Raw genomic sequence first — 92,437 nt, forward strand, 5'->3', positions numbered from 1 at the left:
TCCTTCTTATCGGTTTTGAAGCCCTGCACCAGCAGGAACTCGCGCAACTGAGGCAGCAGATCGGCCGGGTCGCACAGTTCGGGGTTGGGCTCTTTGCTGGCCAGCTCGCGCAGCAGACCTGCGTTGAGGGCCAGCGCGCCGGCCGTGCCCACGTACTCGGAGTGGCGCACCACGCGCCGGAAATACGGTAGCTCGGCCAGCGGCCGCAGGTTTTTGGAGTCTTCCACCACGGCGGCCATTTCCAGAATTTGGTGACGAGCCGGCCGGCCGCCGGTGGTTTCGAGGTCGAGCGAAATGTAGCGCATATAGCGTAACAATGAAGCAAAAAACAGATAACAAACAGACGTGTAAGCACTACGGCCCGTGCAACTCCAACTGGAGCTGCACGGGCCGTAGTGCTTACAAACTTTTTACTTACGCTGATTGCTTGCCTTCGAGCTTCTTAAGCTTGTCGTAGGTCTGCTGCGACTTTTCGTACTGGCGCTCTACTTCCTGGCGCAACTGGCCGGTGAGGCTCTGGCTGTCAAGCGCGTCCTTATACGCTTTGAGGGCCCATTCTTCGCCGTACACGTTGGAGGCGAGGATGGCTTTTTCGTCGAAGCCGGTAACGGTGGCTTTGGCGTCCATCCAGCGGCGGTACAGTTTACCTTTGAGCGTAGTGCCGGTTTCGCGGCCGCCACCCAACTGGCGCAGATGCTGATTGAGCTGGTTGGCAAACTGCTGGCTCTGGCTCACCAGCTGCTTGTAGTAGCCGGTCAGCTCCGCATCCTTGCTCTCATCAACTGCTCGCTTGTAGCCGGCTATCCGGTCATTTACAAACAGCAGCAACTCCTGCAGCGAATCGGTTTCACTGTCGGATACTGCTGCTTTTTTGCCCTGATTTTTAGTAACGAAGTAGCTTACACCCAGCGCCAGCAGGGCGCCGCCTACGAGCTTGCCAATCATTCCAGATGACTTGGCGTTGGTTTTTTGGTCGTTGTTGGAGTCGGTTTGAGTGGATTTCATAAGGAAGTTCGGTTAGTTTCACCCGGCTTACGCCAAACCCAGGCACTTGGTTAGCCAAAAAACCATCGGCAGCCTAGTGGTCGTGCCGGATACCGGCCTCCACGTGCACGGTCAGCCGGTTTTCGGCTGGCGGCACAGGGCAGTCGTAACCCGCAGCGTAGGCGCAGGAGGGGTTGTAGGCCCGGTTGAAATCGAGCACCACATGCCCGCCCCGAATCTGGCCCCGGCGGAAATCGAGGTAGCGGCCGCCGCCATAGGAGCCGTGGCCATTGGTGCGGTCGGTGAAGGGCACGAACAGGTAGTCGCGGTAGGCCGGGTTGGTCAGCAGGTCGAGGCTCTGGTACATGACTAGCCGCCTTGGCTGGCCGCTCAGCTCGAAATGCAACTCGCCATACTTGCGGTACAGCAGACGCTTGGCCGTGCTGGTGGGCATGGCGAAAACTGGCCCCAGCGAGTCGGGCACGAAACGGGCCAGCACGCAGGCTGCGTAATCGGTCGGGTAGAAAGGCAGCCCCGCAAAGCTCCGGCGCGCTTCGGCCGAGAGCGGACTGCGGGCCGGGTCGGTGAACTCGGCGTTCAGCTCGCGCTGAAATTCCGCTACCTGCTGCGTGTGCTCGGTGGGGATGGGTTTTTGGATGGCAGGCTGGGCGCAGGTCACACCAAACCCAGAAAGCAGGCCTAACAAAGAAAGAGGTTTTTTCATACCGCAGTCTACGTTTCCCCTAGATTATTCTACCACCACGCGGCGCGTTACTGGCCCGTCGGCGTACTCTACCCGCAGCAGGTATACACCCGCGGCCAGGTTGCCGACTGGTACCTGTATCTGCGAAGTACTTACGGACTGGCTGTAAACCACTCGCCCCAGCACACTGCACAACATGACCGTGCGCGGTGCGGCTGTCGCATCCAAGCGCAGGTACAATTGATTACGGACGGGATTAGGCCATGCCTCCAATTTGGCAGTAGCCTGTTGGTGACCGACTTCCAGCACGGCCGCGCCCGTGAGGCGGGCCCAACCGGCACGGGGTTGCCCATCCACCTCGGTGAAAGGTCCGGCCGTGAGGATGCGACCATCCGCCTGCACAAGTAGATTATATACGTCCTTATTGTAAAGTCCTTTGCCTTGAAAGGAAGCGTCGAGCCCGCCATTTGAGTTAAGGCGATATACTGAGCCATTGATTGCATTGCTGCCGCCTACCAGGATCCGCCCATCCGCCTGCAGAGCTAATCTGCTTACGCCGTTTCCGCCACTGGTCACATTATCCACGAAAGTGCCGTCCTGACTGCCGTCAGTATTTAGCCGATGCAGTTTACTGGTTAGGTAGCCGCCATTGGCTTCTTTGAAAAAGCCCCCAATAATCACCTTGTTATCTACCTGTATCAACAGCTTCTCTATTACCGCGGAGTACTGCTCAACTGGATTAGGAGCCGGCGCAAAAGATTGGTCGGGAGTACCATCGGCATCGAGCCTGGCCATGTAAGGCACAATACCTCCGTTATATCGGAAACCCGTCACGTAGTGCCGCTGGTCAGTCAAGACAGCTATGTTGTTGACATCTTTGATCCCTGCGCCCAAGTTGCGCTCATACTCCTTGTCCGCCTTGCCATCAGACAGGAATCGGTATAGCTTGATCGACTCATAACCTCGAATGCGCAAACCAGCCAGCACTGCACCATTGGTATGGGATGCAAGAGCCGATACAAGCATGTCCGTAGGAAAGTAAGATGGTATTGCCAAACCAGTGTAAAAAGCAACATCGGGTTGCCCGTCTGCCAGGAAGCGGGCAACGAGAGGAGAGTTATGGTTTCCCTCTTTTAAAAAGGCACCACCTACCACAATCCGGTTATCGGGCTGTACCAATAGTTGGTCGATTCTACCATCAGTGCCCGTCAGGCTAAATGTGGGATCCAGGCTACCCGCCAGCGTAAGCCGGGCCAGGTTATGAGCAGCCACTCCATTCACCTCGCGGAAACGGCCGGCAATAAGGATTTGCCCTGTGGACTGCTGCACCATGCTGGTAACGCTGCCGGTTACGTCCACCATTGGCCGGTAAGTTGCCCGGGGTTCAGCCGCATTATCCAGTTTCAGTAAGCTGGCCTGCGGCAGATTGCCGTAGCGCGAGAAACTACCCGCTACCAGCAGGTCGCCGTTTGCCAGCACCTCTACGTTGCCGACTTGGTTGTCCAGCTGCTGCACGGCAAACTGCGAATCGATGGCCCCGGTAGGTAGCAGCCGGATCAGATACGTATCATTGGAGAGCGGCTCATCACTACCCAGCAGTACTCCGCCAGTTGCATCAACGGCCAACGACCGGTCAGAAATTGTGCTAGTGCCCGAGGAAGTCAACGGTAGCGCAGCCTGAAAAGTCGGGTCGATTGCTCCCGTATTTGTAAACCGGTATAGGCCTTCCCGGCTGGTACTCCCCAAGTTGTAAGTGGCGGCTACCAATTGGTTGCTTCGGGGGTCCAGGGCCAGATGATGAACCAGTGTTTCGAAATTGGGCCCACTCGGCAAGGCAGGCACAAAACCGGCATCGACTGTTCCGCCCTTGTTCAGGCGCACTAATCCCCGCCGGGAGTAGCTGCCAACTTCCTGGAAACGTCCGGACACTACTATTTTTTCATCCGGCTGCACCAGCAGTGCCGTTACTTCATTATTAGTATAAGGACTACTGGTGTAATTACTGACGAAGGATGTACCCAGTGCAGCCATGAATGGCTTATCCAGGCTTCCATCAGCATTCAGACGCACCAGATGATGGGTCTGTCCGCTCACTACATTCGAAAAAAAACCGGCCAGCAGAATCTTGTTATCCGCCTGCACCGCTAGTGTCACAATGTAGTTATCGGCCGCAAGCTCGGGGGAGAAGCCGGCCACCGGTGTACCATTTTCATTCAATAAGGCCAGCCCGTTATAGGTGCGCCCCCCCACTACTATTTGTTGGTAACCAGATACTAAAACCCGCCCGTTAGCGAACTGACGTACTTTCCAGATGGTGCTCTCTACGGCAGCCGTTTTCGTGAAGGCCTCATCCAGCGTACCATCCGCATTCAGCCGGGCTAAACCGGTAGCGGCGCGGCCCCCAACGCGGGTGAAAGGGCCCGCAATAAGAACTTTCCCGTCGGCTTGCTCTTCTGTACTGAAAACCTTGGATGGTTGCCATGTTTCGACGGGTCCGAAGCTAAGGTCCAGCTTTTGGGCATGAACCGGCTCGCTGATTCCGATGACTGATAATAATAACAGGCCCACTAGGCAGTGTAAGGGTGTTTTCATAAGCTGAAACGAATGAATGGATGGGATAAAATTACCGCTTTTCCCAACAGTCTCCGTCCCCTTTTCCTGGCTTCCGTACCTTCGCTATCCTATGACCGACTCTGCCGAAACTCCCGCCCCTGCCCCCGCCCGCAAGCTGTTCCTGCTCGACGCCTTTGCTCTGATTTACCGCGCCCATTTCGCTTTCAGCAAGAATCCGCGCGTGAACTCCAAGGGCCTGAACACCGGCGCCATTCTGGGCTTTACCAATACGCTGGTGGAAGTGCTGCAGAAGGAGAAGCCCACGCACATTGGGGTGGCGTTTGATGCGGCCAAGAAGACGTTTCGCCACGAGCAGTACGCCGACTATAAGGCCCAGCGCCAGGCCATGCCCGAGGATATCGGCCTAGCCATTCCCTACATCAAGCAGATTATCAAGGCCTTTCATATTCCCATCTTGATGGTGGAAGGCTTTGAGGCCGACGACGTGATTGGCACACTGGCCGGCCGGGCCGAGCAGCAGGGCTTTGGCGAGGTGTACATGATGACGCCCGACAAAGACTACTGCCAGCTGGTAACCGACTGCGTGAAAATCTACCGACCGGCCTTCATGGGCAACGCCGCCGAAATCCTCAATGTGGCCCACGTGCTGCAACGCTTCGAGATTGAGCGGGTGGAGCAGGTGATTGACATTCTGGGCCTGCAGGGCGACGCCTCCGACAACATTCCGGGCATTCCGGGCATCGGCGAGAAAACGGCCAAAAAGCTGATTCAGGAGTACGGCTCGGTAGAAGGGTTGATTGCTAACGTGGATAAGCTGAAAGGCAAGCAGCAGCAGAACGTGCGCGAGTTTGCCGAGCAGGGCCTCATGAGCAAGGAGTTGGCTACCATTCATCTCAACGTGCCCATCGAGTTTGAAGCCGATAAGCTTGTGCTCGACCAACCCGATATGGAGGAGCTGCGCCGCCTGTTTGATGAGCTGGAATTCCGCCAACTGGCCGCCCGCGTGCTCGGCGACGGAGCCGGCCCGGCCGGCGTTACCAACGGCGGCACTCCCACCCCGCGCGGCGCCCGGCGGCCCAAAGTGGCTACTGCCGGCCAGGGCAGCTTGTTCGGCGCGTCGTCTGATGCGGCCGTGGCTATCGGCGCCGAGGAAGGCAGCACCGGCGAGGCCGGCGCGCCCACCGGCCCGCGCCGCACGCTGGAGGACGTGGCCCACCAGTACCACCTGATGGATACGCCCGCGCTCCGGGCCGAGCTGCTGGAGTTCCTGCTGCTGCAAACCGAAGTCAGCTTCGACACCGAAACCACCGGCCTCGACACCATGACGGCCCGGCTCGTGGGTCTCTCGTTCTGCTGGCTACCCGGCGAGGCCTATTACGTGCCCGTGCCGCAGACCGACGACGCTGCCGCCCAAGCGCTGGTGGACGAGTTCAGGCCGTTTTTCGATGCCGAAAGCATCCTGAAAGTGGGCCAGAATATCAAGTACGACCTCACCATCCTCAAGCATTACGGCGTCGAAATCCGGGGGCCGCTGTTTGATACCATGCTGGCCCACTACCTGCTGGAGCCCGACATGCGCCACGGCATGGACGTGCTGGCCGAAACCTACCTGCACTACACGCCGGTACCCATCACGGCCCTTATCGGCCCGAAAGGCAAGAATCAGAAAACCATGGCCGACCTACCTCCGGCCGAGGTGTCGGACTACGCCTGCGAAGACGCCGACGTAACGCTGCAGCTCAAGTATGTGTTCGAGCCGCTGCTGAAGGAAGTGGGCCTGCTCGATTTGCTGAACGAGGTGGAAAACCCGCTGGTGCCGGTGCTGGCGGCCATCGAGTACGAAGGCGTGAAGATTGACTCTGAGGCAATGGGCGAGTATTCGGCCGAGTTGCAGGGCTACATTACGGAGCTGGAAGGCCAGATTTACCAGGAAGCCGGCGAGGAGTTCAACATCGGCTCGCCCAAGCAACTGGGCGAGGTACTATTCGATAAGATGGATCTGGGCGGCAAGAAAATCAAGAAGACCAAAACCGGCCAGTATGCCACCGGCGAGGAAATCCTGAGCCAGCTGGCCGGCGACGCGCCCATTGCGGGCCTGATTTTGGAGTACCGCCAACTCAGCAAGCTGCGTTCCACCTACGTCGAGGCCCTGCCCCAGCTGGTGTGCGAGCTAGACGGACGGGTGCACACCAGCTTCAACCAGGCCGTAACGGCCACCGGCCGGCTCTCCAGCACCAACCCCAACCTGCAGAACATCCCCATCCGCACCGAGAAGGGCCGCGAAATCCGCAAGGCCTTCGTGCCCCGCGACGCTGGCCACGTACTGCTGGCCGCCGACTACTCGCAGGTCGAGTTGCGCATCATGGCCGACTTTGCGGGCGACAAAACGATGATTGAGGCCTTCCGGCTGGGTCAGGACATTCACACGAGCACGGCCAGCAAGGTGTTCAAAGTGCCCCTGAGCGAGGTAGACGGCGAGATGCGGCGCAAGGCCAAAACCGTCAACTTCGGCATCATCTACGGCATTTCGGCCTTCGGCTTGGCCCAGCGCATTGGCATCGGCCGCAAGGAGGCCGTTGAGATTATCGAGACCTATTTCGAGGAGTTTCCGTCGGTGAAGCAGTACATGGACGAGAGCATCAACCGGGCCCGCGAGCTGGAGTATGCCGAAACACTACTCGGCCGCCGCCGCTACCTGCGCGACATCAACTCGCGCAACGCCACGCTGCGCGGCTACACCGAGCGCAACGCCATCAACGCCCCCATCCAGGGTACCGCGGCCGATATCATTAAGAAGGCCATGATCAACATCCACGAGTGGCTGGTACAGGAAAAGCTCGGCACCCGCATGATTCTGCAGGTGCATGACGAACTAGTTTTTGATGCCGTACGGGAGGAAGTGGCCTACATCACGCCCAAAATCAAGGAGCTGATGGCCACCGCTCTGCTGCTGCCCCACGGCGTGCCGCTGGAAGTGGAAGTAGGCATGGGCGAGAACTGGCTGCAGGCGCACTAAGTTTTCCGGTAAACCAATGGATCAGACCACAAAACAGGGCGTTGTTACCGAGCTAATCAGTCTGCTTACGCAGGGCAATGCCCACGTTACATTTGAGTATGCCTGCGCCGACCTCACGCCCACGCACTGGAACCAACACGTGCCTGAGGCGCCGTATACTATCTGGCAGTTGGTTGAGCATGTGCGCATTGCGCAGTGGGATATTGTGGAGTTTTCTCTTGGAGCCGAGCATACTTCTCCAGACTGGCCTGCGGGCTACTGGCCCGCCCAAACCTCTACCGCCGACGAAGCGCAGTGGTACCAGACGCTTACCCAAATTCAGACTGACCGGCAGCGCTTCATCGACCTGTTGCAGCACCCCGATACCGATTTATTAGCCCTCATTCCGCACGGCGACGGCCAGACGATTCTGCGCGAGGCGCTACTGATTGGCGACCACGCGGCCTATCACACCGGCGAAATCATTCTGATTCGGCGGCTATTACACCTCTGGTAGTAGCCGCGGCGGCCCTTTGCAGGTATTCAGGAATACTTCAGGATGGAGGAGCCGTTGGGTTTGCGGAATGCTGGCGCAGTTGTTCGCACCGGCTGAACGGCCGTATAGTTATCCTGTAGAACTTAATTCAACCGCAACTCCCATGCTCCCTCAACCTCATACCACCACCCTGCAAAACGTAGCCCGCGGGCTGCTGGGCACCTTTATGGTTGTGGCCGGCACTGGCCACCTCACGTTTCAACGGCAAGCGTTTCAGGCTCAGGTACCCGATTTTGTGCCACTCGACAAGGATACGGTGGTACTGGCTTCGGGCGTGGTAGAAATTGGGCTTGGCCTGGGGCTGCTGCTGTTGAAGGGCCGCAACCGGGTACGTATGGGCCTGGGGCTGGGGCTATTCTACGCGGCCGTGTTTCCGGGCAACATCCACCAGTACACCCACCAGCTGTCAGCTTTCGGCCTCGATACCGATGCCAAGCGCCTGGGCCGCCTGTTTTTTCAGCCCGTGCTGATTGGCTGGGCGCTGTGGAGCACCGGGGCGCTGAAAGCTATTACGGCGCGACGGGGCCGGGCATAGGTTCCTGGCGCTTGTGCAGCAAAAACGTCCCGCCGGCTAGTGCCAGCGGGACGTTTGTTTGGACGCTATGGTGGTGCCTAGAACGCCGTGAACGTAATATCGGCTATTAAACTCTCCCCATCTTCCGTGAACGTCTGGCCAATACGCAGCTTGTCGTTGGTAAGCTCCTTGATTTCGTAAAGCTCGGCGCTGGTAGCACCCTTCATTTCCAGCAGCAGCAAAATGGTACCGTCGGCATTGATGTCCCAACCACTAACGTTGGTCTGCGGGCTGTTCGGACTGCAGCGGGTTGCGCCCTCATCAAGCACAAAAGTCTTATCGGCCTTAAACTGATAGAAGTCGTCCTTATCGCAGGGGGCGGTCCGTGCAAACTCATCAACTATGGGGTTGTTGCCTTGCTTGACGGTGAAGGCCGTAATGCGCCAGTTCCGGGCGGCAAGCTGCTCGCTCTTGGTAATGGGCGTGGGGTCTTTGTCTTTACTACACGACGCGAATGAACCAACAGTCAGTAGTGCTACAGCTGCCAGCAATGAATACTTTTTCATAATAAGGTTGGAAGGGAAAGGTGTATAAGACAGCAATGTATCCATCAAACCGGAACATCTACTCGCCAAGTCCTGAAAATGGACCAGTTTACAGGTGATGGCCCGGCCATTGGCAACGAGACACGAGGCTGGCACTTCGCACAACAAACTACTTGCGTAAATATTGAAGCTGTTTAGGAAGTGTCAGGAATCAATTAGGATGTCATGCTTCATCTGGCTTCCTTTTGACTTTCAAAACAGCTTCATTAGAAGGATGAAAATGCTAAGTGCTTTGTTATTTACCTGAGAAGGTAATTGTGGTTTCTACCTTCCGATTGTTGACTGTTGCCGTTTCGGATAGCACCATCCTGTTTTCCGTCAGCTCTTCAATTTTGCCCTGCGTTCCGAAGCCATACACGACAAGGGCGAGCTTGGTATCGTTTTCTGACAAGGCCCAGCTACCTGTAATAGTGCGCGGCTCGTCCGGGTCGCACTGAATCGCGCCCTGGTCATAACTCATGCTGTTTCCTGCTAAAAACTGCGTGGTATTATCCAGTTCACAGGCGTCATACTTTTCGAATACGCTCTTGGTTGTAGTGCCGACTGTTTCTGTTTCGGCGGTAATCGTCCAGGTCTTCGCCATCAAAAGCTCCGACTTTGACTGAGGCATAGGGTCCTCCGATTTTTTGTCGTTGCTACAACCAACAAAGACGCTGCCAGCAGTTAAGGCCAGCAGGAAGCAAGTAATTCTTTTCATGATGCTCAAAGAATAAAAAGTGAGAGAATGGGGAAGCTGGCAGCACGTCAAAACTAGCAGCCGATTGCCCACGAAAAATTCCAATTCAAGCGAAATCAGACTTATCAGGAGCGTCCACCAACCGCCATTCAGCTACCTGCCAGTTATTTACCCACAGCCTGTCGGGACTTTTAGGCAAGCTCCTTTTCTACTTTAAATGGGCTGTGCAGCCACTTTTGCGAGCCTGCTTACGGTGCAGTCAGCATCCGCCAACATAACCCCGCGCCGCTACGCACGGTTAAAGCAGGAACTATGCAAGACTCTCTATCCTTCGATGTAGCCGTAATCGGGGCCGGGCCGGTGGGGCTGGCCTGCGCCTTGGAGGTGCAGCGGCGCGGCCTTACGGCAGTAGTGCTCGACAAGGGGGCACTGGCCAACTCGCTGGTGGGCTACCCCACCAACATGGAGTTCTTCTCGACGCCCGAGCTGCTCGAAATCGGGGGTCACCCCATGGCCACGCTACACTACAAGCCCCTGCGCGAAGATGCCCTCGACTACTACCGTCGCGTGGCCCAGACCGAAAACCTGACGCTGCGTCTCTACGAGCGGGTAATTGGGCTGGAAGGCAAAGAAGGCAGCTTCACGGTTATTACCGATAAGGCCCGGCTGCAAACCCGTTTTGTAATCGTGGCTACCGGTTTCTACGACCTGCCCAACTACCTCGATGTGCCGGGCGAAGACCTGCCCCACGTGTCGCACTATTACAAGGAGCCCTACGCCCACGTAGGCCAGGATGTGGTGATTATCGGAGCCAAAAACTCGGCTGCCAAAGCGGCACTGCAGCTGCTGCGGGCCGGCGCCCGCCCCACCCTGCTCGTGCGCGGCCCCGACATCCCCGAATCCGTGAAATACTGGATTCGGCCCGACCTCGTCAACCGCATCAAGGAAGGCCGCATCGGTGCCCTGTTTAATAGTAGCGCCACCCGCATTACGCCCGGCGCGGTAGAGGTGGCCACGCCCGAGGGGCCACGCACGCTGCCGGCCCAGTTCGTATACGCCCTCACCGGCTACCACCCCGATTTCTCCTTCCTGGCGGCCCTGGGCATTACCTGCGGCACCGACGCAGCCCAGACGCCCAGCCACGACGCCGACACGCTCGAAACTAACCGCCCCGGCCTGTACCTGGCCGGCACCGTGTGCGGCGGCCGCAACACCAGCCGCTGGTTTATCGAAAACGGCCGATACCACGCCCAGCTCATTGCTGCCCGCCTGGCCGGCGAACCAGTTCCTGCCCTGCCGGAGGTATTACAGCCAGTGCAGCTAGGGAGTTGAAAGGGAAAGTGCTGGTGATAATGGGGTAAAACACCCGTCATACTGAGCTTGCCGAAGCATCTCTACGCTAATTCTGTCTGGTTGCTTTGGCGGTAGAGATGCTTCGGCAAGCTCAGCATGACGGGTGTTTTGCCGGCCACCTTTCCCTGCCGGGCCAACCCATAAATGTAAAAAAGCGCCCGCCTCAATTGAGGCGGGCGCTTTTTTAGCAAGCTGATAACCAAAATATTATGGGAATTTCACGCCCCGGTAGTTGTTCGGGTTTACCGTGGGCACCTTGGCCCCGTAGGTCGAGTTGATGACCTTGATCATCTCGTTGGCCACAATGGCGTAGCCGCGAGGCGTGGGGTGCACACCGTCGAGCGAGAACAGGTTGCCACTTACGAAAGCAGCCGTGTTGTTCACCCCGTTCACTACAATACCGTTGGGGGCCACTGTGGCGAAGAAGGCATTGGCATCGAATACGGCAAGGCCCTTGCGAGCCGCGCTGGCCCGGATGACGGCGTTCAACTCGGTAGTGCGCGCGAGCGTGGCCGTTACCTCAGTCGCGTCGAGCACGAGGCTGTTAGGCACAGCGTTGGCTGTAGCAGCCAGCGCGGCAGCCGTCGCGGCCGGGGCATTTGGAATAACGAGTCCGACTCCGCCCGGAAACAGTTGTGGTGCTACGGGCGCGGAGTTGATGAAGCTACTGGCGGGCAGCAGCAGCAGGTCGTTGGCCGTCGCTAGGCGTACGGCTCCGGTTCCGGTAGCGCTGGTGCGGACGTATAGACCTAAGCGGGTACCGGCAGGCAGCGGCGAGCCGGCGGGGAGTCCCAACTGGGCCGCGATTACTGGCACGAGAGCCGCCGGAATGGGCGTACCCTGAATTTGAGCAATGACGGTGGCCGTTGGTACAGTCGTGAACAGCGGTACATTGGTTACGTTCGGAACCGTAATCACGATGCCTTTTGCCCCACCAGTGGTCAGGGCGTCAACCACTTGGTTGTACTTGTCGGTAAATTCCGCTACCGGCGTGAGCGGCGCAGCCGTACCACCTGAGCTAGCGAAACCCAAAACATCGTTGTTGCCCAGCCAGTTAGTAAAGAAGGTCGGCTTCACGGTCCCTACGCGCTCCTGCACGTATTGCAGATAGGTTTTGGTATCGGAACCCGAAAGCAAACGCTCGAAGTAAGGATTAAAGTTGCCGGCGTTGCTCTGAGGCGTAATCCGGCCATAGCCCACGGTCGTTACATCGGCCACCCGAATGCCGGGTACCCCTAAGTTCTGGTTGTTGGTTTCGGCCGAGCGGGTGAACAGGGGCGTATTGGGAATGGTGGCTAGGTTCGTCGTTTCGCGCCCAATAACTGGCGCGCCATTAACGAAGTCGGTAATTTTAAGGAAGCCGCTACCGTTGGCCTGCGTCTCGGTGAACAGGGGCTGCCGGAATTCGCCGCCGCCCACCGTAGCAAACTGCTGCGCCAGGATGGCAGGGAAAGATTTCTGCTGGCCTTCCAAATAAAGACCATTGTCGGAGAAGCCAGCGGTGAGCGAGTTACCTACGGCAACGTACGTCGTGAAATCGGCCGAGCCGTTGCTGGGCTCGAAATCCTTTTCCAGGTCGGGCTGGCAGGCGCCCAAGGCCAAGCCCAGCAGGGCCAGCATCGGCGCAGATTTGCGAAACAAAGTAGTATTCATGGAATCAGGAGTGAGTCGCGGTTAGAACTAGAAGGTGTAATTCAGGCCGATGCCGGGAATCACGATATTGGTCTTGTAGGTGCCAGCAATCCGGTCGGTGGTACCGTTATTCAGCAGATCCTGCTGGGTCTGGGTACGCTTCTGGATGCCGATGTACTGGGCCGAAAGGTCGATGCCGAGCTTGCCGAAGTTGTAAGAAGCACCAATGGTACCACCCAAACGGTCGTTGTCGGGCGTTTCGGGCGTTACGAAGCCATCCTTCACCGGACTCTCGTCGTACGAGCCGCCAGCGCGCACTACCAGGCCGCTGGTGAGCTTATACTGGGCACCCAAACGGAACGTGAGGGCATCCTGGTACTCGCGGCGCGACTCGCTGAAATCGGCGCCGTTCACCGGCTGGGTGAAATCGAAGCGTAGCGTCCGGTAGGCGCTCCAGTTAGCCAGGCTGGCATCGAAGCCGATAGTCAGGTTTTCGGTAGGCATCACACCAATACCAATGCTCGTAGTGGCAATCAGCGGCAGCGTGGCCGCGAACTTGGTACCCGCCGGGAAACGCGACTGGAAAGTAGTTGGAATGTTGGTAAACGTTACGTCACCGTCTTTTACCTGCGCATCAATTTTCGAGCGGTAGTTGATACCCAGGCTCAGCTTTTCTGAAGGCTTGAAGAAGATACCGGCGTTGAAGCCGAGCTTGGTTTCGGCCTTGCCGTCCAACTCAATGTGGCCGAACGAATCGGGCAGCGGAATGTCGCGCTGCAGGTTTACGGCACCATAGGCCAGTACCACCAGGCCGGCACCCACGCTCAGCTGGTCGGTGATGGCGTAGCTAACTGTTGGCTGCACGAAAATCGACTTCAGGTCGATGTCGGTCAGCGAAGTCCGACCCTCCCAGCCCTCGGCGTACTGCAGCTTGCTGCCGAAAGGCGTGTACACCGCAATACCGGCCCGAAACTTACCCTCCTGCGGGCCGAAACCGGCAAACAGGCTGACCGGCGTAACCACGCTGTTGCGCAGCTCGCGCTGCTGGTTGCTGCCTTCGGCCACAAACGAGTTGCGGGCAAACGTGAAGTTGGCACCAAGCTGCACCCCCCGGTCGCGGACCATGGCCAGGGCACCGGGGTTGTAGAACATGGCCGCCTGATCGAGCGACAAGCCGACGCCGACGCCGCCCATGCCGTTGTTTTTGATGCCGGCCAGGGTTACCTGGTAGCCACCTGCCGAAACCGCGGTAGCCAAAAGCAGCGCACTTCCTGTCAGAAGTAGAGACTTAAATTTCATACGAATAATGAAAGGGTGAGAATTTGGGGGCTTAGCGCTCCTAAATGTAAGCAAAAAGCCAACTTATAGTAGGCAAGCCGAACAAATTTGCAAGAGGCGCAAAAGCACCCCCGCGTCCTGAGACTTAAGTTTAGGCGAAATTCCCGATTTCGTGGGAAATCAAATCCAGCTGCTGGCCGGCTACCAGCAAATGCAGGCGCAGGTCTTGGCCGCTTACGGGCTCGCCCCGCCCTATGCGGCCCACGTTGGTATTGTGTAGCGCGCGGGCATCCATCACGGTAGCCACACCATCGCCGAACACAGTAGCATAGCGGCCCCCGCGGATGATGACACCGGTTTCCTCCGACAAGCCCAGGCCTATGCAGGCAGGGTGAGCCAGCAGGGCGTGGGCCAGCCGCCCAAAGCGGCCGCGCTCGGCAAAATGCTGGTCGATGAACAGGCGGGGCAGCAGGTTGAGGCCCGGCCCGGTTTTGATGCCGCCCTTGCGCAAGGAGCGCCAGCCGTAGCCGTCGATAATCATCTGTTCGGGCAGGCCCGCCGCGCCGGCGCTGGTGCCGGCCACTATAAAGGTTTCGTCGTCGTGGAAGCGCTGGCGCAGCTGGCGGGCGAATTCGGTGCCGGCCAATAGCTCCAGCAGCCGCTCCTGGTCGCCGCCCGAGAAGAACACGAGGCCGGCCCGGGCCAAGCGGCGCAGCGTGGCGGGCGCGTCGGCGGGCTGGTGCTCACTAATGGGCAGGTGGCGGGCAGCCGGGCAGCCCAACTCCCGAAACGACCGCTCGTAGGCCGCGCCGGTCATGGCCGCGTTGGTCCAGGAGGCAGCCGTTACTATTTCGACCGGCATTTCGGGCGTGGGCAGCAGCTCGCCGAGCAGGGCCAGCATGGCATCGTCGTCGCCGCCGCCGAGGGCGACGAGCGTGCCGAGAGGAAGGGCGGCGGGCGGTTGGGGCATGGCAGAGCGGCAGGAGCGAGTTCAAAAGTACACCCCCTATTGGTTTCGGCAAGCCCGACGGCTATTACGCCAAGTATTCGGCAAAGCCAGCAGTAGTGCATGGCAGGGCAGCATGCAGTAGCACAAACTGGTTTGCCTGGTTTAGCGGGTATCGGTTATCTGCAAAAAACACTAGCTAGCGCAACTTGCGGTATTGACCTGTCGGCACGCTGTAGGGGCGGGGCTTATCCCTGCCCGCCGTTAAACGATTCGGTAACAGACCGTGGTACGAATCCAACGACGGGCAGGGACAAACCCCGCACGTACAGCGCCCTCCACAGCCTGGATTCTCTGTGCCTTACTGAACTTACCGGAGCATGATAACGCGCTAACCCCCTCTTACGGCGGACGCTTCCTTTGGCTTGGGCTGCCCCTGGAGCCATTGGTCGGGCGGGAGAAAGTTGCGCTTTGCCGAACCGATTGGGTTGGGAAAGCCGTACTTTTGCGCGCCGGTTCGGCCCAGTCACCAATTGCTTCTGCCTAGCGAAAAACTGCTTCTTCCCCATCAGTCCATGAATCAGCACCCGACCCTCGAACACATTACGTCCCTGATTCAGGAAGGCGAGTTTTTCAAACTCAAGGAAGCGCTCAAGAACTTCGAACCCGCCGAGGTAGTGGAGCTGCTGGAGGAAGAGGAAGAACGTGAACAGCTCATCATCTTCCGGCTGCTGCCACTGCAACTGGCCACCGAGGTGTTCGAGTACCTCAACCTCGACATTCAGAAGCACTTTCTGGCCAATCTCAGCCAGGATAAAATGGCCGACATTCTCAACGAGATGTCGCCCGATGACCGCACGGCGCTGCTGGAGTTTCTGCCCGACGATTTGGTGCGGGAGCTGATCCAGACCCTTTCGGAGCCCGAGCGCAAGATTACGCTGGAGCTGCTGGGCTACCCCGAGTACTCGGTGGGCCGGCTGATGACGCCCGACTACATTGCCATCCGCGAGCACTGGACCGTACAACAGGTGCTCGAATACATTCGTCGCCACGGCGGACAGTCGGAAACGCTTAGCGTGCTGTACGTCACCGACGAGCGGGGCAAGCTCATCGACGACATCCGCATCCGGGAGTTTCTGCTGGCCGGGCCCGAAGTGCGGGTGAGCGAGCTGCTTGACCGGCGCTTCGTGTCGCTCAACACCATGCAGGACCAGGAGGAGGCCATCGACGAGTTCCGGCGCAACGACCGGGTGGCCCTGCCGGTTATCAACAGCGAAGGTATCCTGTTCGGCATCGTCACGATTGACGACATTCTCGATATCCGGGAGGAAGAGGACACCGAGGATATCCAGAAGCTGGGCGGCTCGGAAGCACTGGATGAGCCATATCTGGCCACGTCGATTTGGAGCATGGTGAAGAAGCGGGCCGGCTGGCTCGTGATTCTGTTGCTGGGTGAGATGCTGACTACTTCGGCCATGCACCACTACGAAGACGATTTGCAGCGGGCCGCGGTGCTGGGCCTGTTTATCCCGCTCATCATTTCGGCCGGTGGCAACGCTGGCTCGCAGGCTACTTCGCTCATCATCCGGGCCATGAGCCTGGGCGAATTTACGGTATCGGACTGGTGGATGATTCTGCGGCGCGAGCTGCTGTCGGGGCTGCTGCTGGGTTTGATTCTGGGCGTGGTAGGCTCGCTGCGCATCGTACTGTGGGCCAAGTACATCGACCCCGGCTACTTCGGCCCCTACTGGTCGCTGATTGCCGTAACGGTAGGCTTCTCGCTGCTGGGTATTGTGCTATGGGGGGCGCTGGCCGGGGCCATGCTACCCATGTTGCTCAAACGCCTGGGCCTCGACCCTGCCACCTCCTCGGCCCCATTCGTTGCCACGCTAGTCGACGTTACGGGCCTGATCATCTACTTCACGGTGGCCACGATGGTGCTGCGCGGCACGCTGCTGTAGGTTTTTTTTAAGCGGTTAGTTAACCCGACTTATTGGAACGCTGTAGGGACTTGCCCCCGCCCGCCATTCGTGCCATCGAACAAAGTCGGTGAAGCGGTGTGTACGGCGCGGCGGGCGGGGGCGAGCCCCTACAGCGTTCCAGCAAACCACTTCGCAACCTGGATCAACTAGCGGCTACCAGCTAACAACCCAAGTCCGATACTACTATAGATTTTAGCCAACTTTATATCGGCTATTTTCGTTAGCAATACTGAATCTCACTCAGTAGTATCGTCATGAAAATTCCAGTTGAAAAAGGCCAGGAAAAAGGGTTCTTATCCGATGGCCGCCACACGGTTGAAATCACCGAAATCGAGGAAGGCAAAAGCGAAAACCAGGGCATTCCGTTCTTCGCCGCCCGCATGGAAAACGAGGAAGGCTTCGTGCTCCAGCGCTTCTACCTCTCCGACGCCGGTCGCCCCGTTATCATGGGCCTTTATGAAATGGTCGGCATTGAACCCAAAGCCGGCCAGGACCTCGACACCAAGCAGCTCGTTGGCAAAAAGCTGTCGGTAGAAGTAGGCGACTATACCTACAACGACCCCAACTCGGGCAGTGAGCGGACGCTCCGCCAAGCCTCGCACTTCCAGCGGGTGTAATTGCGCGTTTCGCTGTAAACCAAAGCTCCCGGTTGCGCCTCTTGTGGCAGCAGCCGGGGGCTTTCTAGTTGATAGGAAAAGCTCAATTGGGTTTCTCCTTGAAAGCGTTTATTTGACAGCGACGCGGTACCGGAGCCAAGCCGGCAACAGGGCCACGAGCATCGGTGGCAACCACAGCCAGAATCCTTGTGCAAGTAATTCGTTTTCATTAATTACCCAGCCTAAATATTTCTGCGCTAGGATAACGCCGGCAAGCATAAGCACCATACTAACATAGGCACTCCAAATCCACCAACGAAAAGCTGTTTGACGCGGGGCGGCAGCCCATAGACGATGCTTGCGAATTTCCCTATATAAAAGTGCTGGCAACAGTAGCCCAAGCAGATATGCCAAGAGAATAAAAAAGCTCGGTAATACAAAAAGCAGGGCGAGGAGCAAAAAGCCGACAAGTATTATAATTACTGCTGCTTTTATTACCGCCACCAGTTCTGATACCGCGCCTCTGTCTTTGCTGTCCTGGCTCATCGGAAATTATGACTACAAGTTAGAAATCCACCCGGCCGCGGTTGGTCTTTTTGTCGCCGTGTTTTTTCTTGGATTCCAGGCGTTTTCGCACGGCACCTTTGCCGGGTTTGGTGGGGCGGCGGGTTTTGGGGCGGTGCAGGGTTTTAACCAGCAGCTGATGAAACTTGAGCAGCGCGGTTTCGCGGTTGCGCAGCTGGCTGCGGTCTTCCTGGGCCGTTACCAACAGCTCGCCTTCCTGGGTGAGGCGCGAGGCCAGCTTTTCGAGCAGCGTCTGCTTCTGCTCTTCGCTGAGCAGCTGCGAGTCGGCGATGCGGAAACGCAGCTCAACGCGGCTTTCCACCTTGTTCACGTTCTGCCCGCCCGGCCCGCTGCTGCGGCTGGTCTGGAACTGCAGTTCGGGCAGGAAGTGAGCGGCGGCAGGAAGCATGGGGCTAAATTGTGGGGAACGTGAAGGTAAAGATACTGTCATCCTAAGCGGCGGTTTGCCGCTCACCACATCAGATACCCCAGCAGCACCAAGCGGGCAGTCCAGACGAGGGTACGGGCCCAGTTGGTGCGTACTAGGCCGTCGATGGCAATGTAGCTGTAGCCGTCGCGGGCCAGGCGGTTGTGGAAGGGCACGCTAAGCAGAAACGTGCTGCCCCAGGCTACCAGCACCAGTGCCAGCTGGCCCCAGCGGGCCGCCGGGCTCAGGCCCATGCCCTGCCAGGCCAGCCAGCCGGCCGCGCCCAGCTCCAGCAGCATTGGCCCCATCACTACCCAACTCATGCGGGTAGAATGCTCGCGGTGGAACTGCGCGAACTGCGCGGGCTCCACGCGGGCGAACCCGGGGTAATGCACGAGCTGCACCGTCCAGATGAGGCCGGTGAGGTAGGCGGCCAGGCCGAAGTTGAGCAGGAGCAGATGATTCACTTTTCGTTGTTTGGTTTTTGTTATTTGACTTTTGAAAGGGGTTGATTAGCCAGCCGTTACTGCTACCTTTCCACTGAAAAAATAACGAGCTACAGAAAACAAACAACGGAAAAACATGAAGCAATTTCTGCGTCCGGGCCTGTTGCTGGCCCCGCTACTGGGGCTGGCCGTAGCCGCCTGCGGCCCCAACGATAAAGCCGGCGCCGCCAAGCCCGATCTGCTCAGCGCCAACCTCGATACCACTGTGCGGCCCGGCGACGACTTCTACAACTACGCCAACGGCACCTGGTTCAGGCAGCACCCGATTCCGGCCTCCGAAAGCAACTGGGGCATCGGCAAGGAAGTACAGAACGAAATCTACGGCCGCCTGCGCAAGCTCAACGAGGATGCCGCCAAAGCCACCGCCGCCCCCGGCTCGACGGAGCAGAAAATCGGCGACTTCTGGGCCACGGGCATGGACAGTGCCACTGTGAATAAGCAGGGCCTGGCCCCGCTGCAGGCCGAGCTGACGCGCATCCGGAACATCAGTACCGTAACGGGCGTGCAGGCCGCCATTGCGCGCCTGCAACAGCTGGGCGTGAACGCGCTGCTAGGCGGCTACGTGCAGCAGGACGCCAAGAACAGCGACAAAATGGCCCTCTACCTCTGGCAGGCGGGCCTGGGGCTGCCCAACCGCGACTACTACTTCAACAAGGATGCCCGCACGGCCAACATCCGGAAGGAGTACGAGAAGCACCTGGGCACCATGTTCGGGCTGTTGGGCCAGGATGCGGCCACGGCCCAGGCCAGCACCAAGCGCGTACTGGCGCTGGAGACCCGGCTGGCCGGGGCCTCGCGCAAGCTCGAAGCCCTGCGCGACCCCTACGCCAACTACAACAAGATGAGTCTGGCCCAGCTCGACGCTCTCACGCCCGGCCTCAACTGGAAGCCCTGGCTGGCCGAAATGTCGTTTGCCAAGGTCGACACCGTGATTGTGGGCCAGCCCGAGTTCTACCAGGAAGCCAGCCGCCTGCTACGCACCGCCCCGCTCGCCGACTGGCAGGCCTACCTGCAGTGGCAGCTGGTGCACGCCTACGCCGCCTACCTGGGCCAGAACTTCGACCAGGAAAACTTCCGTTTTTATGGCACCGTGCTGCAAGGCGCCACCGAGCAGCGCCCGCGCTGGAAGCGGGTACTCGACGCCGAAGAAGCCGCTCTGGGCGAGGTGCTGGGCCAGCAGTTTGTGAAAGAATATTTCACCCCCGAAACCAAGAAGCGCTACGAGCAGCTCACCGAGAACATAACGGCCTCGTTCCGCGAGCACATCGGGGCGCTGGACTGGATGGGCGACTCGACCAAGCAGAAGGCACTGGTGAAGCTGGCCAAAATCAGCCGTAAAGTGGGCTACCCCGATAAGTGGAAGGACTACTCGTCGCTGGAAATCAAGCGCGACTCGTACGCCGCCAACGTGATGCGGGCCAACCAGTGGCGCTACCGCTACGAGGCCCGCAAGCTCGGCCAGCCCGTCGACCGCACCGAGTGGGGCATGACGCCCCAGACCTACAATGCCTACTACAGCCCGAGCAACAACGAAATTGTGTTGCCGGCCGCTATCTTCTCCATTCCGGGTCTGGTGGATGCCGAGGCCGACGACGCCATCATCTATGGCTACGCGGGGGCCAGCACCATCGGTCACGAGCTTACCCACGGCTTCGACGACGAGGGCAGCCAGTTCGATGAGAAGGGCAACCTGCGCAGCTGGTGGACCAAGGCCGACCGCCAGGCCTTCGATGCGCGCGTGCGCGGCATTGTGCGCCAGTTCAACAGCTATCAGGTGCTCGATTCGCTGCGCATCAACGGTAAGGCTACGGCCGGCGAGAACATTGCCGATTTGGGCGGCATCGTCATCGGGCTCGATGCGTTCAAAAAAACCGAACAGTACAAAAAGGGCGAGAAAATTGGGGGCCTAACGCCGGTGCAGCGCTACTTTCTGGGCTACGCGCTGGGCTGGCAAACCCACCAGCGCCCCGAGCGGCTGGCCCAGGCCCTGCTCACCGACGTGCATTCGCCGGCTCAGTACCGCATCAACGGCCCCTTCGCCGACGTGCCCGCCTTCTACGAAGCCTTCCATGTAAAACCCGGCGACAAGCTCTACCGGCCCGATTCGGCCCGGGTGAAAATCTGGTAGGCTGACGATACCGTTGCCCGGCCCGCCTATTTTTTTGGGTCCGGGCAACGGCGCACACCAGCGCTGCATCTACCCCGGTACGTCTCACCTTTCAAGCCTCTACCCCATGAAAAACCTCCGCTTCCTGCTGCCCGGTTTGCTGCTCGCGTTGCTACTAACCGCCTTCCATTCCTTCGCCGCCGACACCCGCGAAACCCGCACCGTAGCGCCCTTCACGGCCGTGAGCCTGGGCGGCTCCATGCAGGTTGTTTTCCGCCAGGGCAGCCCTCAGAAAGTGGAGGTACAGGGTGATGCCGACGATTTGGCGCGCCTGGAAACCGTAGTCGAAGACGGGAAGCTGCGCATCAATACCAAGCGTGAAAGCGGGTTGTTCAGCTCCTACAATTTCAAGAGCAAAGTCACGATCTACGTAACTGCGCCCACCGTTACGGCACTGAGCGTGGGCGGCTCGGGCAGCTTGCGGGCCGCCGAGCCCATCCGGGCCAGCAAGCTGCGGCTGGCCGTGTCGGGCTCGGGTAGCCTGGAGCTGGCCGGCGTATCGGCGGAAACGATTAGCTCGGCAGTGTCGGGTTCGGGCAACCTTAAGATTGGCGGTGGTACGGCCACGAGTCAGCAAATCAGCATCAGCGGATCAGGCGGCGTGCAGGCCGAGCAGCTGGCTACCAAAAGCTGTGATGCCCGCATTGCCGGCTCGGGCAGCTGCCGCGTGCAGGCCACCGAAACGCTCGACGCCCGCATTGCCGGTTCGGGCAGCGTGTACGTGCGCGGCAACCCTCGCGTGAACAGTTCGGTTGCTGGCAGTGGCCGGGTACGTAAGCTGTAGATATTGCGTAGGGGCGGGGCTTATCCCCGCCCGCCGTTGGGTTCGTACAACGGCCCGTTGCCGAATCGTTTAACGGCGGGCGGGGGCAAGCCCCGCCCCTACGTCGTGCTGATACGCGACCTTCTCAAAGACCGAACAACCCGCCGCCTTTGCCTTTATCCTTCTTCTTCGACTTGGATTTCTTCTGGTCTTTACCATCAAAAATGCCGCCCAGGAAGCTGGTTTTCTCCTTGATGATAATGTAGCGCACCGAGAAGGCAGTGGGAAAGCGGGCCCAGTCGGCGGAATTGATTTCGACGGTGGGCTTGAAATCAACGCTGACTACGAGTGGCACGAAGGCTATTTTATATTCGGCCCCGATAATGACATCGAAGCCGCCAAATGTGCCGTCGTCTTTGTGGTGGCCGAGGTGGCCGCCCGCGCCGAGGTAGTAATTAAGGCTGGGCCCCAGGATACCGAAGTGGCGCTCAGCCAGCAGCGTGGCGCTTATTTCGCGCGAGCTGGCCAAAGCCAGGCCCTCAATGGTGGCTTTGGGCGCAAATTTCTGCTGCAATGTGAGGCCGTACTGGCCCCCGCCTATGCGCAGGCCGGCGGCGGTAATGTATTTCTGGGCGTGGGCGGCCGATGGGGCCAAAAAAGCGGCGGCCGTTGATAGCAGCAGGCCAGCCAGCAGGCCGGCGCGGGGCGCGGCCGGGCAGGCAGAAAACGGAAAGGTCATAATCTTATAAAGGGGTAGTTGAACCCGACGCTGGGCTGCGCGTTGAGGCAACCAAGGAGGTACAAAGTACGTCGGTAGGGCGCAATAACGTCGCGCTCTGTACAAACCACGTAACTTGCGGCCTTTATTTTTCGCCCGCCTCTACCGCTCCACTCACCCGTGTATATTCATCAGGTCGCGTCCTACCTGCCCGCCGAAATCATCGACAATGCCCATTTCACTCGCCTCAACGGTCTTTCGAGCGAGTGGATAACCGAGCGCACCGGTATCCGGACGCGCCGGAAAGCGGCTCCCGGCGAAAACACCAACACCATGGCCGTCGAGGCCACTCGCCGGGTGCTGGCCCAGACCCCCGATTTCGCGGCCACCGATGTAGACCTGATTGTGGCCGGCACCTACACGCCCCACGACACGATTTACACCGTGGCCCACGCCGTGCAGCGCGAAATCAACGTGTCGGATATTCCGGTGGTGAGCATTTCGTCGGCCTGCTCGTCGTTGCTGAATGCACTGGAAATTGTGGAGGGCTACTTTGCCATGGGTAAGGCCCGCCGGGCGCTGGTTATCGTGAGTGAGCATAACACGGCCTACAACAACGAGGACGACACCGTAGCCGGCCACCTGTGGGGCGACGGCGCAGCGGCGCTGCTGGTTTCGCTGGACCGCCTTGCCCCCGCCGACCTGCGGGTGCGCGACATCCGTACCGGCGGGGCCGGCAACATCGGCAAAGCCGACGAGTCGGTGACGCTCAAGCCCGTGGAAAAGGGCATTGTGATGCCCTACGGCAAAGACGTATTCATCCACGCCTGCACCTACATGACGCGGGTAACCCAGGAAATTTTGGCCCGCAACAACGTGCCGGTGGAAGAGCTAACCTACCTGATTCCGCACCAGGCCAACCTGCGCATCACCAAAAATGTGCTGCAGCAGCTGGGCCTGCCCGACGAGCGCGCCGTGTCGAATATCCAGGATCTGGGCAATACCGGCTGCGCGGGCGCGGCCATTGCCCTGGGCAGCACCTGGCCCGATTTGCAGCCTGGCAACCAGGTGGTGGTTACGGTTTTTGGGGGCGGCTACTCCTACGGGGCCATGCTGCTGGAGCGGTAAGCGCCGGCATTAGCCAGCGCTTACACGCAACAGGTCAACCAGATTTTTCGAAACAAAGAACCGAAAAGCACAGCGCCCCTGACCCCATTGTGGCATCAGGGGCGCTGTGCCTTTCGGTTCTTTGGGCTGGGGTGAAACCTGACCATTCTGGCATTAACTCCCACCTAGCGTATTTTTCAAATCACTGCACGGTGTGTAGAGACGCGACTCAAGATTTGCGCTATATACCTCAGCGCACCAGTAGGCGCGTGGTGCCGGCGGGGCCGTTCGAGTCGGTCCAGCGGAGCAGGTACAGGCCGGGGCGCAGGTCGGGGAGCGTGGTGCTCAGCAGGCTGAGGCCAGGCTCGTAATCGAGGCGACGGCCGTCATAATAGCGGCCCACGGCATCATAGAAGCGCAGCGTGAGGGAGCCGGCAGCGGCTCCGGCCCCGTACTGCAGGCGCAGCGCCGGCCCGTTTTGGTCGAAGGGGTTGGGAAAGGCTGTCAGGCCGGTTTGCGCGGTGGCGTTGCGGCTTGCCAGCAGCGGCCGGGCCGCATCGAGCGAGCCATCGGGCCGCTTCAGCCGCAGGCGGTAGTAGCTCAGGCCGGGCAGCGGCTGCGGGTCGAGGGCGCGGTACGGGCCGGCTCCGGCGGCTACTTCCGCTACGGGCTGCCAGCCGGCCGTCGTGTCAAGCGGCGCGCGCTCCAGCACAAAGCCGCTCAGGTAGCACTCGGCGCGGGTGGCCCATTCCACCTCAACGCCGGCGGGGCCGGGCGTGGCCTGCTGGCTGGCCAGCGGGGCAGGCAGCATGGCGGCGGGGCCGCACACATCGGGCCGGAAGCTGCGGGCGCGCAGCACGTAGCGCCCCCCGGCTATGTCGCTGGCCGGGGCCAGGGTGCGGCTGCGCTGCCCGCGGGCAATGGCAAAGTGCATCACGGCGCTGGGCATAATCAGGTGGGAAAGCTGTTGGGCATGGCCAAGCTCATGCACCGCCACCGACTCGAAGTCGAGCTGGGTGCCAGCCGGGTTGGCCGGCCCGAACTGCCAGGCGGCCGCGTCATCGTACTGCGTATCAATTTCCTTCACGAAGAACGCCACCGTGCCATCGGGGCGGTAGCAGCCCTCGTAGTAGCTGGTGGTGCGGCCCAGCACGCCGGCCGGTAGCTGGCTACCGGTATCAAAGCCCACCGTGTTTTCGCCGTCGGCAGCTACCCCCGTGCTGGTACGCGGCGGGCCCAGCTCCCAGTTGATACCGGTTTGGCAGCGCCAGCTGGCAAGCGCCCGCTGCCAGGCCGCCGCGGCCGCCGCGTTGGCAACAAAGCTTGGTTCGAAGCGAAACGTGAGGCCCCCGGCCCCATTCTGGTCGCGGTGGGCGGGCACGGCGCGCTGGCCCGTGTTGGTATCGCGCACGTTAGTAGCGGCAAACTCGATGAGCACTGTTTGCAGGCTCAGCACCGCCAGCTGGCCCGTTCCGGCGGGCGTTACGCGCACCGGACCGGTACCGGCCGGGTTGCCGGTAGCACTCAGGGCCGGCACCCGCACCTGAATCCGGGTATCGGTCCAGCTCACATAATCGTCGTCGTTTACTCTGGTGAAAGTGCCGCCGCCATCGTCGGCATTGCGAAACTCCACGATGCCGGTGCCCCGGCCGGGGCCGAAACCGCTGCCCGTAATGGTAAGCACCGCGCCCGTACCGGCCGACAGGCGCAGCGGCGACACCCCACTGATAACCGCCGCCTGCGGCCGGGCAGCAACCAACTGGCTGTGCTGCAAGCGGGCTGCCGCCAGGGCCAGATTGGGCTGCACCTCGCGCGGCGCGGCCGTCACCGTAGCCACGGCCGCAGCAGGGCTGGCGTATCGGCGGAACGGCTCGGCGGCCGTCAGGTCAGCCAAATGGTAACGGATAAAGCCCTGCTGGCTGCCGAACACCTGCCAGCCCACCTGCCCGGGCACAGTGGCCGGCTCCAGAAAGAAGATTCCCTGCTCGCCGGGCACCAGCTGCAGCGTGTTGGTGAGTACTTCACGGCGCAGGCCCAGCGTACCGCCCTCGGTAAACACGGTCAGTACCGAATCAGGGGCTCCCTTCAGCTGGCGAAATACCCGTAGCTGGTGGCGGGTGTAGAGGCGGCCGTTGGCAGCCTGCAGGCCCTCGCTGCCTACCACCACGGCCTCCACGATGCGGACGGCGCGGATGGCCCGTAGCGCGGGATCGAGCGGCACGAGCAGGCAATGGGTGGCAGAAGCCGGAGTACCGGGTGCTACCGTTTGGGCTGCTACCTGCAGCGGCAACGCCAAGAATGGTAGAAGGAATAGAGCGGAAAACTTCATACCGGAATACATACGGGAATAAGTGGGCCGGCGGGCTGTCAAATCGAGATATTTCATTGGGTTAATTCCTAATGGTTACGCCGGTTATGCCGCGCAATTAGCTGCTCGATGCAACCTCGTACTATCTGCCCGAACTCCTGCTATCAAATTCTTCCTTCTCCCCATTATCTGTTATGCGTATTTCTTTGCTGACTGCCGCCGGCCTGACCGCGGCCGCCCTGCTGCTGGCCCGCCCGGCCGCCTTCGCCCAGCAGGCCCCCGCGGCCCCAGACCCTGCGGCACCGGGGACTCCTACCCCCCTAACCACCGACGCCCCCACCCGGACCGGGCCACTCCTCAAACTTGGAACGGGCCTGTTCGATGGTTCGGGCTACGGAAGCTTCCGGGGTTTGTCGCTGCCTTTGGTGCTGGGTATTGAGCAGCAGCTGGCTCCCGGGTGGACGGCTACGCTCAACGGCTCCAGCCTCTGGAATATCGGCGAACGGCGCATCGGCTTTTCAACGAACCGGGAGGGGCTGAAGCTGGAGCAGCTGGGCCTTGATGCCGGTATCCGCCACTATTATCACCAGGAGAAGCGGCGCGCCAAAGGCCGCCGGACAGGCCCGTACGAGGGGCCTTACGTAGCCCTGCAGCTCAACAACTACTTCCGCCGCGACCTGCCCTACAATTTCAACCGACGCTCTTTTGAATACGATTACAGCACCCTGACGGGGCGCTGGGGCATACAGCGCCAACTGGGCAGACGGGGCCTCCTCGATGCCTATATCGGCGCCGGAGTGGCCAACTCGCGTACCTACCGCTACAATCCCGCTTCAGCACCTACCCAAAGCCGGGCACTGGGAATAGGCCTGGAGTTAGGCGTTAAAATCAGTCTGATTCATAAGTAGCCATTGCCCCGGAGCGCCTGCTGATTATTCCTCTCCTAAAACAGGCTACCCTGCACCGGCTGCGGAATTACCCGGGGCGGTTGTACGGCCATACCGGTCAGCTCGTGCAGGCGACGTAGGAAGTGCTCGGCCCACAACGGGGAGTGCAAAATATCTTTCTGGTGGATGAACAGGTAAGCCGTATGCAGGCCCGCTTCGAGCCAGCCAGCCACGCGGGCGGCCCAGTCGTCGGCGCGGCGGAAGTCGGAATCGATGAGGCCGTGGCCGTTGAGGCGCACGAAGGCCGTGGGCGTGGTTAGGCGCTGGTGCAGCGCGTCGCGGCGGCCGGCCACGTCGCTGATGACCAAAGGCTTGCCCAGGGCTTCGAGCATGGCCGTTACGGTAGCCAGCAGGCCGGCATCGGAAAACCAACCAGGGTGGCGCAGCTCCACAGCCAGCGGCACGAAGGCCGGAAAATCGAGCAGGTAGCGCTCCAGCCGCCGCAGGTGCTCGGGCCCAAAGGTAGGAGGCAACTGCAGAAACGCGTGGCCCAGCGTGGGCCCCAGCCCCTCAATGGCGCGGCAGAAGCTCGTTGTCAGGTCATCGGCATTGTACAGCGCCCGGTCGTGGCTGATTACTTGCGGGATTTTGGGGCAGAACCGGAACGACTCGGGTACCGCTTCGCGCCACTTGCGCACGGTGGGCGCGTCGGGGATGCGGTAGTGGGTGGTGTTGAGCTCGATGCTGTTGAACTGCCGGGCGTAGTGGTGCAGGTAGTCGGCATCTTTAATGCCCTGTGGAAAATAGGAGCCCAACCAGGCCTTATTGGTCCAGATAGGGCAGCCCACGTACACGGCCGGCGGGGCCGGCTGCGTGGGCAGCGCCCGGGCCAGTACGGCGGCCGTTTCGGGGTGGTCGGCGGGCAGCCGGAAATCAACGTAGCGCAGGTCGGAAAGGCGGCCAAAATCCATTCCCGAAGGTAAGCAGTCGAGAGTTGGCGATTGCTAATCGCCGGTTGTTTGGGAGGGTGTGTCATGCTGAGCATGTGGCGCATAGAACCAGGGTGCGCCACATGCTCAGCATGACACACCCTCCTAAACAACCGGCTGTTCCTTACTTCCTCCTACTACAATTACCGGACATTTGCAACCACCCTGCCGACTACTTCAGCTATCGGAAGCCCGAATTTTTTCACCAGCAGATAGTCGCATTTCTCGAGAGACTGTTGTACCGTCTGAAAAGAGTACAAAATGCGTATCAACTAAACACAAACGCTCATTTGATGGCTGCATTTTAAATTAATTAAATACAACGTTTATAAAAAAAGATCAATTTCTAATGCAAATGTGTACGAACACGGTTTGACCTGTTAGTGGTGCTTTGGCAGACGCTTCTAGATTTGTCGCACTCACCAACTGGTTCCCGGATGAAAGTGCTCTACCGACGGTATGTATCAAGCTTGCTGCTAGTTGGCCTGATGGCCCTGCTGACGCTGCAACCGGCCACCGCCCGCACCGCCCGCCCCACGGACGACGAAAAAGCCGCCACTACCGCCAAAAAGAGCACTATTCTGCGGGGCCGGGCCTCCTGGTACGGCCGCGAGTTCCAGGGCCGCCGCACCAGCAGCGGCGAGCGGTTCGACCGCAACAAGTACACCTGCGCCCACAAAACGCTGCCTTTTGGCACCCGCCTGCGCGTATCGAACCCCAAAACCGGCGAGGCAGTGGTAGTGCGCGTGTCCGACCGCGGCCCGTTCCGCCACCAGCGCATCCTCGATCTGGCCGAAGTGGCCGCCCGGCCGCTGGGCATCATCACGCAGGGCGCCGTATCGGTAGTGGCCGAAGTGGTGCCCGAAACTACGCCCCTGGGCCCCACCAACGCCCCCGACGACCTGCAGGCCCTGGCCGCTGACCCCATTGAAACGGCGGTATTGCACACCAACATTGCTGCCGGCACCACCGAAGCCGCCGACCTGGCCCTGAAGGCCGAGCCAACCGCTTCTTTTGTGGTGCAGGCCGGTACTTTCGGCGACGTGCGCAATGCCCGCGCCGTGATGGACAAGATTCAGGGCCTGGAGCCGGCCATGTATATTACCACCATCACTGGCACTTCGGCCCAGGGCAAAACGCTTAACCGGGTAGTTGTGGGCCGCTTTGCCACCGCCGCCGAGGCCAACGCCCTGCGCCTGCGCCTGGCCCGCGCCGGCGTGGCCGGCCTGGTACGCCAAACCGAAAACCTATAGCAGCCGCAGCCCACGACTGGTACCGCCTACGAAAGCCCGTTGCGCCACTCTCCTACCCCAGGAAAGTGGCGCAACGGGCTTTGAAGCGCCTGAGCAGGGCAATTTATGGTTTGTAGTGCCGTTATTCGCGCATCCATTCATCTTCTATTATATAGTACCAATGCGTAAATTTCTTTTCCTCCCACTTCTGGCGGGGGGCCTCCTGGCAGGCAATGCCGCCCAAGCCCAAACCACCCAGGGCACCCGCGTACTCGGTTTGAGCGGTGGCGACTTCACGTTTGAGAAAAACAGCTATACAAAACGCTTCTCCGGAACCCTGATTCCATCAGTGGGGGTGTTCGTGGCCGATAACCTGGCCGTGGGAGCTGCCCTGCCGTTCAGCTACTCCCGCCTTAAGCTCGACGTTGCCGATGGCACTAGCAACCGTGGGTTGAGCCTGGGGCTGCTACCCTGGCTGCGCTACTATGTGCCTTCGGAGAGCAAACACCGGGTATTTGGCGAGTTGAGCGCGGGGGGAGTACTCAACAGCACCCGCTTTAAAGGCGGCCTTAGCGGAAGAGATGATTCTGATACTTACGTAAACTTCCTGGGCAAAGCCGGTTTGGGCTACTCTTACTTCATCACCCCGGCTGTGGGCCTGGAGGGCCTGGTCGCCTATCAACTCAACAGCGGCGACAGAGACGCCTTTGGCGGCGGCTCGCTGGGCCTTAACCTGGGCTTCCGCATTTACCTACCCAAAAACTAACGACGGAGCAGGCTGAAGCGGCCTGCTTCTTCACGCATCTGTTCCGCCTGGCCTACCAAAGCCCTGGCGGGGTGACACCAATCGTTTAACGGTCGGTATCACTCTGCCGGGGCCTTATGGTTGTTGATTGGTTTGTTACCCACATATAGCCCCGCTAGGATTGTGGTTCATCAGGGCAGCCTGTTCTCTCAACCGCAACAACGCCCGGCATTTGCTACCTTCCGGCTCCCTAAAAACCGGATTGCGTATGCTGCGTTGGCTGAAACCTGTGCTGGCCCTACTCTCGGCCGTTGTGTTGGCCTGGGTGCTGAATACCAAACAGGGCGACGTGCCCCCCGTGGCCCGGCTGCTGAGCCCCTACGGCGGCTTCTGGCAGAACGGCGAAACGGCCGCCGACTTCCCCGACCAGCAAACCCTGCGCCTGCCCGCCCTGCACCAAACGGTGCGCGTGCGGTTTGATGACCGGCGCGTGCCCCACATCTTCGCCGAAAACGACCACGACCTGTATTATGCCCAGGGCTACCTCACGGCCCGCGACCGGCTCTGGCAGATGGAATTTATGACCCGCGTGGCGGCCGGCCGGATTTCGGAAGTGGTAGGCGAGCGGGCTTTGGAGTACGACCGGTTTCAGCGCCGCATGGGCCTGCCGTTTGGGGCCGAAAACTCGCTGCGCGAAATGCTGAAAAACGACACGACGCGGCTGGTACTGGAGTCGTATGCGGCGGGCGTGAATGCCTACATCGGCCAGCTAAGCCCCAAGGAGTATCCATTCGAGTACAAAATGCTCGACTACGCGCCTGAACCCTGGACGCCCCTTAAATCGGCGCTACTGCTTAAGCTGATGGCCTGGGACCTGAGCGGCCGCTCCGACGATTTGCGCCTGAGCAACATTCTGAGCAAATACGGCCCTGAAGTCACGCGCGACCTGTTTCCCGACTTTCCGTTCCGCGCCGACCCAGTGGTGCCCGACGGCGCGCCGCTCGATTTCCAGCCGCTTCCGCTGCCACCAGCGCCGCCCCTGCCGTTTGCTGCCGCCGTGTCGGGCCTGGTGCCCAGCCGCGAGCCCGATGCCGAACTGGGTTCCAACAACTTTGCGGTGGCCGGCTCACGCACCGCTTCGGGCAAGCCGCTGCTGGCCAACGACCCGCATCTGCAGCTCAATCTACCCAGCATCTGGTACCAGGTGCAGCTGCATGGGCCAACCCAGAACGTGTACGGCGTGACCATTCCGGGCGCGCCGGCCGTTATCATCGGCTTCAATGCCGATGTGGCCTGGGGCGTAACCAACGTGGGCGGCGACGTGCTCGACTGGTATCAGCTGAAGTTCAAAGATGCCAGCCGGCGCGAATACTGGCACGCCGGGCGCTGGAAACCAGTGCGCCGAATGGTGGAGCGCATTGCCGTGCGCGGCCTCCCCGACCGCCTCGATACCGTGCTTTACACCCACCACGGCCCGGTGGTGTACGACCAGAATGAAACGGTCTTCAACCAGCAGACGCCCGTGCGCCACGCCCTGCGCTGGACAGCCCACGAGGCCACCGGGGCCAACGAGGTGCTGGCCTTCGTGAAGCTCAACCGCGCCCGTAACTATGCCGACTACGACCGGGCCCTGCGCACCTACGCCTCGCCGGCCCAGAACTTCATTTTCGCCAGCCGCACCGGCGACGTGGCTATTCGGCCCAACGGCCGCTTCCCGCTCAAATACGCCGGGCAGGGCAAGTTCATCCTCGACGGCTCGGATCCGCGCCAGGACTGGCAAGGCTGGATACCGATGAGCCAGACGCCGCGGGTGCTCAACCCGGCCCGCGGCTACGTGTCGTCGGCCAACCAGCACTCGGCCGGGCCGGGCTACCCGTATTACCTGGGCTGGGATTACGCCCCCTGGGACCGGGCCCACCGCATCAACGGGCAGCTGGCCCACATGCGCCAAGCCACCGCCGACACGCTACGGGTGTTGCAGAACGATGATTTGGGGCTGAACGCGCAACGGATGCTGCCCTGGATGCTGACGAACCTGCCCGTTACCGAAGCCAGTGGCGCAACGGCGGCTCCCGGGGCCGCGGCCCGCCGCTTGCTGGCCCGTTGGAAGTATCATTATTCCGCAGAATCCGTGGGGGCCACTCTTTTCGAACTGTGGTACCAAGAGTTGGTGCAGCGGCTCTGGGAAGACGATTTCGGTAAATCCGCCATCGGTTCGAAAATGCGCTTTCCGGCCCGCGACCGAACCAACCAACTGCTGCTCGCGGAGCCCGGCAGCCCTTGGCTCGACGACCGGCGCACTACGCAAAAAGAAACCGCCCCCGACCTGCTGGCAGCATCATGGAAGTTTGCCATGGACTCGCTGACCCGCAAATTCGGGCCAATGGGGCCGAAATGGGCCTGGGCCAACCAGAAAAGCACCGACATCAACCACCTGGCCCAGCTACCCGGCTTCGGCCACGCCGACGTGTGGTGCGGCGGCAGCCCCGGCAGCGTGAATGCTACCGGCGCGCGCAACGGCCCCTCCTGGCGCATGGTCGTGGACCTGGCCACGCCGGTGCGGGCCTACGGCATCTTCCCCGGCGGCCAGAGCGGCAATCCGGCCTCCGTGTACTACGACGACATGCTGGAAAGCTGGCGCACCGGCCGCCTCGACGAGCTGGTGTTTCTGCAGGCCGCCGACGAAAACCACCCCCGCCTGCAAGCCGCCTGGCGGCTGGAGAAGTAGGCCAGCCCAATTCCTATGAAATCGTTTTTTATCCTCTTCCTGCTGATTTTCGTGCTGGCCAGCCTAGCTCAATTGCTACTGCCGTGGTGGGTGGTGGGGCCGCTGTGCCTGGGGCTGGCGGCTTGGCGGGGCGGTTCAGCCCGGGCCGCTTTCGGGGCCGGGCTGCTGGGCGTGGCGCTCGGCTGGTGGCTGCCTGCTGCCTGGCTCAACCTCAATGGCGCGGGCTTGCTGGCCAGCCGCGTGGCTACGCTGCTGCCATTGGGCGGTAACTCCTGGCTGCTGGTGCTGGTTAGTGGTCTGCTGGCCGGTCTGGTGGGCGGCCTAGCGGCTCTGGCCGGCGCGTGGGGGCGGCGGGCCAGCACGCCGGGCATCCATCAGGTTCACTAGTTCTTCCACCAAAACATATTCCAGTATGGCGAACCTACTCACGCTTAAGGCCACCCTACGTTACACCAGCCCGCCGGTATGGCGGCGCCTGACGGTGCCCGATACGCTCACGTTCTGGGAACTGCATTTCGCGCTCCAGATTTTGTTTGACTGGGAAAGCTACCACCTGTTCGAGTTTCGCCAGCACACGCGCGGCGCTACCCGGTTCCGGGCGGGTTCTCCCTCACTAGGGGCCGAAGACCCGCTGTTTGACGATGAGCCAGCACCCCAGGACCCGCGCACAGTGCCGTTGAACGCCATTCTGACCGCGCCCACCAATCAGTTGACCTACACCTACGATTTCGGGGATGACTGGCAGCACGACATAGTGGTGGAGCAGGTGACAGCCCTGGTCCCGGCAGCGCCCGCGCCGGCCATACAGTGCTTGGGCGGCAAGCGCGCGGCCCCGCTCGAAGACATGGGCGGCATCCCGGGCTATGAGCAGCTGCTCGACCTGCTGGCCAAAAAGGCCGCTGGCAAGCGCAAGCGCATGCCCAGCGAGTATGCCGGGCTGGGCAAGTTCGACCCCGATGCGTTCGACCTGGCGCGCTACAACCATAACCTGACCTTTATGCCCCAAATTGTGGCCGAACAAAACCGACTGCTGGCCGCCCACCAAGCACGACGCCCGGCAGCCGATTAACCGCTCTACTGAAGCCTGCGGTCTGGCCGCTAAAACTGCGAAATGAATGCATAGGCTTGCAGGGTGTAGACCGGAGCGGCACTGAAGTGGGTGCCGCCCTGGATAGGCCATAGCTCGACATTGGTAGCGCCGCGGGCACGCATGGCCTTGTAGGCGTCTTCCGAGTTGAAGAAGGGTACGTAGTCATCCTGGGTGCCGTGGAACAGGGCCAGCGGAGCACGCGGCTGCCAGTCGTACACGTCGTTGGCGGTTAGCGTGGCCGTCAGGGCCAGGTCGGAGTTGGTGAGCACGGCCTGGCGGAAGGTAGGCGCGAACAGTTCGGCGGCCTGCCGGGGCACGGCGCTGAACGGGTCGGCCTGCAGGCGGTTGGCGTAGGGCTGCTGATAGTAGTAGCTGAGTGGGCGGTTCAGCTGATACACCCGGTCGTAGGTGCGCAGCACCCACACGTAGGTGCTCAGGAAATTCAGCGGCTCCGTCGAGTTGAGGATGTACTTGGCGAAGGCCGATTTGTGGTAGGCCCCGGCCCCGGGGGCGCTGGCCGTAACGGGCAGCGTGGCCGCATACTTTTCTTCCAGCAGTTGGTGCAGCGCCATCGTGGCGTAGCCGCCCTCGGAGTAGCCGAGCAGGAAGTTTTTCTGGTTGATGTTGATTTTCTGCTGTTCGCAGAACTCGCGGGTGGCCCGCAACATATCGGCCGAGGCCGAGGCCAGCGAGGCGCCGTGCTCGTAGGGGTGCGGCAGGGCCTTAGAGGCGCCGTAGCCCAGGTAGTCGGGGGCCGACACCACGTAGCCCGTGGCCGCCAGCACCGACACGGCCGACCAGATTTCGCTGCGGGAGCTGTAATACGAGGGGGCGCGGTTTTCCTCGTCGGGCTGCAGCGTGCCGTGCTGGTAGCTGATGACGGGCACCGCCGCCGGGGCTACCGGCACCAGCACCGCGCCCGAGGCCGTTACCGCCTGCCCGTCGGTGCTGCGGGTGGTGTAGGTGAGGCGGTACACCCGCACCGGATAGCGGGCCAACGCGCCCACCAGCGGAATATCTGCTACCCGCGCCGCCAGCTCGGCCGGGGTGTACTCGCCAATAAGGCTGCTGCCCACCAGCACCGGCGCGGGCGGCGCCACCGGCGGCGGAGAAGTGGGCGGGGCTACAACGGTAGGCTCGGGCGAGTTGCTCTTGCAGCCAGGTGCTACGCCGAGCAGCGTCAGCCACAGCAGCGCCACGGCCCAGCCGGATACGGAAGAACGAAAAATACGGGTATTCAGCACAAAGGGGCGGGTTGATTGTCAGTCGAACCCACCCAACGCAGTCCGTTCCCTCCCTGTTCCGATAGAGGCTGGAGAAGCCGATTTTACATTCCAGCCAAAATTATAGTTGTATAACTAATAAATTAGTTTAATATTTGATTCACCAGTTTACCCGGACTATTGCCCGAAAACCAATCACCAAAAACCAACCACCCCATGCCCGACCCTACTTTTCCTGAGCTGACCCGCGCCGAAGAGCAGGTGATGCAGGTGCTCTGGCAGCACGGCCCCGCCTTCGTGAAGGATGTGGTGCCCGCGCTGCCCGAACCGCGCCCGGCCGTCACCACGGTGTCCACCATTATCCGCATTCTGGAGCAGAAGGGCTTTGTGGGCCACGAGGCCTTCGGGCGCACCCACCGCTACCACGCCCTGGTGGCCCGCGACGAGTACCGGCGCTTCTCGCTGGGCAAACTGCTGGGCGGCTACTTCGGCGGATCGTTCAGCCGGTTGGTATCGTTTTTCGCCCAGGAAGAAAACCTCGACGCCGCGCAGCTGGAAGAGCTGCTACGCCACGCCCAACCCACCACCCCCAACGTCCCGCCCGATGCTACCGACCCTGCCTCCGACCACGACGGCCGCCCTGCTTAGCTGGGGCCTGCAAAGCACGCTGGTGCTGGGCGCGGGCTGGCTGCTGTACCGCTTCGCGCTGCAACAGGAACGGTTTTTCGACTTCAACCGGCGCTTCTTGCTGGTGCTACCCTGGGTGGCGCTGCTGCTCCCGCCGCTACTCTCGGCACTGGGCCCAACACTAGGCGAATGGCTGAACGGCTGGCTACCGGCCCCCGCAGCCGGTGGCGTGGGGCTGCTGAACGGCGGTTTGCTGCCGTTGACCGTCACGGTGCGGGAGCTAAGTCAGAACCCGACGGCCGATCAGTTGCCCTGGCTGCTAGGACTGTACGGGGCCGGGGTGCTGCTAGAGCTGCTGCGCCTGGCGGGCCAACTGCTGCACCTGCACCGCAGCACCCGCCACTTCCCCCGCGAAGTCCGGCCCGATTGTGTGCTGGTTTGCACTGGGGGGCAGCGGCCCGTCAGCTCGTTTGGCCGCTTGATTTTTTGGGATGAAACCGCCCCGCTCGCGCCGGCCGAGATTCGGGCCGTGCTGGCCCACGAGCTGGCCCACGTGCGCGGCCACCACACCCACGAGCGGCTGTTGCTGGAAGTAGCGCGGGTGCTGCTCTGGCCGGTGCCCTTCGCGCATCTGCTGCCCCCGGCCCTAACCCAAATTCACGAGTTTCTGGCCGATGCCGCCGCCGTGCGCTCGGCTGCCCACGCCCCGGCCATTGCCACCGCCTATCCGTCGCTGCTGGCGCGTCTGGCGCTGGGCCCACTCCGCCCCGACTTACCCCTGGCCCATTCGTTTACTTCTTCATTCACTTTAACCCGCATTCGTATGCTAACGACTTCCGCCCCCCGCCGCCGTTGGAAACGCTGGCTCCCGCTGCCCGTAGCGACCGGCCTGCTGCTCGGTTTAGCTGCCTGCAACAAGGAGTTCATTACTCCGCCACCACCGCCGCCGCCGGCCGTTTATACCTACGTGGAGCAGATGCCCCAATACGCTGGGGGTATGGCTCAGTTGATGAGCGACTTGGGTAAGACCATCCAGTACCCGGCCGCCGCGCTGGCCGCCAAAGCGCAGGGCCGAACTTTCGTGCGGTTTATCGTAGGTACCGATGGTACTGTGCAGGCGGCCGAGATTACGCAGGGTGCGGCCAAACCTGGCATGAGCCCGGAGGTAGCCCGACAGTTCGATGAGGCCGCCCTGAAAGCCGTGCGCAGCCTGCCCGGCAAGTGGACACCGGGCCAACAGAACGGCAAGGTGCTACCGGTTTACTATACCATCCCGATTACGTTCGCGAACGAGGGGTTTACAGATGCCGCCTCGCCATTGCCATCACCGCCGCCGCCGCCAGCGGCCCGGCCCAGTTCCGGCGACGCGCCGGGCGCGGATACCCGGCCAACGGTGCGGCCCGGACGAGTTAGTTACATTGCCATTCATATACCTGGCTCCCAGCCCGTCCCAAACCTCCAGCCGGGCGACAATTACTCTGAGCAACTTATCTCTGATCAAATTAAAAAAACCAACAATACGCCCGCTGCGCTGGCGACGAGGAAAAACAGCCGGAGCTACATATATCTCATCGTGGGGGCCGATAGTAAAATCCAGGCCGTTGAGGTGCAAAAGAATGCGGACAAGTATGCCCCTACAATCTTTAAAAATATAACCCGATAGACTGCCAGGGTCACCCTAAACGCGGTGCGTACCCTGCCCGGCAAGTGGACACCAAGCCGACAGAACGGGCAGGCCGTAGCCGTGCAGTACAATGTTTGCATCACTTTCGCACTAAACTAACTTCTGATGGCCATTCAGCCAGCCTAAAACGCCGCCCGAGATGCCTCGGGCGGCGTTTTGTTTGGTGTTTTAGCTGCTGCTGGTTGGCTTGCGGTTGAAAGTAAGCTGCAAAAGCCGCACCTTCGTAGTTCCATTCGCCTTCAATTCCCGTTGTTTTAGTGGCTTACCTCTCGACCCTTACCCGCCTCACGGCCCCCGCACTGGCTGCCCTGGGCCTTGCCTTCTCTCTTGCTGCGCTACCCGGCTGCGGCTCGCGCTCGGCCACCGACTCCGAAGCCGCCACTCTGGCCGCCGACTCGGTGCAGCAGCCCGTCGTGGTTGATTCGGCCGCGCTGCAGCGCCTGGCCATGCGCCGCGACTCGCTCAAGGCCGACTCGATTGTGAAGGTGAGCGGGCAGCTGCCGGGCGCCATTCTGCCGGGCAAGCGCATTGTGGCTTTCTATGGCAACATCCGCTCGAAGGGCATGGGCATTCTGGGCCGCGAGCCCAAGGAGCAGATGTTTCGGAAGCTGAAAAAGGTGCTGGGCGAGTGGCAGGCCGCCGACCCCAGCCGCCCCGTGCAGGGTGCCATCCACAACGTCACCATCACGGCCCAGGGCACCGCTGGCAAAGACGGTAAGTGGCGCCTGATGAACTCTAAAGCCACTATTGAGGAGGTTATCAGCTGGGGAAAGGAGCACAATGTAATTGTGTTCCTCGATGTGCAGCCGGGCCACAGTACCCTGCAGGCCGAGCTGCCTAAGCTGGAGCAGTACCTCAAAGACCCCATCGTTCACCTGGGCATCGACCCCGAGTTTTCGCTGGCTACCATGCCCGGCGTGCGCCCGAACCAGAAAATCGGCACGCTCGACGCTAAGGATATCAACTTCACCATCAATTTCCTGGCGCGCATCGTGAGCGAGAATAAGCTCCCGCCCAAGGTGCTCACCGTGCACCGCTTCACCCGCAAAATGGTGAGCAACTACAAAAACATCAAGCTCGACCCGCGCGTGCAGGTGGTGATGCACATGGACGGCCACGGCGACCCCGTGCTGAAGAAGGACTCCTACAAGGCGTACGTCGCCAACGAGCCCGTGCAGTACACCGGATTCAAAATCTTCTACGAGTACGACGCCCGGCCCAAGCCCCACCACATCATGACGCCCTCGGAGGTTATTGCCCTCACGCCTTCGCCGCTTTATATCCAGTACCAGTAAGCGGTAGATAAGCGAACCGGCGCGACGAAAGCCACCACGCAACAGTGGTGCTCTCATCAGGCGCTCGACTACGATTCAAAGCAAACGCCCCTGACGTTGTTACGTCGGGGGCGTTTGCTTTTAGGAGAGGCTCAGGTAGCGGCAGGATTTCAGCACGGCAGCTCATCGGGGCGCGAGTCGGCAAATTCGCGCAGCAGGTTTAGCAGCTCGTCGTCAGCCTCGGCATTGGCGAGGGCAGCGGCCAGGAAATCGGGCTCGTTGGGGTTGGCGTAGCCGGCCAGAAAGTGCAAGGCGGCCGAATCCAGCATCCGGAAGCCCATGGCCCACTCGCCGAACAGCCGCTGCTCAATGGAGCCGGCAGCCAGCTTAACGACATTGCGGTGCCGCGAATCCTGCTCGATTATGGTGAACAAGGCCTCTACCTGCGGCTGGCTGCCCTCCAGTACCTGAATAATATCTCCCTCGCCGCCGTAGATGAGTATGCCCGTCAGGCCCAGCCGGCTGTTTTTGGCGCGCCACCACACCAGAAACTGTTGCAAATCGGCGGGACTAAATGCGACAGTGGCAATGCTCGTATAAACCAGATGATACATTTGGGGAAGGAAATGGCTCATTACAGGTTGGAAGCCAGAAAAGCATGCGACCCTTATCAAAAAACCGGGCCAGGTAAATACCTGACGCAAACATAGCATTTCGTTCATACTTTATAGGACGTACGCAAAGAGAGTGTAGCGCGAAGCTCCGGTTTCGCGCATCGCTGCTGAAGGTTAACCAAGTGGGTTCGATTAGGCGCGAAGCTCCGGCTTCGCGCTACGCACTTGCGCAACCCTTTTGCGTATGCTCTGCTTTCTTAACTCCATGCATTGCAAGGAAAACCCGAGAATGAGTACCGTTACAGAGACCACAAGGAACCAGTGGTTCTGGCAGGCGACGGGTTTTTGCCCGTACATTTAACCGCATGGCCATTCCTCCTTCCTCCGCTCTCCTATTAACCCGCGACCAAGTGCTTCGGGCCCTGCGCCAGCTGGACCAGAACGGCCTGCAGATGCCCTTGAGCACCGTATATGACCTCGTGTACCGGGGCCGGCGCTACGCTCCGCGGCAGGTGGCACAACTGGCTTACCGGCTGGCCACCGGGCAACCCGAAGCCAAGTGGCCGCTACGGGCGGGGGCGCCCACCAACCAGGCCCTGGAAGCGCTGGATTTCACTATTGCTACCAAGCGCCCCACCCTCGAAAACTCGCCGCTGCTCGACGGCGACGTAGCGGCCCAGCAGCAGGCGGAGGACCTGTACACCGGCTCGCCCCGCGAAACCGCACCACCCAAAAAAGCACCCGTCAAACCTGTCGCTGCGGAAACGAACGAAGCCACCGCGCCAGCCGAAGCCCACGAGCCACCGGCCACCTACGAGCGGTCGGCCCCCATGCCTTACACCCCGGAAATGGCGCGGGCCGAGCTATTCCTGGCCGATGAGGAGCTGACGGCGGCGCGGGCGGCCTTGGCGCGGCGGCGCAACCTGCTGCTGCAGGGCCCACCGGGCACAGGCAAAACCTACCTGGCGCGGCGACTCGCCTGGCTGGTACAGGGCAGCACCGATACGGCCCGCATCGAGCTGGTGCAGTTTCATCCGAGCTACAGCTACGAGGATTTCGTGCAGGGTTTCCGGCCCGACAGCCAGGGCGGGTTCCGGCTGCGCGACGGGCTGCTGGTGGAGTTCTGCCGCCGGGCCGCGCAGGAGCCCGAGCAGCCGTATTTCCTGCTGATTGACGAACTGAACCGCGGCAACGTGGCGCGCATTTTCGGGGAGCTGCTGCTGTTGCTGGAGGCCGACAAGCGCGGCCCCACCCACGCCGTGCGCCTGCCCTACGCCCCGGCCGGCAGCCCGCCCTTTTTCGTGCCCGAAAACGTGTTCGTCATCGGCACCATGAACCTGGCCGACCGCAGCCTGGCACCGCTCGATTACGCCTTGCGCCGCCGCTTCGCCTTCGTGCGTCTGCGGCCCGAATTCGGCAAGCCACTGCGGGCACTGCTGGCGGCCCACGGCGTGCCAGCGGCCCTCACCCAACTGCTCACCACCCGCCTCCTCGACCTCAACCAAGCCATTGCCGACGACCCCGAGCTGGGCCCCGATTTCTGCGTGGGCCACAGCTACTTCTGCCAGCCCCCCACCAACCCCACCGAAGCATTGGAGTGGCTGCGCCTGATTCTGGAGCAGGAAATCGGCCCGCTGCTGGACGACTACTGGCTCGACCAACCCGCCAAGGCCGCCGCCCAGAAAAAGAAGCTGCTGGCCGGGTTGTAGTCAATCCAAGGTACGGAGGTCGATGTAGGGGCGGGGCTTGTCCCCGCCCGCTATTAGACGATTATCGTTAAACGAATCTACCGCGGACCGTCCAACGGCGGGCAGGGACAAGCCCTGCCCCTACATCGACCTCCGTACCTTGGAGTGGCTTTTTAATGGCTAAAACCAACTCCATGATTCCCATCCAGAACCTGTACTACCTGCTGTGCTACGCCTGGAACCGGCTGCCCGAGGAAGCGGAGGTGCGGGCAGTGAGCGGGCAGGAGTTTAAGCGGCCGTTGCCGCTGCTGGCCCAGGTGCTGCTGAGCGGCACGCGTAGGCTGCTGCGCCAGGGTTTGCCGGTGGCGTATGCCGAGCGCACCGCCGAGCTGCCGGAGCTGCGGGGAAGGGTGCTGCTCACGCCCACGCTCAGCCAGGATTTGCCGCGCCGGGGCCGAGCGGTGTGCGCGTTTGATGAGCTGAGCCCCGATGCGCCGCTGGCCGGGCTGCTGCGGGGCACGCTGCAGCAGCTAAGCCGCAGCCGGGCGCTACCCACCGAGCAGCGCCTACAAATCCGGCAGACGCTGCGGCGGTTTCCGGCGGCGGTGGTAGCGCGGCCGTTGGGGGCGGCCAGTCTGCGGGCGGCGCGGCGGCTGCGGCCGGCCGGGCTGGGCGGGTTTCTACTGAACGTGTGCGAGCTACTGCACCTGAGCGCCCTGCCCACGCCCAACGCCGCCGGCCGGGCCCGGTTCCGCGACTTCCGGCGCGACGAGCCGCTGATGGCCCGGCTGTTCGAGCAGTTCGTGCGCAACTTTTACCGCCTGGAGCAGCGGCAGTTTCGGGTGTCGTCGGAAACCATTGCCTGGCAGGCGGCGGCCGAAACGCCCGAGGCGCTGGCGCTGCTGCCGGCCATGATTACGGATACCTCCCTCGAAAGCCCGGCCCGTAAAATCATCCTCGACACCAAGTACTACGCCGCCGCCCTCAAGCGCCACCACGACCAGGCCCGGCTGATTTCGCCCCATCTCTACCAGCTCTACGCCTACCTGCAAAACCAGCCCCGGCAACCCGGCCAGCAGCTCGAAGGCATCCTGCTCTACCCCGCTGCCACCCAGGCCGTCGACCTACGCTACACCCTCGGCGGCCACCCCGTGCGCGTGGTTACCATCGACCTCAACCAACCCTGGGAAGGCATTGCAGCAGCGTTGCTGGCGCTGCTGGCGGAACGCTAAACGAGGAAGGCTGCTAACCCAACGGACACACACCTGTTTAGGTGAGCCCATCAAAGTAGCAGCCTCCTCATCCTGCCAGCTCAATACGAGCCGGTTTACCTTACTCGCGCACGATGCGGTAGATGGCCGTGCCGCCTTCCGTCGTGGCCCGCAGCAGGTACATTCCGGCCGGCTGGGCGCTCAGGTCGAGCGGCTCGCGCACGATGGCCCCGGTATTAAGGGGTATAATGGTGCGCCGGTGCACGACCTGGCCCAAGGCATTGATTAGCGTTACCTCGACCACCTTGCGGTAGCCGCTCAGGGCTAGGGTTAGCTGCCCGGAGAAGGTGGGGTTGGGGTACACTTCCAGCGAGGAGCCGGCCAGCGGTTTGGCTGTGGCCGTAACTACCAACGGAGCGGAAGCGGCGGAAGCACAGCCGGCCGCCGAGGTCGTAACCACAGTGTATAAACCCGCCTGAGCCGGAGCATCTACCACGTAGGTTGGAGCCGTTGCCCCCGGAATCAGCACGCCGCTGCGGTACCACTGGTTGCCGGTGGGGGCGCTGCTGGTAAGCGTGGCGGTAGTGCCGCTGTACTGGATGCTGACCGTGGGGGTGGCCGGCGTGGGGTTGATGGTCAGGGGCACGCTGCTGGTGCTGGGGCAGGGGCCGCCCACGCTGTAGGTGACGGTGTAGCTGCCCGGGGTAGAGGCCGCCAGATTAACAGCGCCGGTCTGGGCGTTCAGGCTCAGGCCCGCACCTGCCGAGAACAGCCCTCCACTGGTGCCGCTGATGGTGGCGGCCAGCGGCGCGTTGCTCTGGCAGAACGCTGCCCCGCTGTACGCAAAGCCCGCCGTGGTAAGCGGGTTAACTGTGAGTGTTACCTGGCTGGTGCTGGCGCATCCGTTGGAAGACGCCGTGACGGTATAGGTTTGGGTAACAGGCGCGGTGGTGGTGTTGGTAAGCGTAAGCGTTGGCTGGGCTACCGTGGCACTGCTCAGGCCGGTGGCCGGGCTCCACTGGTAAGTATAGCCCGCCAAAGCCGCCGTACCCAACTGCACCGAACCACCCGAGCAAAGCGCCTGGGCCGAACCGGCGTCGGCCGTGATGGCCGGGTTCACGGTTACGCGCACGGCTTTGCTGCCCACGCAGCCGTTGGGTGTAATGGCCGTGAGCGTGAAGAAGTAGGTACGCGGGGTAGTCGTGGTGTTGGGAATCGAAAACGTGGGCTGGGCGGCCGTAGGACTGCTCAGGCCCGTCGAAGGCGACCAGCTGTAGGTGAGCCCGGCCACGGCCGGAGTGCCTAGCTGCACCGACTGCCCGGAGCACAGCACCCGGTCGGGGCCGGCGTCGGGGATAGGGGCGGCTTCCACGGTTATCGTAACCTGGGCCGTGGCCGTGCAGTTGGTGTTGTCGCCGGTTACGGTGTAGGTCGTGGTTTGAGTGGGCGAAGCCACGGGGTTGGCCGAGCGAGGGTTGCTCAGACCGGTGCTCGGCGACCACAGGTAGTTCTGGGCCCCGGTAGCCGACAACGACACCGAGCTGCCGGCGCAGATTGTCTGGTTGGCCGACACGGTGAGCACTGGCGTCGCGCGCACGTTCACCGTTACCTGGCTCGTGGCCTCGCAGCCCGATGCATTGGTTACCGTTACGGTGTAAATGGTGGAGCCTACCGGCGAGGCCGTGGGGTTGGCTATGTTCGGATTGCTGAGGCCGGTGGCCGGGCTCCAGCGGTAGCTGGTGCCCCCGGTGGCATTCAGCCCAACGGATTCGCCGGAACAGATATTCGTGAACTGGGGGCTAACATTGACAATGGGCAGCGCATTCACGGTCACGACCACCGCCGACGTACTGGTGCAGCCGTTGAGGCTGGCCGTCACGTTGTAGGTGCCGGAGCGGTTAACGCCCACATTGGAAATGGTGGGGTTCTGCAGCTGCGAAGTAAAGCCGTTCGGGCCGGTCCAGGCGTAGCTGGCCCCCGAAACGGTGGAGGCCGTCAGCAGCAGGTTGCTGCCCGTGCACAGGGGCGAGTTGCTGCCCGCCGTAACGCTGCCGATGTTGGTAATAGCCAGGTCCTGGCCATTATCGGAGCCGGTGGTAACCGGATCGGAGGCCACTACCCGCACCCGGTACCCGATGCCGGTTACGATGGAAGCCGGGATGGTGGCCGTGATGGTGCCGCCCGCCGAGCCGGCAATCGAACCAATGGCTACCGGCGCGGCGAACGAGCCGGCCTGGTCGGAGAGCTGGGCCGTGAAGACGTTATTGCCATTGAGCGTGCCGTTGCTGACCGTGTAGCTCACGCGAACGGTGGCATCCTTGCAGAAGGCTGCCCCATTGAGCACCGTGCTGGTAATGGTAACGGCCCCCACCGGCCCGGCCCAGGCCAGCAGCAGCAGTAATGAGGAAAAAAAGAACAGTAAACGGTGTTTCATACGCTGGGAATTGGGAGGTGGAAAAAAGGACTGTGCGCCGGCCCGAAAATGGCGGTAGCGGCCGAATATAAGCGGTGTAGCCGCTTGGAGCATTTTTCCTGGGGCAGGTTTAATCGGAACCGGATAAAAAGTGCAACCTGTGGTTCTTCCCGGAGTCATTCGATTTGCAACGCCGGTTTTTTCCCCCTAAACTGCTAGCTGCAATCTCCACTCACCCAAACCCGTACTGATTTGAAACGACGTGATTTTGTGGGCCTGACTGGCCTGGCTGCCGGAGCCCTGTGGCTGCCAGCCGTGCCGGGCTTTGGTGGCTCGCTCGTAGACCCCGCCCGCCTGCTGGAGCCGGGCCTCGATGTGGCCGTGAAGAAACGCCTGGCCGATGTGGCCCTGAACACGGCCAAATCGGCCGGCGCTACTTACGCCGACGTGCGCATCGGGCGCTACCTCAACCAGAGCATATTTACCCGCGAAAAGCAGGTGCAGAACATTGCCAGCGGCGAGAGTTTTGGAGCCGGGGTACGGGTAATTGCCAACGGCACCTGGGGCTTTGCGGCCACCAACACGGTAACCGAAGCGGGCATTGCCCAAGCCACCCAACTGGCCGTGCAGATTGCCAAGGCCAACAGCAAAGTGCAGAAAGAGCCCGTGCAACTGGCCGCCCAGAAGGGCCAGGGCGTGGTGAGCTGGAAGACCCCGATTCTGGTTAACGCCTTCGAGGTACCGGTGAAGGACAAAGTGGATCTGCTGCTGGCGGCCAACGCCGCTGCCATGGACAACGGCGCTTCGTTCGTGAACTCGGTGCTGTTTCAGGTGAACGAGCAGAAGTATTTTGCCTCCACCGACGGCTCCTACATCGACCAGGACATCCACCGCATCTGGCCCAACTTCTCGGTGACGGCCATCGACCGCGCCAGCGGCAAGTTCCGCTCGCGCGATGCGCTCAGCTCGCCCATGGGCCTGGGCTACGAGTACCTGCAGCCCAAGGCCGCCGACAAGATTGCCGGCCCCGCTGGCACCGGCCTCATCGGCTACAAAAACAGCTTCGATATACTGGCTGATGCCGCCCTGGCCGCCAAACAGGCCAAGGAGAAGCTCACCGCCAAATCGGTAACGGCCGGCAAGTATGACCTCGTGCTCGACCCCAACCACCTGGGCCTGACCATCCATGAAAGCGTGGGTCACCCTACCGAGCTCGACCGGGTGCTGGGCTACGAGGCCAACTACGCCGGCACTTCGTTCGCCACGCTGGAGTGGCGCGCCAAAAACCAGCCCTACGGCTCGAAACTCGTGAACATTGTGGCCGACAAGCTGCAGCCCGGCTCGCTGGGCGCCGTGGGCTACGACGACGAAGGCGTGCCGACCAAAGAGTGGAATATCATCGACCAGGGCAAGCTGGTGGACTACCAGAAAATCCGCGACCAGGCCCATATCGTCAACCAGAAACAGTCGGACGGCTGCTGCTACGCCGACTCGTGGAGCACGGTGCAGTTCCAGCGCATGCCCAACATCAGCCTCAAGCCCGGCACCAGCAAGCTGAGCGTGGACGAGATGATCAGCAAGGTGGACAAGGGTATCTACATTGCCGGCCGCGGCTCGTTCTCCATCGACCAGCAGCGCTACAACTCGCAGTTCGGCGGGCAGGTATTCTACGCCATCGACAAAGGCAAGATATCGGGCATGCTCGAAGACGTGGCTTACCAGACCAACACGCTTGAGTTCTGGAACTCCTGCTCGGCCATCTGCGACGAGTCGGATTACCGCATGTTCGGCTCCTTCTTCGACGGCAAAGGCCAGCCCAGCCAGGTGTCGGCCGTGAGCCACGGCTCGGCCACCACACGCTTCAACAACGTGAACGTCATCAACACCGCCCGGAAAATTTAAGCTGTTAGCTATTAGCTGCTGGCTGTTGGCTTCTGTTCAGGAGCCCGACCAGAAAGCTAGTAGCTAATAGCCATCAGCTAACAGCTTAAACAGACAACATGGCCATCATTTCTCAGACCGAAGCGCAGGCAATTCTTACCAAAGTGCTCGGCTTCAGCAAAGCCGACGAGTGCGAAGCCACACTCAGCGGGCAGTCGGGCGGCAACGTGCGCTCGGCACGCAACGCCATCAGCACCAGCGGCGGCATCGACAACGTGAGTCTGGCGGTGGAAGCCCGGTTCGGCAAACGTTCGGGCGTGGCCACCTGCAACCAATTCGACGACGCCACGTTGCGCACCTGCGTAACGCGGGCCGAAGAAATTGCCCGCCTCGCCCCCGAAAGTCCCGAGTATATGCCCCTGCTCGGGGCCCAGAAGTACCTGCCCGTCACCAACAGCTTCGCCAAGGCAACGGCCGACATTACGCCCGATTACCGAGCCGAGCAGGTGGGCAACAGCATGGCCGTCAGCGCCGAGCGTAAGCTCAGCTCGGCGGCTTTCCTCAACGATTCGGCCGGCTTTGTTGCCAAGCGCAACAGCAAGGGCCTGGAGGCTTATCAGCAGCAGTCGGGCCTCGAGTTCAGCGTAACCGTGCGCACGCCCGACGGCACCGGCTCGGGCTACGCCATGGCCGACTACAACGACGTGGCCAAGTTCGACGCCAAAACCCTGACCCGCATTGCCGCCGATAAAGCGGCCGGCTCGCGCAACGCCAAGGCCCTGGAGCCCGGCAAATACACCGTGATTCTGGAGCCCGCGGCAGCCGTGGATTTGCTCAACAACATGATGGGCTCCTTCGATGCCCGTAACGCCGACGAGGGCCGCTCGTTTCTGGGCAAAAAGGGGGGAGGCAACCGCAAGGGCGAAAAGCTCTTTGATGAGCGCGTGACCATCTATTCCGATCCGGCCAACGCCGAACTACCCGACCTGGTTTTCTCGGGCGACGGCCGGCCGCAGCAGCGGACCGCCTGGATTGAGAAAGGGGTGGTAAAGAACCTCTACTCCTCGCGCTACTGGGCCCAGAAAGCCGGCATCCCTGATATTGCGCGCCCGGGTGGCTGGATTATGGAAGGCGGCACCCAGAGCGTGCAGGACCTGATTAAGGGCACGGCCAAGGGCATTCTGGTGACGCGCTTGTGGTACATCCGCGCTGTCGACCCGCAGACGCTGCTGTACACCGGCCTGACCCGGGACGGTACGTTCTACATCGAGAACGGTCAGATCAAGTTTCCGGTGAAGAACTTCCGCTTCAACGAGAGCCCGATTATCATGCTCAACAACCTCGAAGCCTTCGGCAAGCCCGTGCGCGTGGGCGGCAACCTGGTACCCCCGCTTAAAATCCGCGACTTCACCTTCACCAGCCTTTCCGACGCCGTCTAAATCACAGATGTTACAGATGGTGCGGATGAAAAGGATTCGTCCTACTAGTCACGCATTCCGCGTCATTCAGCAGAACAAATCCCTTTCATCCGCACCATCTGTAATTCATCTGCAACACCCATGATTCAGAACGAATCTGTGCCATCTGTGCCATCTGTACCATCTGCAACATCTGTGATTTTATGAAACGACGTGATTTTGTGGGCCTGACGGGCCTGGCCGCCAGCGCCCTGTGGCTGCCCGCTATTCCGGGCTTTGCCGGCGACCTAGTAGACCCCATGCGCCTGCTGGAGCCGGGCCTCGATGTGGCCGCCAAAAAGCGCCTGGCCGATGTGGCTCTAAACACCGCCAAATCGGCCGGTGCTTCCTATGCCGACGTGCGCATTGGGCGCTACCTCAACCAGGGCGTGTTCACCCGCGAAAAGCAGGTGCAGAACATCGTCAGCTCCGAGAGTTTCGGGGTGGGCGTGCGCGTAATTGCCAACGGCACCTGGGGCTTCTCGGCTACCAACACCGTAACCGAGGCCGGCATCGCCAAGGCCACGCTGCTGGCTGTGCAGATTGCCAAAGCCAACAGCAAGGTGCAGAAGGAGCAGGTGCAGCTGGCTCCGCAGAAAGGATTTGGGGAGGTTTCGTGGAAGGCGCCCATCAAGCAGAACGCCTTCGAAGTACCCATCAAAGACAAGGTAGATTTGCTGCTGGCCACCAACGCGGCGGCCCTAAGCAACGGCGCCTCGTTCGTGAACTCGGTGCTGTTTCAGGTGAACGAGCAGAAGTATTTTGCCTCCACCGATGGCTCCTACATCGACCAGGACATCCACCGCATCTTCCCCACGTTTGGCGTGACGGTAGTGGACCGTGCCTCGGGCAAATTCCGCTCGCGTTCGGCCCTCAGTGCCCCCATGGGCCTGGGATACGAGTACCTGCAGCCCATGGCCGAAGACAAGATTGCCGGCCCCGCTGGCACCGGCCTCATCGGCTACAAAAACAGCTACGACATGCTGGCCGATGCCGCCCTGGCCGCCAAACAGGCCAAGGAGAAGCTCACCGCCAAATCAGTAACGGCCGGCAAGTATGACCTCGTGCTCGACCCGCACCATCTGGGCCTGACCATCCACGAATCGGTGGGCCACCCGCTGGAGCTGGACCGCGTGCTGGGCTACGAGGCCAACTACGCCGGCACCTCGTTCGCCACCCTCGACTGGAAAGCCAAGGGCCAGCCCTACGGCTCGAAGCAGGTGAACATTGTGGCCGACAAGCTACAGCCCGGCTCGCTGGGCGCCGTGGGCTGGGATGATGAGGGCGTGAAAACGAAGGAGTGGATGCTCATCAACGACGGCAAGCTGGTAGACTACCAGAAAATCCGCGACCAAGCCCACATTATGGGGCAGAAGGAGTCGGATGGCTGCTGCTACTCGCAGTCGTGGCAGGATGTGCAGTTCCAGCGCATGCCCAACGTGAGCCTCAAGCCGAACACCAGCAAAATGAGTGTGGATGAGATGGTGAGCAAGGTGGACAAGGGTATTTACATTGCCGGCAACGGCTCGTTCTCCATCGACCAGCAGCGCTACAACTCGCAGTTTGGCGGGCAGGTGTTCTACGCCATCGAGAAGGGCAAAATCACGGAGATGCTCGAAGACGTGGCCTACCAGACCAACACGCTCGAGTTCTGGAACTCCTGCGCCGGCTCCTGCGACCAGTCGGACTACCGGCTCGCGGGCTTCTTCAATGACGGCAAAGGCCAGCCCAGCCAGAGCTCGGCCGTGAGCCACGGCTCGGCCACCACGCGCTTCAACAACGTGAACGTCATCAACGTCGCCCGGAAAATTTAAGCTGTTTAGAAAATCGAAAGACCGTCATGCTGAGCGCAGTCGAAGCATATCTACCTCTGACTAATTCTTGCTGAAAACAACGAAGCGGTAGAGATGCTTCGACTGCGCTCAGCATGACGGTACGCTTACGATTGACACCTTCCCAAACATCTGTCATATAACAGCTTAATCCATAATCATGGCTATCCTTTCCAAAGACGAAGCCCAGGCCATCCTGAAAAAGGTGCTGGGCTTCAGTAAAGCCGATGAGTGCCAGGCTAACCTGAGCGGGCGCACCACCGGCAACGTACGCTACGCCCGCAACTCGGTGAGCACCGCCGGCGCCACCGACAACGTGAGCCTGGCCGTGGAAGCGCGCTTCGGCAAACGCTCGGGCGTGGCCACCTGCAACGAGTTCGACGACGCCACGCTGAAGCGTTGCGTGCAGCGAGCCGAAGAAATTGCGCGCCTCGCCCCCGAAGATGCCGAGTACATGCCCCTGCTCGGGCCTCAGCAGTACCTCACGCCCAAGGCCTACGCCGCCAGCACCGCCGCCATCAGCCCCGACTTCCGGGCCCAGGCGGCCGGCGACAGTATTGCCCTGTGCACGGCCAAAAACCTGACGGCTGCCGGCTACCTCGAAGACGGTGCTTACTTCCAGGCGCTGCGCAACAACAAGGGCCTCGAAGCCTACCAGCAAAGCACCAACGTCGATTTCAGCATCACGGTGCGCACGCCCGACGGCACCGGCTCGGGCTACGCCACCGCCGACTACACCGACGCGGCCAAGTTCAACGCCAAAAACCTCACCCAGCTGGCCGCCGACAAAGCCGCCGGTTCGCGCAACGCCCGGGCCCTGGAACCCGGCAAGTACACTGTTATTCTGGAGCCCGCCGCGCTGGCTTCGGATGAGGGGCTGCTCAACAACCTCATGTACAGCCTCGGGGCCCGCGAGGCCGACGAAGGCCGCTCGTTCCTCAGCAAAAAGGGCGGCGGCAACAAGGTGGGCGAAAAGCTCTTCGATGAGCGCATCACCATCTACTCCGACCCGCTGAATGCCGAGGTACCCAGCGGGGTGTTCGATGGCGAAGGGCTACCGGTAAAGCGCATGACCTGGATTGATAAGGGGAAGGTTTCCAACCTCTATTACTCGCGCTACTGGGGCCAGAAAAGCGGCAAGCCCGCCACGGCTTTCCCCGGCAACTGGATTATGGAAGGCGGCACCCAGAGCGTGCAGGACCTGATTAAGGGCACGGCCAAAGGCATCCTGGTAACCCGCCTGTGGTACATTCGCGACGTAGACCCGCAAACGCTGCTCTACACCGGCCTCACGCGCGACGGTACGTTCTACATCGAAAACGGCCAGATCAAGTTCCCCATCAAGAACTTCCGATTCAACGAGTCGCCGGTAATCATGCTCAACAACGTGGAGGCCATCGGCCGCCCGGTGCGCATCGGCGGCAACCTGGTGCCCCCGCTCAAAATTCGCGACTTTACGTTTACCAGCCTCTCGGACGCGGTGTAAGCCGATGCCGCGTTGCCTGCGCATGCGAGGGCCCATCCGGCAGTTGGCCGGATGGGCCTTTTGCTGCAGCCGGCCGCGAAAAGGCCGCCGGCAGTGCAACCCCGGGGGGCCTCGTCGCTTCCTTTACCAACCGCCGCATCATGGCGCTCCTACCTGTTCTTATGCCCGCTGCTGCTTTCACTTTCGTGCGCCTCAAGTACCAATCCGGCGACTGGGACGCAGTGGATGAACGGATGCCGGCCAACCTGCTCCATTCGCTGGTGCAGTATACCAAGGTGCCCGTCGCGCCCAAGGAAAAAGTGGTGGCCCTGGATTCGGAGGAGTTGTTTCGCTACCCGTTCTGCTACCTCTCGGGCCACCGGCTGGTGCAGTTTTCGGCCGCCGAGAAGAAGATTTTCGAGCAGTATGTGCGCGGCGGTGGCTTCGTGTTCGTCGATGACTGCAACCACGACATCGACGGGCTGTTTGCGCGCTCGTTTGAGGAGCAGATGCGGGTGTGTTTCGGGGCCGGGGCGCTGAAAAAGCTGCCGAAGTCGCACCCGATTTACTCGCAGTTTTTTCCCTTCCCCGACGGCCCGCCCAACACCGGTTTCGAGCTCAACGGCTGGGGCGACGACCTGGTGCACGACTACCTCAAAGGCATTGAAATAGACGGCCGCCTACGCGTGCTCTACTCCAACAAAGACTACGGCTGCGAGTGGGACTACGACTTCCGCAACAAGCGCTTCCTGGCCGAAGACAACACCAAATTCGGCGTCAACATCATCCTGTACGCCCTCACGGCCTGACGCCGGCGCCGCCGGCTAAAAGCGGTAGCCCAGGCTGAACCGGGCATCCGGCATAATAATGCCTTGCTCATAATGCGTCGAATCATCGGAGCAGTTGATGCAGCCGATCGGGACAGCCGAATTGTTCAGCTGTTTCCAACCCATTATCCCCAGTGAAGTATCGAACAACAGACGGCTTTGGGGTCCAAATGTCGTCTGCCACCCTATTGCGCCACCCGCACCGCCCAGCACCCGACGTTGGATGTACCCGGAAGGCGTGTACCATACGAAGGAAGCCAGATAGTCCCGCTTCACCAGCCGCGCGCCAACCATCGGAGCCACGTAGAGGCCCGTAAGTCCGGTTGGATGGCGAGGCGTGGCGACGTAATAGCGCATTTGCAGCGCCAGCCCCGTTATTCGTTCTTTGGCGTTGCCCGCATCGAGCAGCGCCTCCACGTTGCCGCTCACATGTGGCCCCAGTTGCCGTTCGTAGCCCACCAACAGAGGTAGCGCCGTGCCTCCATCGAGTAGATAGGACAGATTACGCACCAGCACTACGAGGACATCGAGCCGCACAACATTGCGGTATGCCCGAACTGAAGGCCGTAGCGAATCGGCCGGCGTGGAGTGCACCTGCGCAAGGGCCGCACTACTACTCAGCAGCAGCAAAAACAGGGCAGCAAAACGTATCGTTGTTTTCATAGCTCGAAACAAGCGCCTACTTTGCCGGAGCACAAACCAGGTTTGGACCGAATCAGACTTTTTGGTAACAGAAATATAGCTCTCGAACCCACCTGCCACGCATCCTTGCGGCGCTTTTACCAGACTTTACCTCAGCCCCAGTTCCTAAGCCTTCCAACCCCCCAAAATGACCGAACAAGACGTAACGCGCCTGCTGGCGAAAATTCCGCTGCTCAAACAAGAAATCGGGAAGGTGATTGTGGGCCAGCAGCAGGTGCTGGAAGAAGTGCTGGTGGCCCTGCTGGCCGGCGGCCACGCACTGCTCGAAGGCGTACCAGGGCTGGCCAAAACCCTGCTCGTGCGCACACTGGCCCAGGCCACCGACCTGCCCTTCCGCCGCATCCAGTTCACGCCCGACCTCATGCCCACCGATATTCTGGGCACCGAGATTCTGGAGGAAGACCACGGCACCGGCCACCGCTCGTTCAAGTTCAACCCCGGCCCCATTTTCGCCAGTCTGGTACTGGCCGACGAAATCAACCGGACGCCGCCCAAAACCCAGGCCGCGCTGCTGGAAGCCATGCAGGAAGGCCACGTTACCTACGCCGGCCAGGAGCACGCGCTGCCGAAGCCGTTCTTTCTGCTGGCCACCCAAAACCCGATTGAGCAGAGCGGCACCTACCCGCTGCCCGAGGCCCAGCTCGACCGGTTCCTGCTCTACGTGCGCATCGGCTACCCCACCGAGCAGGAAGAGCTGGCCGTACTGACGGGCACCACCGGCACCGCCCGCCCCGAGGTACAACCCATCCTCAGCGGCGACGATGTGCGCCAGCTGCAACTCCTGACCCGCCAGGTGAGCATCAGCGAGGAGCTGGTACAACTGGTGAACCGGCTGGTGCGGGCCACCCGCCCGGCCACCTCGCAGGTCAAGTTTATTCAGGATTACGGCCGCTGGGGCGCCGGCCCCCGTGCCGGCCAGGCCCTGATACTGTGCGCTAAAGCCCGCGCCCTGCTCCAGGGTCGTTTCGCTGCTACTTCGGAGGATATAAAGGCCCTGGCCCCGGCGGTGTTGCGCCACCGCATCCTGCTCAACTTCAACGCCGAAGCCGAAGGCCTAACGACGGAAGACGCCGTAGTGGCGCTGCTGGGGGCGGTTTCGTGAGGGTGACTTTAAAAGATACAAAGGCTTGTCGTGCTGAGCGCAGCCGAAGTATATATCCCTCTTCTGCTGTGCTCGTTCTAACATACTAGTTATCGACTATTAAGCTTGTACAATAATTCACAAAACACTTCTTAATACTCGATGAACGCAGCATTCTACCTCTCCTTTCTACTGATAAATTACTATATGTTATTTGTGCTTCCTAAAAGGATTTCCAGAACTAGACTTGTACTCGGCTTAGCACTATTACTCATATTATTAATTGGGTTCTCAGCGCTAATAAAAGACCACATAAGTCCATTTGCTAACTCAGGTAGAATTTTTCTTAATGCTATCGGAACTTCCATCCAAATGATAATTATGGTTTCCGTGGTGAATCAATTTTTAATATTTTCGATAAATCGCATGAAAAAGTTTCATGAAGAAAATAACCAAGAGAATATACATAGATTTCCTGTCAGCGTACTTATACAGCATCATGACAAAATAAAGAAAGTGTTTGCATGGTTTTGGTTCATTGGTACTATGATGATTCTAAGCAGCGTATGGTTCAGAGATAAGTGGATACAATGAAGCGGCAGAGATTCTTCTGCTACGCCCAGCATGACTGCTCGTTTGCGGCAAAACCACCCACCAAGAACCAAGCAAAATGCTTACGCCCGAACACCTGCACACCTTGCACAACCTGCCGCTGGCCGCCCGCCAAGCGGCCGAGGGGCTGCTGCACGGCGCCCACCTGAGCCGACGCAAGGGCGCGGGTATGGAGTTCAGCCAGTACCGCCCCTACCAGCCCGGCGACGATTTGCGCCGCCTCGACTGGCGCTTAGCAGCCCGCTCCGACCGTTACTACCTGCGCGAATCGGAGGTGGATACCAGCCTGACGGTGCACCTGGTGCTCGATGCCACGGCCAGCATGAACCACCGCGACGACAACGGCCTGAGCAAACTCGAATACGGCCGCCTGCTGTGCGCCGCGCTGGCCTACGTAGCTACCCAGCAGGGCGACGCGGTGGCCCTGACGGTGTTGCACCCCGGCGGCCTGCGCCATCTGCCCGCCCGCGCCGATGCCCGCCAGTTGCCCCGCCTCTACCACGCCCTCGAAACCGCCGATGCCACCGGCCAATTCCCCGATACGGCCACGCTCGCGCCCCTCACCGCCCGCCGCCAACCGGCCCTCACCATTTGCCTAACCGATTGGTACGAGGAAAACGGCGAAGTCGAGCAGTTGCTGACGCGGCTGCGGGCGGCCTCGGGCGAGGTGCTGGTGCTGCACCTGATGGCCCGCAATGAGTTGGAATTCACGTTCCGTGGGGCCGTGACGTTCGAGGACCTCGAAACCGGCCAGCAACTGCAGCTCGATGCCGGCCAGCAGCGCCAAATTTGGCAGCAGCAGCTGCAACCCTGGCTGCAGGCCACTGCCCGCCGCGCCCGCACTCTCGGCTTCGACTACCAGCTGCTGAGCACCGCTGAACCCCTCACCGACGCCCTCCGCGAATTTCTGCGCCGCCGCGCCCGGGGAGCGTAGAGGCGTAATACCTTGCCGCAACTACCGCCACCGTTTCCCGTCTGTATTTTCGCATTTTCCACTTATTGGTAATTCCTGAAGCGGCAGTCCAAAGCCTGTAGCTTGCGGCTTGCCACTTGTAGCGCCCCCCCCCCCTTTTGCCGCCGATTTTCTTCCCTAACGCCGCCGCTGGTTGGCTGGCCCTGCTGGGGCTGGCCGTGCCACTGGCTATTTACCTCTGGAACCGTCGGCCAGGCCGGGTGGTGCAGGTGGGCAGTGTGCGGTGGCTGGAAGCGGCTGCCAACCAGCGCCTGCGCAACATAAAACCCGAGCAGCTACTGCTATTTCTGCTGCGGGCTGCTGTGCTGGGGCTGCTGGCGCTGGCCGTGGCCGAGCCGCTACAGCTGCTGCCGGTGCCACCCGCCCGCGGCCAGGTGCTGCTGGCTCCCGGCGTAACTACCGAAGCCCTGATCCCGGTGCGCCCCCTTCTCGATTCGCTGCGGCAGCGCGGCTACGAACTGCGGCAGCTTTCCGATTTTCGCCCCGTGAGTGCGGCCCGGCCCTGGACTGCGTTGGGCCTCGGCGACACCACCGCGCAACCCTCGGCCCGCCTCACGGCCGACTCCGTTTTGGCGGCTGCCCCCAACCGCTGGAACACCGTGCAAATGGCGGCCGATTCGCTGCCCGGACGGCCGCTGGTGGTAGTTGGGCCGCTGAGCTTGGCTTCGTTCCGGGGTACCCGGCCAGCGCTGCCGGCCGCCGTGCGCTGGCTGCCCCTGCCCCCGCCCGATTCCAGCCGCTGGGCCGTGGCCGCTTGGCAAACGCACCCCGACAGCCTGGTGGTGCTGATGGCCAACGGCTCGGAATCGGCCGTAGCTTACCAGCAGGTGCGCATGCGGCGGCCGGCGGCTGGCCAGCTCGTTGGAGGCAATTGGGGCGGGGCTGAAATCAGATTGGTAAGCCCAAACGAGCTACTGGTGACCGAAAGCGGCCGCCGCCGCACGGTGCCATTGCTGCGCCGGGCGGCACGCTGGCACCTGAGCCACGATGCTGCCCACGCCGCCTCGGCCCGGGTGCTGATAGCGGCTTTGCGGGCTGTGGCCCCTACCCTGCCGCTCCGGCCTCGGCTGGTAGTCTCCACTTCCGAAACCGTGCCCACCGACTCGCTCGACTGGCTTTTCTGGCTGCGCGACGCCCCGCTGCCCGCCCGCTGGGCCGCCGACCCAACGGTGCGCGTCTGGCAGGAAGCCGGCTCGGCCACCAAACCCTTCGCCACCGAATTCCAGCCCGCGACCAGCGCCGCCACCAGCACTATTTCCCGGCTCGACACCACTTCCGGCCCGGGCACCGTGCCGGTATGGACTACCGCCGCCGGCCGGCCGCTGCTGAGCTGGCAGCCGCCCGGCCGCTACCGCCTGCACACCCGCTTCGATGCCGCCTGGAGCACCCTGGTCGATAGCCCAGAATTGCCCGCACTGCTGCTGCTCTTGTTGCAACCCACTGCTCCGCCTGCCTTTCAACCCGATTCGCGCCAACTGGCCCTGAGCCAGTTGCGCGGGCCGATGGCAGCGGTAGTTGATGGTATAGAACCAACGGCCCCGCGCCGGCAGCTGGCTCCCTGGCTGGTGCTGGCCGCGGGGCTGCTGTTTGGGCTGGAGCGGCTGCTGGCTGCCCGGCGCAACCGTTCTGCACCAGTTAGCGCACGTTCTTCCGAATCATCATCCACCCAACGCCAGCCCGCATGAGCCCCGCCGTTGCCTCCTTCGCCACCGAAGCGGCTGCCCCAGCCGGGCTGGTGCTGGCCGCCGGCCGTAGCCGGGCCCGCCGCCGCACGCTGGCCCTGCTGCTGCCCGTTTTGGCCGCTGCTGCCCTGCTGCTGATAGTAGCTGCGGGCTGGCCCCGCGCGGGCTATGCCGTGGCAGGCGTAGCGTTGGCGCTGCTTGGGCTGGCCGGCTGGGCGCTCTGGCACATCTGGCACGAATCGGCTGCCACCACTGCCCGCCGCCTCAACCACCAGCACCCGGCGCTGGAAGACAGTGCCGCGCTGCTACTGCGCCCCACCACCACCGACCTGAACCTGCTGGAGCAACTGCAGCAGCAGCGGATTAAGGAGCGGCTACCGAACCTGGCCGCGGCCGGCCCGTTGCTCCCTGTAAATTTCAGACCGGCTCTGGGCAGCGCGACGGTGCTGTTGCTGCTGGCGGCGCTGGTGTGGTGGCAGCGGCCCGGCCCAGCAGCAGCTACGGCCGCGGTTGGCACACCCGTGGCGTTGCGTTTCCAGGAGACGCCCGCCCAACCGGCCGCGGCCCCCCGCATTATGGAAACCCGGCTGCGGGTGCAGCCGCCGGCCTACACGCGCCAGGCGGGGTTTACGCCCGAATCCGGCTCGTTCCGGTGCCCGGCTGGCAGCCGCGTGCGCTGGCAGGTACGTCTGAGCCGGCCCTCGAAAGCGCCGCCGGTGCTGGAGTTGGGCGCCCGCAAGCTGCCGCTGCAGCCGGTGCCGGGCGATTCGCTGGCTTTCAGTCGGGAAGAAACGCTGTCAGCTTCAGCCTTGTACCGGCTGCGGCTGGGTGGGCAGGTTTCCGATGATTACTCGATTGAAGTAGTGGCCGACCAGGCTCCGGTTATCCGCCTCATTCAACCCAAAGCCTACACGCTGGTGGAGTTTGGCCAGCCGCCGCGGGTGGCCATTGAGGCCCAGCTAAAGGACGATTACGGCCTGAGTCGGGCCCGGCTGGTAGCTACCGTGGCCCAGGGCCAGGGCGAGGCCGTGAAGTTTACGGAAGTGGTAACTGAACTGAGCACCGGCCTGAGCGGCCAGCCCATCACCGCCACGCTACGCCCGGTCCTCAACCTACGGGCGCTGGGCCTGAGCTACGGCGACGAAGTGTACTTCTACCTGCAGGCCTGGGACAACCGCCAGCAGCTAACCCGCTCCGACACTTACCTGGTGCAGTGGGAAGACACGACGGTAGAGAACAGCACCCTCGATGCCTCGCTGGGCGTGAACACGGCCCCGGCCTATTTCCGCAGCCAGCGCCAGATTATCATTGACACCGAAAAGCTGCTGGCGGAGCAAAGCAAGCTGCCCGCCGCTACGGTGCAGGAGCGCGCCAACAGCATCGGCGTCGATCAGAAGTTGCTGCGCATGCGCTACGGCAAGTTTCTGGGCGAAGAAACCGACGAAAGCATCGGCGGAGCCACCCGTCCCGATGAGCAGGATGAAGCCACCAAGCCCGCCGACCCGCCCGGCATGGGTTCGGTGGTGGCCGAAGACCACACCACCCCCGAACCTGCCGCCGCCACTGCCAAGAAGGAGGAGGAGCACCACGAGGGCGACGGCCACGACCACAGCGCCGGCCTGCCGGCGCGGGCCGGGCAGTCGGCCGCCGAGGCGCGCACGGCCGAGTTGATGGAGCCCTACATGCACCGCCACGACGACTCGGAAACGGCCGATTTTCTGGAGCCCGCCGTGAAGGCCAAGCTGCAGGCGGTACTGGCCCAGATGTGGGAGTCGGAGCTACGGCTGCGCACCGGGCGGCTCCGCGAGGCCCTCCCCTTCGAGTACCGCGCCCTGCGCTTATTGAAGCAGGTGCAGCAGCAAACCCGGGCCTACGTGAAAAAGGCCGGTTTCACGCCCCCACCCATGCCCGAGGCCACCACCCGCCTCACCGGCGACCTAGCCGGGGCGGCCGCCCCGCGCCGCCAGCGCCAGCTCGATGCGCCATCCCAGCAACCTGCCTTACGCGCCGCCCTAACTACTTTGCGGCAGCTGCGCGCCCCAAGCCGGCCGCCCACTGGAGCCGCGGCAGCACTGGAGCAGGCAGGCCCCGAGCTTTCGAAGGCCGCCCTCCAGACGCCCGGCCGCTACCTGGCCGCCCTGCGCCACCTGCGTGAAGTAACGGCCGCCCTCCGGGCCGGCCAGCAGGTTGATAAGGCGAGCCTGCTACCGCTGGAACGCGCCTTCACCGACCTGTTGCCGGTACCCGCGCCCGCACCCACTGCCCGCCCCGCCCCCAACACCCAGCTCACCCGCCGTTATTTTGATCTACTGAACTGATGTAGCGCGAACCGCAGGACAGCGAAGCTAAGCTCCCGCTTCGCGTGCCGTTGCTGACTACCAAACGACTTCGTCAGACGATACGCGAAGTGGAAGCTTCGCTGCCCTGCGGTTCGCGCTACACCGATTCAAAAGGCACCTAAACACTACGCTTCAAGCTCTACGCACTAAAAAATGCTTTACCTGCTCCCCCTGTTGCTGGCTGTGTTGCTTACCGTACTGGCTGTGCGCCGGGCCGATACGCGGCGGCGGGGGCTGCGCGTGGCGGCCGGGCTGCTGGCCGCGGCCGGGCTGGCGTTGGCCGCCCTGCCACCCACCCGCGCCCGGCCAGCCGCCGCCCCGGGAGCCACCACGGCCGTGCTGCTCACGCCCGGCTACTCTTCCGACACGCTGACGGCACTGCTGGCTCGCCTCGGGCCGGGTGCCCCGCTGTGGCGCTTCGCCCCCACCGAAACCGCTGCCGCTCCCGATACGCCCACCTTCCGCAACGCCAGCGCCATCCGGGTACAGCTGCCGGGCCTGCGCCGCCTGCACGTGCTGGGCCAGGGCTTGCCGGCTGCCGATGCAGCCGCGCTGGCAGGCATAGCGCTGCAAGTCCACGCCGGTGCGCCGCTGACCGGCTTCCGGCAGGCAGCGTGGGAGGCGCGGCCTACGCTGGGCGAAGTCTGGACGGTGAGCGGCTCGTTTGTGGCAGCCGAAGCCGGGCCGGTGTGGCTGCGGCTGCACGCGGCCGGCACCGTGCGCGACTCAGTACGGCTGCCGCGGGGCAGCGGGGAGTTCCGGCTGCGCTTTACGCCACGGGTGGCAGGCCGGGCGGTATATGCGCTGGAAGTTCGTGGCAAGGGCCAGAACCTGGCGCGCGAGCCGGTTCCGGTAGAGGTGCTTGCCGCCGAGCCGTTGCGGGTGCTGTTGCTGACCGCCGCGCCGTCGTTTGAGCTGCGGTTTCTAAAGAACTACATGGCCGGCCGCCAATACGCAGTGGCTTTGCGCACCGGATTGAGTCGGGGCCTCACCCAAACCGAGTTTCTCAACCTGACCAACCCGCCTGCCTTGGGCAACCTTACCCCGGCCCTACTCGGCCGTTTCGATGTAGTGCTGGCCGATGCGGCCACACTGGCCAGCTTCGGCGGGGCCGAAACGGCGGCGTTGCGCGCGGCCATTGCCAATGGCACTACCGGCCTGCTGCTGCTGGCCGACTCGCCCACGCTACCCCGCCAGCTACCCGGCGGCGCGGCCTTTGGGTTGCAGGCGCGCCCGGCCGCCGCTGCCGCTATGGCCCAACAGTTGCGCTGGCCCGAAGCTCCGGCCGGCGCCACGGCACTGGTACCGGCCACGTTGCGACCCACCGCAGGCCTGCGGCCCCTCGTCAGCCTCGGCACAGGCGGGCAGGCAGTTGCGGCGGCACGGCGGCTGGGGCTTGGCACGGTGGCGGTGAGTACAATCAGCGAAACGTTTCCGTGGCAGCTAAGCGGGCAAGCAGCAGTATACGAGGCCTACTGGAGCCGCCTGCTCGGGGCCATTCGCCCGCCCCGGCCCGCCGCGCTTAGCATCGCGCCACTCAGCCACTGGCCCCGGCCCAACGCGCCGCTGGAACTGCGCGCCACCGGTGCGACTACGGGCCCGCTTACTATTACCGAACCCACCGGCACAGCCGTATCGGCCACCCTGCGCCCCGACGCCCAGGTACCCGAGTGGAGCACTGCTACCTACTGGCCAACAGTGGCTGGCTGGCACGAAGCCCGGACAGGCGCGGCGCGGCAGTGGTTTTATGTGTACGCCCCCGGCCAATGGCGCGGGCCCGGGCAGCCGCAGTGGCAGCTGGCTGCCGCAACGGCTACGGCCGCCCCGGCCACAGCCGTTGCAACAGTGGAAAGCCTGGGCGCTGGCGGTACGGCTGGGCGCGAAGCCTGGCCCCGCTGGTGGGGCTACGTTTTGGTGGTGGTGGGCGCAGGCATGCTCTGGCTGGAGGAGAAGCTGTAGCGCAGCAGCCACCCATTCACTATCTGTCTGACAGTCAGCTTATGGCTACACAACCGAGCTAAGTCCTGCAGTTGAACCCTATCTTACAGCCCGTTTCGGCCAAAAAACAGCCCGGGCCCCGCACTAGCGAAACCCGGGCTGCTATGGCAAACCGGCGAGGCCGGTCAGCACTTACTACTTAACTTCCTCCGTCGTGGTGGTGGTCGTGGTGGTCGAAGTAGCCTCCGTGGTTACGGGAGCAGCTTCGGTAGTAACCGGAGCAACTTCAGTCGTCGTTACCGTCGTGTCCATCGTGGTCGTGGTAGCGTCCATCGTGGTCATGTCGGTGGTAGTGGTGGTTTCAACAGCCTTCTGCTCGCACGAAGTGAGGGCGGCGGCGAAAACGGCTACCAGGGCCGAAGCTTTCAGGAAATTTTTCATGTTGGGGGTTGGTTGGAAATATATGATCCGAAAAACGCGGTTCATCCGTAAACCAACCAATAGTAACCCGCTGTCGAAAAATAAATTTTCGGCGGGTTACCCAACCCTCCTCCACGTATTAAGCAACAAAAGCGAATGGGTAAGGGTCAACCTTCCTACACCGATGAGGAGTTCGTGGCGGCCATCCGCCGCGACGACGACCGGGCGCTGGCCCAGCTCTACCGGCTGCATTTTCCCATGATTTCGCACTACGTGCTGCAAAACAGCGGCACCGACGACGAAGCCAAGGACGTGTACCAGGAGGGCGTAATGGTATTCTATGAGAAGGTCCGCGACGGCTCCCTGGAGCTCAGCTGCCAGATCAAGACCTACCTCTACGCCGTGTGCCGCCGCCTGTGGCTCAAGCGACTCGCCGAGAAAACCCGCTTCGGCGGCCGCCTCGACGACCATGAGCCCTTCCTGGAAACCGGTGCCGAGGCCGACTTGGAACGGGCCGAGGAAAAGGAACGGCAGTTGGGCACTATGGCCCAGTCGCTCGACCTGATTGGGGAGCCCTGCCGCTCGCTGCTCGAAGGCTTTTACCTGCTCGACAAGTCGATGCAGCAATTAACGGACGAGTTTGGCTACACCAACGCCGACAACGCCAAAAACCAGAAATACAAGTGTTTGGTACGCCTGAAAAAGCTCTTTTTCAATCAGTACCAGGAATCTAATTAGTGCTTAGAACCTAGTTTTTAGTGTTTAGGCCGTAGGATGCAACCGGACAGTTTTCAGGGTTTTCCTGATAATTCCGCTAAGCACCACGAACGACACACGAGGTCCTATCAAATAAGCGCTAACCACGAGGCTCTAAGCTGTACATAATGAAAACCGAAGCCGACTATTACGCCTTATTCGAAGCCTACCGCGCTGGCGGACTGGCAGATGCGGAACGCACGGCCCTGGAGCACCGCCTGGCCGCCGACCCCGCGCTGGCTCAGCGCCTGAACGAATTTGAGGAACTGACCGGCACGCTGACCGCCTATGGGCGGCGCCGGGCACTGCGCCAGCGCCTGGCGGCCATCCATGCCGATATGGTGACCGAGCAGGCTCCTCGCCTCGATTTGGCCAAAGTGGCCGAGCAGGACGAGCGGGGCGAGCAGTTTGCCTCCGGCCAGGCGCCGCGGCCCATGCTGCGTATTTCGCGCACCGAGCAGAAGCTGCGCGCCTTCTGGCAGGGCCACCGCGCCACCATGATGGTGGCCGCCGCCGTGGCCGTGCTGGCCGTGTTCACTACGCTGCTGGGCCTGGAAATGTACCGTACCTCGCAGCAAAGCACCTCCTCGCGCTACGGCTACACCATGCTGCGCCGCGAAGTGGAGCGCATCAAGCGCGACCAGCGCAGCATGAACCGCGTCATCACCCAGATAGATGCAGCCGCGCCCACCGAGCGCCTTAACCCCGGCAAGTTCAGCGGCACGGGCTTCGCCCTGACCGCCGACGGCTACCTCGTAACCAGCTACCACGTTATTCAGGGGGCCGATTCGCTGCTGATTGAGAACAGCGCCCGCCAGCGCTTCCGCGCCGAGCCGGTGTTTACCGATGTGGCCCACGACCTGGCCATTCTGCAGATTACTGACAAGGATTTCACTGGGTTCGGCCGCTTGCCTTACGCTTTCAAGCGGGGCCAGTCGGAGTTGGGCGAGAAGGTATATACCCTTGGCTATCCGCGTGAAGACCTGGTATTCAACGACGGCTCGCTGAGCGCCCGCTCGGGTTTCGAAGGCGACACGGGCTTCTACCAGGTAAGCATTCCGGTGAACCCCGGCAACTCGGGCGGCCCGCTGCTTGATGACCGTGGCAACCTGATTGGGGTGGTAAGCGGCCGGCAGATGGACGTGCAGAGCGCCGCCTTCGCCACCAAATCGTCGTATCTGATGCGGCTGGTAGACTCGCTGAGCGCCGCCGGTGCGGGCAAACCCTACAACCTGCCGCGCTACAACCAGCTCGGCGGCAACACCCGCCCCCAGCAAATCCGCAAGCTCCAGGACTATGTGTTCGTGGTAAAGGTGTACGAATAAGCACCTGGCAGCAAGCCAATCGTCTTAGCCCTACTGCTTCAGCGGTAGGGCTTTTTTGTGCGCTTCGCTGAATTCGGACCTTGCGCAACTCATTAGCATTCAAAATTTTACAGCATTATACCTAGGGCAATCTGCAGCGCGCCAAGAAAATTATACTATATTCTGTATTTGCCATTAAACCCGGGGCCCGGCCGCTTGTCTGTTAGCTACTTAATTCGCTTCTTCACAGCCGCTTACTCCGTTCTTTCTTTTTCACTAATCCGCCCACCTTATGGACCGCCGCGCCTTTCTTCGCAAACCTGTGGCCGGCCCCGTGGCTGTGGCCAAGCCGGCGGACTTCCCCGCAATCCAGACCATACCAGGCGCGGCTTCCGGTGAGGAAGAAACCGTCAGCAAATTCGCCAACCGTGCGCTGCCCGATACGGCCCGCCCTACCGGCACACTGGCGCCCTACACCGGCCCTTGGGGTGCGACGCAGGCGGCCCACCTGCTGCGGCGCGCCACCTTCGGGCCCACCCGGCCCGAAATTCTGGCGGCGGCCGGCAAGTCGCTGAGCCAGGTGCTGGATGGGTTACTGACCGTGCCAGCCACCCCCGCGCCGCCCGTGAATGGCTTTGCCAACGATACGAGCGTGCCGATGGGCCAAAGCTGGGTAACAGCCCCTTTCAACAACGACTTTGAGTTCTGGCGGCTACGGAGCCTGCGCGCCTGGTGGGTGGGGCAGCAGCTGCAGAGCCCGACGCTGACGGAGAAGATGACCCTGTTTTGGCACAACCACTTCGTGGCCGAGTTCGACGACGTGTTTGAGAGCCGTTACGCCTACCGCTACGTGGCCCTGCTACGCCGCTCGGCCCTAGGCGACATCAGGCAGTTGGCCAAAGATGTGACCGTGGAGCCGATGATGCTGCGCTACCTGGGCGGCAACCAGAACCGGGTCGGCGCACCTAACGAAAACTACGGCCGCGAGCTGCTGGAGCTATTTACCGTGGGCAAAGGCCCGCTGATAGGCGCCGGCAACTACACCACCTACACCGAATCCGACGTGCAAGCCGCTGCCAAAGTGCTCACCGGCTGGCGCGACTCGCAAACCGACATCAACGGCTACTATACCGACTCGCGCCACGACAAAACAACCAAGCAGTTCAGCGCTGCCTTCGGCAACAAAACCATTGCCGACCAGGGAGCCCAAGAGTACAAGGCGCTGGTGGATCTGGTATTCGAGCAGCCCAGCACGGCCCTGTTTCTGGTGCGCAAGCTCTACCGCTGGTTTGTGTACTACGTGATTGATGCCGACACCGAGCAGGCCATCATTCAGCCCCTGGCGGCCGAGTTGCGGCAAAACGGCTACAACGTGGCCCCGGTGCTGCGCCGACTGCTGGGCAGCCAGCACTTTTTTGATGAGCAAAGCGTGGGCTGCGTGATTAAAAGCCCGCTCGATGCCGTGCTGAGTGCTGCCCGCCAGCTGCCCGTGAGTATGCCGCCGGCCACCAATGTGCTGGCCCAGTACGGTGTGTGGGACTGGCTCGTGGACCGTGCCACCGTGATGCAGCAGAAGCTCGGCGACCCGCCCAACGTGGCTGGCTGGCCCGCCTATTGGCAGACGCCCGAGTTCTACGAAATGTGGATAAACGCCGTGACGCTGCCCCGGCGCAATCAGTACACCGACCAGCTGATTGATGTTCGGGGCTACACGCGCTACTACACCGGTGGCAACTACCGGCTGCTCACCGACATCGTAGGCTGGGTGCAGGCCCTGCCCACCGCCACCGCCGCCGACCCTAACCTACTGGTAAAGGAGCTGGCGCGGCTGCTGGTACCCGTGGAGCTGACGGCCAGCCAGCTGGCTTTCCTCAACGACACGCTCATTCCGGGCCTGCCCGATTTCGAGTGGACCGTGGAGTGGAACGACTACCTGGCGGCCCCCACCAACGCCACCAAGAAAGCGGCCGTCGATACCAAGCTTCGCGCCCTCACCCGGCAGCTGATGGGTTTGGCCGAATACCACATTTCGTAGGGAGTTACAGATAAAGTCTGTCATCCTGAGCAGCGCTCAGGACCTGGTGAGAAGCTAACATCAAACAATACCTTCTCACCAGGTCCTTCGCGCTGCTCAGGATGACAGAAGCACTGCCCTTCGCACGCCCCTACGTCCGTTCTTCAACCTAATACTCCAGCCCCATGCAACGCCGACATTTTATTCAGACGACGGCTGCGGCCGCGGTGGTGCCGACGCTGCTCGGTGGCCTGCCCCTGGGGGCCTACGGGTTTTCGCCCGAGCTGTACGCCCTGACCGGCGGAGCCACCCAGACCGACCGCGTACTGGTGCTGGTGCAGCTGAACGGCGGCAACGACGGCCTCAACACCGTGCTGCCCCTCGACCAGTATTCGGCCCTGATGAATGCGCGGGCCAACATTGCCATTCCCGAGGCGGCGGCCCTGCGCCTGAGTTCGGCCACCGGCCTGCACCCGGCCATGACGGGTTTCAAAAACCTGTTCGATAACCAGCAGCTGGGGCTGGTGCAGGCCGTGGGCTACCCCAACCCCAACTTCAGCCACTTCCGGGCCACCGACATCTGGACTTCGGCTTCCGACTCTAACGTAACTATCACGTCGGGCTGGGCCGGGCGCTACCTCGACGGCGAATTTGCCGGTTATCCCACCGGCTACCCCAGCACCCAGGACCCCGATCCGCTGGCTATCAGCATCGGCTCGGTGGTGAGCAACTGCGTGCAGGGCCCCAGCGTGAACATGGGCATGGCCATTGCCAGTACCAGCTCGTTCTACCAACTGCTCACCGGCTCGGTCGATACGGCCCCCAACACCCCTGCCGGCCACGAAATAACGTTTATCCGGCGCGTGGTGCAGCAAACCCAGGTGTACACCACCGCCATCCAGACGGCGGCGGGCAAAGCTAAAAACCTCTCGGCCCTTTACCCGGCCGCGGGCAAAAACGCGCTGGCCGACCAGCTCAAAATTGTGGCCCAGCTGGTAGCCGGCGGCCTGCAGACGCGCGTGTACGTGTGCAACCTCGGCGGCTTCGATACCCATGTGAGCCAGGTGGTTGCCGGCTCCCCTACCACCGGCACCCACGCCACGCTGCTGGGCAAGGTGTCGGAGGCCATTGCGGCTTTCCAGGATGATTTGGGCCTGTTGCGGGTGCAGGACCGGGTGGTGGGCCTCACGTTTTCTGAATTCGGGCGGCGCATCAAGTCCAACTCAGGCAACGGCACCGACCACGGCGCGGCCGCTCCGCTGTTCGTGTTTGGCAGCAGCGTGAACCCGCGCATCCACGGCACCAACCCGCAGCTACCCGCCAACGCCGCCGTCAACGACCAGGTGCCGATGCAGTTCGATTTCCGGGCCATCTATGCCAGCGTGCTCAAAGACTGGTTTAAGGTGCCGCAGTCTACGCTGGATGTGCTGCTGCCGTCGGCGGGCGGCGCGTTTCCCTACGTGCCGGTTATCCGGCCCGAAGTGGTGACGGGTACCAATCCGGCGAAGCTCAATGTGGCCGGCTTCCGGGTGTGGCCCAACCCTGTGCGCGAGGGCCGGGCTACGGCCGGGTTCGAGGCCCGCGGCGGCCATGTGCAGGTGCTCGTGCTCGACGCCACTGGCCGCGAAGTGCGCCGCGCCCTCGACCGCACCATGACCGTCGGCCCCCACCAGCTGCCGCTCGATTTGAGCGGCCTGGCAGCCGGAGCCTACCACTGCCAGGTACGCGAAGGCCTGCGCAGCAGCAGCCTGCTGCTGGCCGTGGAGTAGGGCTGCTGCCCGGCCAAGCCCGTCCGTAGCGGTTTCTTTGCAAAACCAAGTATCAAAATCGGCTGATGTGCGTACAGCTTCGAAGGGCAGCCCGCTTGGGCAGCCCCGGACTTTTTTTACAGCTGATTCTGCCTTTTTACTATGAGCAACCAACTCTCCACCGAAGTAGAAAAAATTCTACCCGAAGACATCATCAACGCGCTGCAAAGCGGCTACCGGGTGTTCCGCGGCGAGCAGGAGCATTTCGACGACATGGTAAAGCATGGCAGCTCGCTGCTGCGCAAAATCTCGCAACGCTTTACCCCCGTTCAGATTATTGTGGGCATTGCTGTGCTGGCCAGCGTGGCCGTTGTTGCCATATCGAAAACGGCTGAAGCCCTCGAAGACCACGATACCCAGTAACCGCAACAGGCAAGCCAGCTCCGGTTTGCACCAAAAGCAAAGCCTCTTCCCGATGGGAGGAGGCTTTTTTGTGTGGCAAGCCTATAAATATACTTTTATCAATAATATTTTATCCATATACTTGCATCAACAATATAAATACTTGCTTAAAACGCAAGAGCAACAACTACCCACCTGAACTGATCTGGCTGCCGACAACTTAGTATTCCTGCTATTACACTTCCTGCCTTATGAAAACCTTTGTGTCGTTGTTCCTGCTGGCAGGAGTTATTGCGCTGGCAACACCTGCCCAAGCGCAGCAGTCAGCTACCCGCCTTGCGGCCAACGGTAGCTTTAAGCCCACAAACGGGCTACCAGCCAGCAATGCCCAGACTGCGGCCGCCAGCGTAGCCGAACCCAAGCTAACCTGGCAGCAGCGACGCGCTATAAAAAGAAAGAAGCTCACGCCTTACGCCGAGGCCATGCTGCACAACGAACTGCTGCGCGAGGAGCCGGCCAAAAAAACCGGAACCAGCCTGTTTTAGCGCCGCCGTTTAGCGGGTTCGCGCCAGGTAAGCCTCGCGGGCTTCGCGCAGAAGGCGTAGCAGCGTAGCCCGCTGACGCAGCAGGGCCTCCATGGCCGGGCGCTGGCTGCCGAACAGGCGCAACGCCCGTAGCCGCTGCCGCCGCTCCTGCAGGGTGCCGGCGTAACCGAGCGCGTAAAAGCCCGATACCGGCAGGCTCAGAAAATACAGGAGCGTCCAGCGCCAGTCCTGCGTGAAGTGGTGCACCAGGGCAGTCTGGCCCAGGTAAAAGCCGGTGAACGTAATCATGCCCACCGTCAGCATAATGGGAGCCACGAACTCGGCCTCGCTGGTAGCGCGGCGCGCCACCCACGACGGGATAATGTAGGGCAAATAGTTGTTGAGCAGCCCGTACACGTACACCGGCAGGCCCAGCAGCAGGCGCCCCGATGCCAGCAGGGCCCGGCTGGGTCGGGTGCTGGCCGGGCCGCGGGCCGCCAGCGCATCGTCGGCGAGGCCCATTTGGGCCAGCTGCTGCAGATAGGCGTGCAGGCGCTGGCGCAGCTCCGCAAGGCGCTCCGGCTCGTGCTGCCCGAAGTAGCGGCTGGCCTTCAGCAGCGTGCGGCTGAGCTGAAAGTTGTCGTAGAGCGTTTCTTCGTCGTCCTGAATCAGGTGCTGGCCAAAGGTGCGCTCCACCTGAGTTATCAGCTCATCCTCCTCATCGGAAACCGTGATAACGAGCCGTTGCTCCAGGCGAGTGCGGATTTCGGCGGTGAGGGCCTCGGCGGCAGCTTCAGGATCTTGGCGGTACTGCGCGGCGTAATCGGCCACCAAAATGGGTTCGGCCGGGTTGATGAACACATCGGAGCGGAAGCGCTGGGGGTCGAAGTAGTTGATGCCGAAGGGCAGAATCCGCAGCCCCAACTGGAAATCCCGACGGGCCTCGGCCCCGAGGGCAATGCGGGCGGCGCCGGTTTTGAGGGGCCGCAGCCGCCGCTCCGACACACTGGTGCCTTCGGGGAAAATCATGATGGTACCGCCGCGGTCGAAGTAGTCGTAGCAGCGCCCGAAGGCCTTTTCGTTTTGGGCTTCGAGCTGAGCCGCCGTTAGCGTTTCGGCTCCGGTTTCAAGATCCTGGCGGCGGTAGATGGGAATGGAGTTGCCCGACTCCATGATGGCGCGCAGAATCGGATTCTGAAAAAAGGTGCTTTTGGCCAGAAACGCAATGGGTTGGCGGCGGTTGACGGCCGCCACCAGCGGGTCCATGAGCGTGTTGGGGTGGTTACTGGCGATGAGCAGCGGCCCCGCCCCGTGCAGCCGCTCGCGGTTGCGCACTTCGAGGCGACGGAAGAAAACGCGCAACGCCACCTGCACCAGGGGCTTCATGACATTGTAGAAAAGCATGGCTACAAGAAAGGTAGATTTTCGGCGGAAACCGGTAGTTGTTTACGGGCTCTAGTTGCCGACAGCCGCGCCGGCAGCCAAACCACAATTCACCGGATTCCGACTTTTCGGATAGTCCGGAAGGTAGTTTGCGACGGGTCGCGCATCTTTACGCCTTATGAACCGCCCGCCGCTGCTTTTTCTGCTGCTTTTTTTGCTGAGTGCCGGCGGCCTGCTGTGCCCGGTGGCCGCCCATGCTCAAGTAGTAGCCCCCGATACACTTGAAGCCGGCCCTTCGCCGGCCCCCGCTCCTACCCAGGCTGCCACGCTGCGGCAGGCCCGGCAGCTGGTGCTGGAGCGCCGCTACAACAGCGCCTGGCAGTTGCTGGCCCGCCTCGACCCGCGCAACGCCGACCCCGCCGTGGTTATCGAAAAAGCCGATCTGGCCCTGCGCTACTACACCAATACCGACCAGCTCCGGCGCTTCGCCTTCCGCGACCTGAAGCTGCTCGACCTAGCCCCCGACAGCCTGCGCCAGCTGGGCCTCGACAGCCTGCGCTACCGCTTTGCGGTGCGGCAGGTGCTGGAGCGGCTGCAACGCCGCTACCCCGCCAACTACCGCCTCTCGCGGGCCCTGGGCGACTATTACTACACCGTGCAGCAGTGCGACTGCGCCGAAACAGGCATTGGCGAAGACGAGGTGTTTCTGCGCACCATCACCGAGTATCAGCAGGCCCATGCCCACGGCCAGGGCGACTACCTTTCTTACTTTGCGTTGGGCTACGCCTACCAGCGCCTGGGCCGTTTCCAGGCCAGTCTGGCCCCCTTCGAGCGGTCGTTGCAGTTGCGCCCGCGCAACCCCACCGTGCACCTGAATATGGCCTTTGTGCTACTGGAGCTGCGCGAGCTGGAAAAAGCCCGCAAGCAGGCCCAGCTTGCGCAGCAGTTCTTCCCCGATGCCCACCGGAAAGAGGACGCCGGCTTTCTGCTGAAAGAAATAGAGGAGCGCATCCGGCAAACCAGCCCTGGAGCTCCCACCGCGCCAGCCGCCGCCGACACCACCCGGGCCGACCCGCCCACCGAGGCCCTGCCGCCGCCCACCAATGCTGATGCGGCTGAAGACGAGCCCACGCCGGAAGAGCAGCCGAAGGTCGAGCCTAAGAAAACCGAACCAACGCAGGCCCAACTCCAAAAGACCGAGCCGGCGAAAAACGGTAAGTCCTCGAAGGATAAAGGCCCGAAGAAAGCGGCGGCTGCCGGAGAACCTAAGGCTGCCAAGGCGCCACCTGTAACCTCCGGAAAGCCTGCTACGCCGGATCAAGCCGAAAAACCTGCCCCCGGCAAAAGCACTGCCCCGAAACAGCCAGCCAGTCAGCAGAAAAAGAAAGCCAGCCAGCCCGTAAAAGAGGCCGTGAAGCAGTAAGTGGGCCTGCGGCGGGCTACTTGAAAGGCAAACGGACCTCCCCATCGTGAATACACAGCCGGCAAAAAACCCGGTCATGCTGAGCGCAGCCGAAGCATCTCTACCGCAACAGTAATCAGATACTACTGCGGTAGAGATGCTTCGGCTGCACTCAGCATGACCGGGTTTTTGCCACTATTCTGGGGCTACTTCACTACCTCACTTATTCATCACGCTGTTCTGGCGGTTGATGGATTCGAGGTGCACGGCATCGAAATACTTGCGGATGAAGTCGGCCGTGAGGCCCAGCTGGTCGCCTTTGCGGATGCCGCGCTCCAGGATTTCGTTCCAGCGGCTGGTTTGCAGAATGGTGATGTCGTTTTCCTTTTTATAGCGGCCGATGCTTTCGGCCACCTGCATCCGCTGGCCCAGCAGGTGCAGAATTTCATCGTCGAGCTGGTTGATTTGCTCGCGCAGCCTGGCTAGTACTGTCAGGAATTCCTGCTGGTCGGTGGTTTCCTGGCGCCATATCAGGCCGTCGAGCAACTCGGCCAGGCGCTGCGGGGTTACCTGCTGCTTGGCGTCAGACCAGGCATTATCGGGGTCGATGTGCGATTCGAGCATCAGGCCGTCGAAGCCCAGATCGATGGACTGCTGGGCCACGGCGGCCAGGCCGGTGCGGTTGCCGCAGATGTGGCTGGGGTCGCAGATGAGCGGCAAATCGGGCAGGCGGCGCTTCATTTCGATGGGCAGATGCCACATGGGCGCGTTGCGGTACTCGGTGTTGCCGTAGCTGGCGAAGCCCCGATGAATCAGGCCAATATCCTGCACCCCGGCCTTAGCCAGGCGCTCCACCGCTCCCAACCACAGCTCCAAATCGGGGTGAACCGGGTTTTTGATGAACACCGGCACCTTCACGCCGCGCAGCGCATCGGCCAGCGCCTGCACCGAAAAAGGGTTTACCGTGGTGCGCGCCCCAATCCAGAGCACATCTACGTCAAAGGCCAGCGCATCCTCTACGTGCTTGGGCGTGGCTACCTCCACGGTAGTTGGCAGGCCCGTGAGCTGCCGGGCCTTTTGCAGCCACGGCAGCCCTTTGGTACCTATGCCCTCGAACATGCCCGGCTTGGTACGCGGCTTCCAGATGCCCGCCCGCAACATATCGACCCGGCCGGTTGCGGCCAGTTGCGTGCAGGTAGTCAGCAGCTGTTCTTCGGTTTCGGCCGAGCACGGCCCGGAAATAATCAGCGGCTTTTTACCGGGAAAATTGGTGGTAGCAGCCGTTTGGGCTTCAGTATGGGGCATGAGTTCGGGGAATGAGTGTGTTGGTTATTTGAGAGATGGGACGGGGGCTCAGCATGACGGCGCTTCCCCCCCTATCTCCTCATTTTAGAATTTTCCTGATCCGGTTGGCCTGCTCGATTTGCTCATAGAGGCCGGCGTCGTTGCCGTCGGCCAGCAGGTCGCGCAGGTGCTGAAGCTGGCGCAGGTGCTCGTCTACTACATCCAGCACGTTGTCGCGGTTTTGGCGGAAGATGGGCACCCACATAGCGGGCGAGCTTTTAGCCAGCCGCACCGTCGATTCGAAGCCGCCGCTGGCCAGGGCAAATATCTGCTGTTCGCTTTGCTCTTTCTGCAGCACCGTAAGTGCCAAAGCAAACGAGCTGATATGCGAGATATGCGATACGTACGCAGCGTGCAGGTCGTGGGCGGCGGCCGACATATACGTCAGTTGCATGGCCAACCGCCCGAATACGGCCTCCACCCGCGCCAGCGCATCGGGCGCACTGGCGGCCGCGTCGCACACCACCAGCGTTTTACCCTCGAACAGCTTCGGCACCGCGGCTTCGGGTCCCGAGTGCTCGGTGCCTGCCATGGGGTGCACCGCCACAAAGCGGGCCCGGTTGGCGTGGTCGGCTACCTGGCGCAGTAGTAGCTCCTTGGTCGAGCCCACATCAATAATTACCTGCCGGTCGGTGGCCGCGTCGAGCACCTGGGGCAGCACCGTGAGCATGGCATCCATGGGCACCGCCACCACCACCAGATCGGCCCGGTTTACAGCTTCGGCCAAGTCATGGGCCGGCTCATTAATCAGCCCCAGCGCCAGGGCCTGCGCCAGGTTGTGCGGGTTGTGGTCGAGGCCGATAATATGGTGGGCCAACCCGGTTTCGCGCAGGCCAAGGGCCAGCGAGCCGCCAATCAACCCAATTCCGATGATACTGACAACCATACTTTTACTATGTAGAATGCGTAGAGTAAGAAGGAATGATACTGGCGTTGTGTGCGCTGCTTACCAGCTCACGGCCTGCACCCGTTTAAGCGCTGCTTGCAGCACTTCGGGCGGCTGGCACAAACTCACGCGGATGTAGCCGTTGCCGTTGCTGCCGAAGATGCCGCCGGGCGTCAGGAATACGCGCGCTTGGTGCAGCAACGCGTCGCTTAGGGCGTAGCCGTCGGCGTATTCGGGCGGCACGGCCGCCCACACAAACAGGCCCACCTGGCCCGGTACGGGGTGGCAGCCGAGCTGCGCCAACAGCTCCAGCACCAGCTCGCGGCGGGCGGCATACCGGGTATTCAGCTCCTGCTGCCAGCTGTCATCAAGGCCCAAAGCAGCCACGGCAGCCAGCTGCACCGGCAGAAACATGCCCGAGTCGAGGTTGCTTTTAAAGCGGAGCACCTGCTGCAGCAAGTCGGCGCGGCCGGCCAGCAGCCCCACCCGCCAGCCCGCCAGGTTGTGCGACTTGCTGAGCGAGTTCAGCTCCAGCACCACCTCGCGGGCCCCGGCTACGGCCAGCAGGCTTTGCGCGGGCTGCTCGTTTAGGATGAAGCTGTAGGGGTTGTCGTGAACCAGCACAATATCATGGGCCTTGGCAAATGCCACCAGCCGCTCGAAAAAGCCCGGCGGCGGCGGGGTGCCAGTGGGCATGTGCGGGTAATTGACCCACATAACCTTCACCCGGCGCAAGTCCTGGCGGGCCAGCGCCTCCAGGTCGGGCAGCCAGTTGGTTTCGGCCGTCAGATCGTAGTCGCGGGGGGTAGCGCCGCTGAGCTGGGCGGCGGCGCGGTAGGCCGGGTAGCCGGGGTTGGGCAGCAGCACTTCGTCGCCGGCCTCCAAAAAGGTCATGCTTATGTGCATAATACCTTCCTTGGAGCCCAGCAAGGGCAGTATTTCGGTGGCCGGGTCGAGCGTTACATCATACTGGCGCTGGTACCAGCCGGCCATGGCCTGCCGCAGGGCGGGCACGCCCTGGTAGCTCTGGTAGGCGTGGGCGTCCGGCCGCTGGGCGGCGTCCGTCAGGGCCGCCACCACGTGCGGGTGGGGCGGCAAGTCGGGCGAGCCAATACCCAGGTTAATCACAGGTTCTCCTGACTGGTTGAGCGCGGCAATTTCGCGCAGCTTCTGCGAAAAGTAATATTCCTGGGTATGCTGCAGGCGGCTGGCAACTTGCATCTGGGTGGTATTTTAGCGGTTGGAAAGAACAGTGAATTGCTTTGAGCCCAGAGTCGGCTCAAAGCAGCTCCGGCACAACGATTTTTGGGTTAGCGACTACGGCATTCTGCGGCCGCGCCAATGCACTCAACGTAAGCGCGGCTCCCTCATGCATCCCAAGTTCCATAGCCCCCCGGCAGTAGGTGCCCAGCACTTGCAGGCTATCGGTGAGCGGGACTAGGGCCGCGAGAGTGGCCGCAAGCTGGGCCGGCTCGTCGAACTCAAGGTCGGCGTGGAAATAGTAGTGCCAGGTGCGGCCGGGCCGGGGGCACGACTGCAACTTCGAGAGATTCGCTCCCTGCGCCGCCACCGCCGTAAGCACCTGTGCAAGACCTCCGGACACATTTGGCGCTTCGAAATACAGGGAGGCTTTGTTGGGCCGGGGCTCGAAAGGCGCGGCGGCAGCACGATGCAGCACCAGGAAGCGGGTGTAGTTATGGGGCTCAGCCTGGATATCGGGCGCCAGGATGTCGAGCCCGAACAGCTCGGCGGCCAACTCGCCGGCTACTGCGGCCCGCCCTGGCCGGGGCCGCTCGCGCAGGTGGCGCGCACTCAGGGCCGTATCCTGGGTTTCGACGAGCTGCCAGTGCGGGTGGCGGCCCAGAAAATCGGCGCACTGCAGCAGGGCCATGGGATGCGAATGCACTTCGCGCACCTCGGCCAGCGTCTGGCCGGGCAGGCTCAGCAAGTGCTGGCGGATGGGCAGGTACACCTCGCCCGTAATGCGCAGCCCGGCCCGGCGCAGCAGCGCATAGTTGGGCAGAATACCACCGGCCAGCGAGTTTTCGATGGCCATCACCCCCGCCGCTACCGCCCCCTCGGCCACAGCCGCCACCAGCTGGCCGAAGGTGGCGCACGGCTGCACGGCTACCGCCGCCCCGAAATACCGGCGGGCCGCAATCTGGTGGAAACAGCCTTCGAAACCTTGAATAGCAACCATAAGGTGAGGTGGTAAAATGGGAAATCTGGTGTTTGAAACGCCTGACTACGGGCACAAAAAAAGCGCCTCCCGAGAGTGTCGGGAGGCGCTGAAAATTTCGGTGTGAAATACTACAGAACGGCCGCTCGACTGCTGGGGAGGCAGTAGAAATAAAAGCTGGAATAAAAGCGAGCGACAGACGGAAGCATGGGGGCAACAAGGCGTTTTAGTGGTGGCAAGGTGGGGCAGCAAACTGATAATTCCAAATTAAGAGCTTAAAAAAATCCTAACGAACGGTAGTCAATCAGAAGCGTGGCACTACCAAACTGGTCGGCAATGGCCACGTCGGTCCAACTACCCTGTTTCATCATACGGCCTTGGAGCCAATGCCTTTGGGCTGAGCCTGGCCGAAGCCCGCGTACAGCAGCGCGGCTGGCTACTAGTCTGGCACGGTTTTACCATACGGTCCTGCTTAATACCCTCTCAGCTTAATACCCTCTCAGACCTTTCTTTCCAATACTTTCCGCTCATGACTACTACTCAGTTATTCGCTCGCCTCGCTGCCGCTACGTTACTTGTTTCTGGCTTGACTACTGCCTCCGAAGCGCAGGTGCGCCGCGTTCCGGTTCGGCCCGCGCCCACCTATTCCTCCTCATCGTCGGCCACCGATGGCGTAAAGTTCGGCATCCGGGCCGGCGTAAACGTGGCCGACCTTTCGGGCGATGCTGTGGATACGTTCAAGGACTTTGCCGCGCTGGGCAACGGGGCCCTCACCCAGGAGATGAAACCCGGCTTTTACGCCGGGCTGTATGCCACGCTGCCGCTGGGGCCGCGCTTCGCCATCGAGCCCGGTCTGGGATACTCCGAGAAGGGGGTTAGGCTGAACGGCCGTATTCCGTTCGAGCAGTTCAACTTCCTCAACGCCAAACTCGACGGTACCGCCCGCCTGGCGTACCTCGATATTCCAGTGCTGGCCAAGGCCTACATCACCGATGGCCTCTACGTGTATGCGGGCCCGCAGGCTTCGCTGCTGCTCTCAGGCAAAGCCCGGGTAGAGGCCAGCGCCTTTGGGTTTACGGCTTACCAGAACGATTTTGATATAAAGGACCGGCTCCAGACGCTGGATTTCGCCGTAGTGGGCGGCCTTGGCTACCAGTTTCAGAACGGCTTGGGCCTGAGCGCCGGCTATGACTACGGCCTGGTTTCCCTCGACAAAAACAACAACTTCGATATTCAGAACCGCGTCATTAAGGCCTCGCTGAACTACTCTTTTTAAGGCAGGACTTAGGCTGTAGCACGAAGCGCCAGCTTCGCGTACCGTTGCTGAGGTATAAACGACTTCATTCGGCAAGACGCGAAAATAGCGCTTCACGCTACATACCTACGACCTCTTTTGCGTGAGGTCCACCACAATTAAAAACCGAAGGCGGCCCGGCGGCATGGGTGACACAGGAGCTGCAACTCACTGCGCCTGCCGTCTGTGAGTGAGGTGGACCGCCTTCGGGAATGGGGGCCGGAGTTGATGGGGCCGGCATTGGGAGGCTTGCAGGCGGCAACTAGGCTATCTGCTGTAAGCAGGAGCACCAGCAGGCTCCGTTAAGTTGCAAGCTAACGGCCCGAACCCGCATTTATTTCAATGATTACCGCAAGCCGGGGGGGGGGCTTTGGGGTCGACTGCCGCGCCGGTGGTTTTCAATTTCCGCCCCCGGCGAAGGTTGAAAACTGCCGGCGCGGCCTGGGTTTTAACGGGTACCCACTACCGGAGCCGGCTGCAAGCCCTGGGCCAGGCGCACGAGGCGCACGAGCTCGGCACGGTAGCCTTCGGGGTCGAAGCGGCGGGCGCCGTCGGCGAGGCGGGCGGTGGCCTCGTAGGTGGCAGTGCCGCGGTGCTCGCTCTGGCGCAGCAGCATGCCAAACTGGGCCACGGCGGCGGCAAAGCGCAGGTTTTCGCTGGCATCGGCCAACGGTCGGGCCACGCCCGTAAGCGGCAGCGCCAGCAGGCGGCTCGTGGTGCCACGCGGCTCCTTGTAGCGCAGCTTCACCGTCAGCAGTTCGGCCGAGGCCAGCGCCGGAGTTGTGGCCGGGGCAGGCTGGTACTTCAGCGCATCAACGGTAGCCGGCGCGCCCACAGGCACGATTTCGTAGAGGGCCGTAACGGTGTGGCCCGAGCCCAGCTCGCCGGCGTCTTTGCGGTCGTTGTTGAAGTCTTCGGGGTCCAGCAGGCGGTTTTCGTAGCCTACTAGGCGATACTCGCGCACCCGGGCGGGATTGAATTCCACCTGCAGCTTCACATCCTGGGCCAGCGTGAACAGGGTGCCGCCGAACTGACTTACGAGCACCCGACGGGCCTCGTCGAGGTTGTCGAGGTAGGCGTAGTTGCCGTTACCCTTGTCGGCCAGCAGCTCCATTTTCTGGTCCTGGTAGTTGCCACGGCCCACGCCCAGCGCCGTCAGGAACACGCCCGACTCGCGCTGCTGCACAATGAGGCGTTCCATGGCGCCGTCGCTCTGCTCGCCCACGTTGAAGTCGCCGTCGGTGCAGATGATGACGCGGTTGTTACCCTGGGCATTGAAGCTCTGGCGGGCCACATCGTAGGCCAAGCGCAGGCCCGCGCCGCCGGCCGTCGAGCCGCCCGCACTCAGGTTGTCGATGGCCCGCAGAATGGTGGCTTTTTCGGAGCCGGCGGTGGGTGGCAGCACAGTGCCGGCAGCCCCGGCGTACACCACCAGCGCCACTTTGTCCTGGGGGCGCAGCTGCTGCACCAGCAGCTTCAGGCCCTGTTGCACCAATCCCAGCCGGTCGGAGCCGTCCATCGAGCCCGACACATCGACCAGGAACACGAGGTTGGCGGGCGGGAGCTTATCGGTGGCCACGCGGCGGGCCTGCAACGCCACCTGCACCAGTTGGTGCTGCGGGTTCCAGGGGCACTGGGCCTGCTCGGTGATAACGCGGAAGGGCTCGGCGGCCGTGGCGGCAGGTTGGGGGTAGTCGTACTGGAAGTAATTGAGCATTTCCTCGACCCGCACGGCCTCGGGCGGCGGCAGCTGGCCCTGCTGCAGAAAGCGGCGCACGTTGCTGTAGCTTGCTGCATCCACATCGATGCTGAACGTACTGAGCGGCTCCTTCTGGGCCGAGCGGAAGCCGTTTTCGGCCACACTAGCGTAGGTGTCGCCCGCGCCGGGCTCGGGCTGTGGGAAGTAGGGCGCGGCAGATACCGAGCCGTAGGACTGGTCGGCGGTATTGCGGCCTCTTTTGACCTTAGCCGCGCCCCGGATGCTGACACCTGACACCCGGCCCTGCAGGCCGTAACCTGTTACCACAACTTCGCTGAGGGCTTTCGAATCAGTGGACAACCCCACATCCACCACCTGCTGGCCTGTGAGCTTCACTTCTTTCGGCACGAAGCCAATCGAGCTAAATACCAGCACTTTGGCGGACTGTGGCACTTCAATTTGATAAGTGCCATTGGCCTGGGTGCTGACGCCAATGGAGGTGCCTTTGACTAGCACTGTGACGCCGGGCAGGCCCTGGCCGGTGGCGCGGTCGGTTACGCGGCCGGTAACAGGGTAGGTGGCCGGAGCCACGGCGGCGGCCGGTACCGGCCTGGTTTGGGCCGCAGTGGGGCCGGCGGGCAGCAGCCCGGCCGCCAGCGCGAGATAGAGGAAACGATGCATCAGCAGAAAGAATAGAAGGTGGAACCATCATGAACCGGCCGGGTTCTGGGTAGCTGATGCGCGGCCGGCGTGAATTCCACACGGAATTTTAAAAAAGCTGAAACCCACCTGTCATCCTGAGCGAAGCGAAGGACCTGGTAAGAAGCCAGTCAATGATGTTAGCTTCTTACCAGGTCCTTCGCTTCGCTCGGGATGACAGGCGGGCAGTTCGCCTCTTCCGCTAACTGCTAACTGCTTTCAGTTTCCGACTCCCCTCAAGCGCAGTACCTTTACCGTACCTATGTCCTCACTGCTCACCGATTCGCTCAACTTCCTCTCCAAAGCTACCCCCCGCCGCATTTGGAACGGGGCCCAGGTGGTGGGCGGCTACCTCCTGAGCAAGGCTACCGGCAAGGCCCGGCACTGGGGACTACCGGTAGCGCTCAGCTTCGAGCCTACCACCAGCTGCAACCTGCGCTGCCCCGAGTGCCCCAGCGGCCTGCGCTCCTTCACGCGCCCCACCGGCATGCTGCCCGACGAGCTGTTTCGCAAAACCATCGACGAGGTGGCCTCGCGGCTTTGGTACCTGATTTTCTACTTCCAGGGCGAGCCGTATCTGCACCCCAACTTCCTCGATCTGGTAAAGTATGCGGCCGGCAAGGGCATCTATACGGCCACCAGCACCAACGCCCACTACCTCAACGACCACAACGCCCGCCGCACCGTCGAGTCGGGCCTCGACCGGCTCATCATCTCGCTCGACGGCACCACCCAGGAGGTGTACCAGCAGTACCGCGTAGGCGGCAAGATTGATAAAGTACTGGAGGGTACTCGCAACGTGGTGAAATGGCGCAAAGAGTTGAAGTCGAGCACACCGCGCATCGTATTCCAGTTTCTGGTGGTGCGGCCCAACGAGCACCAGCTCGACGAAGCCCGGACGCTGGCCCGCGAGCTGGGCGTAGATGACGTGTGGTTTAAAACGGCCCAGATTTACGACCACCACAACGGCTCGCCCCTCATCCCGACCATCGACTACTACTCGCGCTACGAAAACCAGGGCGACGGCACCTGGAACCTCAAAAACAAGCTGCTCAACCATTGCTGGAAGATGTGGCACTCGTGCGTGATAACCTGGGACGGCCTCGTGGTACCCTGCTGCTTTGATAAGGACGCCGAATACCGCCTCGGCGACCTCCAGACTCAGACGTTCCGCCAACTCTGGCACGGCCCCAAGTACCGGCAGTTCCGCGCCTCGCTGCTCAAAGGCCGCGACCAGATTGAGATGTGCCGTAACTGCTCGGAGGGCACGAAAGTGTGGGGCTAGGAAATAAGTATAGTTTTTGCTCCCGGTAGCCCGGCAGTGGTTTTCCTTTTGCCTTGGCTTTTAGAATTTTTTCATGTTTGGAGTAACAGATTTTCAACGAGCCTTTGAGCTTATTTCGGATAAGCTGGCACGCTGGGCGCAAGCGGTGCTGCTGCTGCTGCCCAACCTGCTCATCGCCATCCTTATCCTGACGGTTACTTACTTCGTAGCCAAAGTGATCCACCGCGTTGTTGAGCGGCTGCTGACCCGGGTTTCGCCCAGCATTACACTCAACCAGCTCATTGCCACCATTGTGCATGTGGCCGTGCTGCTCATTGGCCTGTTCTTCACGCTCGAAGTACTGCAGCTCGACAAAACGGTCACCTCGCTGCTGGCCGGTGTTGGTATCATTGGTCTGGCGTTGGGCTTTGCCTTCCAGGATATTGCGGCCAACTTTATCAGCGGCATTCTCATTGCCGTGCAGCGGCCCTTCACGGTGGGCGACGTCATTCAGACCGAAACGTATTTTGGTACTATTGAGCGCATCAACTTACGTACCCTCGACCTGCGCCAGGTAACGGGCGAACTGGTGCGCGTGCCTAACCGCAAGGTGTTTGAAAGCTCGGTTATCAACTTCACTGAAACCACGCAGCGCCGGGTCGATGTGCCCTGCGGCGTCAGCTACGACACCAATCTGGAGCAGGTGCGGGCCGTGGTGCTGGAGTGCATGCGCGACTTTCCGGGCATGCTCACACAACGGCCGCTGGAGGTTATGTTCACTGAGTTTGGTGAAAGCTCCATCAACTTTACTCTGCGCTTCTGGATTCCTTACCGCCGCCAGACCGATTACGTGAGTGCCAAAAGCGAGGCCATGATACGCATCAAGCGCGCCTTCGACAAGGCAGATATTTCCATTCCGTTTCCCATCCGCACCCTCGACATCTCGCCCGAGCTACTCGATAAGCTTAGCCGGGGGCTGGCCCGCACCCCCGAACCAGAGCAACCACAGCAACCACAGCAGCAGGAACTACCCGAGTAAGAACCCCTTAAAACCGTCATTCCGACATTCTGCCCGATGAGCGGAATGTCGGAATGACGGTTGAGATTAACCAGGTGCCGGGGCTTCTACTTGTGGTTCTTGTCGAGGTTTTTACCCAGGTCTTCCACCGTTTTCAGGAACTCATCAACGTTCGTGTCGCCGTAGGTGCCATAGGCAGTGGCGATGGTGCCTTTCACGCCATCGGTAGTTTCGATGGCGTACAGAATCGACATATCGTCGGGGTTGCTTTCGCCCTCGAAGCGGTAGAAATCCACGATGGTTACTTCTTCGGGCATGTAGCCGCGCGCGCGGTTATCGTCGCTCAGGGGGTAAAGCTTGCCATCGGTTACCCGGAAGTCGGCCGTGAAGCCGTCGGCGTTCAGCTTGCTTTCCACATTCACGAGGCTACGTTCTTTTTCGTTGTCTTGCATGACCAGGGGATTAGGTGTCGGGGAGCGTACAGGAAAGGAATAGCGAGGGCGGCTAATACTGCTGCCCCCGTACCAGGCTATACGTAGCCGGTACGGGGGCAGGTTATATCAAAACGTCGAAAAGCAGGCCTGACCTTAGCCAGCCGCTTTCTGCCGTTGTTGGGCCAGGTCGATTGTGCGCTGAATCTGGTCCACATCAAAGCCCGAACAGGCGCTGCCGCAGCCCTTGGCGCAGCCGCTCTGGCGCTTATCGAAAGCCCGCCAGAAGATGCGCCCTACGTAAAATGCCGCCCCCGCAAAGAGCAGCGCGATGATAAGATATTGTAGCCACATGGTGGTTGATGCTTAATAGTTGGTTAAGGAACGTCGTGCTGCCCAGAACGTTGTAGGGGCGGGGTTTAGCTGCGCCCGCCGTTCGTACCGTTTCAACGACTCTCGTTCAACGGCGGGCGGGGGCAAGCCCCGCCCCTACAACGTTCTGAGCAGCAGTAGAACAGTTCTTTACTAACCCTTAACTCCTACACTCTGTTCCCGCCACACCTCGCCAATCAGTTCCCGCATCTCGCCGTGCACTAGTCCGTTGCTGGCCAGTATCTCGCGGCCGGATAGCGGGTCGCCATCCGCTAGGAATTCGGTAACGCGGCCGCCGGCCTCGCGCACCAGCAGGATGCCTGCGGCTACGTCGTAGGAGTTAAGGTTGAACTCGAAGAAGCCCTCGAAGCGCCCGGCGGCTACGTAGGCCAGATCGGCGGCGGCCGAGCCCACGCGCCGCACGCCGTGCGAGCCGCGCATGAACGCGCCGAGCACTTTCAGGTAGTCGTCCATCAGGCCGAAATCGGTGTAGGGAAAGCCGGTGGCAATGAGCGAGGAGTTGAGGTCGGGCACGTCGGAAACGTGGATGGGTAGCTCGTTGCAGAACGCCCCGCCACCCTTAGCCGCCCGGAAACACTCGTCGCGCACTACCTCGTACACCACGCCGGCTACCAGCTCCTGCCCCCGAACCAGGCCCACACTCACGCAGTACACCGGCAGGCCGTGCACGAAGTTGGTGGTGCCATCGAGCGGGTCGATAATCCAGTTGAACTCCTCGGCCCGCTCGGCGCCTTCAGTGCCTTCTTCGGTGATGAAGCCGGCCTCGGGCAGCACCTCGCGCAGGCCCGCTACCAGGAGTTTCTCCGTCTCTTTATCCACATACGAAACCAGGTCGTGGACACCCTTGCTCTCGATGTGGCTGCGGTTGAACGTAGCCGACTCCTGGCGAATAAACTGCCCTGCATAGCGCGTTACCGCCGCAAGCTGAAAGCTGATTTGATTGTAATCCATTGCGTTTAATGCGTATTGCTTTGTTGATAGTGCTTACTGGCACGTCATGCTTCATCTGGCGGCCGCTTGTCGAAGCATGACGTTTTTTGTACTCGTTACGCTACCCCAACTGTCTGCCGGCGCCCCACCACGGCCGCCACCACGGTAGCAATCAGCAGCAGCACCGCTAGTACCTGGCAGCTGATACCGATTAGTTCGCCGTGGCGGACGTAGAAGGTTAGCTCGGTATTGAGGTGCACGGTGCCGCGCAACGCGGCCTGCACCCACCAGCCCGACTGCTGCGTGATTTCGCCCTTTTGGTTAATAAAGCCCGAAATGCCGGTGTTGGCCGAGCGGGCCACGTCGCGGCGGGTTTCGATGGCCCGGAGCGTGGCGTACTGCATGTGCTGCTTGTGCCCCGGCGAATCACTCCACCAGCCGTCGTTGGTAATAATGCCGATAAGTGTGGCCCCTTCAGTCACGTAATCGGCCACAAAGTCGCCGTACACCGATTCGTAGCAGATGACGGGTGCCACCCGCAATGCCGGGGCGGCGGCGGCCTCAAACACGCTGCGCTCGGGCTGCGAGCCCAGCCCGCCCGCCGAGCCGCCCAAATCAATCACGAACATCGACAGCCAGGGCGGCACGCCTTCCACGCCCGGCACGAGGCGGCTTTTGTGGTAGAACGCGGCCGGGTCGGTGGCGCGGCCCAGGTGCAGGGCCGCATTGAACAGGTCGTAGTAGCCCAAGTCGTCGCGGAAGCGGGCCGTAGCGCTGGCCTTGGCCTTGTTGGGGCCGTACTGGCCCACGGTAGTCAGGCCGGTTACCAGGTCGAGGCCCGGGTGCGTGGTCAGCCATTGCCGCAGCTGCCCGATGCGGGGGTAAGTTTCGATATTGCTCTCGAAGTAGGTTTCGTCGAGGCTGGTTTCGGGCCAGAGCACGAGCCGGGTTTGCGGAGTCATCTGCTGCTCGGTTAGGGCCATCATCCGCGCCATCTGCTGGTCGTAGGACACAAAATTGGGCGAGCCCTCGAACTTCTCCAGAAACGGGTCGAGGTTGGGCTGTACGACCACCACCTCGGCTGCCGGACCCTTCTCCTGGTAGTTGCTACCGATGTACTTCGACAGCAATATGGGGAGCAGGACCGCCAGAAAGGGCAGCAGAACCAGGCGTTGACGCTGCACCCGAGCCAGGGCCGGGCCAGCGGACCGCCAGCGGCTCAAGAAGTGGAATACCAGCAGATTCACTGCCCAAATCCAGAGCGAGCCGCCCAGGAATCCGGTGTACTCATACCACTGTACCAGGTAGTTGGCCGAGGCGAAACCGTTGCCGAGCGTGAGCCAGGGCCAGGTAAGAAACCAGTGCAGGTGCAGCTGCTCGAAGGCAATCCAATAGATGGGCAGCGAGAGGTAGCCCAGCTGGGGGCCGAACCGTTTTTTGGTGTGGTAGAAGGCTACCAGCGCTACACTCATCATCAGGGCATTGCACACAACGGCCGCAATGCCGCCACCCAAGGTGCTGAAGCTCACCCAGTAGGTGGTAAACAGGTTCCAGAGTACCAGCGTGAGGTAGCCGTAACGCCAGACTTTCCAGCCGCTGGCACCCTGGTCGCTCAGGCGCTGCTCCAGCAGTAGGTAGGGCACCCAGGCCACCAGCAGCAGCAAAGCCAGCGGGGCGGGGTTCACCGGCCAGCCAGCCCACAGCAATCCGGCGCTCAATAGCGCCAGCAGGCTCGGTAGCCAGTAGGCCAGGCCTTTGGCGGGGGCGACCGTAGTGGGCTCGGGCAGCGTGGTATTATTCGGCATCGTCGTCGTCAGTCTAGTCTTCGTCGTCGTACTTTTTGTAGCGGTCGGCTTTGGCGGGCCGCTCGTACGGGCGGCCCTGCACCACCAGCACAATTTCGCCTTTGATGGACGGGCGGGCGGCGAAGTTCTCGGCCAGCTCGGCCAGCGGGGCCGTCACGGTTTCCTCGAACAGCTTGGTCAGCTCTCGGCTTACCGAGGCTAGGCGCTCGGGTCCCAGCACTTCGGCCAGCTGCTCCAGCGTCTTCACAATCCGGTGCGGCGACTCGTAGAAAATCATGGTTCGGGTTTCCGGCACCAGTTCCTGCAAACGGGTCTGGCGGCCCTTTTTCACCGGCAGAAACCCCTCGAACGTGAACCGCTCGGCCCCGAAGCCCGACTTGAGTAGCGCCGGCACTAGGGCCGTAGCCCCCGGCAGACACTCCACCTTGAAGCCACGGGCCAGGCACTCGCGCACCAGTAGGAAACCGGGGTCGGAGATGCCCGGCGTGCCGGCGTCGGACACCAGGGCCATGGTTTCGCCCTTGGCCAGCCGCTCCAGCAGCCGCGGCACCTGTTGGTGCTCGTTGTGTAGGTGGTAGCTGAGCAGAGGCTTTTTCAGTTCCAGATGCTGTAGCAGCCGCCCGCTGGTGCGGGTATCCTCGGCCAGCACCAGATCAACTTCACCCAGTATCCGGATGGCCCGCAGGGTGATATCCTCCAGGTTACCGATGGGCGTGGGCACGAGGTAGAGCAGCGTAGGCGTAGGTTCCGACATAGCTGCAAAGGTATCGGTTACTTAGAGCTTCGTGGTTAGTGATAGAGCGTAGTGCTGGAACATCATTCAGAGCGCAGCGAAGAATCTCGCTTGCGGATGTTGGAATAGTAACCCAAAGACTGCACTCGGACTGCACGCGAGATTCTTCGCTGCGCTCTGAATGACGTTCCAGCACTACGCTCTGACCACTAACCACCAAGCTCTAAACGGCCTCCTCCCCGCCATACTCGGCGGCAAGTGTATCGATGGCGGCAGCCAGCTTCCGGTCTTTGTCGGTGATGGTATTGCCCGCATCGTGGGTGCGCAGGCGGAAGCTGACGGTGTTGTACTCGTTGCTCCACCAAGGGTGATGGTTCTGAAATTCGGCCTCCTCGGCCACGTCGCTCATGAAGCTGAAGGCCACTTTAAAGTCCTTAAAACGGAAGGTGTTGCAGAAGGCATTGTCTTGTTCGGTCCACATGGCAGGTTGGGGGTTTGGAAGGAAGAAGAGTGGCGCGAGGCAGGCCCAAAGCTAAACCCAAACCCGCAAACCACAGTACACTTTACCAAACGCCCGCCTATCCACCTCAACCCAAAACAACTATGGCTACCGATTCCAACAACCGCCCCGTGCGCGTCATCAACGACGACACTTCCGACCAGGAAATGAAGGCCGGCCACATTGTGCCTGGTGCCGATCCGCCCAAGAACGAGGACGCCCGCGGCGGCTTTGGCAACCGCGACGGCAAGCAGGGCTTCGGCACCGACAGCTCCGACGGCGTTACGGCCGTGTCGATGAACCAGAACGAGGACAAGACCGCCCCGCCGCACGACAACATGCGCACCACCGAGGAGGGCCGCCCCGACCGCCCCAACCAGGACATGCCCGCCGAGCGCCACCTCACCCAGCAGCCCCGCCGCCCCGTGGATGAGCTCGACGGCGACGATGCCCGCAAAGGTCCCGACGAGATGGAAGACCCCGATTCGCGCGTGGGCATGGGCCAGATGGAAGCCAACCCGCCCTCCAACGCCAGGCTCGCCAGCGAAGGCAGCAACGCCGACCTCACCGACCCTGAGGCCGAAGACACAGCCATCGACCAGTAATTCTGTCAGCCACTCGCTGATAGTTGAATGAGAAAAGCTAGCAGTTTCAGCTGATAGTCAACCACTCACCCTTAATCCTTTATATTATGTCTGATAAAAGCAACCAACAGTCGCCGGAACATAGCGGCGACCCAGCGGGCCAGGGCCAACGGAAAGCCGACCCCAACAGCAAGCCCTTGGCCACTGGCGACGGCCAGAAGGACCTCGCCGATGAGTATACCGAAGATGGGCTGGATGAAATTCCGCCTCACCTCGTCAACAACCCCAACCGCAACTACGACAAGCCCGATATCGACAAACCGCCTTATAGCTAAGCTGTCGGGAATTATTAGAAACCCGAACGAGCATTCAGGCAACTAAGTGCTCGTTCGGGTTTCAACCAGGTTGCTGTTCGGTACAAGCCGATGCGCATCCTCTAGCAAGCATATCAGCAGTTCAGCATAACAGCTCCCAGCCAAAAGCTCAAAAACATGGCCCGCTACGCCCTTACCGATATGCACGGCTGCCTGCTGACGTTGCGCGCGCTACTGGCGCGGCTGCCGCTGCGCCCCGCCGACGAGTTGTACTTTCTGGGCGATTATGTGAATAAAGGCCCCGACAGCCGCGGCGTGCTCGACTACCTGATGGCGCTGCCCGGTCAAGGATACCAAGTAGCCTGCCTGCGCGGCAACCACGACCAGGAGCTGCTCGATGCCGCCGAGGGCCACACCGAACAGGCCTGGCTCGGCACCACCGAACGTGCCCTGACGCTGCGCAGCTTCGGCATTACCAACCCGCAGGAGCTGCCCCTGCCCTACCTGCGCTGGCTCCGCGACTTACCTTATCAGCTTGATATTGCCGGCTGGACGCTGGTGCACGCAGGCTACGACTTCCGCCTGAGCGCTGCCGATATGCGCCGCGACTGGCCCGCCATGCTCAATACCAAAGCCTTTGTGTTTGATGCATCCCGCCTGCAGGGCCGCCGGCTGGTACACGGCCACGTACCCACGCCCCACGCCGAACTGCAGCGCCGCCTGGCCCACACTCCGGGAGCCGTTTGCCTCGATACCGGCTGCGTGTACCGCCACAACGCTGAGCTTGGCCACTTGGCCGCTTTCAACCTCGACACCCACGAGCTGACGTTGCAGCCCAACATCGAGCCTGATTACCCGATTGCGAAACGGTGAGAGAACGGTAAAACCTCTGTCATTCTGCGAGCTATGCAGGATAACAGAAGTTTTTTTAGCTTTTGTAAGCTCAGCGCAGCTTACTCCTTCAGCGCATCGGAGCGCAGCACGCGGCGGGCGGCAGGCTGGTAGGGGTTGCGCGGGTCGTTGGACACGGCGCGCAGGGTGTTGCGGGCGGCCGTGGTTTGCTGGTTGCGCCAGTAAGCCATGCCCAGATGGTAGCGGGCCCTGCCGGCCAGCGGCGAACTAGCCTGCGTGGCCACCCGCCTTAGAAACGGCTGAGCGGCCTGAATCTGCTCCGGGTCGTCCTGGCTCAGCAGGAAGATGCCGTTGTAGTAGGTGAGTGTATCCTGGCCGATGGCGTTGGTGGGAATGCGTTGCAGCGCCTGCAGGGCCTGCGGGTACTGCCCCTCGCGGTACAGGCGCATGGCTTCAGCCAACAAAGGCCGTTGACCTTCCCGCACCACCGAATCGGGCAGGGCAGTTTCGGGCTGGTAGTAGGTGTTCCAGCTGTTGGCAGCCGAAGGGGCAGCAGGCCGCCACAGCAGCCATAAGCCCAGCAACATCAGCAGTGCGCCACCCACCAGCACGCCCCAACGGCGCTGCTGCTCGCGCTGCCGCCGCCGCACCCGCGAAAGGGCCAGTTGGCGCTGGTCGAGGCGCTGGTCGAGGGCCAGCAGGCGCTGGTACAGGGTTTCGTGACCCGCTACCCAGCGCAGGTCGGCCGTGAGTTGCTCGTATTGCTGATACGCCTGGTAAAGGGCGGGGTCGGTTTCGAGCCGGGTTTCGAACGCCTCCTGCTCGGCGGCACTCAGCTGGCCGTCGGCAAAGCGTTCCAGCTCTTCCAGGTAGGGGCGCAGGTCGGGGGCAGGCAGGGGCATAAGGGCAGAAAATTGCAGCGGGCAGGTGAATTGGAGGCGGAGCGCGCCGGAGCTAAGCTACGCAGAAGCGCGGTGCAACTACACTAAACAGTGGCGCGCAGGCGCAGCTCATACAACTTGCGCAGACAGGCCGCTTTCTGCATTCGGGCCACGTTGGCGTTGGCGAAACCCATTTTGCCAGCCATTTTCTCGAAGTGGTAGCCCCGAAAATAAAAATACATCAGCATCTTCTGGCAGTCGAGACCCAGGGTACGGAACAGGGCCAGCAGGTGCTGGCGGCGCCCGTTTTCGTGGGCCGGTAGCCGGGCGGTGGTGCGGGCGGCGCGCACCTGCTCATCGGCCAGGCCATACACGTAGGCGCGCACATCGTCGGGCACCTTGGTCAGGCGGCCGTCGGCTACCTGGTCGTAGAACTCGACCAGCACGGTGCGCAGCAGCTCGTGGGCGGCGGGCGGCTCCAGCTGGTGCTGCCGCCGGGCCCAGCGCGCAAACAGCGTCCGGTTCTGCTCGTAAAACTGCACCAAAAACGACTGGTTGCCCACGCGAAGACTCGTCAGGACTTCGGCAAGTTGCTGGGGTGTATCCATAAGAAGGGCAAGATAACGGGAATGGCCGAATGAGTACCTCAACTGTTATTCTCTGCTTTACCTCAGTCACTCATTCACCGCTTCGCCTTACCTTTGAAGATATGGAAACTCAAGCCCGCATTCTCGCCCCCGATACCGCCGTTTTCGACCTCATCAAGCAGGAGAAAGCCCGGCAAACCCACGGAATTGAACTCATTGCCTCCGAGAACTACGTTTCGGAGCAAGTGATGCGGGCCCAGGGCTCCATCCTGACCAACAAGTACGCCGAGGGCCTGCCCGGCAAGCGCTACTACGGCGGCTGCGAAATAGTCGACCAGATTGAGCAGCTGGCCATTGACCGGGCCAAGGAGCTGTTTGGGGCCGAGTGGGTGAACGTGCAGCCGCACTCCGGCGCGCAGGCCAACGCCGCCGTGATGCTGGCCATCCTCAACCCCGGCGACAAAATTCTGGGCTTCGACCTCAGCCACGGCGGCCACCTTACGCACGGCTCGCCGGTTAACTTCTCGGGCAAGCTGTATCAGCCTTCGTTTTATGGGGTAGAGAAGGAAACCGGCCTCATCGACTTCCAGAAGGTAAAGGAAACCGCCCGCCGCGAAAAGCCCAAGCTCATCATCTGCGGGGCCTCGGCCTACTCGCGCGACTGGGACTACCAAGCCCTGCGCGAAGCCGCCGACGAGGTAGGCGCCCTGCTGCTGGCCGATATTTCGCACCCTTCGGGCCTCATTGCCAAGGGCTTGCTCAATAACCCGTTCCACCACTGCCACATCGTAACCACCACCACGCACAAAACCCTGCGCGGCCCCCGCGGCGGCCTGATTATGATGGGCCGGGACTTTGAAAACCCCTTCGGCCTGAAGACGCCCAAGGGCGAAACCCGCATGATGTCGGCGCTGCTCGACTCGGGCGTATTCCCCGGCACCCAGGGTGGCCCGCTGGAGCACGTTATCGGGGCCAAGGCCGTGGCATTTGGTGAGGCCCTCACCGACACCTATGCCGACTACACCCGCCAGGTAATTAGCAATGCCCAGGCGCTGGCTGGCGCGTTTATGGAGCGCGGCTACGAGCTGATTTCGGGCGGCACCGACAACCACCTGATGCTGATTGACCTGCGCAGCAAGGGCCTGACCGGCAAGCTGGCCGAAAACACGCTCGTGAAGGCCGACATCACCATCAACAAAAACATGGTGCCCTTCGACGATAAGTCGCCCTTCGTGACATCGGGTATGCGCATCGGCTCGGCGGCCGTTACCACCCGCGGCCTCACCGAGCCCGACATGGTGCGCATCGTAGAATTTATCGACGAGGCCCTGACCCACAACGCCGACGCTGCCCGCTTGGCCAAAGTGCGCGGCGAAATAAACGAATGGATGGAGCAGTACCCGCTCTTTGCCTAAAGATTACAGGCCAATAAGTCTGAAAGTACGTAAGTCGCGTATCTAGGGCTTGCCGAAACGGGAGGCCGGGCAGTGGCGGGAAAGCAACTTCCCGGCCCTGCCGGCTTTCTTTCTGGCCCCAACTTCCCAATCTATACTTCAACCTCACTAAGTGTCTGCAACTCAACCCGTGCTGGGCAGCCAGCAGGAAATGTCGTTCATCGACCACCTGGAGGCGCTGCGCTGGCACGTTATCCGGGCGGCTATTGCCGTGGTGGTGTTTGCCCTCGGGGCCTTCTTTTCCAAGGATTTCCTCTTTCACGAACTGATGTTGGGTCCCTCGCGGTCCGATTTCTGGACGTACCGCATGTCGTGCAAACTGGCAGCCTTTCTGGGCGCGCCGGGCCTATGCATCGATAAAATCGGGTTCGTCATCCAGAACCGCGAGATGAGCGGGCAGCTGACCATGCACATCAGCACGAGCTTTATCGTGGGTCTGGTGCTGGGCTTTCCGTACCTATTCTGGGAACTGTGGCGCTTTATCGAGCCGGGGCTGTACCCGCACGAGCGGCAGAACTCGCGTGGGGCGGTACTTTTTGTATCGTTGCTCTTTATGGCGGGCCTGCTGTTCGGCTACTACATTGCCGCCCCCATGAGCATCCAGTTTCTGGCCGGCTACGTGGTCGATGCCAGCATCGAGAACCAGATTGACATGCAGAGCTACCTGAGCACGCTCACGACCATGAGCCTGTCGTGTGCCTTTGTGTTCGAGCTGCCGATGATTGTGTTCTTCCTGGCCAAAGCAGGCCTGATTACGCCCGAAATCATGCGCGTATACCGCAAGCACGCCATCGTGGTAGTACTGGTTATTGCGGCCATCATCACGCCGCCCGAAGTCACCTCGCAAATCATCGTTACCATCCCCATTATCCTGCTCTACGAGCTGAGCATCAATATTGCCCGCGTAGTAACGCGCAACCGCACCGCCTCCCTCAACGCCCAGCTGGCCGAGAACCAGGGGGTAGCGGAGTAACCAGCCGCAAGCTTTCAGCTACAAGCCGCAAGCCCATTCAAAAAGCTTGTAGCCTGTAGCTTAAGGCTTGCAACTCGATAAGACATTACCCCATGAAACTAGCAATCGGCTCCGACCACGCGGGCTTCGACTACAAGCAGATGCTGCTGCAGTGGCTGCGCGACAACGGCTACGAGGTGCAGGATTTCGGCACCCATTCGGCCGACTCGGTGGACTACCCCGATTATGTACATCCGCTGGCTACGGCCGTAGAGAACGGGGAATTTGCGCTGGGTTTGCTGCTGTGCGGCTCGGCCAACGGCGTCTGCATCACGGCCAACAAGCACCAGGGCATCCGGGCGGCTATTGCCTGGGAGCCCGAGCTGGCCGCGCTGGCCCGGCAGCACAACAACGCCAACGTGCTGTGCATTCCGGCCCGTTTCGTGAGCGAAGAAGCCGCCCGCGCCATTACCAGCCAGTTCCTCAACACTGCCTTCGAAGGCGGCCGTCATCAGAACAGAGTGGATAAAATTGCGTG

At 61.7% G+C, this 92,437-nt stretch carries 80 protein-coding genes (1 of these 80 running past the window's edge); 46 read left to right on the forward strand and 34 right to left on the reverse strand.

The annotated features are described in order from the left end of the window. From HW554_RS06655 to HW554_RS06670, 4 genes are all read right to left on the reverse strand, one after another. Positions 1-305, reverse strand: the 5' portion of a protein-coding gene (locus HW554_RS06655; RefSeq protein WP_176907799.1) for a 3'-5' exonuclease. 292 nt of this gene lie to the left of the window's left edge; only the first 305 of its 597 coding nucleotides appear in the window; its start codon is at positions 303-305; its stop codon lies off the left edge, out of view. A gap of 109 nt (positions 306-414) precedes the next feature. Continuing rightward, on the reverse strand, positions 415-1,005 hold the full coding sequence (locus HW554_RS06660) for a ferritin-like domain-containing protein (protein WP_176907800.1): 591 nt from the start codon (positions 1,003-1,005) through the stop codon (positions 415-417). Between the two features lie 73 nt (positions 1,006-1,078). After that, a complete protein-coding gene (locus tag HW554_RS06665; protein ID WP_176907801.1) occupies positions 1,079-1,663 on the reverse strand; it encodes a DUF1684 domain-containing protein in 585 nt (194 codons plus the stop codon). Between the two features lie 69 nt (positions 1,664-1,732). After that, a complete protein-coding gene (locus HW554_RS06670; RefSeq protein WP_176907802.1) occupies positions 1,733-4,279 on the reverse strand; it encodes a T9SS type A sorting domain-containing protein in 2,547 nt (848 codons plus the stop codon). 91 nt (positions 4,280-4,370) lie between these two features. On the opposite strand from HW554_RS06670, the gene polA reads away from it, so the two are divergent. From polA to HW554_RS06685, 3 genes are all read left to right on the forward strand, one after another. Beyond that, positions 4,371-7,277, forward strand: coding sequence for a DNA polymerase I (gene polA / locus HW554_RS06675; RefSeq protein WP_176907803.1), 2,907 nt, complete (start codon positions 4,371-4,373; stop codon positions 7,275-7,277). Positions 7,278-7,293: 16 nt separating this feature from the next. Beyond that, positions 7,294-7,773, forward strand: a complete 480-nt coding sequence (locus HW554_RS06680) for a DinB family protein (protein ID WP_176907804.1) — start codon at positions 7,294-7,296, stop codon at positions 7,771-7,773. Between the two features lie 142 nt (positions 7,774-7,915). Continuing rightward, positions 7,916-8,347 (forward strand): DoxX family protein, encoded by a 432-nt coding sequence (locus tag HW554_RS06685; RefSeq protein ID WP_176907805.1) that lies wholly within the window; start codon positions 7,916-7,918, stop codon positions 8,345-8,347. A 77-nt stretch (positions 8,348-8,424) separates the two neighbouring features. On the opposite strand, the gene HW554_RS06690 is transcribed toward HW554_RS06685, so the two are convergent. Next, positions 8,425-8,892 carry a lipocalin family protein gene (locus tag HW554_RS06690; protein WP_176907806.1) on the reverse strand — a complete coding sequence of 156 codons (468 nt, stop codon included), beginning with the start codon at positions 8,890-8,892 and terminating at the stop codon, positions 8,425-8,427. Between the two features lie 274 nt (positions 8,893-9,166). After that, positions 9,167-9,628: a lipocalin family protein gene (locus HW554_RS06695; RefSeq protein WP_176907807.1), complete on the reverse strand. Its 462-nt coding sequence runs from the start codon at positions 9,626-9,628 to the stop codon at positions 9,167-9,169. A gap of 291 nt (positions 9,629-9,919) precedes the next feature. Between HW554_RS06695 and HW554_RS06700 the strand changes: the two genes are divergently transcribed. Next, the gene (locus HW554_RS06700; RefSeq protein ID WP_176907808.1) at positions 9,920-10,939 is read left to right on the forward strand and encodes a YpdA family putative bacillithiol disulfide reductase; all 1,020 of its coding nucleotides are present in this window, start codon (positions 9,920-9,922) and stop codon (positions 10,937-10,939) included. A 228-nt stretch (positions 10,940-11,167) separates the two neighbouring features. On the opposite strand, the gene HW554_RS06705 is transcribed toward HW554_RS06700, so the two are convergent. The 3 genes from HW554_RS06705 to HW554_RS06715 all read right to left on the reverse strand — a co-directional run bounded on the left by HW554_RS06705 (position 11,168) and on the right by HW554_RS06715 (position 14,840). Then, positions 11,168-12,613, reverse strand: coding sequence for an SGNH/GDSL hydrolase family protein (locus tag HW554_RS06705; protein WP_176907809.1), 1,446 nt, complete (start codon positions 12,611-12,613; stop codon positions 11,168-11,170). A 27-nt stretch (positions 12,614-12,640) separates the two neighbouring features. Then, complete coding sequence (locus tag HW554_RS06710; RefSeq protein ID WP_176907810.1) at positions 12,641-13,849, reverse strand: OmpP1/FadL family transporter; 1,209 nt, start codon at positions 13,847-13,849, stop codon at positions 12,641-12,643. A 172-nt stretch (positions 13,850-14,021) separates the two neighbouring features. After that, positions 14,022-14,840 (reverse strand): cyanophycinase, encoded by an 819-nt coding sequence (locus HW554_RS06715; RefSeq protein ID WP_176907811.1) that lies wholly within the window; start codon positions 14,838-14,840, stop codon positions 14,022-14,024. Positions 14,841-15,391: 551 nt separating this feature from the next. Here HW554_RS06715 and mgtE point away from each other — a divergent pair. Further along, positions 15,392-16,777 carry a magnesium transporter gene (gene mgtE, locus HW554_RS06720; protein WP_176907812.1) on the forward strand — a complete coding sequence of 462 codons (1,386 nt, stop codon included), beginning with the start codon at positions 15,392-15,394 and terminating at the stop codon, positions 16,775-16,777. Positions 16,778-17,052: 275 nt separating this feature from the next. Then, entirely contained in the window at positions 17,053-17,415 is a 363-nt protein-coding gene (locus tag HW554_RS06725; RefSeq protein ID WP_176907813.1) for a hypothetical protein, read from the forward strand. A gap of 108 nt (positions 17,416-17,523) precedes the next feature. On the opposite strand, the gene HW554_RS06730 is transcribed toward HW554_RS06725, so the two are convergent. The 3 genes from HW554_RS06730 to HW554_RS06740 all read right to left on the reverse strand — a co-directional run bounded on the left by HW554_RS06730 (position 17,524) and on the right by HW554_RS06740 (position 18,852). After that, on the reverse strand, positions 17,524-17,940 hold the full coding sequence (locus tag HW554_RS06730) for a hypothetical protein (RefSeq protein WP_176907814.1): 417 nt from the start codon (positions 17,938-17,940) through the stop codon (positions 17,524-17,526). A 19-nt stretch (positions 17,941-17,959) separates the two neighbouring features. Continuing rightward, positions 17,960-18,367, reverse strand: coding sequence for an alternative ribosome rescue aminoacyl-tRNA hydrolase ArfB (gene arfB / locus HW554_RS06735; RefSeq protein WP_176907815.1), 408 nt, complete (start codon positions 18,365-18,367; stop codon positions 17,960-17,962). Positions 18,368-18,429: 62 nt separating this feature from the next. Next, complete coding sequence (locus tag HW554_RS06740; protein ID WP_176907816.1) at positions 18,430-18,852, reverse strand: hypothetical protein; 423 nt, start codon at positions 18,850-18,852, stop codon at positions 18,430-18,432. A gap of 115 nt (positions 18,853-18,967) precedes the next feature. On the opposite strand from HW554_RS06740, the gene HW554_RS06745 reads away from it, so the two are divergent. Together HW554_RS06745 and HW554_RS06750 are read left to right on the forward strand one after the other, a co-directional pair. Further along, on the forward strand, positions 18,968-21,019 hold the full coding sequence (locus tag HW554_RS06745) for a M13 family metallopeptidase (RefSeq protein ID WP_176907817.1): 2,052 nt from the start codon (positions 18,968-18,970) through the stop codon (positions 21,017-21,019). A 106-nt stretch (positions 21,020-21,125) separates the two neighbouring features. Next, a complete protein-coding gene (locus HW554_RS06750; protein WP_176907818.1) occupies positions 21,126-21,842 on the forward strand; it encodes a head GIN domain-containing protein in 717 nt (238 codons plus the stop codon). 124 nt (positions 21,843-21,966) lie between these two features. Here HW554_RS06750 and HW554_RS06755 read toward each other — a convergent pair whose 3' ends face one another. Continuing rightward, entirely contained in the window at positions 21,967-22,560 is a 594-nt protein-coding gene (locus HW554_RS06755) for a hypothetical protein (protein WP_176907819.1), read from the reverse strand. Positions 22,561-22,719: 159 nt separating this feature from the next. On the opposite strand from HW554_RS06755, the gene HW554_RS06760 reads away from it, so the two are divergent. Continuing rightward, entirely contained in the window at positions 22,720-23,667 is a 948-nt protein-coding gene (locus HW554_RS06760) for a 3-oxoacyl-ACP synthase III family protein (protein ID WP_176907820.1), read from the forward strand. A gap of 229 nt (positions 23,668-23,896) precedes the next feature. Here the strand turns inward: HW554_RS06760 and HW554_RS06765 are convergent, their stop codons facing one another. Then, positions 23,897-25,942: a matrixin family metalloprotease gene (locus tag HW554_RS06765; RefSeq protein WP_176907821.1), complete on the reverse strand. Its 2,046-nt coding sequence runs from the start codon at positions 25,940-25,942 to the stop codon at positions 23,897-23,899. A 206-nt stretch (positions 25,943-26,148) separates the two neighbouring features. Here HW554_RS06765 and HW554_RS06770 point away from each other — a divergent pair, with 206 nt between their 5' ends. Further along, positions 26,149-26,862, forward strand: a complete 714-nt coding sequence (locus HW554_RS06770; protein ID WP_176907822.1) for a hypothetical protein — start codon at positions 26,149-26,151, stop codon at positions 26,860-26,862. 35 nt (positions 26,863-26,897) lie between these two features. On the opposite strand, the gene HW554_RS06775 is transcribed toward HW554_RS06770, so the two are convergent. Then, a complete protein-coding gene (locus HW554_RS06775; protein WP_176907823.1) occupies positions 26,898-27,812 on the reverse strand; it encodes a DUF72 domain-containing protein in 915 nt (304 codons plus the stop codon). A 455-nt stretch (positions 27,813-28,267) separates the two neighbouring features. Here HW554_RS06775 and HW554_RS06780 point away from each other — a divergent pair, with 455 nt between their 5' ends. The 5 genes from HW554_RS06780 to HW554_RS06800 all read left to right on the forward strand — a co-directional run bounded on the left by HW554_RS06780 (position 28,268) and on the right by HW554_RS06800 (position 33,604). Then, on the forward strand, positions 28,268-29,083 hold the full coding sequence (locus HW554_RS06780; RefSeq protein ID WP_176907824.1) for a septal ring lytic transglycosylase RlpA family protein: 816 nt from the start codon (positions 28,268-28,270) through the stop codon (positions 29,081-29,083). 160 nt (positions 29,084-29,243) lie between these two features. Further along, positions 29,244-29,828, forward strand: a complete 585-nt coding sequence (locus HW554_RS06785) for a hypothetical protein (RefSeq protein WP_176907825.1) — start codon at positions 29,244-29,246, stop codon at positions 29,826-29,828. 247 nt (positions 29,829-30,075) lie between these two features. Further along, entirely contained in the window at positions 30,076-32,535 is a 2,460-nt protein-coding gene (locus HW554_RS06790) for a penicillin acylase family protein (protein ID WP_176907826.1), read from the forward strand. A gap of 15 nt (positions 32,536-32,550) precedes the next feature. Continuing rightward, complete coding sequence (locus tag HW554_RS06795; RefSeq protein ID WP_176907827.1) at positions 32,551-32,922, forward strand: hypothetical protein; 372 nt, start codon at positions 32,551-32,553, stop codon at positions 32,920-32,922. Positions 32,923-32,947: 25 nt separating this feature from the next. After that, on the forward strand, positions 32,948-33,604 hold the full coding sequence (locus HW554_RS06800) for a plasmid pRiA4b ORF-3 family protein (protein WP_176907828.1): 657 nt from the start codon (positions 32,948-32,950) through the stop codon (positions 33,602-33,604). Between the two features lie 29 nt (positions 33,605-33,633). On the opposite strand, the gene HW554_RS06805 is transcribed toward HW554_RS06800, so the two are convergent. Continuing rightward, complete coding sequence (locus tag HW554_RS06805) at positions 33,634-34,869, reverse strand: alpha/beta hydrolase family protein (protein ID WP_176907829.1); 1,236 nt, start codon at positions 34,867-34,869, stop codon at positions 33,634-33,636. 195 nt (positions 34,870-35,064) lie between these two features. Between HW554_RS06805 and HW554_RS06810 the strand changes: the two genes are divergently transcribed. From HW554_RS06810 to HW554_RS06820, 3 genes are all read left to right on the forward strand, one after another. Continuing rightward, positions 35,065-35,496 carry a BlaI/MecI/CopY family transcriptional regulator gene (locus tag HW554_RS06810; protein WP_176907830.1) on the forward strand — a complete coding sequence of 144 codons (432 nt, stop codon included), beginning with the start codon at positions 35,065-35,067 and terminating at the stop codon, positions 35,494-35,496. Further along, the gene (locus HW554_RS06815) at positions 35,453-37,138 is read left to right on the forward strand and encodes a M56 family metallopeptidase (protein ID WP_176907831.1); all 1,686 of its coding nucleotides are present in this window, start codon (positions 35,453-35,455) and stop codon (positions 37,136-37,138) included. The genes HW554_RS06810 and HW554_RS06815 overlap by 44 nt, the downstream gene beginning before the upstream one ends. 278 nt (positions 37,139-37,416) lie before the next feature. Further along, positions 37,417-38,454: a hypothetical protein gene (locus HW554_RS06820; protein WP_176907832.1), complete on the forward strand. Its 1,038-nt coding sequence runs from the start codon at positions 37,417-37,419 to the stop codon at positions 38,452-38,454. Between the two features lie 149 nt (positions 38,455-38,603). On the opposite strand, the gene HW554_RS06825 is transcribed toward HW554_RS06820, so the two are convergent. Beyond that, positions 38,604-39,047 carry a BLUF domain-containing protein gene (locus tag HW554_RS06825; RefSeq protein WP_176907833.1) on the reverse strand — a complete coding sequence of 148 codons (444 nt, stop codon included), beginning with the start codon at positions 39,045-39,047 and terminating at the stop codon, positions 38,604-38,606. A gap of 365 nt (positions 39,048-39,412) precedes the next feature. Here HW554_RS06825 and HW554_RS06830 point away from each other — a divergent pair, with 365 nt between their 5' ends. Both HW554_RS06830 and HW554_RS06835 read left to right on the forward strand, forming a co-directional pair. Next, positions 39,413-40,756, forward strand: coding sequence for an McrB family protein (locus HW554_RS06830; RefSeq protein ID WP_176907834.1), 1,344 nt, complete (start codon positions 39,413-39,415; stop codon positions 40,754-40,756). Between the two features lie 155 nt (positions 40,757-40,911). After that, the gene (locus tag HW554_RS06835) at positions 40,912-41,967 is read left to right on the forward strand and encodes a 5-methylcytosine restriction system specificity protein McrC (RefSeq protein ID WP_176907835.1); all 1,056 of its coding nucleotides are present in this window, start codon (positions 40,912-40,914) and stop codon (positions 41,965-41,967) included. Between the two features lie 100 nt (positions 41,968-42,067). On the opposite strand, the gene HW554_RS06840 is transcribed toward HW554_RS06835, so the two are convergent. Beyond that, positions 42,068-44,380 carry a T9SS type A sorting domain-containing protein gene (locus HW554_RS06840; RefSeq protein ID WP_176907836.1) on the reverse strand — a complete coding sequence of 771 codons (2,313 nt, stop codon included), beginning with the start codon at positions 44,378-44,380 and terminating at the stop codon, positions 42,068-42,070. A gap of 231 nt (positions 44,381-44,611) precedes the next feature. Here HW554_RS06840 and HW554_RS06845 point away from each other — a divergent pair, with 231 nt between their 5' ends. The 5 genes from HW554_RS06845 to HW554_RS06865 all read left to right on the forward strand — a co-directional run bounded on the left by HW554_RS06845 (position 44,612) and on the right by HW554_RS06865 (position 51,803). After that, positions 44,612-46,261 (forward strand): TldD/PmbA family protein, encoded by a 1,650-nt coding sequence (locus HW554_RS06845; protein ID WP_176907837.1) that lies wholly within the window; start codon positions 44,612-44,614, stop codon positions 46,259-46,261. Between the two features lie 98 nt (positions 46,262-46,359). Next, the gene (locus HW554_RS06850; RefSeq protein ID WP_176907838.1) at positions 46,360-47,679 is read left to right on the forward strand and encodes a TldD/PmbA family protein; all 1,320 of its coding nucleotides are present in this window, start codon (positions 46,360-46,362) and stop codon (positions 47,677-47,679) included. A gap of 182 nt (positions 47,680-47,861) precedes the next feature. Further along, complete coding sequence (locus HW554_RS06855) at positions 47,862-49,511, forward strand: TldD/PmbA family protein (RefSeq protein WP_176907839.1); 1,650 nt, start codon at positions 47,862-47,864, stop codon at positions 49,509-49,511. A 178-nt stretch (positions 49,512-49,689) separates the two neighbouring features. Then, positions 49,690-51,015 carry a TldD/PmbA family protein gene (locus HW554_RS06860; RefSeq protein WP_176907841.1) on the forward strand — a complete coding sequence of 442 codons (1,326 nt, stop codon included), beginning with the start codon at positions 49,690-49,692 and terminating at the stop codon, positions 51,013-51,015. A 161-nt stretch (positions 51,016-51,176) separates the two neighbouring features. Beyond that, positions 51,177-51,803 carry a DUF4159 domain-containing protein gene (locus HW554_RS06865; protein ID WP_176900107.1) on the forward strand — a complete coding sequence of 209 codons (627 nt, stop codon included), beginning with the start codon at positions 51,177-51,179 and terminating at the stop codon, positions 51,801-51,803. Between the two features lie 15 nt (positions 51,804-51,818). Here HW554_RS06865 and HW554_RS06870 read toward each other — a convergent pair whose 3' ends face one another. After that, a complete protein-coding gene (locus tag HW554_RS06870) occupies positions 51,819-52,484 on the reverse strand; it encodes a hypothetical protein (protein ID WP_176907843.1) in 666 nt (221 codons plus the stop codon). Between the two features lie 166 nt (positions 52,485-52,650). Between HW554_RS06870 and HW554_RS06875 the strand changes: the two genes are divergently transcribed. The 5 genes from HW554_RS06875 (at position 52,651) to HW554_RS06895 (ending at position 61,169) form a co-directional block, all read left to right on the forward strand. Beyond that, complete coding sequence (locus HW554_RS06875; protein WP_176907844.1) at positions 52,651-53,625, forward strand: AAA family ATPase; 975 nt, start codon at positions 52,651-52,653, stop codon at positions 53,623-53,625. A 649-nt stretch (positions 53,626-54,274) separates the two neighbouring features. Beyond that, positions 54,275-55,150: a DUF58 domain-containing protein gene (locus HW554_RS06880; RefSeq protein ID WP_176907846.1), complete on the forward strand. Its 876-nt coding sequence runs from the start codon at positions 54,275-54,277 to the stop codon at positions 55,148-55,150. 137 nt (positions 55,151-55,287) lie between these two features. Then, positions 55,288-56,874: a BatA domain-containing protein gene (locus HW554_RS06885; RefSeq protein ID WP_176907847.1), complete on the forward strand. Its 1,587-nt coding sequence runs from the start codon at positions 55,288-55,290 to the stop codon at positions 56,872-56,874. Continuing rightward, positions 56,871-59,189 (forward strand): hypothetical protein, encoded by a 2,319-nt coding sequence (locus HW554_RS06890; RefSeq protein WP_176907848.1) that lies wholly within the window; start codon positions 56,871-56,873, stop codon positions 59,187-59,189. Before HW554_RS06885 ends, HW554_RS06890 begins: the two co-directional genes overlap by 4 nt. 174 nt (positions 59,190-59,363) lie before the next feature. Beyond that, a complete protein-coding gene (locus tag HW554_RS06895; protein WP_176907849.1) occupies positions 59,364-61,169 on the forward strand; it encodes a hypothetical protein in 1,806 nt (601 codons plus the stop codon). Between the two features lie 174 nt (positions 61,170-61,343). Here the strand turns inward: HW554_RS06895 and HW554_RS06900 are convergent, their stop codons facing one another. Beyond that, positions 61,344-61,589 (reverse strand): hypothetical protein, encoded by a 246-nt coding sequence (locus tag HW554_RS06900; RefSeq protein WP_176907850.1) that lies wholly within the window; start codon positions 61,587-61,589, stop codon positions 61,344-61,346. Between the two features lie 135 nt (positions 61,590-61,724). On the opposite strand from HW554_RS06900, the gene HW554_RS06905 reads away from it, so the two are divergent. The 6 genes from HW554_RS06905 (at position 61,725) to HW554_RS06930 (ending at position 68,337) form a co-directional block, all read left to right on the forward strand. Then, positions 61,725-62,306 carry an RNA polymerase sigma factor gene (locus HW554_RS06905; RefSeq protein WP_176907851.1) on the forward strand — a complete coding sequence of 194 codons (582 nt, stop codon included), beginning with the start codon at positions 61,725-61,727 and terminating at the stop codon, positions 62,304-62,306. Positions 62,307-62,452: 146 nt separating this feature from the next. Beyond that, positions 62,453-63,649, forward strand: coding sequence for a S1 family peptidase (locus HW554_RS06910; protein ID WP_176907852.1), 1,197 nt, complete (start codon positions 62,453-62,455; stop codon positions 63,647-63,649). Between the two features lie 271 nt (positions 63,650-63,920). After that, positions 63,921-65,663, forward strand: coding sequence for a DUF1800 domain-containing protein (locus HW554_RS06915; protein ID WP_176907853.1), 1,743 nt, complete (start codon positions 63,921-63,923; stop codon positions 65,661-65,663). 164 nt (positions 65,664-65,827) lie between these two features. Continuing rightward, a complete protein-coding gene (locus HW554_RS06920) occupies positions 65,828-67,411 on the forward strand; it encodes a DUF1501 domain-containing protein (RefSeq protein WP_176907855.1) in 1,584 nt (527 codons plus the stop codon). 141 nt (positions 67,412-67,552) lie between these two features. Next, positions 67,553-67,813: a hypothetical protein gene (locus HW554_RS06925; protein ID WP_176907856.1), complete on the forward strand. Its 261-nt coding sequence runs from the start codon at positions 67,553-67,555 to the stop codon at positions 67,811-67,813. A gap of 230 nt (positions 67,814-68,043) precedes the next feature. Further along, positions 68,044-68,337 (forward strand): hypothetical protein, encoded by a 294-nt coding sequence (locus HW554_RS06930; protein ID WP_176907858.1) that lies wholly within the window; start codon positions 68,044-68,046, stop codon positions 68,335-68,337. Positions 68,338-68,346: 9 nt separating this feature from the next. On the opposite strand, the gene HW554_RS06935 is transcribed toward HW554_RS06930, so the two are convergent. Continuing rightward, positions 68,347-69,720: a lysophospholipid acyltransferase family protein gene (locus tag HW554_RS06935; RefSeq protein ID WP_176907860.1), complete on the reverse strand. Its 1,374-nt coding sequence runs from the start codon at positions 69,718-69,720 to the stop codon at positions 68,347-68,349. Positions 69,721-69,877: 157 nt separating this feature from the next. Between HW554_RS06935 and HW554_RS06940 the strand changes: the two genes are divergently transcribed. After that, on the forward strand, positions 69,878-71,122 hold the full coding sequence (locus tag HW554_RS06940; RefSeq protein WP_176907862.1) for a tetratricopeptide repeat protein: 1,245 nt from the start codon (positions 69,878-69,880) through the stop codon (positions 71,120-71,122). A gap of 198 nt (positions 71,123-71,320) precedes the next feature. On the opposite strand, the gene HW554_RS06945 is transcribed toward HW554_RS06940, so the two are convergent. From HW554_RS06945 to HW554_RS06960, 4 genes are all read right to left on the reverse strand, one after another. Then, positions 71,321-72,406: a chorismate mutase gene (locus HW554_RS06945; RefSeq protein WP_176907863.1), complete on the reverse strand. Its 1,086-nt coding sequence runs from the start codon at positions 72,404-72,406 to the stop codon at positions 71,321-71,323. Positions 72,407-72,485: 79 nt separating this feature from the next. Continuing rightward, positions 72,486-73,331: a prephenate dehydrogenase gene (locus tag HW554_RS06950; protein ID WP_176907864.1), complete on the reverse strand. Its 846-nt coding sequence runs from the start codon at positions 73,329-73,331 to the stop codon at positions 72,486-72,488. A gap of 60 nt (positions 73,332-73,391) precedes the next feature. After that, entirely contained in the window at positions 73,392-74,552 is a 1,161-nt protein-coding gene (locus HW554_RS06955) for a pyridoxal phosphate-dependent aminotransferase (RefSeq protein WP_176907865.1), read from the reverse strand. A 58-nt stretch (positions 74,553-74,610) separates the two neighbouring features. Next, on the reverse strand, positions 74,611-75,531 hold the full coding sequence (locus HW554_RS06960; protein ID WP_176907866.1) for a prephenate dehydratase: 921 nt from the start codon (positions 75,529-75,531) through the stop codon (positions 74,611-74,613). A gap of 565 nt (positions 75,532-76,096) precedes the next feature. Between HW554_RS06960 and HW554_RS06965 the strand changes: the two genes are divergently transcribed. After that, a complete protein-coding gene (locus HW554_RS06965; RefSeq protein ID WP_246285136.1) occupies positions 76,097-76,786 on the forward strand; it encodes a porin family protein in 690 nt (229 codons plus the stop codon). A gap of 466 nt (positions 76,787-77,252) precedes the next feature. Here the strand turns inward: HW554_RS06965 and HW554_RS06970 are convergent, their stop codons facing one another. Next, positions 77,253-79,184 (reverse strand): vWA domain-containing protein, encoded by a 1,932-nt coding sequence (locus tag HW554_RS06970; protein WP_176907868.1) that lies wholly within the window; start codon positions 79,182-79,184, stop codon positions 77,253-77,255. A gap of 280 nt (positions 79,185-79,464) precedes the next feature. On the opposite strand from HW554_RS06970, the gene HW554_RS06975 reads away from it, so the two are divergent. Together HW554_RS06975 and HW554_RS06980 are read left to right on the forward strand one after the other, a co-directional pair. Beyond that, a complete protein-coding gene (locus HW554_RS06975; RefSeq protein WP_176907869.1) occupies positions 79,465-80,487 on the forward strand; it encodes an SPASM domain-containing protein in 1,023 nt (340 codons plus the stop codon). A 73-nt stretch (positions 80,488-80,560) separates the two neighbouring features. After that, the gene (locus tag HW554_RS06980) at positions 80,561-81,505 is read left to right on the forward strand and encodes a mechanosensitive ion channel family protein (RefSeq protein WP_176907870.1); all 945 of its coding nucleotides are present in this window, start codon (positions 80,561-80,563) and stop codon (positions 81,503-81,505) included. 86 nt (positions 81,506-81,591) lie between these two features. Here the strand turns inward: HW554_RS06980 and HW554_RS06985 are convergent, their stop codons facing one another. The 6 genes from HW554_RS06985 to HW554_RS07010 all read right to left on the reverse strand — a co-directional run bounded on the left by HW554_RS06985 (position 81,592) and on the right by HW554_RS07010 (position 86,257). Next, on the reverse strand, positions 81,592-81,936 hold the full coding sequence (locus HW554_RS06985; protein ID WP_176907871.1) for a hypothetical protein: 345 nt from the start codon (positions 81,934-81,936) through the stop codon (positions 81,592-81,594). Positions 81,937-82,071: 135 nt separating this feature from the next. Next, positions 82,072-82,269 carry a FeoB-associated Cys-rich membrane protein gene (locus HW554_RS06990; RefSeq protein WP_176900202.1) on the reverse strand — a complete coding sequence of 66 codons (198 nt, stop codon included), beginning with the start codon at positions 82,267-82,269 and terminating at the stop codon, positions 82,072-82,074. Positions 82,270-82,440: 171 nt separating this feature from the next. Beyond that, positions 82,441-83,259, reverse strand: coding sequence for an inositol monophosphatase family protein (locus tag HW554_RS06995; protein ID WP_176907872.1), 819 nt, complete (start codon positions 83,257-83,259; stop codon positions 82,441-82,443). 95 nt (positions 83,260-83,354) lie between these two features. Continuing rightward, the gene (lnt, locus tag HW554_RS07000) at positions 83,355-85,043 is read right to left on the reverse strand and encodes an apolipoprotein N-acyltransferase (protein WP_176907873.1); all 1,689 of its coding nucleotides are present in this window, start codon (positions 85,041-85,043) and stop codon (positions 83,355-83,357) included. A 13-nt stretch (positions 85,044-85,056) separates the two neighbouring features. Then, positions 85,057-85,797, reverse strand: a complete 741-nt coding sequence (gene rsmI / locus HW554_RS07005) for a 16S rRNA (cytidine(1402)-2'-O)-methyltransferase (protein ID WP_176907874.1) — start codon at positions 85,795-85,797, stop codon at positions 85,057-85,059. Between the two features lie 202 nt (positions 85,798-85,999). Next, entirely contained in the window at positions 86,000-86,257 is a 258-nt protein-coding gene (locus tag HW554_RS07010) for a 4a-hydroxytetrahydrobiopterin dehydratase (RefSeq protein ID WP_176907875.1), read from the reverse strand. A gap of 122 nt (positions 86,258-86,379) precedes the next feature. Here HW554_RS07010 and HW554_RS07015 point away from each other — a divergent pair, with 122 nt between their 5' ends. From HW554_RS07015 to HW554_RS07025, 3 genes are all read left to right on the forward strand, one after another. Then, a complete protein-coding gene (locus HW554_RS07015) occupies positions 86,380-86,880 on the forward strand; it encodes a hypothetical protein (RefSeq protein ID WP_176907876.1) in 501 nt (166 codons plus the stop codon). Between the two features lie 86 nt (positions 86,881-86,966). Then, a complete protein-coding gene (locus HW554_RS07020; protein ID WP_176907877.1) occupies positions 86,967-87,194 on the forward strand; it encodes a hypothetical protein in 228 nt (75 codons plus the stop codon). A gap of 156 nt (positions 87,195-87,350) precedes the next feature. Beyond that, on the forward strand, positions 87,351-88,046 hold the full coding sequence (locus HW554_RS07025; RefSeq protein ID WP_176907878.1) for a metallophosphoesterase: 696 nt from the start codon (positions 87,351-87,353) through the stop codon (positions 88,044-88,046). Positions 88,047-88,126: 80 nt separating this feature from the next. Here HW554_RS07025 and HW554_RS07030 read toward each other — a convergent pair whose 3' ends face one another. Both HW554_RS07030 and HW554_RS07035 read right to left on the reverse strand, forming a co-directional pair. Then, complete coding sequence (locus HW554_RS07030) at positions 88,127-88,927, reverse strand: tetratricopeptide repeat protein (RefSeq protein ID WP_176907879.1); 801 nt, start codon at positions 88,925-88,927, stop codon at positions 88,127-88,129. A gap of 83 nt (positions 88,928-89,010) precedes the next feature. Continuing rightward, entirely contained in the window at positions 89,011-89,514 is a 504-nt protein-coding gene (locus HW554_RS07035) for a hypothetical protein (protein ID WP_176907880.1), read from the reverse strand. Positions 89,515-89,615: 101 nt separating this feature from the next. On the opposite strand from HW554_RS07035, the gene HW554_RS07040 reads away from it, so the two are divergent. The 3 genes from HW554_RS07040 to rpiB all read left to right on the forward strand — a co-directional run. Further along, entirely contained in the window at positions 89,616-90,908 is a 1,293-nt protein-coding gene (locus HW554_RS07040) for a serine hydroxymethyltransferase (RefSeq protein WP_176907881.1), read from the forward strand. Between the two features lie 151 nt (positions 90,909-91,059). Continuing rightward, positions 91,060-91,920 (forward strand): twin-arginine translocase subunit TatC, encoded by an 861-nt coding sequence (gene tatC / locus HW554_RS07045; protein ID WP_317170842.1) that lies wholly within the window; start codon positions 91,060-91,062, stop codon positions 91,918-91,920. Between the two features lie 92 nt (positions 91,921-92,012). Continuing rightward, positions 92,013-92,437: ribose 5-phosphate isomerase B (rpiB, locus tag HW554_RS07050; RefSeq protein WP_176907882.1), on the forward strand; the 425-nt coding region annotated here is incomplete at its 3' end.

The sequence above is a fragment of the Hymenobacter lapidiphilus genome, from assembly GCF_013377885.1.
GTDB lineage: Bacteria > Bacteroidota > Bacteroidia > Cytophagales > Hymenobacteraceae > Hymenobacter > Hymenobacter lapidiphilus.

Excerpts from the sequence above, each read along its gene's own strand:
- HW554_RS06840 (WP_176907836.1), bottom strand. The coding sequence starts at position 44,380 with ATGAAACACCGTTTACTGTTCTTTTTTTCCTCATTACTGCTGCTGCTG.
- HW554_RS06715 (WP_176907811.1), bottom strand. The coding sequence starts at position 14,840 with ATGCCCCAACCGCCCGCCGCCCTTCCTCTCGGCACGCTCGTCGCCCTC.
- HW554_RS06695 (WP_176907807.1), bottom strand. The coding sequence starts at position 9,628 with ATGAAAAGAATTACTTGCTTCCTGCTGGCCTTAACTGCTGGCAGCGTC.
- HW554_RS06730 (WP_176907814.1), bottom strand. The coding sequence starts at position 17,940 with ATGAGCCAGGACAGCAAAGACAGAGGCGCGGTATCAGAACTGGTGGCG.
- HW554_RS06770 (WP_176907822.1), top strand. The coding sequence starts at position 26,149 with ATGCGTATTTCTTTGCTGACTGCCGCCGGCCTGACCGCGGCCGCCCTG.
- HW554_RS06685 (WP_176907805.1), top strand. The coding sequence starts at position 7,916 with ATGCTCCCTCAACCTCATACCACCACCCTGCAAAACGTAGCCCGCGGG.
- HW554_RS06995 (WP_176907872.1), bottom strand. The coding sequence starts at position 83,259 with ATGGATTACAATCAAATCAGCTTTCAGCTTGCGGCGGTAACGCGCTAT.
- HW554_RS06985 (WP_176907871.1), bottom strand. The coding sequence starts at position 81,936 with ATGCAAGACAACGAAAAAGAACGTAGCCTCGTGAATGTGGAAAGCAAG.
- HW554_RS06910 (WP_176907852.1), top strand. The coding sequence starts at position 62,453 with ATGAAAACCGAAGCCGACTATTACGCCTTATTCGAAGCCTACCGCGCT.
- HW554_RS06920 (WP_176907855.1), top strand. The coding sequence starts at position 65,828 with ATGCAACGCCGACATTTTATTCAGACGACGGCTGCGGCCGCGGTGGTG.
- HW554_RS06970 (WP_176907868.1), bottom strand. The coding sequence starts at position 79,184 with ATGCATCGTTTCCTCTATCTCGCGCTGGCGGCCGGGCTGCTGCCCGCC.
- HW554_RS07040 (WP_176907881.1), top strand. The coding sequence starts at position 89,616 with ATGGAAACTCAAGCCCGCATTCTCGCCCCCGATACCGCCGTTTTCGAC.
- HW554_RS06775 (WP_176907823.1), bottom strand. The coding sequence starts at position 27,812 with ATGGATTTTGGCCGCCTTTCCGACCTGCGCTACGTTGATTTCCGGCTG.
- HW554_RS06980 (WP_176907870.1), top strand. The coding sequence starts at position 80,561 with ATGTTTGGAGTAACAGATTTTCAACGAGCCTTTGAGCTTATTTCGGAT.
- HW554_RS06950 (WP_176907864.1), bottom strand. The coding sequence starts at position 73,331 with ATGGTTGTCAGTATCATCGGAATTGGGTTGATTGGCGGCTCGCTGGCC.
- HW554_RS06870 (WP_176907843.1), bottom strand. The coding sequence starts at position 52,484 with ATGAAAACAACGATACGTTTTGCTGCCCTGTTTTTGCTGCTGCTGAGT.
- HW554_RS06660 (WP_176907800.1), bottom strand. The coding sequence starts at position 1,005 with ATGAAATCCACTCAAACCGACTCCAACAACGACCAAAAAACCAACGCC.
- HW554_RS06935 (WP_176907860.1), bottom strand. The coding sequence starts at position 69,720 with ATGCTTTTCTACAATGTCATGAAGCCCCTGGTGCAGGTGGCGTTGCGC.
- HW554_RS06975 (WP_176907869.1), top strand. The coding sequence starts at position 79,465 with ATGTCCTCACTGCTCACCGATTCGCTCAACTTCCTCTCCAAAGCTACC.
- HW554_RS06960 (WP_176907866.1), bottom strand. The coding sequence starts at position 75,531 with ATGGTTGCTATTCAAGGTTTCGAAGGCTGTTTCCACCAGATTGCGGCC.
- HW554_RS06925 (WP_176907856.1), top strand. The coding sequence starts at position 67,553 with ATGAGCAACCAACTCTCCACCGAAGTAGAAAAAATTCTACCCGAAGAC.
- HW554_RS06785 (WP_176907825.1), top strand. The coding sequence starts at position 29,244 with ATGCGTAAATTTCTTTTCCTCCCACTTCTGGCGGGGGGCCTCCTGGCA.
- HW554_RS07025 (WP_176907878.1), top strand. The coding sequence starts at position 87,351 with ATGGCCCGCTACGCCCTTACCGATATGCACGGCTGCCTGCTGACGTTG.
- HW554_RS07035 (WP_176907880.1), bottom strand. The coding sequence starts at position 89,514 with ATGGATACACCCCAGCAACTTGCCGAAGTCCTGACGAGTCTTCGCGTG.
- HW554_RS06750 (WP_176907818.1), top strand. The coding sequence starts at position 21,126 with ATGAAAAACCTCCGCTTCCTGCTGCCCGGTTTGCTGCTCGCGTTGCTA.
- HW554_RS06940 (WP_176907862.1), top strand. The coding sequence starts at position 69,878 with ATGAACCGCCCGCCGCTGCTTTTTCTGCTGCTTTTTTTGCTGAGTGCC.
- HW554_RS06755 (WP_176907819.1), bottom strand. The coding sequence starts at position 22,560 with ATGACCTTTCCGTTTTCTGCCTGCCCGGCCGCGCCCCGCGCCGGCCTG.
- HW554_RS07010 (WP_176907875.1), bottom strand. The coding sequence starts at position 86,257 with ATGTGGACCGAACAAGACAATGCCTTCTGCAACACCTTCCGTTTTAAG.
- HW554_RS06915 (WP_176907853.1), top strand. The coding sequence starts at position 63,921 with ATGGACCGCCGCGCCTTTCTTCGCAAACCTGTGGCCGGCCCCGTGGCT.
- HW554_RS06795 (WP_176907827.1), top strand. The coding sequence starts at position 32,551 with ATGAAATCGTTTTTTATCCTCTTCCTGCTGATTTTCGTGCTGGCCAGC.
- HW554_RS07020 (WP_176907877.1), top strand. The coding sequence starts at position 86,967 with ATGTCTGATAAAAGCAACCAACAGTCGCCGGAACATAGCGGCGACCCA.
- HW554_RS06700 (WP_176907808.1), top strand. The coding sequence starts at position 9,920 with ATGCAAGACTCTCTATCCTTCGATGTAGCCGTAATCGGGGCCGGGCCG.
- rsmI (WP_176907874.1), bottom strand. The coding sequence starts at position 85,797 with ATGTCGGAACCTACGCCTACGCTGCTCTACCTCGTGCCCACGCCCATC.
- HW554_RS06895 (WP_176907849.1), top strand. The coding sequence starts at position 59,364 with ATGCTTTACCTGCTCCCCCTGTTGCTGGCTGTGTTGCTTACCGTACTG.
- lnt (WP_176907873.1), bottom strand. The coding sequence starts at position 85,043 with ATGCCGAATAATACCACGCTGCCCGAGCCCACTACGGTCGCCCCCGCC.
- HW554_RS06815 (WP_176907831.1), top strand. The coding sequence starts at position 35,453 with ATGCTACCGACCCTGCCTCCGACCACGACGGCCGCCCTGCTTAGCTGG.
- HW554_RS06835 (WP_176907835.1), top strand. The coding sequence starts at position 40,912 with ATGGCTAAAACCAACTCCATGATTCCCATCCAGAACCTGTACTACCTG.
- HW554_RS06725 (WP_176907813.1), top strand. The coding sequence starts at position 17,053 with ATGAAAATTCCAGTTGAAAAAGGCCAGGAAAAAGGGTTCTTATCCGAT.
- HW554_RS06800 (WP_176907828.1), top strand. The coding sequence starts at position 32,948 with ATGGCGAACCTACTCACGCTTAAGGCCACCCTACGTTACACCAGCCCG.
- HW554_RS06850 (WP_176907838.1), top strand. The coding sequence starts at position 46,360 with ATGGCCATCATTTCTCAGACCGAAGCGCAGGCAATTCTTACCAAAGTG.
- HW554_RS06855 (WP_176907839.1), top strand. The coding sequence starts at position 47,862 with ATGAAACGACGTGATTTTGTGGGCCTGACGGGCCTGGCCGCCAGCGCC.
- HW554_RS06670 (WP_176907802.1), bottom strand. The coding sequence starts at position 4,279 with ATGAAAACACCCTTACACTGCCTAGTGGGCCTGTTATTATTATCAGTC.
- polA (WP_176907803.1), top strand. The coding sequence starts at position 4,371 with ATGACCGACTCTGCCGAAACTCCCGCCCCTGCCCCCGCCCGCAAGCTG.
- HW554_RS06825 (WP_176907833.1), bottom strand. The coding sequence starts at position 39,047 with ATGTATCATCTGGTTTATACGAGCATTGCCACTGTCGCATTTAGTCCC.
- HW554_RS06680 (WP_176907804.1), top strand. The coding sequence starts at position 7,294 with ATGGATCAGACCACAAAACAGGGCGTTGTTACCGAGCTAATCAGTCTG.
- HW554_RS06880 (WP_176907846.1), top strand. The coding sequence starts at position 54,275 with ATGCTTACGCCCGAACACCTGCACACCTTGCACAACCTGCCGCTGGCC.
- HW554_RS07015 (WP_176907876.1), top strand. The coding sequence starts at position 86,380 with ATGGCTACCGATTCCAACAACCGCCCCGTGCGCGTCATCAACGACGAC.
- HW554_RS07030 (WP_176907879.1), bottom strand. The coding sequence starts at position 88,927 with ATGCCCCTGCCTGCCCCCGACCTGCGCCCCTACCTGGAAGAGCTGGAA.
- HW554_RS06905 (WP_176907851.1), top strand. The coding sequence starts at position 61,725 with ATGGGTAAGGGTCAACCTTCCTACACCGATGAGGAGTTCGTGGCGGCC.
- HW554_RS06955 (WP_176907865.1), bottom strand. The coding sequence starts at position 74,552 with ATGCAAGTTGCCAGCCGCCTGCAGCATACCCAGGAATATTACTTTTCG.
- HW554_RS06705 (WP_176907809.1), bottom strand. The coding sequence starts at position 12,613 with ATGAATACTACTTTGTTTCGCAAATCTGCGCCGATGCTGGCCCTGCTG.
- HW554_RS06810 (WP_176907830.1), top strand. The coding sequence starts at position 35,065 with ATGCCCGACCCTACTTTTCCTGAGCTGACCCGCGCCGAAGAGCAGGTG.
- HW554_RS06945 (WP_176907863.1), bottom strand. The coding sequence starts at position 72,406 with ATGCCCCATACTGAAGCCCAAACGGCTGCTACCACCAATTTTCCCGGT.
- HW554_RS06930 (WP_176907858.1), top strand. The coding sequence starts at position 68,044 with ATGAAAACCTTTGTGTCGTTGTTCCTGCTGGCAGGAGTTATTGCGCTG.
- HW554_RS06830 (WP_176907834.1), top strand. The coding sequence starts at position 39,413 with ATGGCCATTCCTCCTTCCTCCGCTCTCCTATTAACCCGCGACCAAGTG.
- HW554_RS06875 (WP_176907844.1), top strand. The coding sequence starts at position 52,651 with ATGACCGAACAAGACGTAACGCGCCTGCTGGCGAAAATTCCGCTGCTC.
- HW554_RS06745 (WP_176907817.1), top strand. The coding sequence starts at position 18,968 with ATGAAGCAATTTCTGCGTCCGGGCCTGTTGCTGGCCCCGCTACTGGGG.
- HW554_RS06990 (WP_176900202.1), bottom strand. The coding sequence starts at position 82,269 with ATGTGGCTACAATATCTTATCATCGCGCTGCTCTTTGCGGGGGCGGCA.
- HW554_RS06780 (WP_176907824.1), top strand. The coding sequence starts at position 28,268 with ATGAAAGTGCTCTACCGACGGTATGTATCAAGCTTGCTGCTAGTTGGC.
- HW554_RS06790 (WP_176907826.1), top strand. The coding sequence starts at position 30,076 with ATGCTGCGTTGGCTGAAACCTGTGCTGGCCCTACTCTCGGCCGTTGTG.
- HW554_RS06690 (WP_176907806.1), bottom strand. The coding sequence starts at position 8,892 with ATGAAAAAGTATTCATTGCTGGCAGCTGTAGCACTACTGACTGTTGGT.
- HW554_RS06890 (WP_176907848.1), top strand. The coding sequence starts at position 56,871 with ATGAGCCCCGCCGTTGCCTCCTTCGCCACCGAAGCGGCTGCCCCAGCC.
- HW554_RS06865 (WP_176900107.1), top strand. The coding sequence starts at position 51,177 with ATGCCCGCTGCTGCTTTCACTTTCGTGCGCCTCAAGTACCAATCCGGC.
- HW554_RS06900 (WP_176907850.1), bottom strand. The coding sequence starts at position 61,589 with ATGAAAAATTTCCTGAAAGCTTCGGCCCTGGTAGCCGTTTTCGCCGCC.
- mgtE (WP_176907812.1), top strand. The coding sequence starts at position 15,392 with ATGAATCAGCACCCGACCCTCGAACACATTACGTCCCTGATTCAGGAA.
- HW554_RS06860 (WP_176907841.1), top strand. The coding sequence starts at position 49,690 with ATGGCTATCCTTTCCAAAGACGAAGCCCAGGCCATCCTGAAAAAGGTG.
- arfB (WP_176907815.1), bottom strand. The coding sequence starts at position 18,367 with ATGCTTCCTGCCGCCGCTCACTTCCTGCCCGAACTGCAGTTCCAGACC.